The sequence below is a fragment of the Fibrobacter sp. UWB12 genome (assembly GCF_900142485.1).
In the GTDB taxonomy this organism is placed as follows: domain Bacteria; phylum Fibrobacterota; class Fibrobacteria; order Fibrobacterales; family Fibrobacteraceae; genus Fibrobacter.
Window position 1 is genome coordinate 230,687 of record NZ_FRAZ01000005.1, and the last position, 115,343, is coordinate 346,029.

102 protein-coding genes (2 of these 102 running past the window's edge) are annotated in these 115,343 nt (G+C 46.0%); 44 read left to right on the plus strand and 58 right to left on the minus strand.

From position 1 onward, the window contains the following. Positions 1 to 276, plus strand: the 3' end of a protein-coding gene (locus BUA34_RS09345) for a hypothetical protein (RefSeq protein WP_254794407.1). It extends 1,809 nt beyond the left edge of the window; the window shows 276 of its 2,085 coding nt (coding positions 1,810–2,085); the start codon falls outside the window, past its left edge; the stop codon is at positions 274 to 276. A 180-nt stretch (positions 277 to 456) separates the two neighbouring features. Here the strand turns inward: BUA34_RS09345 and BUA34_RS09350 are convergent, their stop codons facing one another. Together BUA34_RS09350 and BUA34_RS09355 are read right to left on the minus strand one after the other, a co-directional pair. Next, positions 457 to 1,458: a calcium/sodium antiporter gene (locus BUA34_RS09350; RefSeq protein WP_072828686.1), complete on the minus strand. Its 1,002-nt coding sequence runs from the start codon at positions 1,456 to 1,458 to the stop codon at positions 457 to 459. A gap of 7 nt (positions 1,459 to 1,465) precedes the next feature. Next, complete coding sequence (locus BUA34_RS09355; RefSeq protein ID WP_072828688.1) at positions 1,466 to 2,461, minus strand: porin family protein; 996 nt, start codon at positions 2,459 to 2,461, stop codon at positions 1,466 to 1,468. 104 nt (positions 2,462 to 2,565) lie between these two features. On the opposite strand from BUA34_RS09355, the gene BUA34_RS09360 reads away from it, so the two are divergent. Continuing rightward, positions 2,566 to 4,107, plus strand: a complete 1,542-nt coding sequence (locus tag BUA34_RS09360) for a leucyl aminopeptidase family protein (RefSeq protein ID WP_072828690.1) — start codon at positions 2,566 to 2,568, stop codon at positions 4,105 to 4,107. A gap of 89 nt (positions 4,108 to 4,196) precedes the next feature. After that, positions 4,197 to 6,032 (plus strand): glutamine-hydrolyzing GMP synthase, encoded by a 1,836-nt coding sequence (guaA, locus tag BUA34_RS09365; RefSeq protein ID WP_072828692.1) that lies wholly within the window; start codon positions 4,197 to 4,199, stop codon positions 6,030 to 6,032. Between the two features lie 392 nt (positions 6,033 to 6,424). Here the strand turns inward: guaA and BUA34_RS09370 are convergent, their stop codons facing one another. From BUA34_RS09370 to BUA34_RS09395, 6 genes are all read right to left on the minus strand, one after another. Beyond that, a complete protein-coding gene (locus BUA34_RS09370) occupies positions 6,425 to 7,969 on the minus strand; it encodes a competence protein CoiA family protein (RefSeq protein WP_175545444.1) in 1,545 nt (514 codons plus the stop codon). A 206-nt stretch (positions 7,970 to 8,175) separates the two neighbouring features. After that, entirely contained in the window at positions 8,176 to 9,192 is a 1,017-nt protein-coding gene (locus BUA34_RS09375) for an ABC transporter permease subunit (protein WP_072828697.1), read from the minus strand. Further along, the gene (gene dapB / locus BUA34_RS09380) at positions 9,193 to 10,023 is read right to left on the minus strand and encodes a dihydrodipicolinate reductase (protein WP_072828700.1); all 831 of its coding nucleotides are present in this window, start codon (positions 10,021 to 10,023) and stop codon (positions 9,193 to 9,195) included. Between the two features lie 181 nt (positions 10,024 to 10,204). Continuing rightward, a complete protein-coding gene (locus BUA34_RS09385; RefSeq protein ID WP_072828702.1) occupies positions 10,205 to 10,945 on the minus strand; it encodes an ankyrin repeat domain-containing protein in 741 nt (246 codons plus the stop codon). A gap of 107 nt (positions 10,946 to 11,052) precedes the next feature. After that, positions 11,053 to 13,368, minus strand: coding sequence for a LysM peptidoglycan-binding domain-containing protein (locus BUA34_RS09390; RefSeq protein WP_254794408.1), 2,316 nt, complete (start codon positions 13,366 to 13,368; stop codon positions 11,053 to 11,055). 47 nt (positions 13,369 to 13,415) lie between these two features. Continuing rightward, on the minus strand, positions 13,416 to 13,631 hold the full coding sequence (locus BUA34_RS09395; RefSeq protein ID WP_072828708.1) for a hypothetical protein: 216 nt from the start codon (positions 13,629 to 13,631) through the stop codon (positions 13,416 to 13,418). 379 nt (positions 13,632 to 14,010) lie between these two features. Between BUA34_RS09395 and BUA34_RS09400 the strand changes: the two genes are divergently transcribed. Continuing rightward, positions 14,011 to 16,011, plus strand: a complete 2,001-nt coding sequence (locus BUA34_RS09400; RefSeq protein WP_254794409.1) for a thrombospondin type 3 repeat-containing protein — start codon at positions 14,011 to 14,013, stop codon at positions 16,009 to 16,011. Positions 16,012 to 16,044: 33 nt separating this feature from the next. Here BUA34_RS09400 and BUA34_RS15920 read toward each other — a convergent pair whose 3' ends face one another. Both BUA34_RS15920 and BUA34_RS09405 read right to left on the minus strand, forming a co-directional pair. Beyond that, the gene (locus BUA34_RS15920) at positions 16,045 to 16,218 is read right to left on the minus strand and encodes a hypothetical protein (RefSeq protein WP_175545445.1); all 174 of its coding nucleotides are present in this window, start codon (positions 16,216 to 16,218) and stop codon (positions 16,045 to 16,047) included. Between the two features lie 200 nt (positions 16,219 to 16,418). Continuing rightward, on the minus strand, positions 16,419 to 18,068 hold the full coding sequence (locus BUA34_RS09405) for an endo-1,4-beta-xylanase (protein ID WP_072828714.1): 1,650 nt from the start codon (positions 18,066 to 18,068) through the stop codon (positions 16,419 to 16,421). A gap of 311 nt (positions 18,069 to 18,379) precedes the next feature. On the opposite strand from BUA34_RS09405, the gene BUA34_RS09410 reads away from it, so the two are divergent. The 5 genes from BUA34_RS09410 to BUA34_RS09430 are packed head-to-tail and all read left to right on the plus strand — an operon-like array spanning position 18,380 to position 26,031. Further along, on the plus strand, positions 18,380 to 19,705 hold the full coding sequence (locus BUA34_RS09410; protein WP_072828718.1) for a hypothetical protein: 1,326 nt from the start codon (positions 18,380 to 18,382) through the stop codon (positions 19,703 to 19,705). Continuing rightward, positions 19,702 to 21,948, plus strand: a complete 2,247-nt coding sequence (locus BUA34_RS09415; protein ID WP_254794410.1) for a hypothetical protein — start codon at positions 19,702 to 19,704, stop codon at positions 21,946 to 21,948. Before BUA34_RS09410 ends, BUA34_RS09415 begins: the two co-directional genes overlap by 4 nt. Next, complete coding sequence (locus BUA34_RS09420) at positions 21,941 to 24,517, plus strand: hypothetical protein (RefSeq protein WP_072828723.1); 2,577 nt, start codon at positions 21,941 to 21,943, stop codon at positions 24,515 to 24,517. Before BUA34_RS09415 ends, BUA34_RS09420 begins: the two co-directional genes overlap by 8 nt. Next, complete coding sequence (locus BUA34_RS09425; RefSeq protein ID WP_072828724.1) at positions 24,514 to 25,131, plus strand: hypothetical protein; 618 nt, start codon at positions 24,514 to 24,516, stop codon at positions 25,129 to 25,131. Before BUA34_RS09420 ends, BUA34_RS09425 begins: the two co-directional genes overlap by 4 nt. 18 nt (positions 25,132 to 25,149) lie before the next feature. Continuing rightward, on the plus strand, positions 25,150 to 26,031 hold the full coding sequence (locus BUA34_RS09430; protein ID WP_072828728.1) for a tRNA modification radical SAM protein MnmL/YtqA: 882 nt from the start codon (positions 25,150 to 25,152) through the stop codon (positions 26,029 to 26,031). A 49-nt stretch (positions 26,032 to 26,080) separates the two neighbouring features. Here the strand turns inward: BUA34_RS09430 and BUA34_RS09435 are convergent, their stop codons facing one another. The 13 genes from BUA34_RS09435 to BUA34_RS09495 form a co-directional block, all read right to left on the minus strand. Next, the gene (locus BUA34_RS09435) at positions 26,081 to 27,310 is read right to left on the minus strand and encodes a beta-ketoacyl-ACP synthase (protein WP_072828731.1); all 1,230 of its coding nucleotides are present in this window, start codon (positions 27,308 to 27,310) and stop codon (positions 26,081 to 26,083) included. After that, on the minus strand, positions 27,307 to 28,035 hold the full coding sequence (gene fabG / locus BUA34_RS09440; RefSeq protein WP_072828734.1) for a 3-oxoacyl-ACP reductase FabG: 729 nt from the start codon (positions 28,033 to 28,035) through the stop codon (positions 27,307 to 27,309). Before fabG ends, BUA34_RS09435 begins: the two co-directional genes overlap by 4 nt. A 15-nt stretch (positions 28,036 to 28,050) precedes the next feature. After that, positions 28,051 to 28,515, minus strand: a complete 465-nt coding sequence (locus tag BUA34_RS09445; protein ID WP_072828737.1) for a hotdog family protein — start codon at positions 28,513 to 28,515, stop codon at positions 28,051 to 28,053. Continuing rightward, positions 28,512 to 29,777 carry a beta-ketoacyl synthase N-terminal-like domain-containing protein gene (locus BUA34_RS09450; protein ID WP_072828740.1) on the minus strand — a complete coding sequence of 422 codons (1,266 nt, stop codon included), beginning with the start codon at positions 29,775 to 29,777 and terminating at the stop codon, positions 28,512 to 28,514. The genes BUA34_RS09445 and BUA34_RS09450 overlap by 4 nt, the downstream gene beginning before the upstream one ends. A gap of 21 nt (positions 29,778 to 29,798) precedes the next feature. Further along, positions 29,799 to 32,096 (minus strand): MMPL family transporter, encoded by a 2,298-nt coding sequence (locus BUA34_RS09455; RefSeq protein ID WP_254794411.1) that lies wholly within the window; start codon positions 32,094 to 32,096, stop codon positions 29,799 to 29,801. A 167-nt stretch (positions 32,097 to 32,263) separates the two neighbouring features. Next, entirely contained in the window at positions 32,264 to 32,914 is a 651-nt protein-coding gene (locus tag BUA34_RS09460) for a LolA family protein (RefSeq protein ID WP_072828745.1), read from the minus strand. 4 nt (positions 32,915 to 32,918) lie between these two features. Next, positions 32,919 to 33,356 (minus strand): acyl-CoA thioesterase, encoded by a 438-nt coding sequence (locus BUA34_RS09465; protein WP_072828748.1) that lies wholly within the window; start codon positions 33,354 to 33,356, stop codon positions 32,919 to 32,921. 16 nt (positions 33,357 to 33,372) lie between these two features. Next, positions 33,373 to 34,899, minus strand: a complete 1,527-nt coding sequence (gene hutH / locus BUA34_RS09470; protein WP_072828752.1) for an HAL/PAL/TAL family ammonia-lyase — start codon at positions 34,897 to 34,899, stop codon at positions 33,373 to 33,375. 14 nt (positions 34,900 to 34,913) lie between these two features. Next, positions 34,914 to 35,867 (minus strand): LpxL/LpxP family acyltransferase, encoded by a 954-nt coding sequence (locus BUA34_RS09475; RefSeq protein ID WP_072828755.1) that lies wholly within the window; start codon positions 35,865 to 35,867, stop codon positions 34,914 to 34,916. Positions 35,868 to 35,869: 2 nt separating this feature from the next. Further along, positions 35,870 to 36,619 carry a glycosyltransferase family 2 protein gene (locus BUA34_RS09480; protein ID WP_083579763.1) on the minus strand — a complete coding sequence of 250 codons (750 nt, stop codon included), beginning with the start codon at positions 36,617 to 36,619 and terminating at the stop codon, positions 35,870 to 35,872. Continuing rightward, a complete protein-coding gene (locus BUA34_RS09485; RefSeq protein WP_072828761.1) occupies positions 36,612 to 39,002 on the minus strand; it encodes an ApeI family dehydratase in 2,391 nt (796 codons plus the stop codon). The genes BUA34_RS09480 and BUA34_RS09485 overlap by 8 nt, the downstream gene beginning before the upstream one ends. Continuing rightward, positions 39,002 to 39,259 (minus strand): acyl carrier protein, encoded by a 258-nt coding sequence (locus BUA34_RS09490; RefSeq protein ID WP_072828763.1) that lies wholly within the window; start codon positions 39,257 to 39,259, stop codon positions 39,002 to 39,004. The genes BUA34_RS09485 and BUA34_RS09490 overlap by 1 nt, the downstream gene beginning before the upstream one ends. A 3-nt stretch (positions 39,260 to 39,262) precedes the next feature. Continuing rightward, entirely contained in the window at positions 39,263 to 39,538 is a 276-nt protein-coding gene (locus BUA34_RS09495) for a phosphopantetheine-binding protein (protein ID WP_072828766.1), read from the minus strand. A gap of 107 nt (positions 39,539 to 39,645) precedes the next feature. Here BUA34_RS09495 and BUA34_RS09500 point away from each other — a divergent pair, with 107 nt between their 5' ends. The 8 genes from BUA34_RS09500 to argH all read left to right on the plus strand — a co-directional run bounded on the left by BUA34_RS09500 (position 39,646) and on the right by argH (position 46,974). Next, a complete protein-coding gene (locus BUA34_RS09500; RefSeq protein ID WP_072828769.1) occupies positions 39,646 to 40,737 on the plus strand; it encodes a methyltransferase in 1,092 nt (363 codons plus the stop codon). A 1-nt stretch (position 40,738) separates the two neighbouring features. After that, a complete protein-coding gene (locus BUA34_RS09505) occupies positions 40,739 to 41,413 on the plus strand; it encodes a beta-ketoacyl synthase chain length factor (protein ID WP_072828772.1) in 675 nt (224 codons plus the stop codon). Between the two features lie 149 nt (positions 41,414 to 41,562). After that, positions 41,563 to 42,189: a lysophospholipid acyltransferase family protein gene (locus BUA34_RS09510; RefSeq protein WP_254794412.1), complete on the plus strand. Its 627-nt coding sequence runs from the start codon at positions 41,563 to 41,565 to the stop codon at positions 42,187 to 42,189. A gap of 211 nt (positions 42,190 to 42,400) precedes the next feature. Beyond that, the gene (locus BUA34_RS09515) at positions 42,401 to 43,420 is read left to right on the plus strand and encodes a hypothetical protein (protein WP_072828778.1); all 1,020 of its coding nucleotides are present in this window, start codon (positions 42,401 to 42,403) and stop codon (positions 43,418 to 43,420) included. Positions 43,421 to 43,435: 15 nt separating this feature from the next. Then, positions 43,436 to 44,011: a hypothetical protein gene (locus BUA34_RS15765; protein ID WP_139255921.1), complete on the plus strand. Its 576-nt coding sequence runs from the start codon at positions 43,436 to 43,438 to the stop codon at positions 44,009 to 44,011. Between the two features lie 12 nt (positions 44,012 to 44,023). Beyond that, positions 44,024 to 45,022, plus strand: coding sequence for a hypothetical protein (locus BUA34_RS09525; RefSeq protein WP_139255922.1), 999 nt, complete (start codon positions 44,024 to 44,026; stop codon positions 45,020 to 45,022). Between the two features lie 177 nt (positions 45,023 to 45,199). Next, entirely contained in the window at positions 45,200 to 45,505 is a 306-nt protein-coding gene (locus BUA34_RS09530; RefSeq protein ID WP_072828784.1) for a hypothetical protein, read from the plus strand. Positions 45,506 to 45,570: 65 nt separating this feature from the next. Continuing rightward, positions 45,571 to 46,974 (plus strand): argininosuccinate lyase, encoded by a 1,404-nt coding sequence (argH, locus tag BUA34_RS09535; protein ID WP_072828787.1) that lies wholly within the window; start codon positions 45,571 to 45,573, stop codon positions 46,972 to 46,974. A gap of 234 nt (positions 46,975 to 47,208) precedes the next feature. Here argH and BUA34_RS09540 read toward each other — a convergent pair whose 3' ends face one another. The 9 genes from BUA34_RS09540 to nirJ2 form a co-directional block, all read right to left on the minus strand. Then, positions 47,209 to 48,402: an FISUMP domain-containing protein gene (locus BUA34_RS09540; protein WP_254794413.1), complete on the minus strand. Its 1,194-nt coding sequence runs from the start codon at positions 48,400 to 48,402 to the stop codon at positions 47,209 to 47,211. A gap of 83 nt (positions 48,403 to 48,485) precedes the next feature. After that, the gene (locus tag BUA34_RS09545; protein ID WP_072828793.1) at positions 48,486 to 49,151 is read right to left on the minus strand and encodes a hypothetical protein; all 666 of its coding nucleotides are present in this window, start codon (positions 49,149 to 49,151) and stop codon (positions 48,486 to 48,488) included. Beyond that, positions 49,151 to 49,819, minus strand: coding sequence for an OmpA/MotB family protein (locus BUA34_RS09550; RefSeq protein WP_072828796.1), 669 nt, complete (start codon positions 49,817 to 49,819; stop codon positions 49,151 to 49,153). The genes BUA34_RS09545 and BUA34_RS09550 overlap by 1 nt, the downstream gene beginning before the upstream one ends. A gap of 2 nt (positions 49,820 to 49,821) precedes the next feature. Continuing rightward, on the minus strand, positions 49,822 to 51,687 hold the full coding sequence (locus tag BUA34_RS09555; protein WP_072828798.1) for a fimbrial protein: 1,866 nt from the start codon (positions 51,685 to 51,687) through the stop codon (positions 49,822 to 49,824). 7 nt (positions 51,688 to 51,694) lie between these two features. Next, on the minus strand, positions 51,695 to 52,612 hold the full coding sequence (locus BUA34_RS09560) for a hypothetical protein (RefSeq protein ID WP_072828799.1): 918 nt from the start codon (positions 52,610 to 52,612) through the stop codon (positions 51,695 to 51,697). Positions 52,613 to 52,621: 9 nt separating this feature from the next. Beyond that, entirely contained in the window at positions 52,622 to 53,338 is a 717-nt protein-coding gene (locus BUA34_RS09565; protein WP_254794414.1) for a right-handed parallel beta-helix repeat-containing protein, read from the minus strand. After that, positions 53,335 to 54,174 carry a hypothetical protein gene (locus BUA34_RS09570; protein ID WP_072828800.1) on the minus strand — a complete coding sequence of 280 codons (840 nt, stop codon included), beginning with the start codon at positions 54,172 to 54,174 and terminating at the stop codon, positions 53,335 to 53,337. Before BUA34_RS09570 ends, BUA34_RS09565 begins: the two co-directional genes overlap by 4 nt. A gap of 23 nt (positions 54,175 to 54,197) precedes the next feature. After that, a complete protein-coding gene (gene tadA / locus BUA34_RS09575) occupies positions 54,198 to 54,719 on the minus strand; it encodes a tRNA adenosine(34) deaminase TadA (protein ID WP_072828801.1) in 522 nt (173 codons plus the stop codon). A 2-nt stretch (positions 54,720 to 54,721) separates the two neighbouring features. Further along, entirely contained in the window at positions 54,722 to 55,714 is a 993-nt protein-coding gene (gene nirJ2 / locus BUA34_RS09580; RefSeq protein ID WP_072828803.1) for a putative heme d1 biosynthesis radical SAM protein NirJ2, read from the minus strand. 191 nt (positions 55,715 to 55,905) lie between these two features. On the opposite strand from nirJ2, the gene fabF reads away from it, so the two are divergent. The 6 genes from fabF (at position 55,906) to BUA34_RS09605 (ending at position 62,781) form a co-directional block, all read left to right on the plus strand. Continuing rightward, positions 55,906 to 57,156 (plus strand): beta-ketoacyl-ACP synthase II, encoded by a 1,251-nt coding sequence (gene fabF / locus BUA34_RS09585; RefSeq protein ID WP_072828805.1) that lies wholly within the window; start codon positions 55,906 to 55,908, stop codon positions 57,154 to 57,156. Positions 57,157 to 57,250: 94 nt separating this feature from the next. Beyond that, positions 57,251 to 58,972, plus strand: coding sequence for a GGDEF domain-containing protein (locus tag BUA34_RS09590; RefSeq protein ID WP_072828807.1), 1,722 nt, complete (start codon positions 57,251 to 57,253; stop codon positions 58,970 to 58,972). Positions 58,973 to 59,060: 88 nt separating this feature from the next. Then, positions 59,061 to 59,975 (plus strand): alpha/beta hydrolase, encoded by a 915-nt coding sequence (locus BUA34_RS09595; RefSeq protein WP_072828810.1) that lies wholly within the window; start codon positions 59,061 to 59,063, stop codon positions 59,973 to 59,975. A 155-nt stretch (positions 59,976 to 60,130) separates the two neighbouring features. Next, on the plus strand, positions 60,131 to 60,262 hold the full coding sequence (locus BUA34_RS16180; protein ID WP_256375023.1) for a hypothetical protein: 132 nt from the start codon (positions 60,131 to 60,133) through the stop codon (positions 60,260 to 60,262). Positions 60,263 to 60,265: 3 nt separating this feature from the next. Then, positions 60,266 to 61,036 carry a polysaccharide deacetylase family protein gene (locus tag BUA34_RS09600; RefSeq protein ID WP_072828812.1) on the plus strand — a complete coding sequence of 257 codons (771 nt, stop codon included), beginning with the start codon at positions 60,266 to 60,268 and terminating at the stop codon, positions 61,034 to 61,036. Positions 61,037 to 61,053: 17 nt separating this feature from the next. Continuing rightward, positions 61,054 to 62,781 carry an AMP-binding protein gene (locus tag BUA34_RS09605; RefSeq protein ID WP_072828815.1) on the plus strand — a complete coding sequence of 576 codons (1,728 nt, stop codon included), beginning with the start codon at positions 61,054 to 61,056 and terminating at the stop codon, positions 62,779 to 62,781. 76 nt (positions 62,782 to 62,857) lie between these two features. Here the strand turns inward: BUA34_RS09605 and BUA34_RS09610 are convergent, their stop codons facing one another. The 7 genes from BUA34_RS09610 to cobA all read right to left on the minus strand — a co-directional run bounded on the left by BUA34_RS09610 (position 62,858) and on the right by cobA (position 69,612). Then, a complete protein-coding gene (locus BUA34_RS09610) occupies positions 62,858 to 63,157 on the minus strand; it encodes a hypothetical protein (protein WP_072828817.1) in 300 nt (99 codons plus the stop codon). Between the two features lie 87 nt (positions 63,158 to 63,244). After that, on the minus strand, positions 63,245 to 64,531 hold the full coding sequence (gene hemL, locus BUA34_RS09615; protein WP_072828819.1) for a glutamate-1-semialdehyde 2,1-aminomutase: 1,287 nt from the start codon (positions 64,529 to 64,531) through the stop codon (positions 63,245 to 63,247). A gap of 72 nt (positions 64,532 to 64,603) precedes the next feature. After that, entirely contained in the window at positions 64,604 to 65,413 is an 810-nt protein-coding gene (locus BUA34_RS09620) for a mechanosensitive ion channel family protein (protein WP_072828822.1), read from the minus strand. Between the two features lie 15 nt (positions 65,414 to 65,428). Beyond that, the gene (hemB, locus tag BUA34_RS09625) at positions 65,429 to 66,394 is read right to left on the minus strand and encodes a porphobilinogen synthase (RefSeq protein WP_072828824.1); all 966 of its coding nucleotides are present in this window, start codon (positions 66,392 to 66,394) and stop codon (positions 65,429 to 65,431) included. A gap of 147 nt (positions 66,395 to 66,541) precedes the next feature. Next, positions 66,542 to 66,922: a hypothetical protein gene (locus tag BUA34_RS09630; RefSeq protein ID WP_072828825.1), complete on the minus strand. Its 381-nt coding sequence runs from the start codon at positions 66,920 to 66,922 to the stop codon at positions 66,542 to 66,544. A 78-nt stretch (positions 66,923 to 67,000) separates the two neighbouring features. Further along, on the minus strand, positions 67,001 to 67,897 hold the full coding sequence (locus tag BUA34_RS09635; protein ID WP_072828828.1) for an NAD(P)-dependent oxidoreductase: 897 nt from the start codon (positions 67,895 to 67,897) through the stop codon (positions 67,001 to 67,003). Beyond that, a complete protein-coding gene (cobA, locus tag BUA34_RS09640) occupies positions 67,897 to 69,612 on the minus strand; it encodes a uroporphyrinogen-III C-methyltransferase (RefSeq protein WP_072829086.1) in 1,716 nt (571 codons plus the stop codon). The genes BUA34_RS09635 and cobA overlap by 1 nt, the downstream gene beginning before the upstream one ends. Positions 69,613 to 69,666: 54 nt before the next feature. Here cobA and BUA34_RS09645 point away from each other — a divergent pair, with 54 nt between their 5' ends. Further along, positions 69,667 to 70,224 carry a deoxycytidylate deaminase gene (locus BUA34_RS09645; RefSeq protein WP_072828830.1) on the plus strand — a complete coding sequence of 186 codons (558 nt, stop codon included), beginning with the start codon at positions 69,667 to 69,669 and terminating at the stop codon, positions 70,222 to 70,224. 155 nt (positions 70,225 to 70,379) lie between these two features. Here BUA34_RS09645 and hemC read toward each other — a convergent pair whose 3' ends face one another. Then, positions 70,380 to 71,399: a hydroxymethylbilane synthase gene (gene hemC / locus BUA34_RS09650; RefSeq protein ID WP_072828832.1), complete on the minus strand. Its 1,020-nt coding sequence runs from the start codon at positions 71,397 to 71,399 to the stop codon at positions 70,380 to 70,382. Positions 71,400 to 71,407: 8 nt separating this feature from the next. Beyond that, the gene (gene hemA, locus BUA34_RS09655) at positions 71,408 to 72,673 is read right to left on the minus strand and encodes a glutamyl-tRNA reductase (protein WP_072828835.1); all 1,266 of its coding nucleotides are present in this window, start codon (positions 72,671 to 72,673) and stop codon (positions 71,408 to 71,410) included. A 162-nt stretch (positions 72,674 to 72,835) separates the two neighbouring features. Here hemA and BUA34_RS09660 point away from each other — a divergent pair, with 162 nt between their 5' ends. Further along, the gene (locus BUA34_RS09660; protein ID WP_072828837.1) at positions 72,836 to 73,528 is read left to right on the plus strand and encodes a hypothetical protein; all 693 of its coding nucleotides are present in this window, start codon (positions 72,836 to 72,838) and stop codon (positions 73,526 to 73,528) included. 7 nt (positions 73,529 to 73,535) lie between these two features. Here BUA34_RS09660 and BUA34_RS09665 read toward each other — a convergent pair whose 3' ends face one another. The 5 genes from BUA34_RS09665 to BUA34_RS09685 all read right to left on the minus strand — a co-directional run bounded on the left by BUA34_RS09665 (position 73,536) and on the right by BUA34_RS09685 (position 80,524). Beyond that, positions 73,536 to 74,576, minus strand: a complete 1,041-nt coding sequence (locus BUA34_RS09665; protein WP_083579768.1) for an Lrp/AsnC family transcriptional regulator — start codon at positions 74,574 to 74,576, stop codon at positions 73,536 to 73,538. Between the two features lie 22 nt (positions 74,577 to 74,598). Then, complete coding sequence (gene nirJ1 / locus BUA34_RS09670) at positions 74,599 to 75,771, minus strand: putative heme d1 biosynthesis radical SAM protein NirJ1 (RefSeq protein WP_072828842.1); 1,173 nt, start codon at positions 75,769 to 75,771, stop codon at positions 74,599 to 74,601. A 29-nt stretch (positions 75,772 to 75,800) separates the two neighbouring features. Beyond that, entirely contained in the window at positions 75,801 to 78,308 is a 2,508-nt protein-coding gene (locus BUA34_RS09675; protein WP_072828844.1) for an InlB B-repeat-containing protein, read from the minus strand. A 162-nt stretch (positions 78,309 to 78,470) separates the two neighbouring features. Continuing rightward, positions 78,471 to 79,613, minus strand: a complete 1,143-nt coding sequence (tgt, locus tag BUA34_RS09680; RefSeq protein ID WP_072828846.1) for a tRNA guanosine(34) transglycosylase Tgt — start codon at positions 79,611 to 79,613, stop codon at positions 78,471 to 78,473. 302 nt (positions 79,614 to 79,915) lie between these two features. Beyond that, positions 79,916 to 80,524, minus strand: coding sequence for an FISUMP domain-containing protein (locus BUA34_RS09685; RefSeq protein WP_072828848.1), 609 nt, complete (start codon positions 80,522 to 80,524; stop codon positions 79,916 to 79,918). A gap of 164 nt (positions 80,525 to 80,688) precedes the next feature. On the opposite strand from BUA34_RS09685, the gene BUA34_RS09690 reads away from it, so the two are divergent. From BUA34_RS09690 to nifJ, 3 genes are all read left to right on the plus strand, one after another. Next, positions 80,689 to 81,384: a peptidase-C39 like family protein gene (locus BUA34_RS09690; RefSeq protein ID WP_072828850.1), complete on the plus strand. Its 696-nt coding sequence runs from the start codon at positions 80,689 to 80,691 to the stop codon at positions 81,382 to 81,384. Beyond that, positions 81,384 to 82,055, plus strand: a complete 672-nt coding sequence (locus BUA34_RS09695) for an N-formylglutamate amidohydrolase (protein WP_072828853.1) — start codon at positions 81,384 to 81,386, stop codon at positions 82,053 to 82,055. The genes BUA34_RS09690 and BUA34_RS09695 overlap by 1 nt, the downstream gene beginning before the upstream one ends. A gap of 193 nt (positions 82,056 to 82,248) precedes the next feature. Next, positions 82,249 to 85,818 (plus strand): pyruvate:ferredoxin (flavodoxin) oxidoreductase, encoded by a 3,570-nt coding sequence (gene nifJ, locus BUA34_RS09700; protein WP_072828856.1) that lies wholly within the window; start codon positions 82,249 to 82,251, stop codon positions 85,816 to 85,818. Between the two features lie 598 nt (positions 85,819 to 86,416). On the opposite strand, the gene BUA34_RS09710 is transcribed toward nifJ, so the two are convergent. From BUA34_RS09710 to BUA34_RS09720, 3 genes are read right to left on the minus strand one after another with little or no spacing between them, the layout of a single operon-like run. Further along, a complete protein-coding gene (locus BUA34_RS09710) occupies positions 86,417 to 87,040 on the minus strand; it encodes a PrsW family glutamic-type intramembrane protease (RefSeq protein ID WP_072828862.1) in 624 nt (207 codons plus the stop codon). Then, positions 87,027 to 87,800, minus strand: a complete 774-nt coding sequence (locus tag BUA34_RS09715) for a hypothetical protein (RefSeq protein WP_072828865.1) — start codon at positions 87,798 to 87,800, stop codon at positions 87,027 to 87,029. The genes BUA34_RS09710 and BUA34_RS09715 overlap by 14 nt, the downstream gene beginning before the upstream one ends. A gap of 2 nt (positions 87,801 to 87,802) precedes the next feature. After that, positions 87,803 to 88,384: an RNA polymerase sigma factor gene (locus tag BUA34_RS09720; protein WP_072828869.1), complete on the minus strand. Its 582-nt coding sequence runs from the start codon at positions 88,382 to 88,384 to the stop codon at positions 87,803 to 87,805. 317 nt (positions 88,385 to 88,701) lie between these two features. Between BUA34_RS09720 and BUA34_RS09725 the strand changes: the two genes are divergently transcribed. The 11 genes from BUA34_RS09725 (at position 88,702) to BUA34_RS09775 (ending at position 98,962) form a co-directional block, all read left to right on the plus strand. Next, on the plus strand, positions 88,702 to 89,022 hold the full coding sequence (locus tag BUA34_RS09725; RefSeq protein ID WP_072828872.1) for a hypothetical protein: 321 nt from the start codon (positions 88,702 to 88,704) through the stop codon (positions 89,020 to 89,022). Between the two features lie 231 nt (positions 89,023 to 89,253). After that, complete coding sequence (locus tag BUA34_RS09730; protein ID WP_072828875.1) at positions 89,254 to 89,796, plus strand: hypothetical protein; 543 nt, start codon at positions 89,254 to 89,256, stop codon at positions 89,794 to 89,796. Between the two features lie 47 nt (positions 89,797 to 89,843). After that, positions 89,844 to 90,170, plus strand: coding sequence for a hypothetical protein (locus tag BUA34_RS09735; protein ID WP_072828877.1), 327 nt, complete (start codon positions 89,844 to 89,846; stop codon positions 90,168 to 90,170). 176 nt (positions 90,171 to 90,346) lie between these two features. After that, positions 90,347 to 91,597, plus strand: a complete 1,251-nt coding sequence (gene glgC, locus BUA34_RS09740; RefSeq protein WP_072828879.1) for a glucose-1-phosphate adenylyltransferase — start codon at positions 90,347 to 90,349, stop codon at positions 91,595 to 91,597. Positions 91,598 to 91,790: 193 nt separating this feature from the next. Then, on the plus strand, positions 91,791 to 92,612 hold the full coding sequence (locus tag BUA34_RS09745) for a NifU family protein (RefSeq protein WP_072828902.1): 822 nt from the start codon (positions 91,791 to 91,793) through the stop codon (positions 92,610 to 92,612). Between the two features lie 138 nt (positions 92,613 to 92,750). Next, entirely contained in the window at positions 92,751 to 93,665 is a 915-nt protein-coding gene (locus BUA34_RS09750) for a hypothetical protein (RefSeq protein WP_072828905.1), read from the plus strand. Between the two features lie 75 nt (positions 93,666 to 93,740). Continuing rightward, on the plus strand, positions 93,741 to 94,793 hold the full coding sequence (locus BUA34_RS09755) for an IMP cyclohydrolase (RefSeq protein WP_072828908.1): 1,053 nt from the start codon (positions 93,741 to 93,743) through the stop codon (positions 94,791 to 94,793). A gap of 17 nt (positions 94,794 to 94,810) precedes the next feature. Further along, complete coding sequence (locus tag BUA34_RS09760) at positions 94,811 to 95,266, plus strand: hypothetical protein (protein WP_072828910.1); 456 nt, start codon at positions 94,811 to 94,813, stop codon at positions 95,264 to 95,266. Continuing rightward, entirely contained in the window at positions 95,267 to 96,598 is a 1,332-nt protein-coding gene (trmFO, locus tag BUA34_RS09765; RefSeq protein WP_072828913.1) for a methylenetetrahydrofolate--tRNA-(uracil(54)-C(5))-methyltransferase (FADH(2)-oxidizing) TrmFO, read from the plus strand. It begins immediately after the preceding gene. Positions 96,599 to 96,601: 3 nt separating this feature from the next. Continuing rightward, on the plus strand, positions 96,602 to 97,993 hold the full coding sequence (locus BUA34_RS09770) for a GntR family transcriptional regulator (protein ID WP_072828916.1): 1,392 nt from the start codon (positions 96,602 to 96,604) through the stop codon (positions 97,991 to 97,993). 147 nt (positions 97,994 to 98,140) lie between these two features. Beyond that, positions 98,141 to 98,962, plus strand: coding sequence for an FISUMP domain-containing protein (locus tag BUA34_RS09775; protein WP_072828919.1), 822 nt, complete (start codon positions 98,141 to 98,143; stop codon positions 98,960 to 98,962). A gap of 273 nt (positions 98,963 to 99,235) precedes the next feature. Here BUA34_RS09775 and BUA34_RS09780 read toward each other — a convergent pair whose 3' ends face one another. From BUA34_RS09780 to gatB, 3 genes are all read right to left on the minus strand, one after another. After that, on the minus strand, positions 99,236 to 99,970 hold the full coding sequence (locus BUA34_RS09780) for an IMP cyclohydrolase (RefSeq protein WP_072828921.1): 735 nt from the start codon (positions 99,968 to 99,970) through the stop codon (positions 99,236 to 99,238). A 137-nt stretch (positions 99,971 to 100,107) separates the two neighbouring features. Next, complete coding sequence (locus BUA34_RS09785; protein ID WP_072828923.1) at positions 100,108 to 100,500, minus strand: hypothetical protein; 393 nt, start codon at positions 100,498 to 100,500, stop codon at positions 100,108 to 100,110. Between the two features lie 20 nt (positions 100,501 to 100,520). Further along, a complete protein-coding gene (gatB, locus tag BUA34_RS09790) occupies positions 100,521 to 101,978 on the minus strand; it encodes an Asp-tRNA(Asn)/Glu-tRNA(Gln) amidotransferase subunit GatB (protein ID WP_072828926.1) in 1,458 nt (485 codons plus the stop codon). 245 nt (positions 101,979 to 102,223) lie between these two features. Here gatB and BUA34_RS09795 point away from each other — a divergent pair, with 245 nt between their 5' ends. After that, on the plus strand, positions 102,224 to 103,000 hold the full coding sequence (locus tag BUA34_RS09795; protein WP_072828929.1) for a hypothetical protein: 777 nt from the start codon (positions 102,224 to 102,226) through the stop codon (positions 102,998 to 103,000). A gap of 10 nt (positions 103,001 to 103,010) precedes the next feature. On the opposite strand, the gene BUA34_RS09800 is transcribed toward BUA34_RS09795, so the two are convergent. After that, on the minus strand, positions 103,011 to 103,460 hold the full coding sequence (locus BUA34_RS09800; RefSeq protein ID WP_072828931.1) for a type II toxin-antitoxin system VapC family toxin: 450 nt from the start codon (positions 103,458 to 103,460) through the stop codon (positions 103,011 to 103,013). Then, positions 103,453 to 104,523, minus strand: a complete 1,071-nt coding sequence (locus BUA34_RS09805; protein WP_072829089.1) for a hypothetical protein — start codon at positions 104,521 to 104,523, stop codon at positions 103,453 to 103,455. Before BUA34_RS09805 ends, BUA34_RS09800 begins: the two co-directional genes overlap by 8 nt. 131 nt (positions 104,524 to 104,654) lie before the next feature. On the opposite strand from BUA34_RS09805, the gene BUA34_RS09810 reads away from it, so the two are divergent. Then, entirely contained in the window at positions 104,655 to 106,256 is a 1,602-nt protein-coding gene (locus BUA34_RS09810) for a hypothetical protein (protein ID WP_072828935.1), read from the plus strand. A gap of 204 nt (positions 106,257 to 106,460) precedes the next feature. On the opposite strand, the gene BUA34_RS09815 is transcribed toward BUA34_RS09810, so the two are convergent. Next, positions 106,461 to 106,658 carry a hypothetical protein gene (locus tag BUA34_RS09815; protein ID WP_014544972.1) on the minus strand — a complete coding sequence of 66 codons (198 nt, stop codon included), beginning with the start codon at positions 106,656 to 106,658 and terminating at the stop codon, positions 106,461 to 106,463. A 141-nt stretch (positions 106,659 to 106,799) separates the two neighbouring features. On the opposite strand from BUA34_RS09815, the gene BUA34_RS09820 reads away from it, so the two are divergent. Then, positions 106,800 to 107,555, plus strand: coding sequence for a TatD family hydrolase (locus BUA34_RS09820; protein ID WP_072828938.1), 756 nt, complete (start codon positions 106,800 to 106,802; stop codon positions 107,553 to 107,555). Here BUA34_RS09820 and mfd read toward each other — a convergent pair. Genes mfd through BUA34_RS09835 form a run of 3 tightly spaced genes read right to left on the minus strand, consistent with a single transcriptional unit; the run spans position 107,520 to position 113,395 of the window. Further along, positions 107,520 to 110,918 (minus strand): transcription-repair coupling factor, encoded by a 3,399-nt coding sequence (gene mfd, locus BUA34_RS09825; protein ID WP_072828941.1) that lies wholly within the window; start codon positions 110,916 to 110,918, stop codon positions 107,520 to 107,522. The two genes, BUA34_RS09820 and mfd, sit on opposite strands and share 36 nt — an antisense overlap. 19 nt (positions 110,919 to 110,937) lie before the next feature. Then, positions 110,938 to 112,167: a hypothetical protein gene (locus tag BUA34_RS09830; protein WP_072828944.1), complete on the minus strand. Its 1,230-nt coding sequence runs from the start codon at positions 112,165 to 112,167 to the stop codon at positions 110,938 to 110,940. A 19-nt stretch (positions 112,168 to 112,186) separates the two neighbouring features. Further along, positions 112,187 to 113,395, minus strand: a complete 1,209-nt coding sequence (locus tag BUA34_RS09835) for a hypothetical protein (RefSeq protein ID WP_139255923.1) — start codon at positions 113,393 to 113,395, stop codon at positions 112,187 to 112,189. Positions 113,396 to 113,614: 219 nt separating this feature from the next. Here BUA34_RS09835 and BUA34_RS09840 point away from each other — a divergent pair, with 219 nt between their 5' ends. After that, the gene (locus BUA34_RS09840; protein WP_072829092.1) at positions 113,615 to 115,117 is read left to right on the plus strand and encodes a RimK family protein; all 1,503 of its coding nucleotides are present in this window, start codon (positions 113,615 to 113,617) and stop codon (positions 115,115 to 115,117) included. Between the two features lie 9 nt (positions 115,118 to 115,126). Further along, a protein-coding gene (locus BUA34_RS09845; RefSeq protein ID WP_072828950.1) for a glutamate-cysteine ligase family protein crosses the window boundary here: on the plus strand, positions 115,127 to 115,343 show its start. Its footprint extends 1,067 nt past the window's final position; the window shows 217 of its 1,284 coding nt (coding positions 1–217); its start codon is at positions 115,127 to 115,129; its stop codon lies beyond the right edge, outside the window.

Sequence of the window (115,343 nt, forward strand, 5' to 3'; positions counted from 1 at the left end):
CGATTTGTCAGGGATAGGCTTGGCGTGAGTGTCCGTGTCGATTTCCAGTGGTTTAACAATCGCTATGACTGCACCATTAACGAAAAAGGCGAGCCGGAGCTCGTCTCTCTCAAGAAATATCTAGCGATGGATTTCGAAGCGCGTATGCAGATTCTCTCGTTTGAACTGTATAACCGCATCGAGAACTTCAACCACAGCATTTACGCGCCTGAATCCGGCTACACGCCTGAAGGTCTTCGCTTCGCTTACGGCATCGTCTGGACGTTTGGGAATTAGGAATACGGAATTCGGAGTTAGGAATTAAACGCTCTCGTCATCCTGACGCCAACGGCGGAAGGATCCAGTCAAATCTAGCTTATGCAAATCAAGAAACGACAGGATTCTTCGTTCCAAACGTATATACAAGAAATAATGGTTTCTATCGGCACTCCGTGCCTCCAGAATGACGTTTAATGATTAAACCGTCTGAATTCCAAGTAGCACAAGATACGCGACATACAAGCTCAAGAATAGCGCACCACCAATTCGTCCAAAGCCGAACTGTTCATTCTTCTTGCGCGCAGCTTTTGCGCGTTTGCTCTTGAAAAACGGGAAGCAAATCAGGGCAAGCAAAAGCGTGAGTGCCGACATAATCGGTAAATCACGGCTCAAAACGTCTGCATCCATAGCCTTAATCGGAGTAATGACTGCGGCGATACCGACTACGACAAGCGTGTTGAACAAATTCGAACCAATGACATTTCCGACGGCAAGGTCGTTCTCGCCTTTGCGTGCTGCAGCAATCGAGCTTGCTAGTTCAGGGAGGGAGGTTCCCACAGCAACAATTGTAAGCCCAATCAGCAAATCGCTTACGCCAAGAGCTTGAGCAACGTTTATGGCTCCCCACACCAACATTCTTGAACTTACTATCAAAAGTACAAGTCCAACGAGCAACAAAGCAAAAGATTTGATTATTGAAACTTTCTCTGCCGGGGCCTCAATAGGTTCATCTTTTTTACGCTTATGCTTGGCGTGTAGTTCCGTAAAAATGTTAAATGCGGTAATGCCTGCAAATACAATTAAAAGGATGGCACCATCGATAAGCGAAACGTTTCCATCCTTCAGTAACAAGATGGTTAGCGCCGTCACCGCGATGAGTATTGGGATATCTCGAGTCATCGCCTCTTTCTTGACGACGACAGGAATAATCAACGCTGTGACGCCAAGGATTAGTGCGATATTTGCAATGTTGGAACCGTAAGCGTTTCCAAGAGCAAGTTGCGGAGTGTTGTTCAAAGCCGACAAAACGGAAACGACCATCTCCGGTGCGGATGTTCCAAATCCCACAATCAACATTCCGATAAGGAATGTGCTCATGCCAAAAAATTGGGCCACGCCGACAGCCCCATCAACAAACCGGTCTGCACTCCAGACCAGGAGAATAAGGCCTACGACGATGGCCACAATAGAAAGAATCATGTTTTAACTAAAATGCGTAGAAGGTTGCACCAACAGAGACTGCTTTAGAAGACAGGTTGTTGATAGGCCATGCGTTATAGTCATCATACTGGTTGTTGATTCCCCAAATAAAGCGGGCTTCGAAACCGATATAACGATTGGCGCGGATACCAAAACCAAATACAATGGACCAGTCGATTACAGAACGGTAATCGTTATCCAACATATCTTCCTTGATGTTTACTGCCTTGCTGGAGGATTGATCCGACGACTTGAGTTTGAAGTTGTCTGAAACAGCGAAGGACGGTTGGACACCGACGTCAAAGAAGAAATTAGAGCTTGCACTCTTCAAAGAAAGGAGCAAGGGAACAGAAATACGGTACTGATTAAACGATGTACGGTATTCGCCAAATGTTTCGTTGTATGTGTCGTTGTAGCTGTTGCTTACCTTATCGTGATCGAACAAAACACCCGTCTTGAATGCCATGTTGTATTCATCCAATGGGAAAAGTGCGAATGCACCTACGCTCCATGCCAAGCCGGAATAACGGTCGTATTCGTAGCGACCATTGTCCCCAGAAAGGAATGCGCTACCGACGAAACCTTGAATACCAAAGGTGAACTTCAGAGGAATTCGACCACGGAGCTGATCCATATCAATGGTGTCTGGACTGGCTACTTCAGAAACGTAAATCGTTTTTACTGCATTGTTGTTCGGTTCAATTTCAGCTGGAGAATAGACCGGGCGGTAAACGAATTTCTTTGTGGTCTTTTTTTGAACAGGCTTTGCTGCATCTGCACCACGAACAGCAGTGGGTTCTGAAAATAGATTTTCGGGAGCGAGTTCTTTTTCGGCTTGCGTAAACTTGTCTTCGACCGGAGCAGGAGCTTGTGCGGCCGTTTGTTCAACAACTTGTTCGGCCTGTACAGGAGCAACTTCGGCAACTGGGGCCGGTGCTTCATTTTGTGCCATCACGGCAGATACAGCCAAAGCAGTCAAAATTCCAGTGTACTTCAGATTCATATTGATCCTCCAATGGTAATCATTGTAATATTATAGTATTTTTGTAATTGAAAAACCAATGTAAAATACAAGCGTTCCATTCATAAAATACTAGATTACGCTATATGAAAACGAATATTGTATCAACCGCTACGGGCAAAGCTAATGTAAGCGCCCTCTTTTTTGTTAAAAAATCTGTTCAGTTTTCCAACGTTTTGTCGGAAAACGCTGAAAAACAAGTCGAGTCTGTTTTGAACGGTATGGAAGACGGACCGTTCGAAGACCTGGAACTTTTGGAAATTGATGGACAGTCCACCCTTTTTGTGAATGCTGCCAAAGAACGCGGTCTTTCGTCGCTCGACCACCTGCGCATGGCCGCATTCCGCCTCGCCAAGAAGGCTAGCAAGCGCCAGATTCCGGTCGTATCCATCATGCTTGCAGACGCCGCACCGGAACAGTTCAAGAGCATTTTGCACGGGCTTCACTACGCCGACTACAAGTTCGATGCCTACAAGAGCAAGCAGAAAGACGCCTTCCAGGTCACGTTCGAACTCGTTGCAGGCGAACACGCCGCAGAATTCAAGAAGATTGCCGACGAAGTCGCTATTGAAAATAAAGCGATTGTGCTTGCAAAGAATTTGATTAACACAAGTTCCAGTGACCTTACTCCTGCTGAATTTGTCGAAAACGCAAATACTATTGCAAAATACACTCCGGGTCTTTCTATCAAGGTGCGTAACATGAAGCAGCTCGAAAAGGAAGGCTTCATGGGACTTGTGACCGTTGGTAAAGGCAGCTCTCACGAACCGTACATGATTACGCTCAGCTACGATGGAAGCAAGGGCTCCAAGAATGTTGCGAAGAAAAATGCGCGCACCTCCGCTGACCACTTGGTATTTGTCGGCAAGGGTCTCACGTTTGACACGGGAGGCCTCTGCCTCAAGCCGCCTAAATCCATGCCCGAGATGATTAGCGACATGAGCGGAGCCGCAACGGTACTCGCTGCTATCCAGGCTATTGCTACATTAGAACTCCCGATTAAGGTAAGCGCCGTGTGCTGCCTCGCCGAAAATGCGATTGGCAACAAATCCGTGCTGCCGGGTGACATCTTTACCGCTAAGAACGGTAAGACGGTCATGGTCGACAATACGGATGCCGAAGGACGCCTTGTTCTCTCGGACGGTTTGGCAGAAGCAGGCATCATCGGTGCAACGCACATTGTGGATCTCGCTACGCTTACGGGAGCCATGGTCCGCGCTCTCGGTTACGCTGTTGCCGGATTCTTCAGCAATGACGATGCCCTTGCATTGAACGTCATCAACTGCGGTGAAGCCTGCTGCGAAAAATTCTGGAGCATGCCGCTCGAAGAAGAATATGCTGACGCGTTGAAGGATCATTTTGCAGACCTTAAAAACACTGGTTCTGACGCTGGCGCAATTGCGGCCGCACTCTTCTTGCAGGAATTTGTGCCCGAAGATACCGCCTGGGCTCACTGGGATATCGCAGGTACCGCATTTGTGAACAAGGCATGGAAGTACACTGAATACGGTGCAACAGGCTTTGGTGTGCAATCGCTCATTGAACTTGCTAGAAGAATGTCCGGCGTAGCTCGCGAAGACGCTGCAAACGAAGATACAGATGGCGAATATGTCGCTGTAGAAGCATAAGCGGATTTTAAATAATTTGCTTATCAAATCCTCAAAGTGAGTATTAAAAAACCTTCAGATTTCTGAAGGTTTTTCTATCTTTTAGATGTATGAAAAACGTTGATACTATTGCCGTTTTGGACTTTGGTGGGCAGTATGCTCACTTGATTGCCAACCGTGTACGCCGTCTTGGCGTGTTTACCGAAATCCACTCCCCCACCGCCCCGGTTTCTGAACTCGAAGGCGTGAAGGGCATCATTTACAGTGGCGGTCCGTCTAGCGTTTATGCGGCTGACGCTCCGGAATACAATCCTGAAATTTTGAACCTCCCGGTGCCGAAGCTCGGCATCTGCTACGGTCACCAGCTCATCGCCCAGCAGTTGGGCGGTCACGTGGAACCGGGCAAGGTCAAGGAATACGGCATTGCAGACCTCATCGTCGGCGACGAGAAGTGCCCGCTTTTGAAGGGTCTCCCGAAGGCATCCCCGATGTGGATGAGCCATGGCGACCAAGTGACGAAGCTCCCCGAAGGCTACAAGATTGTAGCAAGCACCAAGGACTGCGAAATCGCCGCCATCGCATTCGATAGCGACAAGCCCGAACGCCAGATTTTCGGCATCCAGTTCCACCCCGAAGTCACGCACAGTAAGTTCGGCATGAAGCTTCTCGAAAACTTCGTCGACTTTACGGGCGCCAAGAAGACTTGGAACATGAAGAGCTACTTGCCGCTCATCACGCAGCGCATCAAGGACCAGGTCAAGGACCGCAAGGTGTTCCTGCTCGTGTCTGGCGGTGTGGACTCCACCGTGGCATTCGTGCTCTTGAACCGCGTGCTCGGACCGGAAAAGGTTCTCGGCTTGCACGTGGATAACGGCATGATGCGCCTCGGCGAATCCCAGAAGATTATGGACTTCCTCACGAAGGAAGGTATGAATAACCTCAAGATCCGCGACGCTAGCGAACACTTCCTTGCAAAGCTCAAGGGCGTAACCGCTCCCGAAACCAAGCGCGGCATCATCGGTAAGGAATTCTTGACGGTCAAGGACGAGGAAATGGCTAAGCTCAACCTCGATCCGAACGAATGGATGATGGCTCAGGGCACCATCTACCCTGACACCATTGAAAGCGGTGGCACCAAGAACGCCGACAAGATCAAGACGCACCACAACCGCGTGCAAGAAGTTTTGGACCTCATGGAAAAGGGCCTCGTCTTGGAACCGCTCGCCGACCTGTACAAGGATGAAGTCCGCGCCCTCGGCGAAGAACTCGGCATTCCGCACAACCTCGTGTGGCGTCACCCGTTCCCGGGTCCGGGTCTCGGCGTTCGTTTGCTCTGCAGCGAAGGCAAGCTCACAAGCGACATGGTAAAGTTCGAAGACGTGAAGGACACCGCAGGCCAGTCCCTCGCCGACTACCTCAAAGCAAACAACATTGCAGGCCGCATGCTCCCGATCAAGAGCGTTGGCGTCCAGGGTGACGGCCGTACTTACGCACAGCCGTTCCTCATCACGACTCCGGGCTTAAGCTGGAAGGATTGCGAAAAGTTCTCTACCGAACTTGCTAACCGTTTCAAGGCCATCAACCGCGTGATTTACCAGATTGGTAGCGTGGCAGACGAAGATCCGAAGCTTGTTGAACAGTACGCCACCCGCGAAAACTTCGATACGCTCCGCAAGTTCGACAACATCTGCACCGAATTCTTGCAGGCAAACGACTTGTACGAAAAGATTTGGCAGATGCCGGTCGTACTCGTTCCGCTCCGCACGGCTAACAAGCCTTGCATCGTGATGCGCCCGGTGAACTCCACCGAAGCCATGACGGCAAACTTCGCTGAAATCGACCAGGGCATGCTCGCAGGTCTCTGGCGCAAGTTCGAAGCCGAAGGTGCTGGCAGCCTGTGGTACGACGTGACCCACAAGCCGCCCGGAACCATTGAGTGGGAGTAGCTGTGCTGACGTAGACTTCGGTTCCGAATCTTCAACAACCAGTTCCGCGACCGACGTCGAACAAGTCAACAACATAGAACGCATTTTGAAGCCATCTGGACCCGTTCCAGACGGCTTTTTTGATGTACCGATGGTGAGGCCGAGTCCCCAGCGGAGACGGCCCATATATGGCTAATTTGAGCTAATTTCGCCGTTTCTGGCTGGTTTACCCTCTTGTGACACTAGATGTTCCGAGCACACAACGATGCAAAGAGCAACACACTTGTCAGCAATTCCGACGGACTTCGGCGCAACGTTCCGACCGAGGGAAATCGTCAATGCATTTATCTTTCTAATGAAAATACGTTATCATGGTGCACCATTACTACAAAACTTTGATGGTGATAATGCTGTCACTTCTTTAGCCGATACCGTCGCCACGCTTCAAGTATGTGTTCACTGCCCCTATACTTATAGCTATATGAATAATCATTGAACCTTCCATACCGAACCTTCAAATTACGCTTAAAAGTTTCACATTCCAAAGCATCCTCGTTCATGCAACTTCGCTTATATAGCTTACAAATCAGCACATGTTCTTGCGAACCGGTTATTCGCTTGTCTAAGCAATGAAGACATGCGTTACAGCTTTTCTCAAAAAGCGATTTTAGATATTTATCATCATAAGAAGGACTTCTCGACCCATTGAGGCTAGGGACCAAAATGTAATCTTCAACCTTATTCCAAATTTGTGACATGACTTGATGAATTTGGTCTATTCGATCAATTCCTAGACACTTTGCAGCACCATTCTTATCCAAAATAATGAGTTCAAAGTACTGTAAGCTTCCTTCACATAAATTTCGTTGTTTATGTGATATGAAGTTAAAATAGCGTACTTCATTGTCATCATCCCATATATTTGTAGACATCCACGGCTTCGATTGAAATTCATTGTCTAGAGCAAACTGTACCGTACGCATTCCACCGAAAGAGTTTGCATTCGAAAATAGCTTGTAAGAAAAATTAAAACGAATTTTTTCGCCTTCCTTTTTGGTTTCAAGATAAAAATCAGGCAAGACTGTTCCTGAAAGGTTATCAGATGGAATTTCCCTACAAAATTTTGCAATATCATACTCGCCACGATCCCTTGATCCACAACAATGGCCTTCAATGTATGGACAATCCTCACGACTACATACAATATCAAAGGAATACTTCAAATTCAAAGGATTTCCCTTACGAACACATTCACGATAATGGTTGATAAACTGCTCTTTCGCCTTTTGGAGAGCTGTTTCACAATGGTAATTGACCTTAGACATAAAACGATCAAAATTGAACATACTCACTAACTCGTTTCGTTGAGTCAACAATCCATTGTTGAACAAGTCTAAATCTGCTTCTGATTTTAGTTCAATTTCGACTATGGGGATACCCGAAGCAATCTTGCGAGGTTCCGAGAAATGACTGACAACTATTTCTATATAAATTTTATGACCATTATCATCTGTTATCAAAATATCAGGTATGAACTCCGCATCTCGGACCTCAGTTTCGATATGTCTAAAGTAAGGCAACAGCGAAACCATTTCATACCCATCGACACGTCCGCATGGTTTCTTTCTACCATAAGGACAATATCCGCGAAAACAGGTTTGTCCCGTTGCAACTTCAAGAAGGAATGGTTCATTTGCGTCCAGCCGCGCCTTATATGCCTCTATGAACTTGATTATACCCAACTTGTGTAAGTATGACTCATAGGAACAGACTACATTCTTGCCGCCGACATGCGCGAAATGCCATTCTTTGATCTTACCTCGCTTAGTCAACATCGAATTGCCACATTCAAGGCAGGTAAATGAGTCGTTTCCATGTTCTTGTACATATGCGTCAGAGACATTGTACACATCCACTATACAACCAGTCCTATCCTTTGCAAATCGTTGCCACGTCATATCATAAAATATAACACCATTAGGATGTTACATCGTGTCAAAAACGAACAAAAATTAGTAGCGCTAGAGGAACCTCAACGTCCAAAAGGCGACAGTAAGTTGCTAATCTGGATTAAATACGCCTTGCGGCTGTTTCACTTAACCGCTGTTTTGAAATATTATGTTGAAATTGTTTATTACATCAATTTTGAAGTAATAAGATTCATTTACGAGAACTTGATTCTCGGATCGACTAGCGTATAAAGTATATCGCTAAAGAGTCGACCTATCATAGCCATAAGGCTACTGAGGAAGATAATCCCCATCACCACGTTATAATCGCGATTGACCATCGAATTGTAATACAAGAGCCCCATACCATCGATATCAAAGACCTTTTCGATGAGGAGCGCACCTGCAAACATGAGTGTACAAATTTCAGAAAGGCGCGTTGCAATCGGGATAAGCGCATTGCGGAGGGCATGGCGAACAAGTGCTTGCTTAAAGCTCAAGCCTTTTGCCAAAGCAGTTCGCATGTAATCTCGGCCCAGTTCCTCGAGTGCGGAATTCTTCATGAGGAACGTGAGGAACGCAAATTCGCTAATCATGTAGCAGAAAATCGGGAGCGCCAAATGTTGCGCCAAGTCAAAGACCTTCCCGAAGAACGTGAAATCCTCGAAGTCATCGCTCGTGAGCCCACCCAGCGGGAAAATGTCCAGATAGGAACCGCCCGCCAAGAAGATGATGAGCAAAATGCCAAGTGCATAACCCGGCATCACGTAGCCCGAGAAAATAAGACCGCTCGTAAATGAATCAAGCTTGCTTCCATGATGCACGGCCTTCCAGAGCCCAAGTGGAATACAAATAAGGTAGCTCAAGAAAAACGATGTCACACCAAAGAAAAGTGAAATCGGGAAACGGCTTACAATCACGTCCCAGACCGGGAGCCCGTACGTGTAGCTTTCCCCGAGATTCAAGTGCAATACGTTCCAAAGCCAAGTCAGGTAACGTTTCCAGGCGGGCTGGTCAAAACCGAAATACGCCTGGATTTGTGCAATTTGGTCGGGCGAAAGCGCCTTGGATGCGTCTACCCCACCCTTCATCGAAGCTGCTTGCTGCGCACGAGAAATCAACTCTTCCACAGGTCCACCCGGCAAGAGCTGAATCAAGATAAAGCATACTAATGAAATCCCGATTAATGTCGGGATCATTAGCAGCAAACGACGAAGGATGTACGAACGCATTTATCTCATTTTTCCAGAGCGGAGCACGTCCATCATGTTGAACGGCTTTGCAGTGCCGTTTGCAATGTGGCAAGCAAGGAAGTTCACTGCATCGACCGTACCTTCGGCGTAAATCTTACGGCCACATACGTTGTGCTGGAATTCAAAATGCACGGTGCCATCTTCGCTATCGAGGCTATAGGTGTGGAATGCATGGCCACCAAGGTATTCTTCGGGCACATGCATGCGTTCCATTTGTTCCTTCTCGACGCGGACTTTTTCGATATCGTCTTCGGTGAACTTGAAGCCCATCTTCTGGAACGTACCGACGACAGCACGAGCGGTTCCGCTTGTATCAGCCTTGGTTTTCTGGTGGCTTTCGACAACAGAGAGCTTGTAGCCATTAAATGCAGTCGGGAATTCCTTGGCAAGATATTCAATCATCATCTGGAATGCGACAATCTGCTTAGCCATGTTCGGTGCAATCACGCTCGGGTGGTTAGCATCGGCAACGAGTTTTGCGAGAGCTTCGCGGTCACCGCCGGTTGTGCCCATCACAAACGGAATCTTGTGCTTCACGTAGAAGGCTGCGTTATCGTTCACGGCGCTCGGGTGCGTGTAGTCAATGCAAATCATGTTCGGATACTTGGCAAGCACTTCGCCAATGCGTGCTTCGCGGTTGCTCGGTTTCAAGAGCTGAATCGTCTTGCCTGCAACTTCGGCTTCATTTTCGACAATAATTTCACCCGTCAAAGAATACGGGACAAGTTCCAAACCACGAGCTACGCATGTTTCAGCCACAATACGGCCCATGCTGCCCGGAATACCATTAACCATCACTTGAACGGACATAAAATCTCCTGTTGTTTTTCCGATGAATAAGATAGTAATTTACACACAAAAAAAAAGGAGATGCCCGCTCGGAGGCGGGCATGACAAGGTTAAAAAAGGTTCCGGCACTGAGGCCGGGATGACATGCAAAAAAGGGCGGGGGTTGAGACCCGTCCTCTAAATTCATGCTGAAAAGATTGGCTTATTTGCCACGAGAGTCAATCTTATACTTTGGAGTATTCTTTGCGCCCTTCTTCTTCAAAGCCTTGATGAGGCGAGTGTAGCCTTCGTTCGTAGCCCAGTCGAGCACGGAGTAACCCTGACCGCACTTAGCGTTCACATCAACACCCTTGTTGATGAGGAACATCATTGCATCGTAGTTACCAGACTTGACTGCCCAATGAATCGGGAGGTAACCATCCGGGCTGCGGTTTTCAAGCGGAGCGCCTGCGTTTGCAAGAACTTCGAGCATGTCGGCCTTACCCGTCTTGGCTGCAATAAGCACTGCCGTAGCAAGGTTCTGCGGGTCAACATTTTCTTTTTTGAGTTGCTGCAAAAGACGATTCACAACTTCCTTGTTGCCCATCATGACGGCGTTGTCGATAACCGGTTCACCATTGCCGTTATTGACGTTGGCCTTTGCTCCGTGATCGAACAAGTAGTTGAGCACCATCATGTTGCCCTTGTTAGCTGCAATTGCAACAGCGTTGTTGCCGTTGTCAGCCGGCTGGTCAATTTCGAAAGAAGCCTGGAGGAAAAGAGTCATCTTGGCGGTATCGCTATTGACTGCGTAAGAGACGAACTGATTCGGCGTAAAACCAATCTGCTTTTTCGTCAAATATCTGCGAACAGACTGAGGATCGTTCGGGTCCATGGTTTCTTCACAACCGGTCAAAGAAAAAATAAGACCAGCAGCACAGAGAGCCAAGAGTTTCTTCTTCATATTATACTCCAATGATTTTTTGATTTTCCAACTTAAAACTACACTATTTTTTTTGATTTATAACAAAAAAAACGTGATTTTACACTTTTTTTTTCGAGATTTGGGGCTTACTTCTTGTTTTTCTTTGTTGTTTTGATTTTTAGTTTCTCGTTAATCTTAATTTTCGTGTCTTTAAGCCCATTCCACTTGACAATATCTTCGATAGTCACGCCGTACTGGCGCGAAATATCCCAAAGACCCTCGCCTTTCTTGACAACATGAGTAATTTCTTCGATTTTGGGAGTGCTCGGAGCCGGAGCTGCGGAGCCCGGAATCTTGAGCTTTTGCCCAACCTTGATGTTCGAAGAACTGCCCATATCATTCATTTCGCGGATGGCAGCAACCGTCGTGGAATACTTTCTCGCGATTGCATACAGGTTATCACCAGATTCGACCGTATAAATTATCGTCGTGCTGACGGGTTGACTTTTGGAGTTTTTGGCCGTCGGCTCTGGGGTCTTTTTAGAATTTTTGTTGGACTTCTTGGAATCGGTGGGTTCGGTAACCTTAGAAGTTTCTATAACAGGAACATCGTCATCGACAGCCTTGGACATTTTGCGAGGCGGACGGACATAAGCAGGAATAGAAAGAGAATCACCGATGGTAAGGCGCTTGGTAAAGCCACTATTTGCCTGTAACAAGAGGAATACTGGAACTTTGTACTGCTTCGCAATAAGCGCATAGGTATCGCCAGCCTTGACAACATATTTTTCACCTTTCTTGAGGGCTACACGCTGTTGTACAAAGCTACTCGGCTTAAGATCCGGTTTAGAAACGTAAATGGTATCACCTTTTTTAACGTTATACCCAGGCTCAATGTTGTTCCAAACGCGTAAGGATTCCTGAGAAACACCAAAACGACGTGAAATCGAGCCCAAATTATCGCCTAGTTGAACGACGTAAGTACGGACTTTTGAAGGCTTTTTGCCTGTCGAACGGCGCGGAGCGACTTTCACCGGAATTAATAGGGTACGGCCCACTTTAAGTTTCGCGTTCTTCTTCATATCGTTTGCACGTTGAATTTCTGCGACGCGGACACCGTATTGTTGGGCTATATTGCCGATAGATTCGCCTTTACGGACTTTGTGCTGTTTCCAACTCGAAAAACCATTCTTTTCCATGCGGTCGTAGTTCTGGACAAACGAGGCACGCGTTCCATACGGCAAGCGGAGTAAATAGGCATCGCGGTTAGGAGGCGTACACCACATGGTGAGTTCCATGTTCAACGTGCGGAGCGTATCTTCGGGGACTTTCAGGAATTTTGCAATTTCATCGAGCGAGAACGAATCATAGACCGTCACGGTATCGTATGCCGGTAAATGACGCTTTTCTATTGCGACATCGTAGTGGTCCGGGAAGTGACCGATAACCATTGCGGCAAGGATTCGCGGTACATAATGCATGGTTTCTTGCGGAAGTTGCAAGTCCCAGTATGTTACCGGACGATCACCCCACGTAGAATCGGCCTTCTTTTCCCTGATCAATCGGCGGATTCTGCCTTCACCGCAGTTGTAAGCGGCCATGGACAAAAGCCAATCGCCAAATTCAGCATACAAAGTTGAGAGGTAACTCAAGGCTGCGTCGGTTGCGACTTCGGGATTGCGGCGCATGTCGACCCAAAAATCGACTTCCAAACCGTAACGGATTCCGGTTTCGGGAATAAATTGCCACATGCCAGCCGCTTTTGCACGGCTATAAGCCTTGACATTAAAGCCGGATTCCACCAATGCCAAATAAATAAGGTCGCGAGGCATGCGTTTTTGCGCAAGCTTTGTATAAATCAACGAATCATAAGCAGTTTTACGGGTGAGTGACCTCGTAATAAAGCCTCGAGCGGTCGTTGTCATGTAATAGATTTCCTGCATAACGCGCTCGTTAAAGCGAATGGGGAGCGAAAAACGCCCAGCATCGACTGTATCCAGGAAGTTTTCAATTACGCGGATCGACGCGCTGTCTGCTGCATTTTCATCGTAGGCATCTACACCGTCAATCGAAAGGCTATCGACATAAGTCGAATCATCCCCTTCTTGTTCCGAAAGGTTCGGGTAAACATCTTCTAATGCCTGTACGATTCGCACGGGCATCTGCATTTTATAAATAGAATCTTCAGAACGCGTTAGACGGCTCTTGGCAGGGTCGTATTTTTCGGTCACAAGCAACCGGAGCGATTCTTCGAGGTAATGCTTTGAAACAGCCCATTCGTGGTTATCAATAGCTTGAAGGCCATATTGATAATAGACCCATGAAGGCCTTGTAGAATCCCCGACAATTTCTTTGCCGGGATTTGTTCCGGGTACATCAATAGAGACCTTTTCCGAAGGAATAGGCCTCCCCTGCGAAGACGCGGCAACTTTCGCCTGCTTGGAGGCGCAGGCGGTTAACATTATCAAAAAGAGTGCGAAGCCGAGTCTAAGAATTGTATTCGACCATATCACTGGTCGAAATCCATGTCCTCGCCGTAGTCAGACCAAATGGGGTTACGGCCAAAGGATGGCTTGTCAAAATCAACTTCTTCGTCAACTTCTTCTTCTTGCGGTTCTTCTTCTTCCTTGATCAGATCGTCTTCTTCGCCCAAGTAAGATGGATCAGGTGTATCATCGAATGCATCATTCTTAGGACGACGACCACAATAGTATGCTATGCTCATATAAGCTTTCCTCCAGTTTATTGCATCAATCTGTTCATACCGTAAAGAATAACTCCACACATCGCAAGAGCCGTTACAATTTGCAGGATAATGATCACCCTGTTGACCTTGTAAGCCGTTTGCGATTTACGATGCCATGATGGCAATTTGTTTGCGGAGTTCTTGTTTCTCACTTCGGAAGTGAAATATATACATAAATTTGTAAATGCAAACAGTTAATCAAAAAAAATGTCTAAATTCTTTATGAAAAATGAAACATTTTCTATTAACACTTCTCTTTAGCGCAGTTTTTCTATTCGCGCAATCCGGATTTTCGATAAATAATAGCGGAATCCATGTTCCCGGAGCAAGAACTTTGAGTCCGGGAGACTTGTTTATCATGGGTGGATTCGAAATGGCGAGCAGTAACAAGCCCGCCAGTATCGAAGGTTATATTGTCGATGAAAACGGCAATCGAAAGCAACTTACCAAGTCCCCTTCAAATACGGTTTTGGGCTACATCGGTTACGGTATACTTGATTATCTAGAAGCTGGACTCAATGTGAATGTCCATTACGACGGAGATGCCGGTGGAACGAGACTCAAGGGATTGGGTTTTGGCGACCTCGGACTCATGGTCAAGGCTCAACTTCCGAATCAGTCTTTAAGAGACCTTTTTAATATCGCGGCTGCGATTGAATTTTTCCTTCCGACCGGAACAAACGAGAAAGGACTTCGCCCGAGGCACATCTGGTACATCCATAAAGACGACCTCACGCATTCTTATTCATCGGCAGATTACTCCATTGCCGGAACGCTTTATTTAACCATGAACATTCACAGGAACCTCAACTGGAACAACTACGCAGGGGTTTTGAGGAATCTCGAACACGGAGAAAACATTTTTATCTGGGGTACAGGATTTAACCTTTTCCCCTACGAATGGGTTTCGCTTGTTTTGGAAATGTCTGGAGAAACACGGATTCGCTCCAAGGATATTTTGCGCGGATTCATGAACGATCAATTGAGGTTTTCTCCAGGTTTAAAAGTGAGGTTGCCTAAGTTCACAACGCTTTCCATTAACGCAGACCTTGGCATGGACCTTTTTAGAAAGCGCAAGATTGGGCGTGGACACGCCATCACTGTTAAAAATAAAGGACATCATTATTCTTACACGGTTCCTGGAAGCCCTCCAATTGCAGCGTCCATCAAGTTTAGCCGAACTTTCGACCTCAGTGGCAGGATTGAGGATTACAAGCAACGTATGGAAGCCTGCCCCAAGTCTGGCCTGTCATTAAAAGAAAGAAAATACCGCTGCGCGCCGGACCAAGACAATGATGGCATTGCCGATGATTTGGACCAGTGCCCTGACACACCAGCCGAAGTACTTATCGATGATAATGGTTGCCCGTTCGACAACGATGGCGATGGCGTACCGGACTACAAGGATAACTGCCCAGAAACAAAGCAAGGATATCCGGTCGATGAATTTGGTTGTATTCGCGACAACGATAATGACGGTGTTCCGAATGAACTGGATAAATGCCCGCACTCGAATCCAAACGATGAAATCAATGAATTTGGATGTATCCTTGATACAGACGAAGACGGTATTCCGAACGCACTCGATTCTTGCCCCAACACTCCGGCCGGGCTCCAAGTGAACAAGTATGGTTGTTTCTTGGATCGTGACAAAGACGGTGTTCCCGACGAATGGGACAAGTGCCCGAACAGTTTTGAAAAAGAAATAGTGAATATGTATGGTTGCCCCATTGACTCCGATGAAGATGGTGTGCCGGACTATAGAGATCGATGCGAAAACACAGAAAAGGGAACAAAGGTCGATAGCCTTGGTTGTCGGCTAGATTTCGACCATGATGGCGTTTATAACGAAGATGACAAGTGCCCAGACACTCCCGAAAATGCGCCGGTAGATAATGAAGGTTGCCCAATCGATTCTGACAGAGATGGTATTTTCGATTACCTCGATAACTGCCCCAACACGCTTGATGGAACCGAAGTAGACATGAACGGATGCCCTATCCGTGAAAAGCAAAACCTCGATAAAATTGCAAGGCGTATTCAATTCCACAAGGGAACAGACAAACCGCTCAATTCATCGTATACGGCCTTTAGTGATGTTGTTTCGATTATGCGCCACAACAAGCGCATTGCTCTTGAAATTCAATGCAGTGTAAAGCAAGGCGAAGCAATGGTTCCGCAATCGCTTTCCGATGCTCGAGCAACAGTTATCTACGATTTCCTTGTGGGCAAGGGAATCAAGGAAGAACGCCTCAAGGCAACGGGTTACGGGCTCAATTTACCGACGAATGTACGCGGACACTCAAAGCTAAATCCCGTTGGAGTTAGACTTATACCGCACAATTTTGTTAAAGAGTAAGCTTATGGATTCTCCCCTATCGGAGAATCCTTTTTAATCTTTTTTGTTAAAAAGCAAAGCGATGATGAGCGCGACAACAACGTAAAGCGCCACCGCAGAAAACAGCCCGAGAATTTCCGAGCCTGAGAGAGCCTCCACCTTGATGTAAAGCAAGACGGAAAGAGGCATGGCAAGTAAAAAAAGGATTCCGGGGATTTTCTGTTTCATGAAACGCAAGATAGTAAAAAAGCCGCATGACGCGGCTTATAAAAGGCGATGCCAGAACTGTGTCCGGCATGACAAAGCAGGCGAAGCCTGTCACCCCGGATTTGTACAAGTACAATGCCCTTCGGCTCAGCTATGAAAATGCAAGCATTTTCGCAGCGTTCACCTCGGCTGCATTTATTCCGGGGTCGCCTTGCACAACATTACTTCACTGTAATCTGATACTTCTTATCGCCAGCGTTGACTTGGTAGTAACCCTTGAAGCCACGGAACTTGGCTTCGCCATTTTCGTCAGCGGTAGCGTAGAGGTCTGTTGTCCAAACCTTGTGCCACAAGTCGTATACGCGCTTTGCAGCGGGCTTTTCACGACCGTCAGAAGCAATCATGCCACCGTTCTTGACCCAATGACGGTTGTCCCAGAAACCCCAGAACACGATGCCGTTCACAGCCGGGTGGCTAAATGCAGTACGGAGGAATGTTTCGAACTTTTCGGCCTGAACTTCTTCGGTATCGTTCATACCGGCTTGCCAGTCGCCCACGTCGAATTCCGTGACCTTGATCGGGAGGCCGAGAGATGCAAGCTTGTCGAGACGAGCCTTGATAAGTCCCGGAATCACCGGACGGAGACCAAAATGGCACTGCACGCCAATGCCCATCACAGGCACCTTGCGATCGAGCATTCCTTTGATCAAGCCATAATAACGGTCTGTTTCGCCCGCAGCAACAACATTATAGTCGTTGATGTAAAGAATTGCACTCGGGTCTGCCTTGTGTGCCCAAACGAAAGCGCTGTCAAGAACTTCCCAACCGCATTTGTTGAACGTCCAGGATTCATGAATCGGTTCATTCCACACATCGTATTCTGTAATCTTGCCCTTGTATTCCTTGAGGTCGCGATAGATACGAGCTTTGAGCTTTTCGGCCATTTCTTCACAGCTACCCTTATTGCTGTAATGCTTGTCGAAGCCGTAGCCTTGATGGCTCCACATGAGTGCATGACCGCGAAGTTTCCAATGATTCTGGGCCGTGAAATCCGTGTATTCCTTCATTTCTTCACGTTTGATTTTGCCCTTTTTCGGTTCGTATTCCGGCCACTTGAACTGGTTTTCAGAAACGCCATGCCAGAAGTACTTCTTGGCGGCATTGCGGTACCAATTTTCGGTGCTGTCCTTGGTATCGTAAAGCGCGAGAGCCGTACCAAACGGGAATGAATGGCGCAAGAGCTTCACGTGGACCTTTTCGCCTGGATTTGCCTTAACAACGAAATCCGCTTTGCGCAAGCTATCGATGCGGGAGTCTGCGGCTTCGAACCAAGCCGGGTCCGACATTTCATCCATTTTTTCGACTTCAACATCGTCGAGCTGAATCCAGCCTTTTTTGAGGCCAATCTGGAATGTAATGTTATTGAGACCATAGCCCTTCTGGTCGGCAAGGAAAATCATTTCATAAGTCTGCCATTTGTCCGTCAAGTCAAAAGAGGCGCTTTCTTTTTGGCGGTAGTCTGGAGGGCCACCCTGCACTACGGAATTAATGGGCATATTGCCCTTAGCCTTGAACGTGAGCTTGTAAAAACCGGAATCGGCAAGCCATTTAGGCGGCTGGAGCTGCAAACCCCACCACGGATTCGGCAGATCCTTCACCACGACCTTTGCGCCCTGGGAACCGTCAACGCCAAGCCCCTGCACTGCAATTTGCGATTCAACTTTAGCTGGACCATCGGGATTATTCCACAGATACCAGCCGCCATCGCCGTATTCCATGTCACCGTTATTCAATTGAGCTAGCGACGGCATCGAGAATGCCATGGCGAACGTTGCGGCAATTGCAAGTGCTTTCTTATTCTTTAAAATCATACGATTTCCTCGTTTTTTCTCAGAACATTCAAATCGTCATCCTAAACGAATGTGAAGGATCCTGGGCTTTTATTTTTCACGTTTAAATATATACTCGAAGTGCGTTTTTTTGGCGATTTGGGGCGTTTTTTAGCGCCATTAAAATGCAAATGACGCAAAATGTGTAGCAAGTGTATTGATTGCTTTGTGCATGTAAATGTATTTGTAATCACGTTATTACATTTTTTTCTGATGAAGCGTAATTTTCAAAAGATGAGCAGAATTGGGATTTTTCATGCAATATCTATATTATGGGTATGTTGCGATTAGTAATGTTGTTCTTGATTTTTGTTTTATTCGCCGCATGCTCTAGCGGCGATAGTTCCGGTATAACTCAGCCTGTAGACTTAAAACAATTCACCGTAGAAGTTTATTTGGAAAATCGAATCATTCCCGATTCCGTAAACATCACCATTTTTTCTAAAAACAATGTTATAGAAAAAACGGTTAAAACACGAAAACAATGTTTTAGCGGCTCTCCGTGTTTATTCGAAACCGCGCCTCTCCAATATGGTGAATATGCCAAAATTACAGCATTTACTCATGCCATCAGCGAAAACGACACGATGAAAATGGAATTTTCCAGTTTTGCGCCCATGAATGCGAATGTAACTAAACCATTGATAGATGACGGATCCCAAAACCCTGTATTGAACATCTATACTGCAACTGCATCAAAAGCGGTCGAATACTTTTTGCACGAAAAACAAATGTCGTACGAAGATGCAACGAAAAAAGCGTATGACAATATGAAAGATTTTGGAATTTCAGACCGAGAATTTGAAAGAGATAGATGTAGGCCAAACGTTTCTTCGATGAGTCCTATCCAAATCCCCTACGTTTATACACGCTATTTTATCTCTGATTCAGTATTTTACAGCGATTTCCTTGAATTGCAAGATGCAATTCGCGATGGAGAATGGGCTGATACATTATTCCGCGTGCGCGCTGCAGATGCTTTTGTTCGTACTTTTAAAAATTTGAAATGGAATAACGTTCCCGGAATGACATTTTACGGATATGATGATTACATTCCAGATTTTTGGGAATCGACTTACGGCATGGATGTCTGTAATGACAAATACATCGGAGATACTTTGGTTAATGCAAATCGCCGTAGTGAATTTTACGATAGCGTATTTGTATGTGCGGAGCGCATGAAACAGGGTTACATTAAATGGCAACATTGGAGAATCCGTGAACCCGAAGAAGAAAAAATGGGAATTTGTAACCCCAATGAATTAAGACCAGGAGAAATCAATATTTATAATCCTCAAGTCGCAGAAATGGATTCAATTATCTACACTTGTGGATTAGAAGGCTGGGAAAAGACAAATGATGTTAATATCATTCTTAAATACAGGCAAATTCCTTGTAATGTAGAAACAAACAGTAGAACCTACATTTATAATGATTCTCTTTATCTGTGCCACACCTTTACTTATTCCGACAAAGAATGGCCTACCGCATATTTATTCGGTCAACAACAGCAGACCTATTACGCATGGACTGGAGATAAAGATATCATCGATTCTGTTTACCCTGAAGGAGTCCCTGATTCTGCATTGCTGATAAATGTCGAGGGGTTATGGAAATGAATTTTAAATTATTGAAATTTGTTATTTTTGCTTATGCCATAATGCTTGCAGCATGTGGCTCTGATACCTATTACTCGGGACATTTTGAAGATGTAGATGACCGCTTTGGCCAACAACCCATAGCGATTGATACTAGCGCAAATGAAATTTTTGACGAGAGAATTGCGTTTGAAGGCCGGTTCAATTTGGTCTCTGTGCTAGAACCCGTAAAAATGAATATTTCTGCGTTGGATGAAAATTTCGAAAAAAAGGGAACCGTATCAGCGCGTATTGAAAGAAACCGACTTGAATTTACCTACAAAGCTCCTGAAATACATTTCCAAGAGCCTTTTGCCCAGATTGATTTTACATGCCGATTCAGGGATTCGAAAGACACAACAGAAATGCAATTTACGATTATTGCAAATTTGAAAGAAAAAGAATTTCAGAATATCGGCTTTTACCGCACCATTGAAAGCGCTTATATCAAAAAACTTTTGAAAAAGAATGAATCCTATAGTTTAGCGAAATTGCATACACGTCAAGCGATACACAATCTTTTGGATCCAGAATTAGAATATGAATACGGTATCGAAAATGCCCCGTATCAATTAGACACTCTCGAAGCGCTTGCATATAACTACTGCCTATTTTTCACATGGGATTCCACATTCTATAAGAACTTCAAAAAGCTCTCGCAAGCTGTAGGCGGTTCAAAAAAATGGGATGAAATTTTGTCCGTAGCCGAAGTATCGGAAAAGCTTTCTGACTATTACAAGCTTGAAGAATCCCGTTGCAACAAAGATGTTCTTGAAAAGCTCAAGAACGAACGCGATTTCACGGAACTTCGTTATAATGCTGCGGTGTGGATTGTACAAGGAAAGAAACCTTACAATTGCGAGACCAAACCGATTATAACCCCGCCGGATACACAAAGTTCTAGTAGCGTTGTTCCTAAAGACAGCTCTATTATAGATTCTGTTGTGGAAGCTTTGGGGAAATGTACGATTACCCGTAAATACGAAAAAGCCATGTTAAAAAAAGGCAGATACTATTCTTGCAATGGTAAAGAATGGCAAGGAATAAGCGCTCCCGAATACTTTGGCGATGTTTGTGAAGGTGGAGAAGTTGTACTTTATGACAATCAATATTTCATGTGCTTTAACACTGGTTACTGGAATCCTATACCAGAAGAAAAAATTCTCCCGCCGGTTAAAGCCTTTGAAAAATGTAGAAGTGGCCGAATTGTCGAAGTCGATAAAAAGTTCTACCGTTGCACCTATGTATGGGACCGCGAATGGAATGAAATATCAAAAGAAGGAACCGAACAATATAAAAAGAATGGAAAATTCTGCACGGATTCTACAGCAGGAATTACGGAAAAAGTAAACGACGAGTATTTTACTTGCAAATATTATTCGTGGAATAAGTTAGACAAATACGAAATAGAATTCTACAAACACGATACAGCGCATAAAGACGAATGTAACAATGGTAGCAAGGGAACAAAAATTTATTGGAACGATGTAACGCAAGTCTATTTTTATTGCGACCATAAATCCCGCAAATGGGATTACACTCGATTTAATGGAAGAGATGATTATGAATTAGATGCTTTTGACAAAGGTATATACCTAGACAGTTGTACAATACAAGCGACTAAAAATGAATTTACATATACGGTCAATCAAGTTATAAATTGGGCTGGTCGCTTTGAAATCGTCAATAGCACAGCCACAATGGATTCGCATACTTATGGTGCAAAATTTATTGACAAGGTCCCTTACCTTTCGAGCCTACGCGGCGATCAAACTATTTCGCTCAAGTCTTTGACTGATAAAAGCGATAGCTTTGACGACTTCATAAACCAATACGCACATTCCGAAAGTGCATATCCCGTCTATCTCATGCAGCTTACGCATGTCGGCAAGGATTCTTATATGAATTTTGAAAAAGCCGAAAAATTCTGCCCGAAGGGTTATCACCTCCCCGATACTAGTGGATTGCCAGAAAACTTTTTAAACGTATTTGGTGTAGACTCGACCGTAAATCATGATAGTCCTTTGTATGTACGCTACAATACGAAAACGTATCTCTATGACATTTATTGGACCTCTGTTTCCAAAGATGCAGATACGCAATATTGCCTTGAAATTCGCAAAGAAGATAAAGATAGCCCCAAGAGTCAAATAATCGAATGTCCTAAGGATTTGTATCCGGGCGTGCAAACTTTATGCTTTAAGGATGGGGATGAAAATGATTAGATTAATTTTGATAATTTGTTTAGGGATAATCCTTACGTCTTGCAGTGATGACAAGTCGACTACTTCTGCTATTCATTATATCGAAGGCAACGAGAATATAGAAAGCAGGTCGCTTACGCTTGAAGGTTCATTTAGCTTGAGTGCCAAAATCATTCCTGTAGATATCGACATTGATGTTATCGACCAGAATCTTGATTCTATAGCCACGGTAAAAGCGAAACTCGAACGCGAGCGTAATGGAAATATCGTTTTCAAAACGGATTATCAGGAATACACCTCGCCTATTGTGCGCATCAAGTACACATGTCTCTATAACGATTCGGCAAGCAAACTCAAAATTGATCTTGTGGAATATGTTGACATTGACAATAATGCAAAACCTGTACTCAACCTACCAATTGCTTTAGGAAGTAATCGTGTAAAGTATCTCGTTCAAGAAGATGGATTCTATTTGGCACGCGCTAAGGAAAAAGCGCTCCGTGAAATTTTTGAGCTGTTGGATTATTCGAAAAAGCAAAATATAGACTTTGAAAAAAATGAAAATGCTCAAGCGCTAACAGAACTAAATCGTCATCTCAATGCTCTTACTGTTGTAGATTTAAACGATAGCGCATTTTATAGGAACTTCAATTCATTGCGTTCTGCCGTGGGTAGTGGAAAAACATGGCGTGATGTACTTTCGGAATCTGAAATAGCAGATGTTACATTCTCTAAAGACATGAATGAACTTTATTCTGATTTATGGGAAAAATCCTTTGGCTTATCAAAATGCGACAGCGCCAATTACAAGAAAACAGTGAAAATTTCTAACAAGAATAGCATATACAATAATAAAACGTTCTTTTGCGACTATGAAAATAAAAAGTACAAGTGGCGACTCGAAGATGATTTTGAAGTCACCAATGGCGTATGTACCGCAGATCGAAAAGATACTGTCATCCACAATAACGTGGTCTACATTTGTAATACAGAAAAGAAAACTTGGAACGTAATGCTGGGGAATGAAGCTCTCCCCTATATGAATGCGGTTTGCAATAGAATATATGAAGGTTTCTTTGTCGATTACAATTCCACGAATTTTGCATGTGTCTATGAAAATGGAAAGTACTTATGGTCTGACAAAGTCACTGAGGATTATAAATGGCGTAATTCAATAGATGTTTATGTCAAGAATAAAGTGGGCTTATGCGATGGTGATAACAATCTTGGCAAATCAACTATCCTCAATAACAAATATTACATGTGCCGCGATAGCGTTTGGAAAGAAGTGGACAAATTCACGTATTACTTGGGTGATTGCGATAGATCAAGAAAAGATATCAAAGCCATGCATGATTCTTTAGGATATTACATATGCAATGAGAAATGGGTTGAAATTCCGATTCCTCAATATAATGGCGATATTTGCACTAAGGGGTATACAAAATACATCAAGAAATACGATGATATTTATTATATCTGCCGCGAAGGTTCAAGCTATTATTGGGATGTTGCTACAGAAAAAGAAATTCCTATTCCTGTAAAAAATGGACATTTTTGCGAAAAAGAAAATAATGGCGAAGTCGTTGAAATCGATAGTGTTGGATATCGATGCATATTCCCCTTATGGAAAGGGACTGAGGATTGCGAGCTTATAACTCATCGTGCGATAGAACGCAATAAATACCCCAAAGACTATTGCAAAAATGGTATAAATGGCACCTCTTTATTTTGGGATAAAGTCGAATCCCTATATTTTGGTTGCGTCGATGAATATACTGCAGCAAATTTTGGATGGGGACGAGTTGTATGGGAAGATATCAACAATTTCTTTATAAAAATTGATAATCCTGAAAAAATTACTGGTGGAACTCATGAAAACAACTTCTATGTCGTTGAAGTTGATGGATGGAAGCTGTATTTTGATTCACAAAACTCAAGAATGAACGGTAGTGTAAGTGTTCATTACTTGGAGTTAATCAAAGTGATTTCTCCAAAGGGCGAACCATACGAAGTTCGTGAACGCAATGGACGCACGTCTTTGCGCGCCGCAGAAGTTCCTGGCGATAGCACCATTCCGCTTGATAGCATCAAAAATAAAAGCGATTCTTTTGACAAATATTTTGCAAATTGGAAAAATAAAATCAAGGAATCGACAAAGTGCCCTGACCCTACCCTACTAGGATTCCAATGCGTCTCTAATTGGGAAGAATCTGACATTGAAATAAAATTCGATTATTACAATGAAAAGTCATACATGACTTTGGATCAGGCAAAAGCATTTTGTCCTGAAGGTTCACGAATTCCAAGCGCAGAGGAATTATCCCTCAATATTTATCCGAACGCGTTTTCGCATGAACGTTCAACATTCGTGCAACAGAAATTAGAAAATGGAACGAATGGAAAATTTGCGGCGAAATATATGCTTGTGTGGACAAGTACCGAAAAAGATGCAGATACGCAATATTGCCTCGAATATGTAAAAAATACAAGGGATAATAACATCGTTGCAAGTGGCATTGTCGAATGTCCTAAAGATCTCTATCCGATGGTTCAAGCATTCTGCATCAATGACGAGAGGAATCCATGATTAAGATTTTGAAAAATACGTTTCCGTTTTTAATGGCTTTATCAGTGCTTTTTTGGTGCGGCTGTGCAACCGATTATGAAATCGAAAAAGAAGCCCATGTTTGGCGTTTTTATGGGCTTGAAAATGATACAACGGCAATCGTCAAGGTCACTCTAGAGCAATGGGGTACAACTCATGATCATCACATCATGGGTTGGGATGATGATTTTCACAAAACTATAGATTTGAAATATTACACGACATCGATGAATTCGTATAAGATAAGCGTACGAAATAACGAAAGCAAAGGAGCTCTTGAAGAACTTGATTCTACAGATCAATACCGTCTGCGCATTGAAAAAGAAGACGATTATTCAACGGTTTGCGCTATTATACTGCAAGACAACAAAAAGAAAAATCTAGATACGCTCGAAATTGACCATTGTCCAAGAGAAAATTCCGCGGAATCGCCTAAATTCGTTGGTAGTTATTTGAAAATTGACAATTGCTTTTATAAGATTGAGAAAAATAAATTCCATAGCCAAAAACCGACTTACAAATTTCAGCATGTAGATTATAACATCAAGTTCACGAGAGCCGATGGCAGTTATATCATCTACGGTGGTGAACCTTAAAATACTATATTAGCGCTTATGCATTACAAACCTTATCGCGATTTACTTTTGGAACTTTTCCCCAATTACCTCAAGGTGAGGAAACTCCCGCTCAACGGCGGCATGACTTGCCCAAACCTCGATGGAACCAAGGGATTTTCGGGCTGTAGCTACTGCAATAATCGCAGCTTTAGCCCTGTTTTTGACGAGGCAAAAGTTTCGATTCAAGAACAACTCGAAAAGTTTGTTCCAAAGCTCCGTGACAAGTACCCGAATGCAGGCATCCTCGCCTATTTGCAACCGTACACGAATACACATGCTCCGCTTGAACACTTGAAGGGCATTATCGACCCTATTATCAAGCACAAGGAAATTGCAGGCCTTGCCATTGGCACGCGCCCAGACTGCCTTGAAAACGAAAAGATTGAATACCTTGCGGAACTCAACCGCAAAAAGCCGATTATCGTTGAAATCGGGCTCCAAACAGCAAATGACTTGACGCTTGCAGGCATCAATCGCCGTCACACGCTTGCCGAATTTGAGGATGCTGTGAAGCGTTGCCAAGCAGCAGGCCTCACCGTCACGACGCATGTGATTGTTGGACTTCCCGGCGAAAAGATGGAAGACTTTAAGCACACGGCACAAGTCGTTCACGATTTAAAACTTGCAGCTGTCAAGATTCATCCGCTCCACATTGTTGTGGGCACGGTCATGGCGCAGGATTACGCCAACGGCGAAGTCAAATTGCTTTCGTTCGAAGAATACTGCGAAGCCGTTGCCGAGATGATTAAGATCATCGGCAAGGATATTGCGATTGAACGATTTAGCGGAGAGAGCCCAAGCGAACTCTTAATCGCGCCCAATTGGTGCGGTGAACGCGACAAGATTATCGCGACCGTCGAAAAATTGCTTAGCGCATAATCAACAAACGAGATGGTGACCCCGGAACAAGTCCGGGGTGACAGAGCGATTAAACGCGTTTGAAAATGAGCGAAGTATTGATGCCGCCGAACGCAAAGTTGTTCGACATAACATACTCCGTATCCATTTCACGCCCGTTACCAGTGATGTAATCTAGCGGAGCACATTCCGGATCGACATTTTTCAAGTTCAAATTGGGACTGAACCAACCGCGATTCATCATGTTAATGCCGAGCCATGCTTCAATTCCGCCACATGCTCCAAGCGTATGGCCGATGTAACTCTTAAGGCTTGATATGGCTACCGGACGTTGCTTAAATGCATTAAATGTGGCCCAGCTTTCTGCGATATCTCCAAAATGAGTCGCTGTTCCGTGACCGTTCACATAGCCAATGGCATTCGGTGAAATTTGCGCATCATCAAGAGCAATTTCAAGAGATTTTTGCATGGTCTCTTTCTTGGGCTGCGTGATGTGTTCGCCATCCGTATTGTGCCCAAAGCCAACAAGTTCCGCATAAATATGCGCACCGCGAGCCTTCGCATGCTCGTATTCTTCGAGCACAAGCGTTCCCGCGCCCTCGCCGATAACAAGGCCGTCTCGGTCGCGATCGTACGGAGCAGGCGTAATTTCTGGAGAATCATTCTTGACGCTCGTTGCAAAAAGTGAGTCAAACACTGCCGTTTCTGTTGCAGCCAACTCTTCGGCACCGCCTGCAATCATTACATCTTGCATGCCATATTTAATCGCTTCGTAAGCATAACCAATCGAAAGGCTGCCGCTCGTACATGCGGTATTTGTCGTAATGAGTCGGCCGGTCAAACCAAAGAACAAGCTCACATTGACTGCCGTTGTTTGCGGCATCGACTGGATATACGTTGTTGCCGAAACTTTTGAGCAATCATAGGGCGGATTCTGCATGGAAACAAAATCGAGAAGCGGTCGCACACTCCCCATAGAAGAGCCATAAGCGACTCCTACACGACCCGATTTAAGGAGTTCTTTTTCGCTCACTAGCCCAGCCATTTGCATAGCCTTGTCTGCAGATGCTATAGCAAGCACGCCAACGCGCCCTGCACCACGAATCTTTTTGCGAGGATACTCCGGCAAATCATAGAGAATTGGGCCCGCCAGACGCGTGTTTATTTGTGCATACTTGTCCCAATCATCCATACGGACAATGTGATTTTTCAAAGTTTTGAGTTGCGCAAAAATTTCATCGAGTTCCATCCCTAAAGATGAAACGCAACTGCCTCCAGTAACAACTACGCGACGACTCACGCCAATCCCCCATTCACAGAGATGACCTGGCGAGTGATATACGCAGCGCCTTCGGAAAGCAAGAAGACAACCGTTGCAGCAACTTCTTCAGGTTTGCCAACGCGCTTCATTGGGATGGTCGGGAGAATCATGTCGAGCGGAGCATCCTTAATCATTTCCGTTTCAATTACTCCTGGAGCCACGCTATTCACGGTAATGTTACGGCTTGCAAGTTCTGTAGCAAGCGCTTTTGTTGCGCCAATAAGGCCAGCCTTGGATGCGCTATAGTTGACTTGCCCGCGATTTCCAATCACACCAGAAACAGAAGAAATCGTGATAATACGGCCTTTGCGCTTACGACACATTGGCATTACAATCGGATGAACAACATTGTAAAATCCGTTCAAATTTGTATTTAGGACTTTGTCCCAAAATTCATCGGTCATAGCCGGGAATGCGGCATCGGCACAGACGCCTGCATTCGTCACAACGCCATAGTACACGCCATTTTCGGCAATGTCTTTTTCAAGAACTTCTTTGCACTGTTCACGGTCGCAAATATTGAATTGAAGTGTACGGATTTTTCCACCATTGGCGCGAATACGTTCGGCAAGTTCATCTATCGAAGCGGAGTTCCTATTATAATGAGCTACAACGGTGTAACCTTCTTTCGCGACAGCTTCAGCAATGGCAAGACCTATTCCGCCACTTGCTCCAGTAATCAAGACTGACTTTTCATTTTCCATACCATACCTCAAAATTCAATTCAAAGAATTTTTAGAATCATCGACTTCAACCGTGTTGATCTTTGCGGTTACTGCAAGCGCGCCATTGACCATTGCAGAACCTTCAAATGTAACCGCATTATCCATACGAATATTTTCAATCACGTTGACAACGACTTTTTCACCAACTTTAAAAACAGGAACGTCTGCTTTAAAAGCACTCACGCTCATGATAAATCCGTTTTTGGGTTTTTCGCCTTTTGCACGCCCATGGATTCCTGACAACACAGAAACACTTTGCGCCATGTATTCAAAAGCAATCCAAATAGGCACTCCACCAAGTTCTTCTTCGTAAAACAGATTGTCGCGGGTAATATCGATTTCGGTCGTGATGGAATTTTCTTTCAAATTGTAATCGCGAACTCGATCGAGCAAAAACATTTTGCCCTTGTGAGGGACAAGTTCACTTACCGATTCTTTTGTATCAAAAACTTCTGTCATACACCACCATTTTCGACAATCAAGGACACGTTACAACCACCAAAGGCAAATGAATTACTCATGCAATATTTGAGATTCTTAGCCGTTTCGCCCGCTTTTACTAAATGCAACGGTGGAAGATTCGGATCGACTACGCCGTCAAATAAATGTGCTGGAAGAGGGTATTCGTGATTTCCAGTCATCGCAAGGCAACAGAATGCAAGTTCCAAAGCGCCTGCGGCTCCAAGCGTGTGTCCGGTTAGAGCCTTGGTTGAACTTACCGGGACACTTGCTGTTTCTGCTCCGATGGAATCTGCAAAAATTCGTTGGACGGCTCGACTTTCCATAGCATCGTTCAACTCAGTTCCTGTTCCATGCAAATTCACATAATCAATCTGAGAGGCGTTAAGGCCTGCATCTTCAAGCGCAGCCTTCATTGCCTGATAAGCGCCTTCCCCATCGGCACGTGGAGCAGTAATATGGTCGGCATCTGCACTTTCGCCAAAGCCAATAACTTTAAGATTCTCGCAATCAGCCATGCAAAGGTCTGCATCTGGGGTTCGCGTCACCACAAAGAATACTGCCGCATCACCAAGTGTAAGCCCGGAACGGTTTGCACTAAACGGATTCGTCGGCCTATCGCTCATCGCCTCAAGCGATGCAAAACCGAGAATCACCGAGAGAGAGGCGATATCGACACCGCCTACAATCGCCACATCGCAGTTGTCTGCATAAAGATTATTGCGCGCCGAGACAAAAGCACTCGCGCTAGATGCGCAAGCTGTAGAATGAACCGAAAGCATTCCCGTAATTCCATAGCGTTGCGCAATAAACTGTGCCGGGAAATCAGCACGCTGGTAATCGAGAACGTAACCTTCTGGGAATGAACCAGTTTCTTTAAACTGCTTGAGTGCTGCTAACGATGCTTCGGAACCATTATCACAGGAACCTATAAAAACACCAACGCGATTCGCACCATATTTTTCGACTGCTTTTTGAATGGTCTTCTCAATTCCCACCAAAGCCGCCTGAGAAAGCCGATTAACGCGATTATCAAATTTTTTCTCTTGAACAGGTGCAAGCGTAGCAGGGTCAATTGTTGCTGCAGGGCGCTGAACACCAGCCACGTCGTAAGTGGTAAAGCAACCACGTCGTCCATTCTTGAGTGCATCAAGAACTTGAACTTTATCACCACCTAGAATACAATAAAGGCTAAAATCATTAATGTACACCGGTTTTGAACGGCTTACGTGACTAGCCAATTTGTTTTTTTCGATTTCCATAGGCTACAACAATTTAGAATATTAACGTTTGGCGCTAAATGGCGAAATAAAGAAACAGCACGAAATGCCAAGCAGTACGGCAAGACCAAACGTATGAACAGGCACAAAGGCACTGCAAGCAAGACTACCAAACGAAATAATCGTTGTCATTGCCGAAAGCATAATCGCAAGCGCTGTCGTCAAGTTCGAGCGCCCACCTTCTCTAAAGAATAGCGCATAATCTATCCCGATGCCAAGCGTAAGAATCACTCCGACAATCGCAAAGAAATTGAAATCGATATTCATATAGCCAAAAATCGAAGCCGCAAAAAGACTAGCTAAGACAGGCGCACGAATAATCCGTATTGCATCTTTAAATTTATACACAATCACAAGAATCAAGAAAACAATCGCATAGGCAACACCAACAAGAGCAATCGAAACATGCGAAATTTTTGTAAGCGCATGATTGATGTTTTGCATTTTGTTCACCGCATAGACATTCGGCAAGCCCTCTGCAATCTTTTGTGCATCAAACTCATCGGACACATGAAGCGGAAGTACCGCGCTATAATATTTGTCCCCGATATGGCCAATCCAAAGCATTTGGAGAAGAAAACTCAATGATTGTGGAAAATCATTCTTTAAATCAACATCAACAAATCTATCGTTTTTGTCAATCTTTTCGAAATCAATAAAATCTTGTGATAAAAGTAAACTTTTAACAAAAATAGAATGGTTCTCCACGCCTATTTCCGTTAAATAATTCCTGACATTAGGTGCAAGCATTTGCGGAAATTCATTATTAATTAAAATCTCTGTCCATCGTTTTTTTATTCCAAAAGCCAGCTTTTCTAAATCCAAAATAGAACCAGCTTGAAACCTTCCTGACGGGATGATATTCGATACCGCCAAATACGATTTTACCAATCCTTCTTTTTCGGCCTGATTAAGGCGTTCTGTAAGCAGTTCTTCATTTTCTAAAAGGATGTGATCCTGTTTTCCTTCAACAATAAAATAAGACGGTGCAATACCCAAATTGTTTAGTTTCGAGGTCAAAGTTTCAGACGCTTTAATCTCATCATTCATCGTGTAAAAGTTGCCAATATCCGTATGAATATGGAGTTGTTTAAGCCCCGGAAGAAGCGCTAGGACAAAAAGCGCAAATATCAATCGGACGCCCCACTTGGGGAGTTTTGCATAAGCATTGAGGAATACTGTAGGTAATCGAGTCGGCAGATTTGCAGGCACTGATTGTGCTTCAGTTCCTTCACTAGAAACTATCGAATTTTCAAATACCGCATGGAACAATAGCGTTATCGTCAAGAACGCACTCAACAGACCCACAATCGAAAACACGGCCATTTGGCGCAACAATGAAAAATCAGCAAACGTAAGCGCGATATAGCTGAGTTCTGTTGTCAAGAAACCAAGCAAAAGCCCCTTGATAATACATGAACGTACATTTCGTACGCCTGCTTTTCTATGGACAAAAAAGTGAACCGCGTAATCAATACTCACGCCAATAATGCTTGTACCAAATACAAACGTAAAAACATGAACATTTCCAAAAACAAACCATGTAGATGCAAGCGCCGTAAAAATACCAACAGCAATCGTCGATAGCGTCGCTAGAATTGGAACCGGAGAACGGAATACGTATAAAAGCAACAACAAAATCAGCACAATCGATACGCCCGAAATCCAGGCAATTTCGGACTTCGCGCGATCAGAACTTTCAAAGCTGTGGAACGGGACACCCGATTTAGCCACAAGAAGCCCCGGCTGCGCCATTTTCAAGGAATCAAGCACATGATTCATTCGAGCAATAATATGCTCTTCAGACGAAAACGCAGAGACATTTTTGGAGAGGACAGCATTCCACATTACATAAGTAGCATTGGAATCTGTCGCATAAAGTACGCTATCGCGAAGAACAAAGCGGCTCAATGACATCGGAGAATTCTGCACAAAATTTTCGAATGCCGCATCCCCCAGCAAAAATGGATCTTCATCAAGATGATTCAAGTCCGTCATGGAAAATGAACCATAGATTTTTTGGAGAGCCCTATTCTTTAATGATTCAAAATCGCCTTTTGCAAACATTTCACGAATAGTTTTCCCCTGCAATGTATAACGATGCTTAAAGAAAAACTCACGCATTTCATTCATTGCGTTTTCGTTTACAAAAAGTCGAGTTTCTTCAAATGAAGAATCTTCTTTAAACATGCGATCCAACGCAACCGCAGCACTGCGCGCAACCTCGAAATCTTCATGCCCGACAAGAACCGTAATATTTCGCACAGTTCGGGAACTGAGCTCTTTTTCAGCTTCGCTCACATTCTTAATTTCATTGGAATCCGGCAGAATCGAATACAAGTCGGAATCCATCTTCCACGGAACAGAAAGACCGAGAATAATCAAGATGGCGTGAATGGCCACCCACAGAATAATTCCCGTTTTTGCACTCAATCGTATTCCGTTAAAGAACTTCATAAAAATTCGTGTTACGGCGTAGAAATTTCACGCTTTTGCAGTTTCTTTCCTACAGTCTTGTAATTCAAAAATTCAAGCATTACTGGCGTTTTATCACCATCTGTTATAGTGACTTTGTCAATATTATTGCATGCTTCAATTATAACATTATCAATAACCATGCGGACCATTCCATCACGCGGAACAAGTCCCATTACAAAGCCGCAGGATTTTTTTTCGTAGAATATTTGGAATTTAGATTCCAGTTCTGATATTTTCCCTGAAAAAAACGATTGGATATTTCTAGATAAATCTGTAAAAATAGGATTGTCTTTGGGCAATAGCATGCGCGACTGGCCGCTAGAATCGCGTTCGAAAATTCCGCCATTATTAAGCGCCAATTCCGAAAAAATAGGCTTTTGCGTTTTCCAAATAATGCCATTCTTTTTAGAAACCATGAATGTTCCGGTCGATACAAACTTGCGTTTTTTTTGAGGGATGATTTTGGTTTGTTTAAAATCACCAGAAGCAACTTCGTAATCCATGACTTTTGCCAAAGCTCTTTCTAATTCCGGCTTTGACTTTTTATTCACCGGATGACGCAAGACATCAGCGAATGTCACTCCACATCCCAAAATTACACATAAAATTATAATGCAAATATTCCCTTTAAACATTGTCATAACATCACCTTACCGTTTCCTTCGCTAAAAGAGCCTTCACCTTATCCACGAAACATGGCGGGCAAGCCCAAAGCGAATCCTTTGTTTTCATATCAACAGCCATTTGTGTACTTTCTGCTTTCGTAAGCACGACTCCCGTTTCTGCATCCATAAACTTGTACGAGAGTTTCATGCAGACTTCGTATTCCATCAGCGTCACTTCGGCACGAATCTTCTGCATAAAAATCATCGGACGTACATATTTAATATGCAAATCTACAACCGGCCAGGTGTAACCGCTACGCGTCATTTCGTTGTAATCATACCCAATTTTACGTAAAAGAGCACAACGGGCAACTTCCATGTACTTTACATAATTGCCGTGCCACGCCACCTGCATAGAATCGACATCGTAAAATTCAACTTGGAATTCGATCGTTTCCTTAATTTTTTTCACAGCCATGCGAATTTAAGTCCTTTTATACAGCGTAAAATTTCTGGCGAATCAGCTCCAGCGTATTGCGCAAGTCCTTTTCAAGTTGACGGTCACATTCAAGCGGGGCAAACTTGGAAAATACCTGATCGTAAGTCTCTTGAAGATTTTTGAGGCGGTCTTCCGAAATTTCATTGCGATCCAAGCGGATTCGCAAAGCCTGAGCCGAAGCCAAAAGCGTTGCTGCCGTTACTTGTTCCGTAAGCTCCAAAATGCGAATGCAGTCACGAGCCGCAATCGTCCCCATGCTGACCTTGTCCTGGTTGTGGCATTCCGTCGAACGGCTAAACACGCTCATCGGCATCGTCAAATGCAAAGCTTCTGCCGTCCATGCAGAAACGCCTATCTGCACCGCCTTAAAGCCGTGATTGATATCGTAATCGCCCTTGCTACCCGCAAGATTCGGCGGTAAGTTTCGATTAAACTTGATATCGACAATCATAGCGAGCTGACGATCAAGAAGATCCGCAACATTGGCCACCATATTCTTGAGCGTATCCATCGCAAGGCAAATATGCCCGCCATAGAAATGCCCACCATGGAAAATATTCTTTGTGAACGGATCTACAATCGGATTGTCATTGGCACTGTTGAGTTCAATTTCAATCAGTTGGCGCAAGAATGCGCTAGAATCATAGAAAAGTCCAATCACATGCGGAGCGCAACGCAGAGAATACGGGTCCTGGATTTTCTCGGGAACCACATTCTTCGCCACATCGAGATTCAAGGCTTCACGAATTTTCTTTGCAGCCAAGCCCAATCCCGGATGCGGTTTAGCCTCGAATAAGCGTTCGTAATAGTGATACGCATTCCCCTTCATAGCAACCGTAATCATCGCCGTAATTCGGCAAGCAAGGTCGCACAAGTATTCAGCGCGCGAAAACGCCATGCATGCAACTGCATTCATCGCAGCCGTTCCATTCATAATGGCAATCGCTTCTTTAGGGCGGAACTTGTGGGGCGCAATATTCAATTCCTTCATCACATCCAAAGAAGGCCTACGTTCACCCTTGTACATCACATCGCGTTCGCCGATGACTGCACCAGCCAAATATGAAAGCGGAGTCAAGTCACCACTTGCCCCTACAGAGCCCTCCTGCGGAATCAGCGGCAAAATATCGTTCTGCAAGAACTGCGTAATGATTTTCAAAAGTGCATAGCTCACGCCCGAGAAACCCTGCGCAAGCGTATTCAAGCGCACCGCCATAATTGCACGGGTCGTCTCCGCATCAAAGTAATCACCGAGACCACAACCATGGAATCGCGTCAAGTTGATCGGAAGTTGGCTGTAATGTTCCGGCGGCAACACCTGCGTGCAGGAATCGCCATATCCCGTTGTCACGCCATAAATGCCACCATGTTCTGCAAGCGCTTCGTCCAAGAATTCTGCACCAGAATCAATCTTTCTCTGAAATTCCGCAGAACTGTCTAGTTCCACCGCGACTTGCTTTTTCGCAATCGCAACAACATCTTCAATCGAGAGCTTACCGCTTCCAATAACGACGGTTTTCATTTAATTGTTCTCCACTATTTTTCTAACCTGTCCCAAAAATTGTAGAAATTGTACCACTGATAAGGATGTTCTTTACACAGCCTTTCCAACAGCTCAGTGTATTCCTGCAAAAGCTTTTTCAAGCGCGCAGGGCGTTCCTTGCGCAAGCAGTCCAGATTCGTCTTGGCACGCACCACGTGCATTTCGTAAGGCGAACGGATATTAAAGTCATGTTTGCGAATCGCAAATACAAAGTAAACGGGAGCATTCAAAATGCCCGCCAGCGAAAAAGCGCCTTCCGGGAAATTCGCAGTCTCACCCAAGAACGTTGTTTCGAGTACACGATTTCGCGTATGAGCAGATGTACGATCTCCCGCAATCACCACAAGATTTCCATCTGCAATTTTCTCTTTCATCCAAATGGCAGAATCCACATCAATGGAATTGGCATCAATTACATTTTCCATCAATTCCGGATTCAGTTCACGCAAAAGCGCATTGAACTTTTTCGATCCCGACAAATCGACTACCGGAAAAACCTGAAACTTTCTTGATGTATGGAATTCGCCATATTCCGTGAGCGAACGGAGCATTTCCATATTGCCCAGATGCGAACAAAGCAGAAAAGCACCCTGCCCTTGATTCATTTGCGAAACGAGCATTTGCAAATCGTCATTTTGCGATTCAATCTGATTGAGCTTGATAGCGCCCTTCCAGCCTCGTAACTTTTCGACCATCGAAAGAGCAAACGAAAGAATGTGCTTATACGTTCCAAACGCACCTGCGCGCACGCCTAATTTTCGCAAATGTTCAAGATAAATTTTCGAACGCGCACGAACAGGTGCCGCCCCGAGCCAAAAAAAGAAACATATTACAGCCGTACAGAATTCAACAAGAAAAAGTGGCAAATGGCACACTATCCAAAGCATAAAACGGAAATGCCAAACACTTCCGCCAACTTCTTCGATTTCGGACCAATGCTTGCTCATAACTATTTCTTTTTAAACAAGCGACGGGACAAAAGTAAAGGGAGCCTAAAGAGCATACCAACGCAAAGCATCGTATGTGTCATTGAAATTACAACGTTGTCATGGAACATTCTAAAGTTCGAAACACCGTCTTTCGGGTAATTCACCTTCACCGGGAAAAAACGCATCTGCACGCCAGCCCACGCAAGTCGAACGATAATTTCGATATCAACACCCATGCGCTTGTTATGCAAACGCTTCATCACTGGCCAAGACGTTTTGAGCGGATACACACGAAAACCGCACATGGCATCGAGAATTTTGAGCGAAAGCGTTTCAATTGCCACCCAAAAATTCGTAATCTTACGGCCCTGTTCTCGAGCCTTGGGCACAGATTCGTCGTATTCTGGATAACCGCAAATCAAGTCTTCTGGATGTTCCTTCGTCTCGTTTATAAAAAACGGGATTGCATTCATATCGTGCTGGCCGTCGGCATCGACTTGCAAAGCGTGCGTAAAGCCCGCCACAACCGCTGCTTCCATGCCAGTTCGCATAGCCGCACCTTTGCCGAGATTGCATTTATGCGTCACAAGTTCGACATTCGCAAATTCTTTTGCAATTTCAAAAAGAACTTGGTGACCTTCGGGCGTATTGCCATCGTCAATGAGAATCACGGGAATGTTCAAATCGACAAGCGATTTCACGACATGGCGCGACGCTTTTTCGTGGCGATAAACAGGCACGATGGCACAAACTTTTACCGTGTTATCCACGATTTTGGCCCTCGCCTACGTTACCGGTTGAAACGTCCATCATCAATGATCCATTAGAATACGAAGTTTCGCCATCAACGCTCGTGTATGCGAACGTCACCTTGCCAGCTTCCGCATCGTACGTGATTTTCACCATTACAGGAACGTCCGGCAAAATGGGATTTGCAAAACGCGTACGATTCATTTTCGAAAGATTCTTGGGCACGTCCAAGAAGTTCCGCGCAAGACGCAAAACCATATCCACTTGTACCACCGCAGGCAATAATTTGAAATCCGGGAAATGTCCGTCAAAGTAATCGCTCGTCGCTGGGAACAAAAGCTTAGCGGTCAATGCACCCGGTTCACGGCGGAACTTGAGAATCTTGAAGTTCGGACTTTCGGCAAGGCCAAACAGCGCCTGGATATCGCGCATGCGAATCTTGCCTTCCGTATTCTGCGGAAGTTCTTCAAGATAGCGCCACTTCTTCGGTGAAACCGTATTCTCGATAAATTTGAGCAAGTAATCGTGGAAATAATTATTGATCGCAAGTTTCGGCGAGCCCGCAAACTTTGTGCGTCCAACTTCGTTCAGCACAATTGCAGCGGCTAGGTATTGGCGTTTACCCACCATCGGCACCACGCGCACATCTTGCACCAACCCAGTCTGCTTCAAGCGCATTTCCACTTCCGGGAGCGAGATGCGTTTTTCTTCAATCTTCACAATCGAATCCGAACGGCCCTTGAGCAAGAATCGACCGTCGTCATAAAGGTCCACCAAGTCACCTGTCGTAAAGCCTTCGGGTTCTAGAATATAACTCGACTTGATGTTCAGGCAACCGTTTTCGGCAACGCTCATCTTGCAAACTTCAAACGGAGTCCACACCGGTCCATTCTTGGATTGCCTATACGCAATGCCACCCGTCTCGGTACTGCCGTAAATTTCCATCGTCCAAAATCCCGTCAGTTCACAGGCCTTGCGAGCCACCTCTTCGGGCAACGGACCTCCGGACGAATAAATAATCGGAGGACATTTAAAGTCAATCGGCTTATCCGTTTCTGCAGATAAACGTTTCAAGAACGCAGGGCTCGAAGCGATTACCGCGGCTTCCCCTGCAATATTTGCTAGTTCTGTCGGAAAATCAATACGATGCCTGCGGAACGGAAGCCCAGTCGCAATCGGCAAGAGCGCCGTAAACAACAAGCCGTAAATATGGTGGTGGTTGACCGTGCTATAAACCTTGCGGTTGACCCAGTCATTTCCAAAGACTTTCACAAGTTCGAAAAGTTCATTTTCAAATTGCAAAAAGCGCTTGTACACAGCCTTCGGTTCACCCGTCGTACCCGACGTGTACATCACCATCTCGGCTTTGGACTTGTCAAACTTGCCGAACTTGATTTCGCGAGCTTTGTCACCATCCGAACAATGCGCATTTTCATTACCAAGCACATCCTGGATCAAAGTCGCCGGCATTTCGTTCACGCCAGCAACACTACCAGCAAACGGTTCATCCGTCAAGAACCCATATTCCGGCTTCTTGATTTCCTTGATAAATGCTTCTTGGCGATTTGCAGTTACAAGCGCTTTGCGCCCGCTTTGAAGCATCGCCAGCAAAGCCACCGTAAAGTAATACGAATCTTCGCAATGTAAAATCCACGGCGTATTTTCACGCGCTTCCAAATAATATCTCACCTTGGATACATCGCTTACAAAATCGGCCCAAGTCTTATTTCCGGCATCACCTTCACCAGAACTAAAACTGACAAGCGCGCCACTTGGACGGGAATCCAATTCCAAATCACATACAGGAATGTAAGACTGCATTTTACACTGCATCATTTTTCGAACCAAATATTCCATAGTAAAGAAAATCCCGATTAAAATGTAAGAAATAAGCCCGTTGTACAACGACCAAATTTTATCGGAACCTACGAAAACTGTAAATGCAGCGATAGAACCGTTCACAATGAAAAAGATGCACCAAGCAATTGTCACTTTTCGGCAATATTCTTCCACCGCTTTAAACGAAGGCGATTTTTCCAAGGTCTTGTCATGAAGAGTTGCCATGCGGAAGGCAAAACTGGGTGGTCTCCACAACGTAAAACCAAAGAACGAGAGCAAGCTCAAGTTCACAAGCACAGGGTAAAACTTGACAAATAAAATGTTATTTGCAAAAAAAGCGACCGTTGCGCATACCAAAATCAGCGCAACAAAAGCCCCCGTCCGCCCACGCTCCGCATGGGTTTTGCTTTGCGTAAAATTCAAGAAATGGTAAAAAGCAAGCGCTAAAAGCATAATGCTTAAGCGCCGTGGAGAAAGTCCCCAGTAATTAAGCCCGCAATAGACAATTACCGGATACAAAACAGAAATCGCGGTAAAGAGAATCTTTCCCGCCATAGGTTTCATTACCTATTTTCCGAATTTTGGACAAGATTATAAACACCATCGACCACGTTTTGAAGAGTGCGCATTTTTTTGAATGATTCCGGGTCAATGTTTCTCGGCAAAAACGACTTCAACTTGACAATCAAATCTACGGCATCGATACTATCGAGTTCCAAATCCTCGTAAAGTCGAGCTTCTGGGACAATGCGCTCCTCTTCCAAGTCGAAATCTTCAATAAGGGCTGCCTTAATCTTTTCGAAAATGACTTGTTTGTCCATGAATTAGCCCTTAGAGTTTGCAGAAATGTAATCTGCAAGTGCATTTACCGATGCAAAATGCTTCTTGGTTTCTTCCTTAACAGTAGAGAACGTAACGCCAAAATTTTCCTTAATGGCAATGCCCAATTCCAAAGCATCAATTGAATCAAGCCCAAGCCCTTCGCCAGCTTCGTTCTTTCCAAAAATCGGAGCAGAATCTACAATATCGGCAGGCGTGATATCTTCAAGTTCAAGGGATTCAATAATGACTTCCTTAATACGGGTATTCAAATCGGACATTTTACTAGCGACCTCAATCAAGGTTTATTTTCTTGAATAGGCAATATAGAAAAATAATTTTATATTAATGTTGCTTTATTCTTTCATGATTTCGCTACAGAGATAACATGTTCGATTTTTATAAAAACGATACTATCGACGCCGTAAACGCCAAGTTCGAAGCGCAAAAAATTGCTTTTGCCCCCCTTAGTTTCCAGGCTGCCCGCGCTCTTAGGAACATGGGCATTTTAGACGAAATTAGCAATGCCCGCAAAAAAGGAATCACCATCTCGGAATTGTCCCAAAAGCTTGGAATATCGCTTTATGGCATTGGTGTGCTGGTCGAGATGGGGCTTGGCATGGGTGCCATTAAAATCCACAAGGATTCTAGCGAAGACGATTTACGTCTCACGCTTGGTAAAATCGGTTTTTTCCTCATGAAAGACGAAATGACTCAAGTGAATATGGACTTTTCAGAAGACATCTGCTACCGTGGTGCAGAGAATCTCGAAGAATCCATCCGCACAGGGAAACCTGCTGGACTTCCGCACTTGGGACCATGGAAAACAGTGTACGAAGGTCTTTCACAGCTCACCGAACAGCAAAAAAAGAGTTGGTTTGGCTTTGATCACTTTTACTCCGATTTAGCTTTCCCCGAAGCTCTCCCAATCGTTTTCGAAAATCCCGTAAAACGTCTTTTCGACATTGGTGGAAACACAGCAAAATGGGCAATCGCCTGTTGCAAATACAATGATGATGTTAAAGTGTCTATCATCGATTTGCCGGGACAAACCGCAGTTGCCGAAAAGAACGCCGCAGCAGCCGGTTTTGCCGACCGCATAGACACTATTTCGTGTAACGTTTTAGATGATTCGACTGCGTTTCCGCAAGGAGCTGACGCCGTCTGGATGAGCCAGTTCTTGGACTGTTTTTCGCTTGAACAAGTCACGAAAATCTTGACGAAAATCCACAAAGCCGCAACACCGGATACAGACATTTATGTTCTGGAACCACTTTGGGACAAGCAACGTTTTGAAGCAGCCGCCTACTCTCTGCAAGCCACATCGCTTTACTTCACCTGCATCGCCAACGGTAACAGCAAAATGTACCGCTATGCAGAACTCAAGCACGCCATTGAAATTGCGGGATTCGAACTGAAAGAAGCGCACCACAATGTAGGCCCCAACGCCTATTCCCTCCTCCGTTTCCGCAAAAAGTAACATGGCCAAAGTCTTTATCGAAAGAGTTGCAAGTTTTATTCCGACCGAAGCGCAACCTAAGCCAGACGTTTCTTTTGTCCCGATGCTTACGCGCCGGCGCTTAAGTTCTATTTCACGAATGGTCGTTCTTGTCAGTGATCAGGTTTCGCGCGATTCTCGCGGCAACAAGCTTGAACCATGCAAAGTGACGTTCGCATCGCAATTTGGCGAAATCAACCAGCAACTCAAAATTTCGCAAGCGCTCATCGATACGGGCATGGTTTCGCCTGCACATTTCAGCCTTTCTGTATTTAACGCTTCAATTGCAAATGCAACAATTCTAGAATCCAATACTGCAGGCTATTCTGCTGTATTCTCCGGAAAAGATGCGTTTACTACAGGTCTTGCAGATTGCATTGCGGCACTCGAAAACGAGTCCTGCGATACGCGCACATTTATATTTGCAGATGAACTTATTCCCGAAGTTTACGCCCCCGTAGCCGGAGTCCCGTATCCAAACGCGGTTTGCGCAATTGCTTTAAGGCTTACTACGGAAGAATCTAAGGCGGATCCAGCGTTGAAAAATGTAGACGTTACAAGCCAACTGGCATACCTTAAAATGCTACACAATAACTTCGATACGGCCGCAGAGCAAGCAATCGCATTTCTCTGCGCCATTAATATGCAACGGTCGTAACGCAAATGGCAAAAATACGCTACATCATACGAGTTATCGCAAAGCTGTTTTGTTTTGCGTTTTTCGGATTCAGTAGCCTGATTCTTGCGATTTTTTTGTTCCCAGTTATGCACTTGCTTTCGGGGTTTTCGGGAAAGAAATTCAAAAAAATGGCGAGGAAATTCAACCATCGTTATTTTAAAATTTTCGTCAAAATTTCAATAATTCTAGGCATCGTTCACCTCACCATAGAAAACAAAGAAGCGCTCAAAAACATCCAATCGAAAGTCGTGATTGCAAACCATCCTTCCATTTTTGACGTGGTCATACTCTTTTCGTTAGTTCCGAACGCAGACTGCATTGTAAAAGGTGAACTCATTCAAAATAAATTTATTTCTCTTGTTATAAAGAATCTCTACATTCCAAATAACATTCCTTTTGATGAGCAATTGGAACAAGCAAAGAAATCGATGGACGAAGGCAATAACCTTATTATATTCCCCGAAGGGACTCGTTCTAAGCCGAATGAATCCTGGGAATTCAAGAAAGGCGCTGCACGATTTGCACTTTATTCCAAAAATGATGTTATTCCAATTTTCTTTGGCGGCAACGAGAAAATTGGACTCCGTAAACACGATAAATTATTGCAATTTCATCCAACAGAAAAGTATTTGTACAAATTGAAAGTTCTTGCGCCAATTTCTATAAATGAATATGCAGACATGCCAATGACCAAAAGTGCGACCAAATTGACGCATAAAATGAAAGAAATTTTGGAAAAAGAACTCGAAAATTGACTTTTTTATCTTCAAAATACGCATTTTAGCGTGTTTTTTTGCCCGCTTATCAACAATTAGTCCGTTTACTGCAAAAAAAACTTTTCTTTTTACCTTATAATTACTAGATTATGTCTAAATAAGGACTCTTTTTTACTTAAAAATTGCATATTCATGACTTTTATGAAAATGCAAAAATAAGTGGAAAACGAGCAAACAAAAGGATATGAATATGAATTGCGTCAAGAAGCTTTTAGCAGCAACACTTGCTCTTGCAGCCTCCATTTATGCAGCAGAGCGCGTTTATTTGGCTCCGTTCAGCATGGTGGGCTTGAATGAAGATTTTGGCATCGCCGCCGAAAAACTCATGAATGCATATATTGATGACAATGGTCGCTATGTTTTGGTCAACTACACCGAAGAAGATTCTGTGAAAGCTGGCGACCGCGAATCCGCCAACAAGATTGCAAAAGATAAGAATTGCACCAAGTTCATCTTGGCTGAATTCACCCGACTTGGCGAAAACGTCATTACGGCGTTCAAACTCTACGATGTGAATAACGAATCTCCGGTTTGGAGCGACCGACTCAAGGCCAAGAACCCCGATGATTTCGACCCGATTATCCAGCGTGTGGCCAAAAATATCGGTACAAAGCGCAAAGCAACTAACGATGACGATATCTACACGGTCACCGAACAAGAAACCAAGAATCCGAAAAAGAAGGGCGTAACTTCTTATTGGGGCGGTAAGATTGTGGGCTCTCTCCCGCTTAATCCGTCCGAAGCAAAAATGGATGCTGGACTTGGTGCATTTGTCTTGTACGATGCAAAGGATCTCCTCTTCGGTTTTGACTGGTCTATGAGCAACTTGGGCGATAATGATGACAGAACAACACTTATCGACTTGACCCTTTCTGCCTTCTATGCATTCAATACATCGAATATTTCTCCGTTTGCAGGCGGCGGTCTCTCTTACAGTATGCGTATGAACAACAATGATGATCGCTATATTAATGGTCATTACGTTGATGACTCCGAAGCAAATGGTATTTCTATGCAGATCGGTGGTGGTGTCTTGTTCAACCGCGCAAGCCGAGTCATGTTCATCACTCAAGTCAACTACTTTATCGACTTCTTTGAAACTCCGTTCATCGAATTCAAAACAGACGACAAAGGCAATACCAACGTCATCGAAAAGAAGCACTATATGAACGGCTTCAAGTTCAGCCTGGGCCTTGCCATCGGTTTCTAACGTTGGATTCTTAAAATGAAGACCAGAGTATTACCCATTTTGCTGCTAACATCCATGTCACTAAACCTGACTGGATGTTTCTCTGGGCGCACTAACATCGTTGCAACCCAATACGCATCAAGGCCCTATGACATTTACCTCAATGGTTATTTGGTCTGCAAGATGGGAAACGACGACGATTGTTCGTTCCAGACTCGAGGAACTAGAGCTGGCGGCATACTGGAAGCTTACTTGGACGGACAGAGAGTCGGTTCAATTGAAGTCCATCGTAGCATGTCTTTTGCTACTCTTTTGTGGGCCCTTCCGACTTATACCTTATCACTTTGGCTTTACCAAGCCTATCCGGATGAAATAGAAATTCCTATCGACACCTATGTGCTGAGACAGGATTACAAAGGCAATTCTACCGAATCCGTAAGCGTCTGGGATCGTCCGTACAATACAACGAAAAAGGCCCAAAAGAAAGTAAAGCAGGAAGAAACTATTCCGGCTGATGTCGAGGAACCTAAAGCGGTGCGCGGCGAAAATGCCGAACCGACCGAAGAACCTTCGTACGAAGAAGCCGCTCCTGCTAAAAGCGTTTGGGACTAATGAGGTACCGACATGATGAACAGGCTTAAAATACTTTTTATAGTGGCTCTTGCATTTACTGCATTGACTTACGCCACTGAGCGAGTTTATTTGGCTCCGTTCAGCACTGTCGGTATTGATAAAGACCTCGGTATTACAACCGAAAAGCTCATGCACGCTTACATTGATGAGAATGGGCGCTATGTTTTGGTCAATTACGCTGAAGACGACTCCGTGAAAGTTGGAGACTACGAATCAATCAACAAAGTTGCGATTCAAAAGAACTGCTCCAAGTTCATCATGGCCGAATTCACGCGTCTTGGCCAAAGCGTTGTCACATCGTTCAAATTGTATGACGTGAATAACGAGAAACCGGTCTGGAGTGACCGCCTCAAAGCGGCTAATCCAGACGATTTCGACCCAATCATCGAACGCGTTGCCAGAAACATCGGTTCCAAGCGACTCGCCACAGACGATGACGATATTTACACAGTCACTGAACAGGAAACAATAAAGCCTCGCAAAAAAGGCATTTCGGGCTATTTCGGTTTGAATATCATTGGAGATCTTGAGCTTACCCCCAATACGAATATGCTTGCAGGGATTGGCTTGTTTGCGCTCTTTGATGCAAAAAAAATCTTTTTCGGTTTAGACTTCACCTTGACCAACATGGGTGACGAACTCAACAAGCCTACATTCTACGATTTTTCGCTTTCTGTCTATTATCCGTTCGGTTCATCAAACAACACTCCGTTTGTCGGCGGTGGACTTTCTTACAGCTGGCATATTACATTCGATGACAACGACGAACTCCCCTACACTGCAGAAGAGCTAAGTACGAACGGACTTACCGGATTTGTGGGCGGTGGTATATTGCTTAATCGAGCTAGCAGTGTCGCATTCCTCTTGCAAGCCAAGTACTTCATCGACTTTTTCAACACACCTTATGTTGAAGAAACATCTTCAAAGAAGTACAAGAAAACGAATAAACACATCCAAGGCTTAAAATTCAGCATTGGAATTGGATTCTAATTTTTATCATTGTCCGTGAAAATTCAGTTTGAGTTTCACGGCTTTTTTTTGAGGTACGAGTTGACTAAAATTTATGCAATTTGCGCAGCTGCATTTCTGTTCTGCTCATGCTCATCTTATCAAAAATTTCAAACAGAAGCCGACCAACACCAACCCTATAATTGCACGGGTTTGCACATGGAACAAGCAAATTGGTATTTTGTCGATGAATTCAAGCAGGCTGTTACCGCCACAGGCCGCTGCAGCCGCGGTATGAAACACGGGTTCTTTGAATTTTTTGTTGATGGGTACGAAGTCGCCCGTACTAAATACACGCGAGACCTAGAAGTTGAAACGCTTTGTTTTGCGATTGGAGAAAAACGCACAGAAGACTTGAAAACATGCATGAAAGAAAATGCTCGAAAGACAAAAAAGGCGGACGTCTCTCGCGAAAAACAGAAACCCGTACACAAGAGTTCTTGGGATAAGAGCCCCTGGGACTAAAAAATTTTTTATCTTTTGCCGTGAAATTCCTGCCGATTTTCACGGCTTTTTAATTGAGGTTTATAATGGCTAAGAAGAAAGATACCCAGACTAACATGTGGACCGGTCGTTTTGCTAGCGGCATGGCCCAGAGCATGGTCGATTTAAGTTTCAGTTTGCAGTTTGATGCAGAACTCATCGAAGAAGATATCGAAGGGAGCATCGGACATGGCAAGGGTCTTGTTGAATCTGGAGTTCTTTCGAAGGCTGATTATAAGAAGATTTGCGACGGCCTCAAGAGCATTCTCGACGACTACCACGCCGGTAAGGACCTCTGGTGCGATAGCGACGAAGACATCCACATGGCCGTGGAACGCGTACTCACCGAACGCATCGGCGCACTCGGCAAGAAAATCCACACGGGCCGTAGCCGCAATGACCAGGTCTGCACGGACTTTAAGCTTTACATGCGTCACCGCGCTGCCGAAATCCGCGCTCTCGAAGTGGAACTCATGGAAACGGTCTTGGACCTTGCAAAGAAGTACTTTGGCAAGATGATGCCGGGTTACACGCACTTGCAGCAGGCTCAGCCGATTTACTTTAGCCATTACCTCATGAGCATGTTCTTTGCCGTGAGCCGTGACGTGAAGCGTCTCGATAACTTCTTGGAATTGCATAGCCAGCTCCCGCTCGGCAGTGGCGCTATGGCCGGTTCTGCATTCCCCTACCACCGTGCTCTCGTGGCCGAAGCTCTCGGATTCAAGGACGTGAGCCCGAACAGCATTGACGCCGTGAGCCATCGCGACATGATGCTCGAATTCGAAGCCGACCTCGCCATCATCGCGAACACGATGAGCCGTTACGCCGAAGACTTTGTGAACTGGAGCTCTTGCGAATTTGGATTCCTCACATTGCACGATGCATTCTCCAGCGGTTCTTCGATGATGCCGCAGAAGAAGAACCCGGACTCCATGGAACTTATCCGCGGAAAATCTGGCCGCATGCTCGGCAATTTCACTTCGCTTTACACACTCGTGAAGGGCGCTCCGCTCAGCTACAGCCGCGACTTGCAAGAAGACAAGGAACCGGTCTTTGACAGCGTTCACAATGTGAAGGTGATTCTCCGCGTGATGAAGGAAGCTTTGGAAACGGCTCGTTTCAACTTCGAAACGATGCACGCCAAGATGCTCCCAGCTCTCCTTGCAACAGACCTTGCTGACTTGCTCGTGGAAGCAGGCGTTCCATTCCGCGACGCCCACCACATCGTGGGAAGCCTCGTCGGCGATGCAGCACGCCAGGGCAAGCAGTTCACGGAACTTTCTGACGAGGCTTGGGCCGCCGCAGGCGTCCCGGACGTCGCCAAGATGAAGAAGACGCTTACGTTCGAATACAGCGTAAGCAAGCGTAACATTGAAGGCGGTACGGGCCCGAAGTCCGTGAAGCAGCAATTCACGAAAGCCGCCGCGATTCTGAAGAAACTTAAGAAGTAACTGGATGGGGCTAGCCAAAAATTGACTGGATTCCATATAGGAACTGTGTAAGGCGACCCCGTCCCCATTCGCGGATCATGACCACATAAGAGCTAAAGCTCTAAGTGGTCAAAGAGCACAGAGGCCGGGGTGACAGCTATACAAGAATTGACTAGGCCCTTCGCGTTGCTCAGGGTGACAATGCAAAAAAGAGACCGTAGAGGCCTCTTTTTTTGTTATTCAAGTGAATAATTATTAGTCTTTTACGCAGCGGACAGAGAATTCATTCTTTGCATTGCGCTTGACTTGAGACGGTTGATCTTGATAGTAATTGATCCACAATGCTGAAGCATCGTCCCCCACCTTTGCGTCAATCCAAAAATATGCGCTCATTTTCAAATCAAAGTAATCGCCATTTTCTTTACCGCCAGCAGCCTTGGCATCAAAGCCCCAGAAATTAAGTCCTGTCGATGTATTGCTAGTCCAACCTGTCTTAGAACGTAAATTTCTGCTAGACGAATCGTAATTCAGCAAAACAGTGATATCACTAGACGTGGGTAAATGCCAGCCTTCCGGACAAACCTTTTGCGCCGTTTCAAATGAATAGAGACGACCAAATTCTTTGCAATTATCCTTGTCATCATTATAGCAATGGCTCCCCTCTGCTTCAAAATTGAGGTTGTCAGCCATCCATTCTAAGCCCTCAATTTTTACGGTTCTATATGTTACGTCTTTGTATTTTAAAGTACCGTAATTATGAGGAATTTTTTCGATATAGGATGAATCTAAAGAACCAGAGACCTTAACACTTCCATCTTTTGCTACGCAACGAACGGAGAGGCCGTGATCCTTGTAAAAATAACCTTCTTGGAGCAAATCGTTATCATTGCGCAAATTCCATCCATAGGCCGTTCCATCATCCTTGTTGTTTGAACTCCAGAAGAAAGCATTTTTCCCTTTGCTCATAAAAGTCTCACCATCATTGTTTCGGCGACCAGCGGCAAGCGCATTAAAGCCAAAACGATTTGTTGGAGAAGCAACATCTTCATCCCAGCCTTCAAGAGACTTCAAACTTGTTCCAACGCCTTCGCTACCATTGTGAACGTCGATATACGAAAGTAATTGATTCCAATTTTGAGAAGTCGGGAGTTCCCAGCCAACGGGGCACGCTTCTCGAGCGGCTTTCCAGGAATACAGACGGCCAAGCTTTTCACATTCTTTTTTGTCGTTTTCCAAACACCAGGAATTTCCCTTAAGTGCTTCAGTGATGCTGCTATCGGCATAACGAAGATTTTCAGTCATCCAATACATGCCACCCAAATATGCAACACCATACTCGTTGCCATCACGGGAATCGACTAGCTTACCATCTTTTATTTCGCTTGATTCATACCCCGTGTACAACACTTTATCTTCACTCGAACAGCCCACAAAGGCGCTTACGGACATAAGCGCCCCTAAAAGAAAAAACTTATTAGAATTGGAAACCATAGTTAATCCTTTGTAAACAACTAACTATGAATTAATCTACATTATTTTTTTTCTTGCGGTACTAAGCGATCCACGATTCTAAACAAATCGTTGTAAATTTCGAGGAAGTCTTCGATCCAAATCGGGTCGTGTTCACCAACGATGTGGAACGTTTCTTCGAGCGTATGGAGCGAGTTGTAAAGACCTACGGTCGAGCCAGCTGGCTGAACGTATCCGCCACTGTACACAGACGATGCGACAATGCGGGCGCGGTAACTGCGGCGGAGTCGAGCAATCAAGGCACTGCGGAGCGCCAAAAGTTCATCGTGAGCAACGAGGAATTCGCCTTTCTGGATCCAGCCATCGACAACGTTCAAACGACGATTGATGGAATCACGTTCCGTAGACGGCACGAGCATTTTCTTTGCATCAAGCGTCGAACGAATGCGTTTAACAATATTGTTCAGCAGATTCGCATTCCAGAAAATCATCGGCGGGCGTGCATCACCCGTGTTTGTCACAAGGGCTGGCTCATGAGCTTTGATCCAGCGTTCCAGTTTTTCGGCCACAAGTTTCGCTTCTGGGTAGCGATCCACAGCCATGTATTCTTGCGCACGTGTGCAAAGCGTATCCGCATAAACCATCCGCCAATGCGAAAGCTTGCCAGTCTTGCGAATGGCATCGATGCTAGCCTTGATTTCGGACAGTTTTTCGGTGAGCTCTTCCATTAGCGAGTCACCTCGACTTTAGCGGTTTCTTTTTCGATGTTGTTCGACTGGAGCGGCGTTACACCGATTTCTACGCGGCGGTTCAAACGACGGTGTTCTTCGCTATCGTTCGGGTACTTCGGGCGGTGTTCGCCGAAGCCTGCGGCAAAGAGCCTGTCAGGCGGGAAGCCCATTTTCACGAGCATCTTGACCACGTTCACAGCGCGTTCTGTAGAAAGGTTCCAGTTCGTATAAGATGTCGAACCGCTAAACGGAATGTCGTCGGTAAAGCCACTCACCATGATGACGTCAGTAGAATCAAGCGCTTCCAAAAGACCCTTGCTGATGCCTCGAATCACGCCCTCGCCTTCCTTGGTGAGATTTGCACCGTTAATCGGGAAAAGGAAACTCGCCTGAATTTGGATCTTACCGTCTTCAAGACCAATGAGGCCCGCTTCGATGGAAGTCTGCAAGCTCTTGGACAAAAGCGCATTGCGTTCAGCCGCAATTTTACGCATCTGTTCCTGGCAGCTGAGCACTTCTTCTTCGGTACGCGTCAGGTCTTCCGCTTTTTGTTCCTTGAGGGTCGCCATGGCCACAAACGCAAGGATAAAGAGCGAAACGAGGGCAACGCCCAAGTCCGTGTACGCCATCCATGGATTGCTATTTTCGTCTCTATTGCGACGCATGATTAACCTTCAGCTTTAGGTTGAGCAGGGATTGCAGAACGCTGTGTCTGTTCGAGAACTTCGAGCAAGATTTCCTGAGTCTTGACCGCATTTTCCATGAGCACTTCGCTGGCGCGTTCGTGGAAGGCTTCAAGAGACTGGTTGAGGTGTTCGACAAAGTTGTCTTCTTCTTCGTGTTCAGCCGTATCGCCGGAGAGCTTTTCGAGAATCGTTTCGAGACCGCTACGCAACATTTCGAGGTTGGCGCTGAGTTCGGACTGGTTCACGCGCATAAGTTCTGCGGTTTCCACGATGTTTCCGCCAAGAGCATCCGTGGCTTCTTTTTCCTTGACCACGCGGTTGTCGATACTTTCGGTGAGAGCCTTTTGCGCTTCCAAAAGAACGCTGGAGGTTTCGGAAAGTTTCTGGAATGCACCGAGAATGTCGGAAGAAAGGGCTCCGAGCTTTTCGGAGACGTTCTGGGAGAGTTCTGCAGAACCGGCTTGAGCTTTTTCGGCAACTTGAAGAGCAACGCTCTTGAGCGTTTCGAGGCCTTCGCGCTGGGAATCCACGTTGGCAGTCGTTTCAGATTCGAGACGCTGCATAAAGTTCGTCCACTGTTCGCTGGACTGCTTGACCTGTTCGGCAACAGAATCACCAATGCTCTTAGAAGCTTCGTCCATAGCATCCTTGGTAAGGTATGCCACATCCATCGTGCCTTTCGCCACATCCTGAAGACCGGCCTTGACATCAGATGCAACGCCATCGAGCCCCGCCTTAACATCGGAAGCCACGCTTTCGAGCGAAGTTTTCACGCCAGAAGAAATACCATCGAGGCCAACATTCAAAGCGTTAGAAATGCCATTGAGTTTTTCGTCTAGCTTAGAAGGAATCGATTCGACAGAAGCAGAAAGAGCACCGATATTTTCATTAATCGGCTTGAAGGCATCCGTTACAGAAGCACCGACAAGTTCACCAAACTTCTGGGCAGATTCATTCATGTTAGCAACAGACTGAGCCAAGGAATTATTGACAGTCTTGATAGAAGAAGTCATTTCAGAAGAAACCTTCTGGACGGAATCCACGACATCTTGGTTGAGTTTCGATGTCATGGCAGAGAGTTCTTCGCCCACCATAGAAACAACACCAGCCAAACCATCCTTTACAGAAGATGCTATCACGGACAAGTTCTTTTCCACAGAATCAAAGAGGCGTTCAAGTTCACTCTTGTCTTCTTCGATAGCGCCCTTTTCGCTCACAGAATCCTGCATATCAAGCGTAAAGGCATCGAGATGAGCCATAAATTCATCGCGCTTGGAGCTGAGCACTGTGCGGCTTGCACTCAGAATCAAGGCGGCAAACAAGCCACAAAGGCTCGTACCAAAAATGCCCTTCATGTTCTGGAAAAGCACCTGGATAGTATCAAGTGTTCCCTGAGTCGTAGAATTGTCAATGGCACCACCGGCTGTTGCCACAGACTGCATAAGACCGAAGAACGTACCCATAAGGCCGAGGAGAATAACCGTCGAACCTACGCTGCGGTTGAGCGGAATCGAAGAACCGGACGTAAGCACTTCAAAAGCAATCGGAGAATCCAAGCGGATATTCTTTTGCAAGAGGCGCTTTGCCATTTCAATGCGCTTGCCGACTACACCACTATCCAATTCAGGATAAACGTTTTCGCTTTCACAAGCATCAATAATATCGTTTTCAGCAATAATCTGCTTCATCTTGCGGATTGCAGAAAGCTGTTCGACCAGGTAAACAGCCATAATGGCGATCATGATTATCCAACCGAATGCAGGTGCGCCAAAGTAAAGAGCACCTACGATAAGGGTTGCAAAACCCACCACCGTTAAAACAAGAATCGTATTGAATGCATTTTTCATTTTTTACCTACACATTCTGCGCTTGATAAGGAGCGACTGTTTCAAACAAGTTTAACTGACCGCGAGAGAACCCGCGAAGGAAAAGGGACCACTTACTTTGGTACCATTCAATAATTTGCGTTGTAAGGCCTTGCGCGTAATCGCAAAAGTCATCCGTGAATGCCAAAAAGCAATTTTCGTACGCGTAATGCGGGTTCCAAAAACGCCCCACATTCCTTGCACAAGACATCGCGGACGAATAATAGCGCACCGGACCTTTTGAGGAAAATGCCGCCGCAAAACGCTTTTTTGCAAGAGAGTTCAACGATGTACGTAGCGAAACGACCATCGCGTTTTCTTTTTCACGAAGCGAAGCCTCTAGGCACGGCAAAAGCTTGGACACCGGATCTACAGCGCTTTCGGAAAGCCAATACTTGCAAAGTTTTTCTTGCAACTGCATCACGCGGCCATGCATACGCACGAACAGCGGTTCTGCATCGCTTACAAGCAAGTGAATCGTTGCCGAGTAAAAGTTGTTGATGTCCTGCTTGTTGTTCTTGACTGTTAAAGCCCAACCCTTTTCTTCGTCATGCACCAGGAAATCGCCGCCCTCGAGCAGGAGGCGTAAAACTTCGTCAGTCGAGAATCGCTGGATCCACTTGGCGCGGAACTCGCTATAAAGCTTTTCGCAATCCTTGAAAATTTGCGGGAATCCGGACTCACAAAGTTTCCAGGCGGATTCGCTGAACGAAATCAGTTCGGAACTGCCGACATTGGCGTTCGGGTTGTTGAGCATGGCATCGAGATGTTCAAAGAGCGCGATAGACCACGTGACCATCATGGACTGAGAAAGCGTCGCAACGATAGCCGAGCGATTCGGACGAACGGCCAAGCGAACGCTTGCCCCAGTCATCTTACGTATGGCTCTACGAAAAGCTTCTTCCACGACTACCCCTTAAAAACGCGACTCGATATTATGCCACACATTGCGGCGTACTCGCTTTTTGCTCAACTTCAAGTCTGCGGCTTCACTGCGAATATCAGATTCCTGATTGTTACGGATCAAGTCCGTATCGCCATCGAGTTTTCCACCAGATTCGAGATAAAGTCCATAAACGTTTTCAGAGACATTGGTGCCATTCGAAACGACTCGACCGGCCCTCACGGAAATCGCATAGCGGTTGTGTGCGAAAGTGCAATGTACTAAAGTGACATCGGGGCTTTCATCGACCCACAAACCATAATAGTTATTGAAAAAACTTACGTTTTCAAGCGTACCACGAGAACGGAAAATAGTATTGCGGAACGCGTTTTCGACAGTCAGATTCTTGATTTCAAAAGGACGCGCACTAGACATGATGTGAAAACCATTCCAGTTCGCAACGGAATCCGCACCGCTAAAAACAACAGGCTTGTCATTCGTACCCGCAATTTTAATCGTCCCCTGAATCATGAGTTTTGCAAACTCACCCATAAGAACGGTCACACCCGGTTCAATGACTAAAGAATCTTTTTCGCCGACAACCACGCCCTGTTCGAGCACATAAGGACTGTCTTTTTCTTTCAAAAGGACCTTGCCATTTTCAGCAACCGGGAACGGCATGCCCGAAGCAAAGACTGCACTAGCGGCAAGGACTGTTAAAATCGAGGAGCACACAAAGCTACGAATCATTGTTGGTTCCTCAGCGTAATTTTCTGATTGACATTCAAGCTCGGGAGCGTGTCGCCTGCAACGAGGTCACACACATCAAGAACGGCGACAATATTCATTTCTGCAGAAGCAATCGTTCCATGAGTTACATCAAAGAGAACCATTCCATCGCCCACAACGTAGTCGCTACTTTTCAACTGCAAATTCGAGGTTGTATCCGGAAGTTCCAAATACTTCATGCCCATGTGAATTTTCGCCATGCGCACACCGTCTTGCAAATACACATCTTGCAATGTGAATGTCTTGTAGACAGTCGTGGAACTATTACCCTTGCCAAAAATCGGCATTTGGCGTTCCCAGGATTCTCCAAGTTTAACCGGCTTTTCAGGGAGCAACGGTTGAGCCTTGAGGAAAAGCGGAATCAAATTAAGTTCGTCTTCGGAAGGCATGTCCATTGCATTTTCGATGGTCGGATCGGTAATGATACCATCGTGATTGAGCTTGAACTGGAAATTCTGAATGGAAAGGTACTTTTCGATGTTACGGAATTCATCGACGGAGCGTTTGTCGCTTGTGTAATCGACAGAATCAATCTTCATCTCGAAGCGACCAGAACCGTTATCGTAAGACATGAGAAGACTCATTGTACTACGAACACTCACATGCGTACGCATGGATTCGGGAACATTCACAGAATCCCCCGGTAGGCTCGCATTCAACGTAGATTCGAGAACGAACGACTGCGGGGCAACAGTCTGCGTGTTAAAAGCAAGATGTATCTCGTTCCGTTCGCAGGAGCAAAGAGTCAATAAAGCAACAGAGAGCGCCGAAAAAGCGCCAAACTTGATAAAATTCATGCCTTAAATTTAAGTAAAAAATGTTACGGAGTAGGTGGTTTCGCGCCAGTATCACCTTTTTCAAGGCGCATCTGCTGGAAAAAGCCTTTCAGGAGGCCGAGGCATTCATCAGCGAGAACGCCACCCGTAACTTCTACGGCGCGCTTGAGGGCATTGCCGGTAATGACATCAATAGTCGTGCCGCAGCCGCCAAAACGGGAATCCGGAGAACCGTAGACAATGCGGGAAACGCGACTGTTGAGGATAGCTCCTGCGCACATGGGGCACGGTTCAAGCGTCACGTAAAGCGTGCAGCCGTCCAAACGCCAGTTATCGAGCGTGCTTGCAGCCGTGCCAATCGCAATGATTTCGGCATGAGCGGTCGCGTCCTTGAGTTGTTCGACTTGATTGTAGCCCTTCCCTATCACGACTCCGTCTTTTACAATCACGCAACCAATGGGGATTTCCTTCATGTCAAAAGCAATCTGGGCCTGGCGAAGAGCCATACGCATGAAACGAATATCATCAGACGAGAAATTCGCACCGCTGTCGGTTACGTTGTTCATACTTACTTCAACCCTCTTCCGTAAGCGCAGTAGCTATCTTCTTGCATGTAGTCGCCGTCGTGATAGTAAGCGGCACGGGCGCGGCAGCCACCGCAACGGTCATTGAATTTGCACTTGCCACATGCTCCAGCATACGCCTTGGTGCGAAGCTTCTTGAACACGTCGGCATTCGCCCAAATTTCGTCAAAAGGCGTATCGTGAACATCGCCCGCTTCTTCCATCATGTAAGCGCAAGGGCGAACCTTGCCGATCGGGCTTACGATACAGTAGTCAAGGCCCGCAAGGCAACCACGGCTGTAACGAGTCTTGATGTCGAGTTGGTCTGCAATGCGGAGGAACTGCGGAGCGCATGTGGGCTTCACTGGAATTCCAAGCGTGCGGCTCTTTTCCATAATCTTGCGGAGAAGGCCTTCGTATTCGGCAACGCGGAGCGCATGACCTTCGATTTCCTTGCCTCGCCCCACCGGAATAAGGAAGAAAATCTGGTGGTTCACGGCACCAATTTCCTTGACCCAGTCCATGATGTCGAAGATTTCGTTCTGGTTCCAGTCCATGATAGTCGTGTGAATTTGGAACGGGAGGCCCGCCGCCTTGCAGTTTTCAATACCCATCAACGTGAGTTCAAAGGCGTTCGGAAGGCCACGGAAATCGTTATGACGCTTGGGATCAATGCTATCAACGCTTATACCCATGGCCATAGCACCCGCTTCCTTGAGCTTGAACGCGAGGTCGTGCGTGATAAGCGTTCCGTTCGTGCCAAACACAGGGCGGAGTCCACGTTCGCGGGCATGGGCCACAAGTTCCACGATATCCGGGCGGGTCATCGGTTCGCCACCGCTAAAAATCATGATCTTGAATCCGGCCTTGGCTATTTCGTCAATGAGCTTGAGCGCTTCTGAAGTCGTGAGTTCTGCAGACTTGTTTTCACCTGCGTCCTGATAGCAGTGCTTGCACGTCAAGTTACACTTATTCGTTGTCATCCAAGAGACAATCATGCCATAGACCTCATTCAAAATGTTTTTTACGCCTGCAAATATAGAAAAAGCAAATATATCCTATTATACCCCTATATAATTACAATTACCATTCCAAAAAAGCTATCTTAAAACAAAATGATCCGAAAAGGAGATTCCCGCTCAGTGGCGGGAATGACAATGCAAGAATAGGAATTACATTGTAGATTTTTATGAATAGAAGAAGAGTTGTTATTACTGGTATGGGCGCGGTGACCCCCGTAGGCAAGTCCGCCCCCGAACTTTGGGCATCCATCAAGCAAGGCAAGTGCGGCATCGGCCCCATCACATTGTTCGATGCAACGAACTGCCCGGTGAAAATCGCTGCAGAAGTCAAGGATTTTAAGCCCGAAGAACACGGCATCGACCCGAAGGAAGCCCGCCGCATGGCCCGCTTTACACAGTTCCTCGTTGCCGCCGCAAACGAAGCGGTCAAGGATGCTAGCTTAAGCCGCGAAATGCTCGCCGAAGACACCACCGGCATTGTTGCCGGTAACGGTCTTGCCGGTATGGACGTTGTCGAAGAAACATATTGCAAGTATCTCGAAGGCGGTCGCCGTCGCGTCTCGCCGCTCGCCATGCCCGAACTGATTGCAAACGAAGCATGCGCAAACGTATCCATCGCTCTTGGCATCACAGGCTCTGCCTGGACAGTCTGCACCGCCTGTGCCTCCGGCACGGACGCCATCGGCGTTGCCCTTGATGCCGTCCGCTCGGGCAGGCTTGACGTCTGCCTCGCCGGCGGTTCCGAAAGCGCCATCACGGACTACTCCATCAAGAGCTTTGCGGGCATGCACGCCCTCACCGACAAGTTTAACGACGCCCCCGAAAAGGCTTCCCGCCCGTTCGACAAGGACCGCAGCGGTTTTGTCATGGGTGAAGCCGGCGCGATTCTCGTGCTCGAAGAACTCGAACACGCCAAGGCCCGCAGTGCAAAGATTTACGCCGAAGTCGCCGGTTACGGTTCTTCTGCTGACGCTTACCACATCACAAGCCCGCGCCCGGGTGGAGAAACCTGCGCGAAGGCAATGATCAAGGCTATGAAGGATGCGGGTATCGCCCCGACGGATGTGGACTACTACAATGCCCACGGCACCTCGACGCACTTGAACGACCTCACCGAAACACAGATGCTGAAAATTGCGCTCGGCGAACACGCTTACAAAATCAAGGTGTCGAGTACCAAGAGCATGACCGGCCACTGCGTCGGTGCAGCAGGCGTTATCGAAGCGATGATCAGCACACTCGCCATCCGCGATTCGTTCTACCCCGCCACCATCAACCTCGACAACCCGGACGCCGAATGCGACCTCGACTACGTGCCGCACAAGGGCGTTGAAGGGAACATCGACGTTGCTGTATCTGCCTCGCTTGGCTTTGGCGGTCACAACGGCATTGTGGTGATAAAGAAGTATAACGTATAAATTCTTTTACAAAAGGATTTGCAACCGAGAATGGCGGACTTGAGCCGCCATTTTTTTGATTTTGAGCGAAAAGTGAACTATATTTATATAGATTATGCTAGATAGACGTCGAAAGATATTTGCAAGTTTAGTAGCGGTACTGCTGATAGTACTTATTAGCCTTGCTGTTGTTACAGTCCGTCAACAAGGCGTCTACGAACCTGTAACCAAGCTAAACCATGGTTGGACACTCATTTACCATGGTGACACGACTCAAATTCAATCCACCGAAACATACGCAATAACCGATAAAGTCGTCCGAGGGGACTCGCTCATTTTAAGAAGAACTCTTACTAACGAAATCCCCTACAATCCGGTACTTCGTTTTAAGACATACCAGTCTTTTGTTGAAGCGTATCGCGACGGGAATAAAATCTATTCAAACGGTGAAAAAAATTATAAAGAACACAAGCTCGTCGGGAGCGGAATTCATTTTGTCTACTTAGGCATATCTATAGTCGAAGGTAAAACATTAGAGTTAAAGTTTTACTTTTCGGAAGATGACATTTGGAATGTACTCCCCTCATTTGAAGTTCTTCCATCAAACTATGCCTTTGGTGACTTTTATGCACGACATTCTATAGCATTGGTGATTGGCCTTTTCCTAGTGCTATTCGGCATATTGGCTCTGTTCCTCAGCGCCGGAATGATATTCTACAGAATGAAATTTTTCCAAATCATGATGATTGGATTTTTGTCTATATGTCTAGGAATATGGACTCTATGCTTTACAAAAGTATTCCAACTGTTCTCGTATAATTTAGCATTCAACACCAGCCTTGAATACTCGTGCCTTTACATTTCTCCGTTGCCCCTCTATTTGCTTTTGCTCCACATGCGTTACAAGCAGATTGGCAAGATCCTTTGGAGAGGTCTAATCACCGTTGCAAGTATCGGCATACTGATATTTGTAACGACATCCATTCTGAACTACACCGATATCGTACATTTCCCGCAATCATTATGGGTTTTCCACGCATACGTCATTTTATGCGTTGTTTACTTATTTGCAGCAGTAATTTCAAAGAAGAACCTTTTGGATACGCCGACTAAATTTTTGGCAGCAGGCATATTCACTTTCGGAGCATTTTCAATTCTCGAACTCATCCGTTTTAATGTGATGACACTCTTCCGTTTGGAACATACCATGCTCGGAATAACATGGCTCCCGCTCGGCACGCTCTCATTTATAATTCTACTTGTCATGAGTTATATCGTGTATACGTACCGTTTGATGTCAGCCAAAACAGAGAAAGACGTCTTGAAGGAAATTGCTTATAGAGATTCGCTGACAGGGATTTACAACCGCGCCAAATGCCAGCAAATCTTTGATATTTTAGATTCGTCTACAGCGGATTTTGCAATAGTGAGTATCGACATGAACGGCCTTAAACTTGTCAATGACCGTTACGGTCACCACGAAGGCGACCAACTGATTAAGGCTTTCGCGATGTCATTCCACGATGCTTTTGCTGAAATCGGAACAAGCATCCGCATGGGTGGCGATGAATTTTTAGCCATCATACGCGTAGAACATATTGATGAAGTCGAAGTCGCTTTAGCAAAGATGAAGGTATTCCAAGAACGGAATAGCAAAAAATTGCTTACGCCTCTAGAAGCCGCCTATGGTGTAGCCTACAGGCATGAATTTTCGAACAGCACAAATACCAATTCCGAAAATACGGAACTTGCCGATTCAGAAAAAGTGTATCAACTCGCAGATGAGCGCATGTACGCCATGAAGTCTGTGATGAAATCGACACTCGTAAGAAAATGAAAAAATTTTACTTGACATACTCTTGAGGGAATAGGTATATTGGCATGCCGACTGTTGTGCAAAAGCAACAACAAGTTGTCATTCCCGTATGAAAAAAGTAAAGAAACTCCTGCCCTGCATATTACTTACGCTCGTTGCTATCGCCACTTTGGCCTATGCCTATAGCAATATCGATAATTGCACAATGCCAGAAACACAAGGTGAGATTTCTTTCGGTATTCCGAAACAAGTAAAATTCAAGCGTCCGGTAAAGGAATACCAAATCAAGAGCATGCGCGTTCTCGAAATGGCGGCATCCGATGACACCAAGCCCGTAATCCTATACCTCCACGGCGGTGGTTACAGGCAAGGCTTTCAACTTTTCCATTGGAAAATGCTAGCCGAACTATCAAAAGCAACTGGTTGCGGCTTGGTGATGCCCGACTACCCTCTTTTGCCGAACCATACCGCGTTAGAAGCTCACACGCTTGTGCTGGAACTCTACCGCGAATTGACAAAGCGCATTCCTGCAAGCCGCATCATTATCATGGGCGACAGCGCCGGCGGCGGATTTTCACTCGCGCTTTCTGAAGAAATCAACGAACAATCGCTCCCCTTGCCCCTGCATATCGTCTTGATTTCTCCCTGGGTCGATATCACAGGCGGTGATAAATCTATTGAAGAATATGACAACTGGCTTCATATCGACGAACTTCATCAATTTGGTCTATCTTGGGCAGACGGCATGGATGCGCACAATCCGATGGTTTCGCCGCTTTACGGCAACATGCAAGGGCTCCCGCCCACCGATATTTTCGTAGGAACCTGGGAAGTATTCTATCCCGACATCGTAAAATGCAACGAAAAACTCAAGGCTGAAGGCGTAAACGTCACCCTCCATGTCGGTGAAGAACTAGGGCACGTATACCCGCTCTACCCGGCGCCAGAAGGCGAACAAGCCCGCAGAACTATTGCAGAAATCGTCAACCGCAGCGCCGAAGAAACGCAATTGGTTTTGAGATAAATAATGAGCCAGACATAGCTCCATTCCCTCCATATTTATAGGAAAAAGCGCGGAACGGACGCATTTGTGGATAAAAATTTATATCTTTCTTTTGAGCATGTTCCCGTTTGTCGGCAGTTGTGCCAGACCGGGGCTATACCGCAAAGGAGCGATGTATGTTCGAAAAGCTTGTTAAATCATGGGTGAAGTTTTCTATCTGCAGTGCAGTTTTGTTTTTCCTTTACCACCTTTTCATTACGCAAAAGCTAGAAGAAGAAGCCTCCACTAACTCCAAGGAACAGGAGTAATTTATGGAACAGAATAAAGATATTGCCGATATCCAGGCAGCCGAAGCAACTTCTCAAAAGAAAAAGAAGTACATCCTTTGCTATCACAGTTTTAGCGTAAATAATTTCAAAAAGGCTTCCGTCCAAATTCGAAAGCTTGCCGAAGCGGCAGGTGCGCCCATCAGTATCGCGGTGATTCCCGCATTTGGTGCAGCTCCGGAATCCGAAGCCGAACAATTCCGTGAAGAACTCGAAAAGTTCGTGAAAGAAGGCTACGAGATTATGCTCCATGGCGCTCGTCATCGAGCCGATCTTTCGTTAAAGCGTAGCATTTCGGGCAAACTGGCCCTTTTGGTTTCGAACAACGAAGCGGAATTCGCTGGTATCGATGAACGTTTTACGCAGGCACTCCTCAAGCGCAGTCTCGCCTTGTGGAAGGCTCATGGCATGGGCAAACCGTCCGGCTTTATCCCGCCTATCTGGTTCGGGAACAAGTACCTCAAGGAACAGGCTCTTGCAATTTTCGACTACTACGAAGATTTCCACGGCATTTACCAAAAGGTAAAGGGAAACATCAAGAAAACTAACTCAAGTACGCTCAGTTTCTCGATTTTGCCCACTCCGCTCCTCAAAATTGCGCAGACTTACGCCTGCCTCAAGATGCTCTTACCAGGTGGAGTCCACCGCCTTGTTTTCCACGACAAGGACTTTAGGACGATTGGTGAAAAACGCATTTTGAATATGGTTCGTTACATATCCACCATGCGTGAAAAAATCATGTACAAGGACCTGTAATCACTTAAAGCGCAATTATGATTTTAAATAAGTTTTTATCTAAGATCGATTACAAGTCTTACGAAGACTTGTACAAGAATTTTAAGATAACTATTCCGAACAATTTCAACTTCGCTTACGATGTTGTCGATGAATACGCAAAGACCGAACCCAAGCGCGAAGCTCTTGTGTGGTGCGATGACAATGACGAAAGCCATATTTTTACGTTCAAGGACTTATCGCTAGCCTCCCAGCGCACTGCGAATTTTCTTGTAGAACAGGGAATCAAGAAAGGCGACCGCGTGATGCTTATTTTGCGCCGCCGCTATGAATTCTGGTTCTTTTTGCTCGCACTGCACCGCATTGGCGCTATTGCGATCCCGGCAACAAACATGCTCGCTGCCGAAGACTTGGAATACCGCTTTAACGCGGCAAAAGTCAAGATGGTGGTGACGTATGACGATTCTGCTTTACAGAAAGAAGTCGACAAAGCAAAGTCCAAATGCGAGTCTGTTGAAAAGCTCGTGACCGTGGGCCAGACAGCCCGCCAAAACTGGATTAGCTTTTATGACGACTACGAAATTTATCCCGCCTCTTTCGAACGCCCGACTGGCGAAGACGCAACACACAATGATGATATCATGATTGTGTACTTCACGAGTGGCACCAGTTCGAACCCGAAGATGGTCGCACACACGTACACCTACCCACTCGGTCATATTGTAACCGCCAAGTATTGGCAGCATGTAGTTGACGGAGGCCGCCACCTGACCGTTGCAGAAACTGGTTGGGCAAAGGCTCTCTGGGGCAAGATTTACGGACAATGGCTTGCCGGTAGTGCCGTATTCACTTACGACATGACCACGTTCATCCCGGGCAAGCTCCTCGAAAAAATGGCAGAATACAAGGTGACAACGTTCTGCGCTCCACCAACCGTTTACCGCTACATTTTGCAGCACGGGATAAGCAAGTACGATCTTTCGAGTTTGCAATACTGCACTACCGCAGGCGAAGCTTTGAACTTGGATATTTACAACAAGTTCTACCAGCAGACGGGCATCCGCTTGCAAGAAGGCTACGGACAGACCGAGCTTACGCTCACCACAGGTAACTTTGGCTTTAGCGAACCGCATCCGGGTTCAATGGGTAAGCCGTCTCCGGGCTACCGCATGGAAATTGTTAACGCCGAAGGGAAACCTTGCGAAATCGATGAAGTCGGCGAACTAATCATCAAAATTGACCAGGGTAAACCATTTGGCATGTTTGGTGGTTACTACAACGATCCTGAACGTACTGAAAAAGTATTCGAAGGTGGAGTGTACCACACTGGCGATACAGCTACCCGCGATAAAGATGGTTTCTTCTGGTTCGTAGGCCGTACCGATGACCTTATCAAGAGTTCTGGCTACCGCATTAGCCCATTCGAAGTGGAAGAAGTGCTGCATAAGCACCCGGCCGTTTTGGAAGTGGCTGTAACAGGTGTCGAGGACAAGTCTCGCGGCCAAGCGGTAAAAGCTACAGTCGTTTTGCAGAAGGGCTACGAAGCCTCCAAGGAACTGGCAAAAGAAATCCAACTTTTTGCAAAGAACATTGCCGCAAGCTACAAGAGCCCGCGCATTATTGACTTTGTGACGGAACTGCCAAAAACGATTAGCGGAAAGATTCGCCGTGCGACAATCCGCGACAAGGACGCAGCCGAGAATGAGACTGCTCCAGATGAAGCGAATGCGGAAAACGCAGTGAACGGAACGTCTGAAGAAAAATAATTGAAAACCGCCCCGTCACTGACGGGCGAGCAATAAAAAATCCGGCTTCTTAAGAAGTCGGATTTTTTTTTCAAATTTACTTGTTATCAGCGCAGTATTTGTTGGCCATGTCAAGCAGCTGTTCCTTGCCCACCTTTACATCAAATTCCTTGGGTTCAAGGGAGCTTAATGCACCGCCATAAGTCATGGAATAACCGTTTTCAGTCTGCGTGAAAGTAACGGAGCCACCTTTCGTTGTGGCTGTAGCCGAGTTTTCGGTACTAGAAACCGTACAATCGCTGGCATCAGTAACAACCGACGAGGCTTTAGAAGCGGCGGCGCAAGCAGAGAGAAGGACCGCACTTCCAATAGCAGCAAGAATCATGATTTTTTTCATTTTTATTCTCCATCTTGTTGATTATGATACCAATAATATATAACATAATTCAATCAAGATAAATAATAAAAATTTAACAATCCAGAACTACAACGCCTTGAGCACTTTGCGTGCGGCTTCGATAGTACGAGCGATATCTTCATCGCTGTGTGCCGCGCTCACGAAAATCGCCTCGAACTGGCTCGGCGCAAAGTAGATTCCTTCGTTGAGCATGCCGAGGAAATAACGACGGAAAAGTTCCAAATCGGATTTTTGCACGTCGGCAAAACACGTGACCGGACCTTCGGTAAAGAAGATGCAGCCCATAGAACCGACTTGGTTTGTCGCAAGCGGAATGCCCGCATCGGTTGCTGCAGACTTGAGGCCTGCGAGTAAACGCGTTGTCATCGCTTCGGCATGCACATAGTATTCAGGGTGTACATTGAGTTCACGCATCGTTGCAAGACCTGCCGCCATCGCCACCGGATTGCCCGAGAGCGTGCCTGCCTGGTAAATTCCTCCGAGCGGGGCAATTTGCTGCATCACGTCCAAGCGGCCGCCATAAGCGCCCACCGGCATGCCACCGCCGATGATTTTTCCGAACGTCGTCAAATCCGGCTTGATACCGTAAAGACCTTGCGCACAATGGATGCCGACACGGAAACCGGTCATGACTTCATCGACAATGAGCAAAGCGCCATGCTTTTTAGTTTCTTCAGAAAGCGTCTGCAAGAACTCGGGCTTCGCCGGCACAACGCCCATGTTGCCCGCCACCGGTTCTACAATCACGCCTGCAATTTCGTCACCAATCTTGTCGAAAAGTTCCTTAACGCCTGCCACATCGTTGTACTGGAGCGTGAGCGTGTACTTTGCCAAATCCGCAGGCACACCCTTGCTGCTAGGCTTGCCCGTCGTGAGCATGCCCGAGCCAGCCTTGATAAGCAAGCTATCGCTATGGCCATGATAACAGCCTTCGAACTTGACAATCTTATCGCGACCGGTAAAACCGCGAGCCGCACGGATAGCACTCATCGTCGCTTCGGTCCCGCTGTTCACCATACGAATCATCTCGACGCTCGGAACAAGCGACATCACAAGCTTTGCAAGTTCCGATTCCAAGCCGCACGGAGCACCAAAACTTAATCCGTTTTTTGCCGTTTCCGCAACCGCATTAATCACAGCATCGTGCGCATGCCCCAAAAGCATCGGGCCCCAGCTACCCACGTAATCGATATAATCGTTTCCATCGACATCGTAGATGTGACTGCCCTTCGCACGGGCAATAAACGGAGGCGTAGCCCCCACGTTACCGTAAGCACGTACAGGGCTGTTCACGCCACCCGGCATAAGCGTTTTCGCTTCAGCAAACAACTTTTCGCTTAAAGAATGATTCATAAAAATTCCTTAATGAGTTACTAGTTAATAGTTACTAGTAAAAAGCACTGCTAGTAACCAGTAACTCAAAAATTATTCTTTCACAATATGCACCACACGCTGCGGGAACGGGATAGAAATACCGACTTCGTCAAAGCGTTCCTTCACAGCCTTCATGTACTTGCAGCGCATGTCCCAGTAGTTTGCAGTCTTGACCCAAACTCTCATATTGACACAAACCGCGCTATCATCAAGCGACGAAACATAAAAAGATGGTTCCGGCATTTTTAGCACTTCAGAATCAGATTCTACAAGTTGCTTCATTTCGGCCATAGCCTTTTCTGCCGAGTCCGCGTAATCAATACCAAATGCCAAATCCAAACGGCGAACCGGATTACGGCTAAAATTGATAATGGGAGCGCCCCACAGCATACTATTCGGAGCAGAAACATAAAGTCCGTCCAACGAAATGAGAATCGTATTGAAAAGCCCAACGCCGACAATCTTACCCTTCAAAGAACCACATTCAATGTAGTCCGAAGCGCGGAACGGATGGAGGAACAGCAATAGAATTCCCGAAGCGATGTTGCCAAGCGTATCCTTCAAAGCAAGGCCAATGGCAAGAGAAGCAGCACCAATCACAGTCACGATTCCAGCGGTATTCACACCGAGAATATGCAAAATCATGAGCAAACCGACAATGTACAGCGCATAAGAAAAAAGCGAATAAAGTAGCGGTTTTACCGATTCATCTGCACCTTTCTTAATAGCGAAATTAAGAATAAGTTTGATAATCGCCAAGATAATGGCGATAACGACAAGCACGGTCGCAATTTCAATGATGTCCTGAGCAATAGCATTCGTGACACCGACATTTTTCAAGAACGATTCGAATTCTTTCATGATAAAGTTCCTTTTTTAAAGAATGTTCTTTTCCATAATTTCCTTGGCGTGGTACGTGATAATAATGTCAGCACCGGCGCGCTTGAATGCAATCATGTTTTCGCGGATAATCGCATTTTCGTCAATCCAGCCCATTTTTGCAGCCGCCTTAACCATGGAATATTCACCGCTTACGTTATACACAGCGACCGGTACATTGCTGATTTCTGCGGTCTGGCGGAGCACATCAAGGAACGCAAGGCCCGGTTTTACCATCACGATATCGGCACCTTCTTCCAAATCAAGCTCCACTTCATGAAGCGCCTCGCGGCCATTGCGCACATCCATCTGGTAAGATTTGCGGTTGCCAAAGTGCGGAGCAGAATCAGCAGCATCGCGGAACGGTCCGTAGAAAGCACTTGCAAACTTTGCGCTGTACGCCATAATCGGAGTGTTCGAGAACCCGTTTGCATCCAACATTTCACGAATGGCAGCCACACGGCCATCCATCATATCGCTCGGAGCGACCATATCGGCACCCGCTTCAGCATGGGAAAGAGCCGTCTTTGCCAAAAGTTCAAGCGACGGATCGTTATCCACATCGCCATCCTTGATGATGCCGCAATGACCATGACTCATGTATTCACACAGGCATACATCTGTAATCACGTACAAAGTTGGGAATTTTTCCTTGATGGAGCGCACAGCACGCTGCACAATACCATTCTTATCGTAAGCAGAAGTCGCCATCTCGTCCTTGTGATTCGGAATTCCAAACAGCAAAATGGACTTGATACCAAGCGCCACGCAGCTTTCAAGTTCCTTCAGGATTTCGTCAATCGAAAAGCGGAACTGGTCGGGCATGGACGGGATTTCTTCTTTCACCCCCTCCCCTTCTACCACGAACATCGGGTAAACGAGGGCATCGGGATTCACTGCAGTTTCTGCAACCATGTTGCGGATAACTTCATTTCTACGTAAGCGACGAGGACGAATAATCATAATTTAGTAGTCGGTAGGAAGTTAAATGTAGTCAATAATTTGAACAATCCTAATTATAGTAAATAACGGGGGTATTCATCCATGCATAAAAAAAATCCGGTCACAGAGACCAGATTTTTCGAATCTAACACAAAAAAGCTGTTTGCATTAAAGAGCGTCAGGATTCATTTCTGCGCAAGAGAAATGAGCGGCCGCATCATCATAGAAATATTCAACCTGATTCTGCACATTGCAAGCAAGCTTTGCCGGAGCACAACCAGTACCAATTGTATAAGCGGTTTTATCCAAATCGCTTATCGGGCCGCACTTCGCCATGAACGATTCCACGGCAGCATCATCGGCGGCAATAGCATAGCAGTAATGCTGTTGCATGCCTGCAATAGTCATGACTTTGTCACAAGAAACAACACTCTTATTATCAAGCTGTGTGGTATTTCCCGAGCCACCCGCATTAGAAGAAGAATCATCACCACAAGCAGTAAGTGAAAGAACGGCGCCGAAAGCGGCAACAATCATAAGTTTATTCATATATACTCCTTATTTATAAAGTTGTATATATAAGTACAAAATATCATAAATAAAAAAGAACAGATTTCAAATAAATTTTTATTTACTTTTAAAATTTTGCTCCATCTTTTCCAGACCTTCGCGCCATTCCGTTTGGATTTTATGCTTGAGTTGTTTAGCAAGCGAAGGAGCGTATCCCTGCGTAGATACAGTCACTGCGATATTTTCGCCAAAATTCATTCGTGCAGGCACTATAAAATCACCACTGCGGTAATCGCAAGCATTGTTCACCAAGATGCGGCGTGCATGGGCATCGTTGTTGACAATCGCATTTACAGCCGGCTTGTCTGTGCAAATAAACACCATAAAGACACCGCATAAATCCAACGATTCATATTCGCGTTCTTTAAGCGAAAGCTGCGGTTTATCTTCTGCAAGAGTCTTAAATTCAGACAAGAACTGCGGTGCAACTACCGTAATGCGAGCACCTGTTGGCATAAGCGTTTTGACTTTACGAAGCGCAATAGATCCACCGCCAACAACAAGTACATTGCGCCCTTCAAGATTAAGTTCGATGGAGAAAAGTGAATGATTTTGCGAGAAAGTAGATTGTTTTGCTTCGTTAGCAACGACTTGTTCGCTTTCGTTCTGCGCCGTGCGAAGGCCAGAAACCACCATGCTCGAAAATTCTTTCCAATCACCAAGGCAAGGCAAGAGCGTTATTGGAATCTGCGGAAATTCCGCCTGAAGTTTTGCCACCACTCGCGGCACATCATTCTTTGTATGTTGACCGTTCAGCAAAAGATACGGCAAAAGGGTCACTGATTCCACATCTTCACGCAAAATGGTACGCAAGTCGTTTTCTAAATCTAAAAGACTTGTGCTAGCGACACGCGTACCCGGCAAATCATGATGCAATCGGTCGAGGATTTCTTCAAATCCTTTGTACGCACCCGGCAAAATGCAATGATGAGCGATGATAAGAATGGCTTTCATTATGCGTTCTTCCCCATCGTGTAATACTCCACGATTTTTTTGACGAGTGAATCCATCGTCGTTTCGTCGGATGTGATAGTTTCAAAGCCATGCTTGCGGGCAGAAGCTTCTGTCATGCGACCTATGCAAAAGGAGATGCAAGATGCTTTTTTAACAACGTCATCCTGAGAGAGCTTCTCGAACGAAGGATCCAAAGAATCACAGAATTCTTCACTTCGTTCAGAATGACGCGTTTTTTCATTTGAAATCATCTTAACGAAATTCTCGACAGCACTGGAGCTAGCGAAAACGATTGCATCAGCTGATGCAATGGCTTCGCGTTTCCATTCCGGAAGTTCTGCAACTGGGAGCGTTTCGTAAACGACCCTACGAGTTGCTTTCGGCAAGAGTTTGAGCAAAGTATCGTCTGCGAGATTGCCTTGCAAAAGAAGGATGCTGGATTCGTCGTGAACCACATTTTGCAACAACAGGCCCAAACCTTCGCCGGTGTGGTCGTCGGGAACGTAATCGCAACGGATGCCGTATTCAAGCAACTTCTTTTCGGTGATTTTTCCAACACTTGCAATTTTTTTGCCGGCAAGCACGCGCACATCGAAACCTGCTGCGAACAACTGCTTAAAGAAACTTTCTACGCCATTCGTACTTGTGAACGCGAGAATGTCAAAATTTTTGAGGTCTTCGAATTCGACAGGCTCAACAAACTTATTTTCAGAAGAATCGGAGATGCCGGAACGGAGTCCGGCATGACAACAAGGGAAAACATCCCGTGTTTCAATCATCGGAGTTTCGATGACTTCAGCACCGAGAGCAGTAAGGCGTGAAGTAATTCCGCTAGATTGTTTTGCGGCACGCGTTACAACCAAGCGCTTACCCGAAAGTGGCAAATTCTTTTTCCAAGCCAGAGTCTTGCCAAGTTCAACAACTCCACCCATAATCGTAATTGCGGGTGCCGTCACTTGTTCACGTACAATGGTCTCTCCCGCAGTGTCAAGTGTAGCCATCACAGTACGCTGGAACGGAGTAGTTCCTTTTTCAATAAATGCAAGCGGAGTCTTCGGGTCTTTACCGCACTCAATTAAACGACGGGCAATAAAATCCATATTGGCAATACCCATCAAAAAGATAAGTGTTCCCTGGCATTTCGCGAGATTTTCAAAATCCAACGAGAGATTACATTGGATTCTATCGCCTTCGGCTCCAGAATGACTGTCACCCTGGAGTGCAGCGATAGGGGGCACGTCGGATTTTTCTTTTTCATGGCCCGTAATGATGTGAAAACTTGTTGCAATTCCGCGATGGCTCACGGGGATACCCGCATACGCCGGAACAGCAATTGCAGAAGTCACGCCCGGCACAACTTCAAATTCAACGCCTGCAGCCACGAGCTCCAAAGCTTCTTCGCCACCACGACCAAACACGAACGGGTCACCGCCCTTGAGTCGAGCAATAGTAGCACTCGGCATTTCACAAGCAAACTTCACCAATAGTTTGTTAATTTCGGATTGTTTTACCTTATGGTGCGTCGGCATCTTGCCCACATCAACCATCTTAGCCTTGCTATTACACATTCCAAGAATTGCAGGTGAAACAAGACGGTCGTAAACGACGACATCAGCCTTTTCAAGAATCGACTTTCCGCGCACTGTCAAAAGCCCAGGATCACCAGGACCAGCGCCAATCAAATAAACTTTGCCAAAATCATTCAAATTTTCCATCGAAACCAAATTTAGAAAAAGTTCGGCACTAAAATTTTGCCTATATTTTTGAGCATGAATAGTTCTAGAGCAAAGCTTCGCGACGAAGTCTATACACAGATGATGTGTGCACAGGCTCGTCTTTCCAAAGATCAGAATACCCAAATGGGCGCAGTTCTCGTCAGCGCAGATGGACGCGTCATCAGCACAGGTTACAATGGTGCTCCTGCAGGATTTGACGACGAGACCGTTCCGTACACCCGCGAAAAACAACTCCTCGCCTACGACCTTTTGGACGCCGATACGGGTGACCTCATCAGCCATCACGAATTCGAAGCGAACAAGTATCCGTTCATGGTCCACGCCGAAATTAACGCACTCCATTACGCACGCGGCAAGGTTCCACCGGGATCAAAACTCTACGTGATTGGCTTCCCTTGCGAACGCTGTTCTTTAGATATCAGCCTTTCCGGTGTTGCCGAAGTGTTCGTGACCAAGGATGATTACGACCCCAAGTCCACGCTGAACAACAGCCGCGATACGGCCTACTACATGTTCGCTCAAGCAGGAATCGTCGTGACGCTTTGCGGCAAACGCATTCGCCCAATCGTTTCGAAACCTGAAAAGAAATAATTTAGAGATTGCCACATCGCTCCGCGACTCGCAATGACGAAAATTTGACTAAACAAAGTTAATCCCGCACATTCCAAATGTACGGGATTTTTTTAGCGATACAAGATGGCGATCCCGGCACTGGGCCGGGATGACAGCCGGAAAGACAACGCAAGTTACAGTTGTTTCTGAATTTCACGGGCAAGTTCAATGCCCAAATTCTTGGCTTGCAGAACGCAATCCGCAGAGTTCAAATCGATACATCCGAAGACTTCAGCACGGAGGAGCTTTTCCGACTTTTCGTCCCAGTATATACCGCGAATTTTCAAAGACTGCGCAATTCTATCAGCATTCTTTTCGCAAGAACCATCGTTAACAAATTCCGCAAAACTTGCGACCGGAAATTGGCAACCAGCATTGAGCGCCTTCAAATAAGCCATTTCCGCAGAGGCAATGCAGAATGTAGCAACATCGTTCGCACGAGCGAGAATTTGCGAAAGGTCCGCATGACCGGGGCCGCGCGACTCTTGAGGGTTTTCATCATTCAAAGTTTCAATCGCTAAAATTCCCTGACCACTAGCGGGGAGCACTTGTTCTGTGCTAAAATATTCCGTCACTTGGTCTGCAAGCCCCATACGCTTGAGCCCAGCGGCCGCAAGTACAACGCCATCGAGTTCTGCAAGTTTACCAATACGCGTCTGGATGTTTCCACGAATCGGCACATATTCAATATCCGGACGAAGCGCTTTCAGCTGAACAATACGGCGAATACTACCCGTTCCAACGCGTGCGCCAGTAGGCAAATCCATAAAACGAGTACCTTCAGCGCCACCGCGAGAAAGGAATGCATCACGCGGGTCTTCACGCTTCAAAACAGCAGCAAGCTTGAACTGCGGCAATACCACGGCAGGCATATCCTTCAAACTGTGAATCGCAATATCCGCACGACCTTCAAGAAGCGCAACTTCCAGTTCCTTGATGAACACGCCCTTGTCGCCAAAACTAGCAAGAGACTTGTCCAAACGGCGGTCGCCTTCAGTTGTCATCGAAACAAGTTCATACGTCAGGGAATCGCGATCATTACCAGAATCGGCAGCATTATCAACAACAGAATTTGCCGCAACAATAGCATCAGCAGCCATCGTTGTCTGTGCTAAAGCCAAAGCACTTTTGCGAGTCGCTACACGAAGTTTCATCACGCCCCCTAATTACATTCGCGAAGACATTTCAAATACGTCAATACATCTTCTGCCGAATTCGAATCTTTTACCTTGTACAAATAATCATTTGCCATCTTTTTAGCAAAGCGCTCGTACATCATCTGGATGCGTTTTTTGTCCGCATCAGACACTTCCGGAAGCGAACGCAGCAACTTTTCGGATTCTTCATTTGCAGTAGATACCATCTTTTCTGCAAAGACGTGAATATCCTTTGCAATATCGTCCATGCGATACCACTGCATGAATTCTTCGATACCTTGTTGCAAAATTTTTTGCGCCGCTTCAAGTTCAATCATTCGCAATCTGCGATTTTCAGATACAATTTGTTCCAAGTCATCAACGCAAACATATTGCACACCGGGCAAATCACCAATCGAGGCTTCCGCATTGCGCGGGTTCGCGAGGTCTACAACAAGTCGCTTTGAAGGGGCTGTCACGGCAGCCGAAACTTCTCTCTCAGGATAACACAATGCAATAGCTTTTTCAAATTCATCCTTCGTGATAATTGGATCTTGGCTTGCGCTGCAAAGAATCAACACATCACTCTTACCCACAACGCTGTAGCGGTCTTCAAAGCGGACGGGAGTCAATACATCACCAAACTTTTCCGCGTTGGCAAAAGTCTTGCTACTTGCAAAAATCTTCGTCGTATTCTCTTGCACGTACTTGAGCATAAGCGAACCCATTTCGCCAAGCCCGACAATATAAACCGTACGATTTTCCAAATCATCAAAAGTCTTTTGCACCTGCTTCATCGCCAAAAAAGGAATGTTGCAGCTGAGCTTGCTCAAGTTCGTTTCAGTCTTGATACGCTTTGTCGTGTGAATAGCGCTTTGGAATAGCTTGTTCAAACTGTTGCCCGTCGCCTTGAGCTGGTGCGCGGTTTCATAAGCACGGTCAATCTGGTGCAAAATTTGGTCTTCGCCCATGGCCACGGAATCAAGCCCCGCACACACGTTCATTACATGATGAACAACATCCTCGCCCGCCTTCGTATAGAAGAACTTTGCAAAATCATCATAGCTCTGGTGTGCTAGACCGCAAACATAGCGAACCAATTCGGCGGTATCCATATCGCGGTCGCTTGCGACGTAAACTTCTGTGCGGTTACAAGTGGCAAGAATCAAAAGTTCGTCAAACGGAGAGTGACTCAACGCCTCGGTCTTGACGTCCATCGGGATATAAAACTTTTCGCGAATTGCGATTTCAGCCACCTTGTGGCTCATTCCGGCCATGTAAATCTTGCGCATGTTCCCAAAGATAGAAAAATTACACTCCACCAATCGCAATATAGGGTATTTCGCCTCGACTCATGCACTATCTTAATTGAAAAATGCTTTTTCTTTCAAAAAAAAAAAATATTATATATAAATTTATAGAAACTGAATTATTTAGCTAGGATATTCAAGAGCATGATAAAAAGATTTTTCTTCAGCGCTATTATTTCGTTAGTTTTCGCATCGCAGGCCAACGCTTGGGATATGAGTACATATGTCGAAAACGCTCAAGCCGGAGAAGGGATAACCGACACAAATTCTGTCTGGAAAAACAACCAGAGTCAAGCAAACGAAGCCGACAGCAGCATGGCTTTGACGAAATCGAATGCAAAACAAAATGAAATTAAAATCAAGCATCATGCAATCACATTTTCTTACGGCATTTATGCGCTGACTGATTTAATCGGTGCTAATAGAGCCGTTACTTCTTCGATTTTTTCATTGGGCAAGCACATTGACGACATCGCACTATTGGGTGCATTCTCACTAGATTATGGTTATAAATTCGATGAATATTTCGAAACAGGTCTTGTATTCAACTTTGCGCACCCCACAAAAAGCATTTATACATACTCTTTCATGCCCAAATTTAGAGTGAATCTCAATGGTCAAGGATTTGTCCGGCCCTTTTTTGAAATTGATGCTGGATTCATGATTATTAAAGATGACTTTCTCAACAATAGTGACGAAGCAGAAACTCGTTCATCATTTATGTTCAATGTAACATTTGCCGGACTTGAAATCGGACGTTACGTCCCAATCACTCTCGGATTGCTTTCTTTGGGCCAGCGAGGATTATTTTACGTCGGGCTCGGTTTTCACTTTTAACAGCAAACTAAGCAAAAAACTTGAAGCTCGTTTTCTTGAGTTCCTTGAGGGAATGGAGGACAACATATTCGGGATTGCCTAGCAGAGCCGCAGATTCATTGATGTAGCCATCCAATTCTTCTGGAGTCTGAGAGTGCATCATTGCATATACGTTATACGGGAATCCTTCAAAAGTCGGACGTTCGTAACAATGTGAAATAAAATGTTTTTTTGCAAGATCAAGAATTTTACTGGATTCTTCCAACCTTCGGTTGTCAGAATGACGTAAGGCTGGATTGTCTGAATGACGAGAGTCCGCGAACGATTCCTCATTTAATCTAAAGCAAACCATCGCATTGCATGGGAAACCAGCATCTTGATGACGGAGGATAGCACCAAAGCGACGCATGCGTTTGGCGGCAAGGTCCTCGCGAAGTTCATCGCAAGAAACGCCCCAGTCCTTAAACGGAGTGAGAGAATGCGGAATGTCGTCACAAGCGATGTGGATTCGGGTACGGTCAGCTTCTGTTAACGCGTTCTCAGGGGATTGCCGCACGGCGCTCGCAAAGACGTTTTTAGAAGGTGCGCCAGCCCCCTTCCCCATCACCGTATTGATTTTATACTTCTTGGTGGCGGTGAGGACATGAACATCGTGCAAATCAGTTTCTGAACAAACGCGGTCCACAACCGTCTGGATTGCGGATTCATTTTCGACAATGACCGTAAACCAAACATTGTATTCGTGACTGCGGATATAATTGTGCGTAATCGCGGGTTCGCTCATCACGACTGCAGCGAACTTTTCCATCGGCGTTTGCGAATGCGGTTCCGCTGAAAAATCAAGCGACGAAGCAGGTACTTTCCCTGCACAAAGCCTCGAAATAAAGCCGAGTTTTTTGGAATCGTACACGCCTCCAATACGGCGAATTACGCCAGAAGCGCGCATTTTCTCAACTTCATCAAAAACGTCTTGTTCTGAAACGTTCAACATTTCCGCAAGCGCTTTATACGGGCGTTCCACCAACGGAAAGCAGTCTTGAATAATCGCGAGAAGTTTTTGACTCAGCATTTGCGGCACATCGCAAGGGGCGTTACAGCCCAATTTCTTCATCCGTCAAATAGCAAGCCGGATCTTCGGCCCAGAAGTCACCTGTCACCGCCTCGGCACGCGTGCGGAAGTTGCCATTGCACAAATTCAAGAAGGCGCACTTCGGACAACGTCCCTTCAAAAGCGGCTTGCGGTCCTTGAGCCCCGCCATAATCGGGTTCGACAAGTCCGTCCAAATGTCGCCAAAGCTGCGTTCGCGAACATTCCCCAGCGTGATATATTGCGTAAACTGGTCCGGATGCACATTGCCAACGCTATCGATATTGCCAAACGCCATACCACTGCGGTTACCGCCATTGCGTTGGATCAGTTCAAGCACATGCTCGGCAAGCGCCGGATCTTCACGCTTCATGCGCTGGTACAAATAAACGGCATCGGCATGGTTGTCGACCGTCAAAATTTCCTTATTCACACCGCGTTTCTTAAAATCCAAAGTGCGGTCAATGATGAGGTCCATCGCCTTGCGGCTTTCTTCGTGGTTCAAGTCGTTTGCAACCATTGCAGAACCACGACCGCTATACACCAAGTGATAGAAGCACACGCGATCAATGTTCTCAGCTTCAAGCAAATCGAAAATAGCATTCAAGTCCTGCACATTGTAACGCGTAATCGTAAAGCGGAGGCCCACTTTCTGGCCTGTCGCGACGCAATTGCGGATACCGCGCAACGCGAGCTGGTACGCCCCCGGCTTACCACGGAACTTGTCATGAGTCTCTTCGCAACCATCAAGACTGATGCCCACGTAACCCACGCCCATAGCCTTGAGTTTCTGCGCCACATCAGGCGTAATGCAAGTACCGTTCGTCGAAATCGTCGGACGAATCCCCTTACTTGCCGCATAATTTGCAAGCTCAAAAAAGTCCGGACGCAAAAGCGGTTCGCCACCGCTGAACAACAGCACCGGCACATTAAATTCGGCGAGCTGATCAATAAGCTTGATACCCTCTTCGTGCGAAAGCTCGTTCTGGTACTTAATCGCCTCAGAACGCGCATAACAGTGAACGCACTTCAAATTACAAGTCTTCGTGCAATTCCAAACTACCACGGGACCGCGCCCCGCCCCCACGCCATTCTTCGCAGCATGCGCATGAGGTTCGTAACGAAGAGAATCCCCAAAATTCGGGGTGTCCATCAAAAGCTTAGTGATACTGATCATGGGCCCAAATCTAGAAAATTTTCTCTATATCAGAAGTACACTCCATAGTTCGGTCGCGTTTTCATATTGCGGCCTTTGACATCATACTTCGGGGCATATTTTTTCTTCAACGGTATCGGGTCAATCGTCTTGCGAATTCCGCTTCTCGGACCACCAACACCATCCCTACCATTTACATTGAGCAAAACCTTATCATAATATTCATTGGCGAAATAGAAATTAGCGAGATATAAATTCTGCACTTCAGGATAAACTTGCTGATAAGGCTTATTTTCAATCAACCCATAAAAAGCTTTATAGTTATCGTTATAGAAGAAATTACAGCTCATATACATGCCACTGATGGAATGTCCGTTTCCATAGATGATTCCTGCAAAAACATTTTCATAGTTCATCGGATGCCAATCAACATAATCTTTATTCATGTTTTCGTTCACAACGATATCGTTCATGATTTTGATACAGGATTTTATAGGCGGTTTTTCGCTTAATTCATTGTTTGCAATTTCGTCAAAATAGAACAGTTCATGAACATTCATTACAAGATAACAGCCGTCAGCATCTGTTGCTGGTTTTTGAGGTGCATAAATCCATACAGCTTTCAAATTAAATTCATCGTCTTTCGAATTGACATAAATGGAACGATCAAAGTCACCTAATTTATCCAAATTACCACCATTGGGGCCTATCCAGCCACGAAAAAGGAATCCTTCACGAGTCGGACTTTTAAGCAAAATACTTTCTCCGCTCATTGCTGTTTCCGGATTTTTCGCATCACCCATTGTGCCGCCGTCCAAGTTGTAAATAATCTTGATTTCTCGGGCACTCCATTTGGCATAAAGAACAATATCTTCGGTGTTACCCGTGGGCAATTCTGTTACCTTAGTTGTAAAGGAAGAATCCGAGTACCAGCCAACGAAAGTTTTCCCGTTTTTAGTGGGTTCTTTCAGCACGAACGTTGCAGAATCCGCATAACGGTAAGTCGGATTGCCTTTCTGTGCAGAATGATAAGCATTATAATAAGAACCATCGTTCACGTAAGTGATAGAATACCCGCTTTTCCACTTGGCAAAAATTTTCTTATTTCCTTTATCTGTAGATTCAATTTTTTCTAATGGAGTTACAAAGTTTGAATCAGCAAACCAGCCTTCAAAAACATCGCCGTTTTTTGACGCAGGCTTCAGCAATACTTCTTGTTTTGGCTTGTAGTAGCTTGGATTTGCAGAGTCATTGGCGCCACCGGCCAAATCATACGCAATATCGTAATACACGCCGTTCAATTTCGGATAAGCGTCCTTCCCAACCTCCTGCGTCCAGATGGGGTAACTGGAACCATTCACGAGTTTTTCAAGAACAGTTCCATCGGAAAAAGCTGTGGCAGAAGCCGCACTCGCTTCAAATTCGTCATTAGTATAGGAATCAAGGTAAAAGGTATTTTCAGCCACAACTTTCCAGTCTGGAAAATCTTGACACTGAGTCAGACCTTTTTGGCTAATTGCCGAAAAAATCTCCTTTGTCTCAGCGGTTCCTACAAAGAAGGTATTTTTGAAAACGGAGAAATCAGTCCCGCCCACAAGGCCACCTCCGCGATACCCCACCAAACGTCCAGCAAAATAAGCATTTTCTACAGTTACCGCATTATGATTATTATCATAAGTGTTGGCTGCACGAGGGGCTTTGCTTATCAGAGTTTCAAGAGTAACATCTATACAATAGTCTTGTTGAACACGGGCATAACCGACAAGACCACCGACATAGCTCCCCCTGCTATCCAAAGTAGCCGTACTATAAACATTCTTCAGTGAAGTTCCAAAGCCTAGCGTATTAGCAATAAAAGAACCGACATAACCATTGCCAGCAAAATAAGAATCAATGATTCCTAAATTTTGAATTAAAGCATTATGTTCACCTTCAGCAAGATTAACAAGTCCGACATTTCCATATAAGCCCGAGATGGTGTGACCATTCCCTTCAATGACGCCCATAAAATTCCCAAAAGGTTTCCACCAGTAATGAGATCCCTCATTCGGGGTTCCATCGGAAGCCAAGAGATTTTTGTTAACGACGATATCATTTTCAATGGAAACGCAAATTTGTTTATTTTTGCGCATTAAGCTATCAGAAACTTTTACAGCACCGTAGAGTTCTGCAGCATCGTGGACAAGCATACACCCCGACTCGTTCTGTTGCGGGATTTTCGCCTTCACTCCCCAACGAGCATAAAGCGACAACCGTCCATTTTGGGTGCGGGTGACAGAAATAACAGCATCAGCATAGGTAATTGCGTTATTCTCGTAAGGAGATGAATTAAAATACCAGCCCAGAAACTCGGCTCCATCCTTGGTGGGCGGGAAAAAATTAATTGAAGGGGCGTCCGAGCGATCGCTATATTTATACAAATAGGAAGATAAGTTTTCAGGATTATTCGTTCCTCCCTGCAAATCGTAATCAATATAAATCGTATCCCTAACTGCAACTACGGCAAAAGCATTTCCCGCGATAAGCAAGCAAATAAAAGCATAAAATGACTTCAACATATTTTCTCCCTAATATATAGCAATCATCCACTCGCTCATCAATATACATATAAATCCAACCTAGAGCAGGATTTATCCATGCTTTTTTAGACACGCTTTTCAAAATTAACGATAGCGCGATTAATATGCTACAACAAAGGTATTATATGCTACAATGTAACACTATCCCGCATTTTCTTGCAGCATTTTCACTTGTTCATCAGCCCATTCTTCGAAGGTATCGTCTGCAATGTTAGATTTAACATCTTTCATCAAGTGGATATAAAAATGCAAATTATGAATGGCCGCAAGCGTCCAGCCAAGCGGTTCCTTTTCCTTGAAAAGATGACGCAAATATGCACGACTATAATTACGGCAGCAATAGCAATTGCAATTCGGATCAAGCGGCAAATCGTGCTGATGCGCAAATTTAGCGCCCTTGTATCGCAGCACGCCTTGGTGTGTATAAACTAAACCATCCTGAGCGTTTTTCGCAGGCAAAATGCAATCGCACATGTCCACGCCTCGCTTTACAAGTTCAATCAAATTCCACGGAGTTCCCACGCCCATCACATAGCGGGCGCGATCTTCGGGCAATAAGTTTGTACAAAAGTCGGCAATTTCATACATCGTCTCGACAGGCTCGCCCACCGAAAGCCCACCCATCGCATAACCGTCTGGCTTAATTTCCTTGAGCGCTTCGATGGACTTCTGGCGCAATTCCTTGTGCATACCGCCTTGGACAATTCCAAAGAAATACTGCGGATAGCCGTGAATCGGAGGATTTTTCTCTAGCCATTCCTTTGCTTCGCGCGTCCACTTAAGCGTGAGCGCAAGCGACTTTTCGGCCTCCTCGACCGTACTCGGGTACGGAGTACATTCATCAAAAGCCATGATGATATCCGCACCGATTTCGCGTTGTGCATTCATCACACTTGCAGGTGTAAATAAATGACGAGAGCCATCCAACAAACTCTTGAACTGCACACCTTCTTCGGTAATCTTGCGGAACTGCTTTAAACTCCACACCTGAAATCCGCCGCTGTCCGTGAGCATCGGACGGTTCCAGCTCATGAACTTTTGCACGCCCCCCGCTTCGGCAATCAGCTTTGTGCCCGGTCGCAAGTAAAGGTGGTACGTATTCGCCAAGATGATTTCTGCATCAAGTTCGCGGATGTCGCGGCTCGTGAGCCCCTTGACCGTAGCCGCAGTCCCTACAGGCATAAACACGGGCGTCGTCACATCGCCGTGTGCCGTATGGATAACCCCAAGACGGGCCTTGCTGCGGCCGCTTGTTTTTAAAAGTTCAAAAGGATTGGAATTCACGAAACCAAAAATACAAATCTTCTTTAATTGCTATGGATCCTTCGTCTTCGAACCTAATGGTTCTCCGCTCAGGATGACGGCAACCGTTACGATTTTTCAAGTTTAGGCTTTCGGTTTCGCGGGGTCAAATGGCGCATTGCGCTTTTTCCCGTATGCGTGGGCAAAACCTTCTGGCTTGCAGAAAGGGTTTGCTCAATTTTGTTTTCGCCAAGAGGACGGAACTGTCCCGTTAAGAGATTGTGGTCGATAGCCATAGGAGCTCCTAATGTTTTTGATGGTGATATAACTAATATAATATATTTTCAATTTTTTCCTTGGACACACCTCACAGATAAGGCAAATTTCTCGTATGTTTCATCAAATGATGCGCTAGAACGTCCATTTTCGAACATCACACTACGAGCGTTGCTCCCCCGGACCTCGTCTCGGGTCCAAAAATAAGCATAATTTTCAAAAAAGCTAAAATACTCCATAAAATGATATCCGCCCTGAATTTCCGAGATAAAGCCACGCGATTTTAGAGAATCCGCTGCATATTCAGGGCCGCCCACCACCGCAAACAAGCTATCGAAATCTGCCTTAGACGGAAGTTCCCAGCCATCTGGGCAAGCATTCATCGCCACATCCCATTCGTAGAGCCGCCCCTGTTTTTCACAAAAATCATCACTATTATTAAAACAACCGGACCAACCGCGAACAGTATCAACAACAATCTCCAAATTTTCTTGATAATTGAGATTTTCAGCCATCCACACTCGCCCACCAATATCCAAAATCTTGTATGTTTGCTGGTCACGAGAATCGGTAAAAAAATTTGCTCGAAATTCCGCACTGGACGGAGTCGAATCAGAACAGGCTAAAAAGCCAACAGCAAGCAAAGCGAAACAGCAAATCCATATTTTATCAATCATAAATTTAAAATAAGTATTTTAATAGAATTATTTCATTCCCGCAATAAAAACTATGCTTTATTTTTCTAGTAGCCAAAAACACATAACTAATAACTATTTTCTATATTTGAGCGTGGATTGACGATTTGGTAATCAAACCGCCACGGTTAATAACGAGGCACTCGATGGATTTGAAAATACTCCCTCAGCCAGACGATGTTACGTGCGGACCCACTAGCCTACACGCTGTTTATTCTTATCTTGGCTATAATATTCCCCTTAAAAAGCTCATTTCCGAAATTGAATTTTTGGAAGAAGGCGGCACTCTAGGCGTATTCCTTGGAATAGATGCCCTCAAACGCGGATTCAAGGCTACAATTTATTCTTACAATTTAAAGATTTTTGACCCAACGTGGAGCAAGCTCAAGATGCCCGAACTCCGCGAAAAACTGGTCGCCTTGCACAAGGCAAAACATGCACCTAAGCTTAAAAAAGCAATTGACGCCTATATTAGATTTATCGACTTGGGCGGAACAGTCGCTACGGCTGATCTACGCGCAAGCATGTTCGAAGGCTATTTCAAGCGCGGCATCCCTGTTCTTTGCGGCTTAAGCGCCACCTACCTTTATCGTTCCCCTCGCGAATACACCAACGATAACGACCAATCGGTTTTTGACGACATTCATGGCGAACCGATGGGCCATTTTGTGGTGCTTTACGGACTTGACGAAAAAAAGCAATTCATGGTTGCAGACCCTGATTGTACTAACCCGATGGCAAACGGTCCCTACTATAAAGTGGACAAATTCCGTCTGATTCACAGCATTCTGTTGGGTGTCATGACTTATGACGGAAATATTCTTGTTGTGGAGAAAAAATAATGAAAGCACCGGCACTGATGATTACCTGCGAACATGCGAGCAACGCTGTGCCGGATTTCGTCCTGCGCGCTCTCCGCGATTCAAAGATTCCCGATGAAGTTCTCGCCTCCCACCGCGGCTACGACATCGGTGCGTACAACATATTTTCAAATCTTGTAAAACGGCTAAAACCGGACTTTCACTGTTCCAGCCGTTTTTCGCGCCTGGTGGTCGACATGAACCGCAGTTCGACAAGCAAGTCGTTCTATTCGGAATATACAGCAAGTTTACCAAGCGCAGTCAAAGAGTACATGTTTATTCTTTGGAAAAAATACCGTGAGAAAATCGAAAACTTTGTTTCCGGGATAATTTCCGCAAGAGAGCGAAAAATCGAAAAAGAAGCCCCTCTCAAAGTCATCCACTTGGGGATTCACAGTTTCACCCCAGTCTTGAACGACGTAGAGCGAGATGCCGACGTGGGAATTCTTTATGACCCCGCCCGCCCCACCGAAGCAAAAATTGCAACGGCACTCATCAAGAGCATTCACGAGCGCGCCCCGTGGCTCAAAATCCGCAAGAACTACCCCTATTTGGGTAAATCCGACGGTCTCACCACAACGCTAAGGCAAAAGTTTGGCCCAAGCTATGCCGGACTGGAAATTGAAATTAACCAGAAATTGCTGAGCAAATAATAAATAGCGCATCCCCGAGCTGTGTCCGGGGTGACTATGCTAATATTTCCGCATTTTTTCAAAAATTGGTTGTCCGTTTTGGGTAATCTTATTTAATTTTATGCGTGGATTTTTGCCCTTCTTGCGTGTAATGCACGCCGAAGGTGTATATGATCAGATTTTTTACGAAAAAACCTAAAAACTGGAGATATCCATGGCAAAAAAGATGATTGCGTGTGACGGTAACGAAGCCACCGCTAGCGTAGCGTTTGCTGTTAGCGAAGTTGCGGCTATTTACCCGATTACACCGTCTAGTCCTATGGCTGAGCACGCCGACAACTGGAGTGCTGCAGGCAAGAAGAATATTTGGGGACAGGTTCCCCGCGTGTTTGAAATGCAGTCCGAAGGTGGCGCTGCCGGTACCGTTCACGGTGCTCTGCAGGCCGGTGCTTTGACCACGACCTTCACCGCATCTCAGGGTCTTCTCTTGATGATCCCGAACATGTACAAGATTGCAGGCGAACTGACCCCCACGGTCTTCCACGTCACTGCACGTGCTCTTGCTATGCAGGGCCTTTCCATTTTCGGTGACCACTCCGACGTGATGGCTTGCCGCCAGACGGGTTTTGCAATGCTCGCCTCCAGCTGCGTCCAGGAATGCCAGGACCTCGCTCTCGTGGCCCACGCTTCTACTCTCGAAAGCCGCGTTCCGTTCATGCACTTCTTCGACGGTTTCCGTACCTCTCACGAAGTGATGAAGATCGAAGCTCTCGAAGACGGCGTTATCCGTAACGTCATCGACGAAAAGTACGTGAAGGCTTGCCGCGAACGCTGCCTCACACCGGACCGCCCGACTATGCGCGGTACCGCCCAAAACCCGGACGTTTACTTCCAGGGCCGCGAAACGGTGAACCCGTTCTACGCCAAGGTTCCGGAAATTGTCCAGAAGTATATGGACAAGGTTGCAAGCTACACTGGCCGTCAGTACCACATCGTGGACTACGTCGGTGCTGCTGATGCAGAACGCGTCATTATTTCTATGGGTTCTTCGACCTGCACCATCGGTGACACCGTCAAGTACCTCAATTCCAAGGGCGAAAAGGTCGGTCTCGTCAACATCCGCCTCTACCGTCCGTTCCCGATGGAAGCTGTCGTTGCCGCTCTCCCGAAGACTGTCAAGAAGATTGCCGTCCTCGACCGCTGCAAGGAACCGGGTTCCGCTGGCGAACCGCTCTTCCAGGATGCCCTTACCGCTATTTCCGAAGCCGTGATGGCAGGCAAGATGGCTATGCCGAAGATGATCGGCGGCCGCTACGGTCTTTCCTCCAAGGAATTCACGCCGGCTATGGTCAAGGCCATCTTCGACGAACTCTCCAAGGCAGAACCGAAGGCTCGCTTCACCGTCGGTATCAACGACGACGTTTGCCACACGAGCCTCACCATCGATCCGAACTTCAAGCTCGAAAGCGACTTCTTCCAGGCTATGTTCTTCGGTCTCGGCTCTGACGGTACTGTCGGTGCAAACAAGAACTCCATCAAGATTATCGGTAACGAAACCGACAACTACGCTCAGGGCTACTTCGTTTACGACTCCAAGAAGTCCGGCTCCATGACCACCTCTCACCTCCGCTTTGGTAAGAGCATCATCGACGCCCCGTACCTGATTGGCGAAAACGAAGCTGACTTTGTTGCTTGCCACCATACTCCGCATCTCGAATCTATCGACATGCTCAAGTATGCCAAGGTCGGTGCAACGTTCCTCGTGAACACCCCGCACTCCGCTGAAACCGTTTGGGACACCTTCCCGCGTCCGGTGCAGGAAGCCATCATCAAGAAGCAGCTCAAGGTGTACGTGATCGACGCTTACGCCGTTGCCGCCAAGACCGGTATGGGCCGCCGCATCAACACCGTGATGCAGACCTGCTTCTTCAGCAAGCTCGGTAACGTGCTCGATGCAGAAACTGCTATCAAGTACATCAAGAAGTATGCCGAAAAGACTTACGCCAAGAAGGGTATGGAAGTCGTCCAGAAGAACTGGGACGCTATCGACGCCTCTCTTGCCAACCTCTTCGAAGTCAAGGTTCCGTCTGCTGTCACCAGCACCAAGGAATTCCGCGCTCCGATCCACGGCAACGCTCCGAAGTTCGTGAACGAAGTCACCGCAGAAATCATCAAGGGCAACGGCGAACAGCTCCCCGTTTCCAAGATGCCTTGCGACGGTGTGTTCCCGACCGCTACCACCAAGTACGAAAAGCGCGACCTCGCCCTCAACATCCCGTCCTGGAATCCGGACGCTTGCGTGCAATGCGGCAAGTGCGCCATGGTCTGCCCGCATGCAGCCATCCGCTTGAAAGTTGTTGATGAATCCGCCGTGAAGAACGCTCCGGAAGGCTTCAAGTACACGGCCGCCAAGGGCTTCAAGCTCGAAGGTTCCGAAAAGCCGGTATTTGCAATTTCCGTGTCCAGCTACGACTGTACGGGTTGCGGCGTTTGTACGCAGGCCTGTATCGGTAAGGACAAGACCGACGCCACCAAGAAGGCCATCAACATGGTGCCGCAGGAACCGATCAAGGTTCAGGAAGGCAAGTGCTGGGACTTCTTCGTCGACCTCCCGGAATTCGACCGTACCAAGGTCAACAAGAACCTCGTCAAGCAGGCCATGCTCCTCGAACCGTTGTTCGAATTCTCTGGCTCCTGCGCAGGCTGCGGCGAAACCGCTTACGTGCGTCTCGTTTCTCAGCTGTTCGGTGACCGCATGGTTGTCGCCAACGCTACGGGTTGCTCCTCCATTTACGGCGGTAACCTCCCGACCACTCCGTGGGCAAAGAACAAGGAAGGCCGCGGTCCGGCATGGGCCAACAGCTTGTTCGAAGACAACGCTGAATTCGGTCTCGGTATGCGCCTCGCTATCACGAAGCATGCCAAGCAGGCTTTGAGCCTCCTCGAAGCCGTGAACGTTCCTGCTGAACTCAAGGAAAAGCTCACGACCCAGGAGCAGAATGACGAAGCCGGCATCAAGGCCCAGCGTGAAAACGTTGCCGCCCTGAAGGCCGCCCTCGCCGGTGCTACCGACGATGCATCCGTCAGCCTCCGCGACGAATTCGCCGACTACCTCGTGAAGAAGTCCGTGTGGATCTTCGGTGGTGACGGTTGGGCATACGACATCGGTTACGGTGGTCTCGACCACGTGATGGCCACGGGCGAAAACGTGAACATCTGCGTCCTCGATACCGAAGTGTATTCCAACACCGGTGGACAGGCTTCCAAGGCCACGAACCGTGGCGCAGTCGCCCTCTTCGCTGCCGCCGGTAAGCGCGCCGGCAAGAAGGACCTCGGCCTCATCGCCATGAGCTACAAGAACGTTTACGTGGGCCGTATCGCCCTCGGCGCAAACGACGCTCAGGCCCTGAAGGTTCTCCAGGAAGCAGAAGCACACAATGGTCCGTCCCTGATCATCTGCTACTGCCCCTGCATCAACCACGGTTTCGATCTCAACAGCCAGCTTCAGCACCAGAAGATGGCCGTGGATTCCGGTTACTGGACTCTGCTCCGCTACAACCCGGCTCTCGCCGCCGAAGGAAAGGCTCCGCTTATCCTCGACTCCAAGAAGCCGACGATTCCGGTTGCAGAATACATCTACACCGAAAACCGCTACAAGCAGCTCACCCGTAACAATCCGGAAGTGGCCAAGAAGCTCGCCGACGACCTCCAGAAGGAAGTCGACGCCCGCTACGCATTCTACGATGCCATGTCTAAGGATACCGAAGGGCTGATCAGCCTGTAAGGATGTCATTCCCGGCTTGACCGGGAAACTCCCTTTACAAAAAAGGCTCCCGTTCGAAAGAACGGGGCCTTTTTAGCTTTAGAAGCGGGCGTCCACACTGCCAAGCGGAGGAGGCTACTCTTAAGTAGCCTTCGTAGCGCGGAGCATTCAACTCCATCAAAAGTTCCTATATGCGATAGTTGAATGCGGAGTCTCATACCGACGCACGCTTCGCATTCTATGACGCCATGTCTAAAGATACGGAAGGCTTGATTAGCCTGTAAGGATGTCATTCCCGGCTTGACCGGGAAACTCCCTTTACAAAAAAGGCCCCCGTTCGAAAGAACGGGGCCTTTTGCTTTAGAAGCGGGTGTCCACACTGCCAAGCGGAGGAGGCTACTCTTAAGTAGCCTTCGTAGCGCGGAGCATTCAACTCCATCAAAAGTTCCTATATGCGATAGTTGAATGCGGAGTCTCATACCGACGCCCGCTACGCATTCTACGACGCCATGTCCAAGGATACGGAAGGGTTGATTAGCCTGTAAGGATGTCATTCCCGGCTTGATCGGGCATCTCCCTTTACAAAAACGCCCCGTCACGATGAGTAGCGGGGTGTTTTTTATTGATTCGTCTTTCCGTTAATCATATAAAGCATTATCGCGCAGATCATCGGCATCACGTACCCGATGTACGATGAGATTCCAGGCTTTGAAACCAGCAAATTATAGAGCCCATGGACCGTCACGGAAAGCGACAACACACCAGCAATCCCTGCAAGCGAAAAAGCCTTGTAAGTTTTCAGCAGTTGCATTCCCTTAGCCAGCGCCACCAAAGTCACGATATGCATCACACCGACAGCAGCACCGCGCACGAGCACATTCGCCAGTTGCGGAGCACCCGATGACAAAATAAAGCAGCAATTCTCAAACGTTGCAAAACCTGCACCGATACCAACAGCACTCAATTGAATTTCATCATCTGACGGATTAGACACATAAACGCAAAACAGCATCGATAAAAGTTTCATGCACTCCTCTATCATCGGAGAAAGAAAAATAGAGGTATCCTCGGCCGAAAAATCTGATAACACTTGAACATACCCAGAAATATACGCCGAAACAATGCAAACGATCATCCCCACAAGGAACGAGGCCGTCAAACGTCGTGCATTCCCCTTAGTGAAAAGCAAAGTAATCGCAAGCGGCACAGCGATGCAAATCAGAACATTTTCAGCATAAATCATCCACTAGTTCCCTTTTCATCGACGTAAACATTATTGGCAATACAATTATATTCACTCCAAAAGCCAAATTGTAATAAGGCACAGGGCTCAAAAACATTGCAAGTTCCGTCCACAAAAAAAATGTCGAAGTAACAAAAAAATCCTTGCATCGAAAGCTCTTAACCCCAAGCCAAACCATCAAAGTAAACATCACCACAAAACACACCACATTTACAAATTCGTACAAAAAACCTTTTTCACATAGCAACGGGATTTGCAAAATCAAAACAGAAATACTCATCACAGCAGCGAGCAGCAGTTCCTTTCGAGCCAAAACTTCCCTACTCCGAATCCCACGAATCAAAATCCACAAGAAATAGATATAGGGAATTCCGAATAAAATATCCTGAAGCCATTCCCCAGACCACGCAATCCATAACGCAATATTTGCACCAATAAACAGAAATGCGAAAACGATTTCACCAAGAATCCTTTTCTTGTCTTTCAGCAAAGATTCGAGCCCCGCCGACAAAAGTAGAATCATGGCGCACTCCCCTATTTCATTAGACGCAATCGGCATGCGCGTATCTGGTTTTAAAACATCATACGCAATCCAGTACAAATTACTCAAAAGAAAACTAACCATCGCCAACAGAAAAAAGAACGGAAGAAATTCATTTTTCCCGCTCTTCATCAATTGGACAGTTCTAACAATAACAACAACTAAAATAACAGATTGAAAAATGGTCATGATGACATCAAGCAGAGTCAATCCGCTCATTTTCACCCTTCTCCCGCCAAATGCGAATTATTCATCCGTTCGTACGCAATACGCAAAGCCTCTTTTCCTCGCGCTAGAATATTGTACGTCTGCTTTATGCTTTTCTTTATTATTCGGCTAATCTGTTCCGGCTTCATATTCTCGAAATACAAGAGGAATAACGCATTCCTATAATCAGCATCAATGGACTTCATCGCTCGATACACTTGTGAATCCGTCTCATTTTTCAATAGCATCCCCACTGGATGAAAACTAGCATCCGCCTCTATATTGTTCAAAAAATCGTTCGCAGAAGAAACAAATTTGACCTTACGTTTCCGTAAATAAAGCAACGCTTGATTTTTAGCAACCGCAAAGAGCCAAGTTTTAAACGACGCATCCTTATTTTCTTTATAGCGAGCCGTACCAGAAGCCAAAATTGCAAAAGTGTCCATCATTAATTCTTCAGCAACATCTGCATTTTGAACAAATCCATATAGGAACAAGATTAAACCATCCCTATACTTTTCAAAAAGGACTTCAAGAGCATCTTGAGCATCGTTGTTTAAAAAACGGATAAACAATTGTCCATCAACATCGGGCATCACACACCTTTCCCATTATGACAACATTTTTGTAACAAAATGTAATTATTTAAATAAATTCATCAATATTGTAAACAAAATTTTAAAACAAAGTAGTGAGTAAAATTAAACATTCCTACAATTAATAAGTAGTAAAACCAGGAGTTTCTCTCGTGGTGTTTTAGAGTTTAAACTACACCTCAAAAAAACGCTCAGGATCCTATCGTCCTGGGCGTTTTACGTTACTTGCTTATTTTTATTTACAATAAAATATTGAGTAAAAAAACTAAATTATGCAATTAAGTAGCATATAAAATATAAGCCATTAAGGAGGAAACTTGAAATACACAAAAGAAGACGCTCTTAAAGAAATAAGGCGACGAGCTGGAATAATCCGACAAAAACGAGAAAGAAGAACTACAAGGATCCTGACGACAACAGCATGCCTTACTTTAGTCGCTCTTTTTGCTGTAATAAGCGTATTTTCTGGTTCGAAGGTTTATGCAACGCCATCCGTGTATGGAGCATTTATTCTTTCTACAGAAACCGGCGGATTCATACTTGCCGCAGTTCTAGGATTTGTATTGGGAGTTGTGATAACGCTTTTAGTCAAGCATTCAAAAAAGAAAAACTCAAATAAAAAACAATCTGATTTGTAATTTACAAAAGTTCATTTTTTCAATTATGCAACGGAACCGTTTGATAAAATATCAAACGGTGTTTTTTTACAGAAAAATTTTCATTGGAGATTTTATAAAAGTTTCATAATGTAAATAAATTTTTATTGATAAAATAATGAGTAAAAATACACATTCTTGCATTTAATAAATCGAAGGGATTAAGATCCCAATAAACTCATAAATTAAACAAAAACACAAGGAGAAAACAAAATGATGGAACGAGTAATTGCAGGCGGATGGAATATCAATGTTCTCGTTAAAGATTGGCCAGAAGAAGTTAGTGCAGCAGAAGAACAGTTAAACAAACTCATTGGCGCATCTTATAAAGTATTCGCTTATCTTGGTCAGCAGGTTGTTAAAGGCATGAATCATGCCGTTCTCGCAGAACAGATCATTGCAAGTGCAGCCGGAGACAAGAATGTCGTTCTCGTCATTTTCAACGTTTGGGAAGACAAAGTCACGATTACAACAATCGAGCGTATACTCGAAGGTCGTGAGATTCCTGGCGGCATCGTTGTAGACCCAACTACCGATATTCCAGAAGAAGTTATGGTAGATTTCAACAAGGTCATCAGCGGATTTGTAGGTTCTGATGTCAAGCCTTTCGCCTACCTCGGAGGTCAAGTCGTTTCTGGCATTAACCATTTCCTTGCCGCAGAAGTAAAACCGGTTACTCCGTATGCAAGCGCAAAGATTTCTTTGGTTACTGTTAACGCCAAATGCAGATCCATCAATTTTGCAAACATTCTTTAATGTAATAACCGAATAGTCAAAAAACAATTAATTCAAGGAGATAAATAATGGATCAGATCAAATCAATCGCACTTCTTAACAAAGGAGCCTACGTTGCTCGAATTGAAGTCAAGTGGCAGCATCCTGTTACAGGACAAAAAGGTACGTACGCAGATGGACACGATATTTGCGTAACGGAAGAACGTACCGTTGTCTTGACCCAGACAAACATTCCTGAGGGTGCTCACGTTTATCTGCATGTCGATGTCGTCGCAGGAAGAGACTTGGAAGCCGATGAAGTATTCGAATTCAGCGCAAACGCAAACAAGACTGCAAAATACAGATGCACAGGCACTACGCTTTTCGACCATTTGTATTTTGACGGTCTAGTCTAATTTCCAAAATTAGAACAACTCTAAGCGAGGCGATTTTACATAAATCGCCTTTTTTGTATTTTCTACCCATTTAAGTTTGCTTTTTTTAACAAAAAATCATTTTTCAGAATGTTTTTTGCAAAAAAAATGGTATTTTATAGGCGGTTATTATTAAATCGAATTTACAGAGGAATTTCATGAGCTGGTCATACTCTAGAGAGCACCAAAAGAATATCCTTTGCATGATCATGGCTGGTGGACAAGGGAGCCGCCTTCAGCCCCTCACCCGCGACCGTGCAAAGCCTGCAGTCCACTTCGGTGGAACCTACCGCATTATCGACTTCGTTCTCAACAATTTCATCAACTCCGGCATTTTCAAGATCAAGGTTTTGACGCAGTTCAAGAGCGATTCATTGAACAAGCATATTTCTGCAGCATGGAACTTGAACGCAAGCCTTGACCAGTATGTTGACCTCGTTCCGGCCCAGATGCGTACGGGTGACGAATGGTACCGCGGTACAGCCGACGCTATTTTCCAGAACATCAACTTGATTACCGATGAACGCCCGGACCTCGTGGCAATTTTCGGAGGCGACCACATTTACAAGATGGACATCAACCAGATGATTGATTTCCACCTTTCCCGCGCAGCACTCCTCACGATTGCCGCCATTCCGGTTCCGGTCGAAGAAGCCCGCGAATTCGGTATTATCGAAGTGGATGCCGACAACCGCATGGTCGGTTTCGAAGAAAAGCCGAAGGAACCGAAGCAGATGCCGAGCCGTCCGGGTTGGTGCCTCGCCAGCATGGGTAACTACCTTTTCACGAGCAAGTTCCTCGTTCGTGAGCTTTTGAAGGGTGCAAGTTCTGGCGCAACGGACTTTGGCAAGCATATTATTCCGCGCTTGTACAAGGAATATCCGGTTTACGTTTATGACTTCAACACGAACATTGTTCGCGGTGAACAGGCTTCTACCAAGGGTTACTGGCGCGACGTAGGTACTCTCGATGCCTTCTTCGAAGCAAACATGGACCTTTGCTCCGAGAATCCGCCGTTCGACCTGTACAACAACTACTGGCCGATCCGTACGTTCAACTGGAACCAACCGCCTGCACGTTTCTTCGCAGGCGACAACAACGCCCATCAAGGTGCTGCCGTAGATTCCATTGTTTCTGCGGGTTGCATTATCGGTGGCGGTACGGTCGTAAAGAGCATTCTTTCGCCTGGCGTGACCATCCAGAAAGACGCTTTGGTCGAAGAATCCATCCTGTTCCCGAACGTGACGATTGGTCCGGGTGCAAAGGTGCGCCGCGCTATCGTTGAAAAGGGCTTGCATATTCCAGCCGGCTTCCAGATTGGTTATGACTTGGAACGCGACAAGCAGCTTTTCCACGTGACCGAATCCGGCATTGTCGTCCTCGCCAAGGATACGATAATTAAAGCCTAGCAAGGCGAGTGCAGCGCCTAGCCAAGAGTCGCACCTCAGCGACATCCTGAACCCAGCAAGGGTGAAGGATCCAGTTAAGCCTCGAGTGCCCGCCATAGCGCGGGCATTTCCTTTTTACGCCGAAAACCCTATACTTCGACTAGGCTTTATAAAACCCTCCCCAAAAGCGCTATAAATTTCTAAATTTGCTCGCATGAACGAAGAACAAAGCGCAAAATTTTCTCAGAAGTTACAAAACATTGCTAAAGCTCCCAAATATCGTGGAGCCATTTTCCAGATTGAAGCCGATGAAAAAGGTCTCGCCCTCGTCGATGTGAAAGAAGCGAGCCTTAAGGTCTACTTGATGATTGACCCAGAATGTGACAAAATTTTGGAAACGAGATTTTTCACATACGGCGGTCCGCTCTTTACGGCCCTCGCCGATTCGTTCTGCCGCAAGATTCAAATGGCAACAGTCGATGACGCTTGCAAGATTACCGCCGAAAGCCTCGAAGAAGAATTGCGCGATACGCCGGACGTACGAGCCATCCCGGAAGATGCTGTAGAAATCAAGCAGATGAACCACCTCATCGCGAAAGTTTTAGAGGTCTACCCCGAAAAGAAGGCCACCGCCATTATCGTTCGCGAAAAAATGGAACGCATCAAGTACCGCACGCAGACCGCAGAAGGCCGTGCCGAAGCCGATGCCGAATGGAACGCGCTCACCAAGGCACAAAAGATCGAAAAGATTGAAGCATGGCTCCACCAGACCGTCCGCGGAACACTCCAGGGCGACGGCGGTGACATCCAAATTCTCGACCTTACTGATGACAACCGCCTGCAAATTCGCTACCAGGGCGCATGCGCCGGTTGCGGTAGCGCTATGGGCGGAACACTTTTCTATATCGAAGACGAACTCAAGAACAACGTCTACTACAACATAATCGTCGAACCGGAAGATCCGCTTGCAAACCTCCCGCAAAATCCAGACTTGCCGGGATTAGATGACAATAATCCGCCCGCAAGCATGTACTAAATTACCGTATTTACGATTTTAAAGAACTTTGATAAATTAGATACAAGAGTCCGTAAAAGCGGACTCTTTTTACTATTAAGCAAATTTTTCATCAACAAAATTTGTATTTTCCATACAAATATTTAAGGAGAAATTGACATGAAGAAAATTCTATCCATTATTTTGTTGACTATTACATTCTCCTTCGCGATTAAATGCACAGATGCTTTGCTAAAAATAGCGCCTGCAATATATTACTTGAACCATAACTACATAATAGTTCAAGAAAATTATCTTGACATATTTAGAGAAGACACTTCATATAGGGAAGTCTATATTCATTGGGACGGCACTATTTCCAATCACAAATTTGATTGGTATGAAAACACACGCTTCATTCTTAGATCCCAAAAAGAAGATCCTCCCTACTCACTAAAAACAAATGCTTTGGACGAAGGCGAATCCATTAATTATACCGAGAATAATTCTGCAGGGCACTTGGTATACAACAGATTTAATACTCTAGAAGATAAAATTGCAAAAAAGCCCTCTCCTTACTTTTCTTCTGATATAGCCTTTACAGGAGACACCCTCATTCTAGCTCGGCATAGATTGACTGATGACAAAACCTTTATTAGTAAACTGATCCTAAAAAACGACTCTCTTTTCTATTTAACAATGAGCTTTTACGGAGCATCGCAAGATACAGTTGTCGAACAAGAGACTTCGGATTTTATTTACACAAACAATTCCGAAAACGAGGGACGTTGTATCGAATTTAAATACAACAAGGATTCTCTTAAATTTGTCCTAAATAACGATCCAGAAATCTTACATATCAAAACCTTTACCCAGCATGGTGATTCAATCATATTCGCCAAAGAATATCCCTCCGATTTTAATTCAAAAACTGAATACGTTTTTCTACCCATAGAAAAGGTTCTGGAGAAAGGCGGAACCATAGCAATAAAAAAGAAGAACTTTTCACAGTTCCCCACAGCACGTAAAAATCACTATTACGATTTAAAAGGCCGTACCTATTCAAAACAGATTCCGTATAGGGTGTTTTTCTAAAATCAAAGGCACAAGAACAATCTCCTTCGGCTATTTTTCTATATTTTTTTCGGAAAAATTCACAAAGGAAACGATATGTCCGAAGAATTGAATCTTAAGTTTGTTGATCCCGTGCCGATGCGCTACGGTGAAAACTCCCACCAGTCTGCAGTGTTCTACCGCGACCCGACCTGCACCGAAGCAAACCTCGCTTCTGCAAAGCAGCTCTGGGGTAAGGAACTTTCTTACAACAACATCGTCGATGCTGACGCAGCCCTCGAAATGGCTCGCGAATTCAGCGATGGCAACGCAGTTGTGATCGTGAAGCACATGAACCCGTGCGGACTTGCTACGGGTGAAACGCTCCGCGAAGCTTTGGAAGCCGCTTGGGCTGGTGACCCGGTGTCCGCTTTCGGTTCTGTGATTGCCGTGACTCGCAAGGTCGACCTTAAGACAGCCGAATTCCTCAAGGGCAAGTTCGTTGAAATTTTGCTCGCTCCGGCTTTCGATGACGACGCTCTCGAATTCCTCAAGAACAAGTCTAAGGACATCCGTCTCCTCGAAGTTGGCGAAATCAAGAAGGCAACCGCCTGCAAGGTTTACAAGCACGTGATCGGCGGTATGCTCGTCCAAGACCGCGACATCGGCACATGGGAAAAGTTCGAATGTGTCACGAAGGCACAGTTCCCGAAGAACAAGGAAGACCTCGCCCGCTTCACTTGGCTCGTCACCAAGCATACAAAGTCTAACGCTATCGTGATGTGCTACGAATACAAGCCGGGTTATTTCCAGGTGATGGGTCTTGGCCCAGGTCAGCCGAACCGCATCGACTCGAACCTCCGCCTCTGCCAGCCGCGCGTCCGCGACAACGTTGCTCGCCTCCCGGAAGCAAAGGAATTCTTCGACGAAAACGGCAAGCTCGTGAACGAAGCTGGCCTCAAGGCTCTCGAAAAGAAGGTCTTCGGCGAAGTCGTTATGGGTTCTGACGCATTCTTCCCGTTCCCGGACAACGTCGAAGCCGCACATGATGCAGGCGTTCGCTACATTGTTCAGCCGGGTGGTTCCAAGAAGGACGACCTCTCCATCGAATCTGCAGACAAGTTCGGCATTGCGATGGTGTTCACCGGAATGCGCCACTTCCGCCACTAATTTACTATAAGGTAAGAATGATTCCAGTTTCTCAAAAAGAAACAAACCAAAGAGAGAAGGACCTCTACTATGCGGTCCTCTCTTTCTTAAAGTCTGTACGCAAAGCCGGTAAAACAACCGCCAAGGAATGGAATGAATACCGCTCCAAGTTGACGGGTATTGCCCCCTCGCCCGAAATGAGCAAGGCAACCGACATGTGGACAATGGACAACTTGGATCAATTCCAGCCGGACAAGACGCAACTCCCTCCGTTGAATGACATGGAATCCGTTGCAAGAGTATCGCCCGAGTTTTTGTCACAGTTGTTGGAGGCTTTGTACTACGGCATGCTGAACTTGACTCAGGCGAACCTGATTTCAGATGAAATTCAAGACGCGGATCCGGAATGTGTAAGTACGGCATCCCTTGAAGAATTGTTGGTCAAGCTCTGGATCGGAAACGCGAAGAGCTATAGAAAAATTGTTGTAAATTAAATGAACGAACGAGTACGTGTTATTGGTGGCGGTCTTGCAGGCTGCGAAGCGGCTTTACAATTGGCGAGCCGCGGTTTTCAAGTAGATTTGTACGAAATGCGCCCCAACAGGCAGACGCCCGCTCACAGGGACGGACACCTCGCTCAACTCGTCTGTTCAAACAGTTTCAAGGCCTTAGGCATTACAAGCGCCCACGGCCTTTTAAAAGCGGAACTCACGATGCTCGGAAGTTTCCTCTTGGAATGTGCGCGAGAAGCGGCAGTCCCTGCAGGTGATTCCCTCACCGTGAACCGCGATATTTTTAGCGAACTTGTCGAAAAAAAGATTGCCGAATTCCCGAATATCACGCTCCATCGTGAAGAAGTGACAAGTCTCGAAGGCGATTGCCCGACGCTTGTTGCAGCAGGCCCTTTGGCAAGCGACGCCCTCGCTGATGATATTTTCAAGCGTCTCGGCAGCAACCGTCTGCACTTTTTCGATGCCATCGCACCCGTTGTCGAAACAGACAGCATCGACTTTGACCACGCCTTCTACCGCAATCGTTGGGAAAAAGGCGAAACAGCCGACTTTATCAACTGCCCGCTCGACAAGGAAACTTATACAGAATTTGTGCGCAAGCTCTGCGAAGCCGAAGCTACAGAACCACGTCCGTTCGAAAAGAAGGAACTTTTTGAAGGTTGCCTTCCGGTCGAAGAGATGGCGCGTCGTGGCTACGAAACGTTACGCCACGGGCCCATGCGCCCGATAGGGCTTGGGCTTGGAAACAACGGCCATTTGTGGTATGCCGTGATCCAGCTCCGTGCCGAAAACAAGCAAAAGACGTTGTTCAACATGGTCGGTTTCCAAACGCGCCTCAAGTGGGGCACACAAAAGGAAATCTTTACCATGGTGCCGGCACTGCGCAATGCAAAATTTGCACGTCTCGGCTGCATGCACCGTAACACGTTTATCGAATCGCCCAAGTTCCTCGATAAAACGCTCCGCCTGCGCCCAGAACTCGAATGCGCGAAAGGCATTCCGCCCACATGGTTTGCAGGGCAAATTACCGGTTCCGAAGGCTACACTGAAGCTGTTGCCACAGGCTGGTACGCCGCTTGGAACATGGCCCAGACAATTTTGCATGGGCACGCTGATCCGCTCCCAGAAGAGAGCTGCATTGGCGCACTCATGAACCGCCTTGTCGAAGAAAACGAGGACTTCCAGCCGATGAATTTCAACTTCGGTCTCCTTCCCCTTCAAGACGGTCTCAAGAAAAAGAACAAAAAAGAAATCCTCGCCGGGAACGCAGAACGCGCCGTTCGAGAATGGATTGCAGCCCGTAACATGGCATAAAATATGCGTGACGAGATCAAACAAGCGATTTTGCAGCAAGATCTGAAAGACGGGGAAATGCTCCCGTCTGTACGCAAGCTGATGAAAACGTTTGGAGTCTCGTCGGGAACTATCCAGGGCGTACTCAAGCAACTTTCCGAAGAAGGTCTCATTTACAGTATCCGTGGCAAGGGATTTTTCTGGGGCAAGGCTCCGGATGCCAACGATCTCGCGCAAATGCTTTCGAAAACGGTCCATCGCGAAACCGTGCTCGAACGCCTTGAACGCGAATTTTCAACGGACTGGGAAAAGGGTTTCCTCGACCCGAATAGGAATTTGCCGCTTGCGAAGGAACTCTCCGACCGCTACAACGTCTCGCAAACGATTCTCCGCAAGTTCCTGATTCATAAAGTGAATCAGGGAATTCTCGTGCGCCGTGGGCGCTTATACGCATTCGCCTCCCCGCTCAAAACAAAGACGGTCAAGAATTTCAGCGAGATTTTGTTCGTCACTCGATGCAATTCGTGGGGCGGTTTTACGGCCGAAAGCGAACGTGAACTCGACTTTTTGCGTCTCGTTTACCAGACCGCCGGTGAACAACATTTCAAGCTCATTCTGCTGGGCATCAATGAAGAAAGCGGCAAGCTCATTGACCGCAGCGGAAAAGTCTGCCGTCTGACAGATTATCCGAATGCTATCGGTGCAGTGCTTTCGACACTCTTGGTGCAGAATCCGCACGCGCTTTTGCAGCTCTTTTACGGTGTGAAATACCCCGTATCCGTTTGGTGGGAACACCCGTTGCAGAATATTCCGAGCCGTTTTTTGACGAAAAGCAACTGGGCATTTTTCAACTCGACATTCGGAGAAATTCCGGGATTGCAGGTGGGCAAATACCTTTTGCAAAAAGGCTTCAAAAAGGTCTGCTATTTTTCGCCCTACCACAACAGTTCTTGGTCCAAGGATCGCTTGACAGGCCTCATGAATTCAGGGCTAGAAGTCATTGCATTTACTGATGACGAATACGCAAGCCCGTGGGATTACAAGGAAATTGCAAGACACGAAGTCTCGAGATTTTCCGTCGAATCATACGCACGTAATCTCGTGAAGAAAAAGCTTTTGCAATTCGCCAAGAACGTTCCTATCGATTGCGATTGCTGGGTTTGCGTGAACGATGAAGTCGCAGGACTCTTTTACGAAATTAGCGATGACGGCGATTGCACATTGCCAGGCGACAAGACCGATCCAAACGTTCTTGGATTCGACAACTCTGCCGAAAGCTACTTGTTGCGCATCGCGTCTTACGACTTCAACACCAGCGCACTCATCAAGCAGATTTTCTACTACATCGAAAATCCCGATGGATTCGGGAACAAAAAACGCCTGCACCAGATTCTGGGGCAGGTCATTGAGAAGTAAGTCGGAAGAACTTAGATAGATTGCCGCGCTTTACTCGCGATGACGTTTTCCTCAGTTCTAAACTCAAAACAGCTTCATTTTTTTTAACAAATGTTGCATTTTTTTTACAAATTCTATATTCTTATCATAAATAACAAAGGATAAAGAATGAAAGTAAATTTTTTTGCCTATGGTTTAGCAATTGCTTGCACCTTGGCTGCTTGTGGCGATGATTCTTCTACGAGCCCAAGCACAAACAACTCTGGAGATTCTCAAATTTCAAGTTCCTCAGCAACAGGTGTTCCTGCATCTTCCGCAATAGAAAGCAGCGATTCAAAGGCTAATTCTAACAGTTCTCAAGGAATATCCGCAAATTCCAACGGATTTCCGGCAAACTACAATTCAACAACAAACACATTGACCGACGAACGCGATGGTCAAGTTTACAAGACAGCAAAAGTCGGCAATCAAATTTGGATGGCAGAAAACTTAAGAATAAGCAATAAATATTACGACAAAAGCTGTGGCCCAATGGAAGATCAGCCTCAAGAACCCGATGAAGTTATAAATAAATACGGACGTTACTACTCCTGGATTACCGCCATGCAGCTCCCCTGCAATTATGAAGATGAATGGGCTGCCGAATCAGTCTCAGATTCGGCCTATCATGGTCCACGCCAAGGAATCTGCCCCAAAGGTTGGCACGTACCTTCAACCAGCGAATGGCAAACATTACTGGACCAAGGCCCAGTCAGAAAGTTGCTCTCGACAGAATGGGATTATTCAGGCTATAAGGGAACAGACGATTATGGTTTTTCTTTAACCATCGCAAACGAAAAATACGAGTCATTCCCATGTTTGCAAACAGCTAGCGAAGAAGCATCAAATCAAAACTACATGATTTGCTTCAACACTTATTCCAAAAAGCCCGTTAAGCTAGAACACATCTACAAGCACCAGGAAACATATCTCCGTTGCTTGATGGACTAACAAAATCCACATTGCGGATATCGAAAAAGCGAGCCATAAGCTCGCTTTTTCCGTATAATTCTAAAAGAAGTTGGTAGAACTTAGTCGGTAGAGCAACGTCATTCTGAGTCCGTTAGGACGATATAGAATTGTTAGCAACTTGTTGCTTTACAATTCTTAGGTTCGAAGGAGCAGAATCCAATTATTTCTTGCGAATAATTTTACTGGATCCTTCGACTTCGCTCAGGATGACAGCTCAGGCTGACATTTCGTCTAAGCTCTAAGTTCTAAACTCTACTTATTCTTATTCACGATAATTGTCTTGGCTTCGAAGGTTTCGCGATCAATCCACTTGACCATCAAGGAGACCTTGTTGTCAGCGTTGAGAGCGTCCCAGTAAGCCTTGAGCGTTTCTTCAGCAGTGTTGAAAATCGGCATGAGCTTCGGGAAACCATTGAAAGACGGGATCGGCTTGCCATCGGTTTCGTACGTGCTGATGAAATGGCCAAGACCCGGGAGAGCCTTTTCGAATTCAAACGTCATGCGTTCGCAGCCAGCGTCTTCGCTGTTGTTGCGGCTCTTGAGGATGGAGAGCTTATAGATTGCCGGTTCTGCATTCTTGTAGTGAATGCCGGAAATACGCGGCGTGAAGTTCGGAGCATCGTCTTCGTACTGACGAGTGCGGAGAGCGCTTTCGAACGTGCCACCGAGCTTAATGGCGTTGTAAATCGTGTCCGTCTGGTCGCCGTTCGTGATGATCTGCACGTCCTTCGTATGGCGAGCCGGATAATAAATGATGAGATGCGGGTCCGTGAGCTTGGATTCGTCGAAAGCCTTGGTCTTCATAAAACCAGTATCGGCTTCGATTTCAAACACACGGTTGCGGCTGTTCACGCTGCGACCCATGATCCAGTAAACCTGCACGTATGACTTGCCATCGGCGCTTGTGCCAAGCACGATGCCACGGCCCGGATACGGGTTCTTGGAGAGGTCATTGAAATTCTGTTTTGCTTCGTCTGTGTAATTCATAATTAGTTTTTTAGGTTGTAGGTTTTAGGTTATAGGTTTTAAGTTACTGGTTTCGAAAAAGAATTACGCTCATTGTGCGTTTGTTTTGTGCAGCGAAGCTGCGATTCTTTGCCTAATACCTAACACCTAATACCTATCTACCTTTTGGGATTGTAATTGTTCATCAGGACCATCGCGAGGGCAACGCAGAACATGATTACGCTACCCACAACCACCTGCTGTTTGTGGTCGTATTCGCGCTTGACGTAAGTCGGATTTTCTTCGTTGAGTTCCTGCAAAGTCGGGCCTTTAGCAAGAGTCGAGGAATCTACGCCATAGACCTTTTCTTTTTGCTCTTCGGTCATGTTCAACGTGCTGACGTAAGAACTATCCGAGCGGTCCATCTTTGCAGAGGCTGAGGTCGGGAACACGAGAAAGAGTGCGAACAAAACCACGAGCAACAAACTGCCGTGGATTGCCACGCCCCCACTTCGACTACGCTCAGTGACCTTGGGCTCGCAATGACGCTTTCTCGAATTCGAAAAAAACACTCTTTCGTCTCTCGTCTAAACTAGCCTTCCTTAGCGAGTTTGTCGAGGATCTGGTTCACGAGGCCCGGGTTTGCCTTGCCGCCGGACTTGCGCATGGTCATGCCCACGAGGAAGCCCTTGAGTGCAACCTTACCAGCCTTGAATTCAGCGAACTGAGCAGCGTTGGCAGCGCAGACTTCGCGAACCACGGCTTCGATAGCGGCTGTGTCGGTGACCTGCACAAGGCCCTTTTCCTTCACAATCGTTTCCGGATCCTTGCCCGTTTCGAACATTTCGGCGAACACGGTCTTTGCAATCTTACCGTTGATGGTGTTGTCTGCAATGAGGTTCACGAGAGCGCAGAGCTGTTCCGGCTTGATCTTGAGAGCGGAGAGACCACCTTCAAGGTCCTTCATCTTGGCGAGGAGTTCCGTGATGACCCAGTTAGCAAGCACCTTGCCGTTCTTGCAGTTCTTGGCGGCGGTGTCGTACCATTCGCTCACATCGCGGTCTTCAGTCAGCACCTGGGCATCGTATTCAGAAACACCGAAGTCCTTCATGAAGCGTTCGCGGCGTGCATCCGGCAGTTCCGGAAGGGTGCGGCGGATTTCTTCGACAAATGCCGGGTCGGTCACGAGGCGGACCATATCCGGTTCCGGGAAGTACTTGTAGTCGTGTGCGTCTTCCTTAGAGCGGATCACAATCGTCTTGTCGGCGTTGGGATCATAACGCTTGGTGCACTGTTCGACTTCCTTGCCTGCATCGAGCGTCGATGCCTGGAGGTTCATTTCGCAGTAGAGAGCCTTTTCAAGGTTCGTGAAGCTGTTCAAGTTCTTGATTTCAGCACGGATGCCGAATGGAGCGTCTTCAGATGCACGAAGGGAAATGTTACCGTCGCAGCGCATGTTGCCGTTTTCCATGTTGGCGTTAGAAACGCGCGTGTATTCGAGCGTCTGCTTAATCTTTTTCAAGACGAGCACGGCTTCTTCCGGGCTACGGATATCCGGTTCAGTCACGATTTCGCAAAGTGGCGTACCACAGCGGTTTGCATCGAAATGGCTCTGGGACGGGCTCATGTCGTGGATAAGCTTACCGGCGTCTTCTTCCATGTGGATACGGGTAATGCCCACGCGCTTCTTGGTGCCGTCGGCCTTCACAATTTCGAGCCAACCGTTCTTGCAAATCGGATGGTCATACACCGGAAGTCCACCCGTCTGCGTAATCTGGTAACCCTTCGGAAGGTCCGGGTAGAAGTAGTTCTTACGAGTCCACATGGCGTTCAAATCGATTTCGCAGTTGAGAGCGAGGCCCAAGCGAATGGCGTATTCCACAGCCTTCTTGTTCGGCACCGGCATTGCACCCGGCATACCGAGGCAAACAGGGCAAACGTGCTTGTTCGGGCTTGTGTTCACTTCAATTTCGCAGCCACAGAACATCTTTGTCTTAGTGGCGAGCTGGCAATGGATTTCGAGACCAATAACAGGACAGTAATTAGACATGTTAAACTCCAATAAATTTTACGCGGAAAAGATAGAAAAAGTAGGAAGTAGGAAGCAGGAAATAGAAAGTAATTAGACACTTTTGGCGACCGCTACAGTAAATATGCTACACCGAAAATCCATTTTTTTCGCTTCATAGCCTTGTACGCTATTGAAATTAGAGTGTAGCAAAAATCCAACTTAAATTGGTTTTTCACACTAAAAATTTGTAAATTAGGACAAACTCACTTATAAGATCGAGAAAAATGAAATTCACTAAATTTTTTACATTTATTTGCGTAGCAAGTTTTCTTATCGGTTGTGCGTCCGCTCCACCTAAGCCACAATCCGACTACAAGCTCATTCCCGGTGGTGAAATTATCGGAAAGGCAAACAACTATCGTCCAGCAAACATCAAGTACCAAAAAGTCCCCGACAACGTCCAATACGTTTTGGCAAGTGATGAAAAAGTCATCGAAGCTTACAACAAACTTAAAGCAGACCTTGCAACGGACGACGCAATATTCCAATTCAAAAAAACTTTATATATAAAGCCCGGCGCTTGGGCAAGAATTGACGAAATTCACCAGACAGGCGCGTTTAATAAACGGACTCGCACCTATGACGCGACTATACAAAGCGAGAAATTCAAGTTACGCTACGCCGTCCCCAAAACGGCAAAATCGAGAATGGGCGCATGGAATATTATCAAGCGAGATATCCGCTACCCGGCTTTTTACAGTGCCGAAGCAGGCAGCCCAGAAGCAAATGCACTCAGCGAAATCAGCATCCGCTCCATAAACCCAGAAGAAATGACTACAATTTTTTGGTTTAACCCATTTAAGATTGTCGAACCCACGTTTGTTGTCAACGACAAATATCTTATTGAATTTGACGAGGACGGCAACATAGATATGATAGACTACATTCCCTACTATCTACAATACCAAGACAGAGTCAAAGCGGGGCTCGAAGATTACGAGCAAAAGAAAAAAGAATACGAACAAAAAAAGCTAGAATACGAACGGGCTCAGCAAAAATAATTGCTCTAACTTAAATTTCATCGAGCGTAACGACGAGCGCGTCCGTTGCATCACGGAAATTTGCACATTCCGTAAGGATGCAATCAGCGCCATTCACAAACGCAGTTGCAAGGCGCAAAGCCTCCCCTTCTGTCAACTTGTGATTTGTGCGGGACGCAGCCGCAAAAAGTTCCGCCGCCTTAAGTGAAACGTCAGCATTCACTTCGCAAAGGCGCACATTCGCAGACTTTTCAAAGAATTCGCGGTACTGGCGCGCCAAAACGCCATCATTGGCGCCATACGCTTTCTTGCAAATTTCAAACAACGTCACAGAAGAAACCAAGACCTGCACGTTATTCTCGTAAACGCCGTCCAATACGTCTGAAACAATCGGATAATAATCCGGATGCATCTGGAGGAGTCGTACCAGCGGCCCCGAATCCAAAAACAAAATGCGACTCTGCTCAATCGATTTAATCATCTTCTTTGACGGGTTCGTAAATTTCCATGTAAGCGGCATCGTGACGTTGACCGGAACGCATCATCTTGAAACGCCCCGCTCTCGGATAAAAATACCAATTCATCCACTCACCGCTCATGTCCGTACGCTTCGTTTTAATAGCAATCGGCTTTTCACCATTGTAGAAATCGCGTTTGTGCGGAATCACGCGTTCCATAGCGCGATAAGTATGCACAGAATTCCCCGCACGGCGTTCTACAGTCCCATGTCCATCCTTGCTCCACGTGATGTTCACGATTCCGTGTTCATCCTTAAGGGGTTCACAAGTATCGAACCCACTTGCGCACCACAAGTATTTGGGGAAAGAAAAGCTGTATGAATCCAAATTAAACGTTTCGACAATTCGATTGTTTCCGCGGAACGTAGGATAATTGCCAGCAAGTGTATAACCACCGACATTGTAATCTTCACAACCACGCTGGGCCACGCGGACGACGCGATTAAACACATCTACACCAACAGCGCAGCCTTCTTCCTTATAAACAAAGCGGGCATGGCCATTAATATTTTTCTTTTCGAGGTTTCCCATCTCGATTTCGGCAACATCGTCATCCTTGCCATTCTGCACGATGATGTTAAAACGATTTGCATTGCTCGGAGAACTCTTCAACACAACACGTCCTGTTTCAGAAACGTATTCGCCGCTCAAGTCCGCATATTCCTGCATAAAGCGATCCAGTTCCGAACGCTTTACCCAAACATCACCAAACTTGCAGTTCACCGGAACATAACGAGGCGGAGCCTTCGGTTCCACTTCTTCGTACGTTACAACACGTTGTTTCTTGGTGACCGTTTGCATTTTTCCGTTTGCACCACGAACTTTTTCTTGCACATCCACAAAACTTTCGTGTTCAATACGGTCTTTCGGAATCGGGAGTTCCTTGATAGCATCCGAAGACGTAAGGTAACCGAGCGACCGCCTTTCGTCTATTTCACCATTAATTTTCTTATAGACATCCAATTTCATTTGGGCGAACGCGCTCGCCGTAAATAGAACCAACATCACCAACAAGATTTTTTTCAAAACAACCACCTCTTTTGGATATTTAAATTAGATTAATGGGGACATTATATGTAGTAAAAAAAAGATTATGTTAATTTTACTAACATTTAAATGAGTATTTAAACATGAGTTTAACATCAAGGAGATCTCAAATGAAGAAAATGTTTCTTGCTAGTTGCTTACTTGCAGCATCCGTTTTTGCCGCTCCATCGGCAGAAGATGTAAAGGCAGCAACTGAAAAGCCGGCTGTAGAAGCTAAGGCTGCAGTAACTAAGGCTAAGGCCGTCACAGCCAAGAAGAAGGCTAAAGTCGAAAAGGCCAAGGCCGATGCTACTCAGGCTGTCGAAGCAACAAAGGCAGACGCCGCAGCCAAGACTAAGGAAGCAGCAAAGGCTCCGGAAGCCGCTAAGGCCGCTGTTGCAGACGCAAAGGCAACTGCAACTGACGCAAAAGCAGCTGCTGTAGACGCCAAAGCCGCAGCAACCGCCGATGCAAAGGCTGCCGCAACCAAGGCTCAAGAAACCGTCAAGGCTACAGAAGCTAAGGCAGAAGCCACTAAGGCCGAAGCTACCGCCGCAGTCGAAGCTAAGGCTGCAGAACCTGTTATTCCGGCAATCGCACCGACTGAAGCTCCGAAGGCAGAACCCGCTCCGGTCGCCGAAGTCAAGGCTCCGGTCGCACCAGCCCCCGTTGTAGAACCGGCACCTGTAGCAGCTCCGGTTGCTGAAGCTCCGGCAGCAGAAGTTGCAGCCGCTGAACCGGCAACCACAGAAAACCGTAAGAAAAAGAAGATGATCGAAAATGCGGTCTTCACCGTTAACGAAATCAACTTCGACATCAACGCAGACTTTGAACTCGAAGCAGGCAAGGTATTCTGGACATCTGAAGACGATGACAATTCCAACAACCTCGAAAAATGGAGCGGCCAAGCTAACTTCGCAATCCTCGCCGAAACAGAAGACTTCAAAGGCAAGCTTGCTCTCGCCTTCTACCCCGGTGATTTGAAGACCGATAGCGACAATCACAACTTGGGCTCTGCAGAAGACTACTTTTCTCTCGACGAAGCATGGGCTTACCAGAGCAAGGGTCGCTTCAGCTTCAAGCTCGGTCGTTGGGACAACACGGACAAGAATGGTGACTACTTCGGTGGCTACATCGATGGTTACATGAACGGCTTCCTCTCCACACAGGATCCGGAAAACCAGTTTGAATTCGGATTTGCTCCGAACGAAAACATTGACATCGCCCTTTCCTTCATCAGCAAGGCAACTTATCTGAACAAGGGTGACCTCCGCCTCGTGTTCAACTTCCACGATCTCCCGAGCCTCGAAATGTTCGATATCCAGCTCGGCTACCGCAGCAACATTTTCGACAAGGTTCACGATAGCGACATCGACATTATCCACAATGCTTCTTTGAAGGTCCGCGCACCGATTATCCCGGACTTCCTCACTGTATTCGGTGAAGTCGCCCTCATGGATATGTCTAACGACCTCGTTGCCCCGCTCACGGGTGGTGTCGAATTGAACTTCAAGACGGTCGATCGCGTTATTCTCGAAGCTGAATTCGTTCACAACCGTCATAACCACAGCGACTTTATCGGCAGTAAGACAAAGCATGTCAAGGATGTTCTCGGAGCACTTTATCTTGAAAAGGCTCTCACGGACCGCTTCTCGCTCTCCGCTGGCTTCCACAGCTACGGTGCATCTAAAGACTATATGCTCTCTGGCAACTTGATTGGTAGAATAAACTAAGGAGACCGCTCGGCTCTTGAGCGATACAAGACTCCGTCTTCGCCTCGCTCTCACAACCGCCCCAGTTTAATAACTGGGGCTTTGTTGTTCACAAAAAAAAGCTTAAATATTTTTTACTAAAAAAAATCCTGCGAGTTCATCGCAGGATTTTTTTTGCAATTACAGTTTACTGTCTACAGCCGACAAACAACTGCGGCAAAGCCACTAGAAGCCCTTGCGTTCCAAGTCGAGCAAAAGCGCCTGGAGAGATTCTTCGACCGAAGCACGGAAGCTATTCGATCCAAGGCTGCAACTTGCAACGACTTCGTTACCGGATGAAATTCGAATGACATCAAAGCCATTTTCGGATGTAAAGCAGACAGTCAAACCTTTATTCAGAGCTTTTTCGAGTAAATCGCGCATAGCGACTCCTTTAATGAGATGTTCAAAAAACTTGGGTTGGCGCACCAACAAACTTAAACTAGGCTTTTTTGCACCAAAAAACAAGCAAATAATTTTGAAATTCGATTATTTCTTTGTATTTTATGAATGTAGGGGGATTTTATGTTCGATTTTCACATTCATTTAGCACGACTACCCCATCCAAAGCAGTTGACGCAGCTGCTTTGTAATAAGAATTATGACTTTATTGCGATTGCATGCGAACCATGGGAATGGGAAGAAGTCGCTCAGCTAAAAAAGGAATTTTCGACAGAAATCAAACCTTTTAAGGCGGCTTACGGCATCCACCCAATGATAGCGATGCAAGCAAACGACGAAATGTTTGCAAAATTGCAAAAACAACTACAAGAAGACGAACATGCCATGGTCGGCGAAGCGGGTATCGACAAGCGATATCCGGGCTACGACAATGGTACCCAAGACAAGATTTTCTTAAAGCAAGCCAAACTAGCCCTAGAACTCAAACGGGATTTGCAAATTCATTGTGTCGGGGACTATATGCGGGTACTAAATCTTTTGATAGATGCAGGCTTTCCGCAAGACATTTCACAAGGTCACGAAGTGGGTGATTTACACGTGCTGCCGCGAATTCAAGAAGCACCACGCCCCATATTCCACCGTTTTGGCGGAGATGCTAATTTTGTAAAAAAAGCCCTACCCTACGGTTCGCTCTTTTCGTTGCACGAAGACAGCTTCCGCAAAAAAACAACTGCGGCAGCCATTCCGCATATACCTCAAGAACGAGTGTTCTTTGAAACCGATGCCGATGAATCTTTCTTGGAACCCGAAAAACTTGTTGAAGCCCTCGAAAATCGTCTAGAATCAGTTCGGTGCGCCTACGCCAAGTGCCGTGAGTAACGGATCCGCTGACCTGACGGTCGCCGCCTGAACTTGAATACTTGCAAACGCTCGGAACACGTCGAGCGTCTTTTTTGCCATTTCCACAGGAGTCCCGCGCCCGACTTCGAACACGGCCTGCAACGGAGACATTCCCAAGTAACGCATACCACAAGTGCAAAGGCTGCTGATTTCGCCCAGCACGCGCGGGTCTGGCGACGGCGTTTCTGCAAATGTAGCGACAATGACACCCTTACGGAGCGCAAGTCCCTGGATGCGCAAACGACCTGCCAAAAGTCCAAGTTCGGTCACGAGTAAAAGCATCTTTGCCGGTGTCGGCACAGGGCCAAAGCGGTCTTGCAATTCGCTTTCGATGTTCTGCACATCCGCCTGCGACGTGATTCGGGCAATACGCTGGTACAGCGAAATTCTCGTGAGGCCGTCTTCCACATAATCTTCGGGAAGGTAAGCATCCACACCGATTTCCACACGCGGTTGTATTGGCTTTTCGAGAGCGCCGCCGCGAAGCATTTCAACCGCTTCGCGCACCAAGCGCACATACGTTTCAAAGCCGACTTCGGCAATAAAGCCATGTTGTTCCTGACCGAGCAAGTTGCCCGCCCCACGAATTTCAAGGTCGCGCATAGCAAGCTGATAACCACTGCCGAGATCAGTAAACTGCTCCAAAGCCTTGAGGCGTCGCATGGATTCCTGCGAGATTTCACCACGTTGCGGAATGACGAGGAACGCCTTGGCCAAGACGCTACTGCGGCCCACACGGCCACGCATCTGGTAAAGCTGGCTAATGCCAAAGTGGTGCGCGTTCATGATGATAATCGTGTTCGCGTTCGGAACATCCAAGCCAGATTCAATAATGCTTGTACTCACAAGAATATCGAACTTGCGCGAAAGGAAGGCATCCATCACACGTTCAAGTTCGTGGTCTTCCATCTGGCCGTGAGCCACAGCGACCTTCGCTTCGGGAGCCATTGCTTCGATATCTTCGGCAAGCTTTGTAATCGTCTGCACACGATCGTTCACCACGAACACCTGACCGCCACGAGCGAGTTCATCGAGAATCGCATTTTTCAAAACTTCGTCATCGCGCTGCATCAGCTTCGTTTCGACCGGCAAGCGGTTAATGGGCGGCGTATTAATAAGCGAAATGTCGCGAACGCCCGTCATGCTCAAATGCAGCGAGCGCGGAATCGGCGTTGCACTCATGCTGAGCGTATCGACGGCAAGGCGAAGCTGGCGCAATTTTTCTTTTTGCTTCACGCCGAACTTTTGCTCTTCATCAATAATCAAAAGTCCGAGGTCTTTGAACTCACCCTTATTCGACAAAAGCGCATGCGTTCCAATCACAATGTTCACGGAACCGTCTGCAATTTGCTTGAAAATTTCCTTCTTTTCCTTCGCGCTCTTGTAGCGGTTCATCAAGGCGATGTTGACCGGATAAGCGGCAAAGCGTTCGCAAAAGTTTTCGTAATGCTGTGCCGCAAGAATCGTCGTCGGCACGAGAATCGCAACCTGCTTGTTCGAAGCAACGCACTTGAACGCTGCACGCATCGCAACTTCGGTCTTTCCAAAGCCCACGTCACCGCAAATCAAGCGGTCCATCGGGCGGCGGCTTTCCATATCGCGTTTGATGTCGGCCGTAGCACGGAGCTGGTCTGGCGTCGGATCGTATTCGAACGATTCCTCGAATTCTTTTTGCATGTTGCCATCAGGCGGGAATCCAAAGCCTTCGACGAGTTCGCGTTTCGCATAAAGTTCCACAAGGTCACGCGCAATCTTGATGACTTTTTCCTTGACGCGTTTCTTGATGTTTTCCCAAGTCTTGCTGCCGAGGCGGTCGAGCTTGGTTTCCACATCGTCCGAGCGGTCGAGGCGTTCAATCTTCTGCAAGTCCGATACAGGGAACTTCAAACGGTCGCCGCCATCGTATTCGAGCAACGCGCAGTCGACCATACCACCGTTGACTTCTACACGGACAAGCCCCAAGTAGCGACCAATACCGTGGTCTTCGTGCGCCACCAGGTCACCGCGATTCAGCGATTCCACCATCAACGCATTCGTCACCGAGCCCGCAATCTTGTGCTTGCGAGCCTTATTTGCATGACGATTTAAAATTCTTGATTCCGTGAGAAACGCCACATTATCGTCTTCGAGCCAAAAGCCTTCGCTCAAGTTTCCGATAAAATAATCTTCGACCGGCAAGCCATCAAAAATTTCACGCAAGCGGTTCACGCCGCCAAGCGTTTGGGCCATCACATAGACACGACCGCCCTTGTCGTAAAATTCTTCAATTTCTTTGGCAACCGCATCCGTACCGTTCGAGGTAAAATCTTGCGAACGCATGTGCATCTCATGCCAGTTGCCGTCATCCACCTTGACACGAGTCATATCTAGCGACGCACGGCCTACGAACAAACGCGAAAGTTCGCCAATTTTGAACCAAATATCCGCAGGGGCTGCAATTCCTGCATCAGTCACACGAGCTTCATCATAAGCGCCTCGGAACGCACCATACATCTTCGAAGCCGTTTCCGAAAGCAACGAAAGTTCTTCAAAGACAAGCGATGCACGCGGCATGTAATCCAAGAGACTTGCCACCAAACGCTGGTGATTCGGACGATGCCACCAAAGCGATTCTACAGAACATTCCTCACCCGCCATCACCGATTCAGGTACCGTAAATTCACCCATCGGGAAAAATTCAATATGCGTCATCTGCTCCAGTGAACGCTGCGAGAAAATATCAAACGCGCGAATGGACTCAATTTCGTCGCCGTAAAATTCAATACGGATCGGGTGCGGATAAAGCAAGCAGTTCACATCGACAATGCAACCGCGAATAGAAAACTCGCCCACGCCGCTCACCATCGGCTGTTCCGTAAAACCGTGATCAAGAAACCACGGGCGCAAAGACGAAGGTTCCAGTTGGTCGCCCACGCGAAGCGTACGCACCTGGCGCATAATATCACCCGGTTCCGGGAGTTTCATCAAGAACGCATCGAGCGGACAAACAACAACAAAAGGCTTTTCGGTATGCGAAACATCGCGGAAGAACTTCAAGCGTTCTTCAAGCACGCCCTCAAACGGCACCTTGATTTCGTAAGGTTTCAAGCCGAGCGACGGGAAAAAACGAACAAACTCCTCGCCCACCATGCTTTCGAGATTCTCGACCCAGACTTCGGCACTGCGGTAATCCTTCGCAATCACTAGAATGTTCTGCGGACTTTTCAAGAAGCGGTTCGCGACCATCATCGAGGCAAGCGGAACCGACGCGCCATTGACGTGAATGGCCTCGTTATCAGCATTTTCAAAAAGCGAAATCGCAGGGAACGAATTTTCTTGAAGGAATTCCGAAATGGTAAGCATAGAGGGAAATGTAGAAAAATTACCAAAAATGGAAGCCTACACCGAGATAGAATCTATGCTTAGAATGTTTTTTATAATCATCGGCTTCACCACCATTTTCACCATATTTAAACACATACTTCGCCTTAAGAGATAAATAGCCCCCTATTGGAGCATCATGTCCCATTTCAGAGATCCATGGTCTAAATTCAAATTGCAAGCCCGCCATCCAAGTATTGTATCCCCCCACAAACGGAACTATCTTGAACAATTTATTTTCAAAAACATCTACTCCAAGCAAGACATTCCAACCATCCAGAAAATCAGGATCCTGCCCATGATTAGCCGTTAAAATAAAACGTTTATATTGAAGAACAATATTCAATTCACAATCGGAATTTGACGGACTGATAAAAAATTCTCCGCCGATGCCTCCAGTATATAAACGATCCAAATAGTAATGCTGACGTCTAAAATCTCTTTTACGGGTTTGATTTGCCAAATGTCTGTGCTTTATAGCCCAACTTCTAAACTCCGAATCGGGATAATTATTTTGGAAACTAGCAAACATGGAAAACAACGAATCGTAATAAACAGAATCCTTATCAACGAAATCATCCTTCCAAACGCCATAACGCATTTGATAAATTTCATCTCTTTGAGCACATAAGTCAGACATTCTTCCTTTTTTTACCTCTTCCGCAAAACAAGCGACAGACTTATTTTTGATAACATTACGCGAAAACTCCATTTTCATCAATTCAGCCAAATCCTTGAATTCTTGGCTTATATCCGAATTCGAAATGCGATTCAACTGTTCCTGAAGAACGTCCCGATTTGTCAAATCCATATTCGCATCAAGAAATTCGATTAGCTTGTCGTCGAATGCAGAATACCATTGTTTTTTGTAATAAGAAAGATGGTACCCATCTCGATGAGAGTACATGTGTTCATCATAATCTCGAACAAGCGTGACAATCGCCGAATCCAACTGGTTCGTCAAAAAATAAATCTGCAAGAGTTCGTATTTGTCCAGTGCATAATCGCCATAAGCTGAATCCGTTAAGCCCTTGACATAACGCATAGTCGATTCGACATCGTTTGCTTGGAGGCTTGCCAGCAAAGAATCTCGGGTGTCGGCAAGAAACTTTTTCTTCGCATCATCAAGCTTTTCGATAAATGCTCTCCGAGCGGCCTTTTCTTCTTGTAAAGGCGTCCCCGCAAAAGCTAAAACATTCAGCAGCAAAACGAATAAAAGACAAATTCTCATAAACACTCCCCAAAAACATTTACCAGATATGGAAGCCTACGCCGAGATGAAAAAGGTTCCTAAGCTTCTTTTTTGTTTCTTCATCTTGCCGGTTAATATACTCACTACCATACAATAATTCATACCTTACGTTTATAGTCAAATACGAACCAATCGGCACTTCACGTCCCAACTCAGAAATCCAGGGTCTGAATTCAAATTGCAAGCCACCACCCAAAGGGTTATGCTCAAATTTATTAACCACAGTCATTACAAATGGGAATGTCTTAATATACCTAGACTCATAAGCTTCTAAACCCATATAAACAACATACCCATTACAAAGATTATCATGTTTCCAATAACCAAACCCCAAAATAAATCTTTGAATTTGAACGACTCCATTTATTTGATACCCACTACCGATAGCATGGAAAAATTCTCCACCTATACCACCTGTATAGTAAAATTCTTTGTAATAATACTTACGTTCATACTCATAATCACGAGAAGCTTCAATCTGCTCCAGTTGTTGCGTTATCCAGAGATTTATCCAGAGATTAAATTCTGATTCAGGATATTTGTTTTGGAATGCGATCAATTTTTCTTTCAAGGAATCAAAAGAAAGAGTATCATTTTTATCAGAAGAACCATTACCCCTGCCATACCCGCGAAAACGGCTTTGTTGAATAGAATTTCTTTTTATCTCATTATCCAAGCCATAATACTGCATACGTGTATTGTTATAGCCCAGATCTTTCAATATAACAATCAACAAATTGGCGAAATCCCTATATTCCTGCTTAGCCGAACCTTCAAATATGAGCTTTAACTGTCTCTGCAAATTGGCTCTTACCCGCAAAGAATCCAATAATTCATCCTCAAATGCTGAAAATGGAGCATCAGCACTACAATCCCAAACACCCTCATAACTTTTATTAATAAAATGGTAATGTTCTCTTACCAGAGTAACTAGAGTCGAATCATACTGATTCATCCAAAAATAAATTTGTATAAGTTCATAATTGTCCAAAGCACGTTCGCCATAACCAGAATTTTTCAGTACAGAAACATATCGGAAAACTTCACTCGAATCCTGAGCCTGCAAGGCAGATAATAAAGAATCTCTAACATTTGCCAAAGTCTGTTTTTCAGGAGAATCGGTAAAAGCGGGTAACAGACGAATGTTACAGTCATTTGCAAAAACAATAACATTCAACAGCAAAACAAATAAAAGACAAATTCGCATACGCATATAAAATAAGATACAATTTTTTTCGTAAAAAACAGCGTTTTTAGGGACTTAACGGTCGTAACACCCTCTTTTTATATGTTTTATTTTAACCTTTTCCACGCCTTACTTTACAATTCTTGAAATATTGAGCTATCTTTATAAGGTCAAAAAGCAAAGAGGTTTTTGGCACGCACGACGCAACTTCGCCATGAAGACGCCGCACGTGCAAACATTATGAAAAAAATAATTGTCGTGAACACGCCAAAGAATTGGAAGTTTCACATTCCCGAAGCCGAAATTGTCTCGGCAAAAGACTACCTTACTAATCCAGAATTTACAACACAAAAAAACGTTCGCGTTTTCAACTTGTGCAAGGACTACAGCTACCAGAGCAAGGGCTATTACGTAAGCCTGCTTGCCGAAGCGCGTGGACACAAGGTCATCCCGAACGTCAAGAACATCCGCGACTTCAAAGCCCCGGCAGTCGTGAAAATCATCAGCGATGAAATCGATGAACTGATCCAGAAGAGCCTGCACAAGCTGACGGGCACGGAATTCGTGCTTTCCATTTACTTTGGGCAAAACGTCAGCGCGCAATACCTAGAACTTTCGCAGGCACTTTACCGCGTTTTCCAGGCACCACTCCTGCGTGCAAAATTTGTCTTCAAGCAAAAATGGTTCATCCAGTCTATCCGCCCGATTAGCGTTGACGAAATTCCTGAAACGCACAAAGAAATGGTGGACCAGTTTGCCATTGAATATTTCCAGAAAGACCGCTATGTCTCCCCCAAGACGGAAGACTACGTGTATGACCTCGGCATTTTAACGAATCCTGAAGAAGTGGAACCGCCGAGCAACAAGGAAGCCATCCAGCTCTTTATCGAAGCCGCGCAAGATACCGGTTTCCGCGTGGAAATGATTACCAAGACGGACTACCACCGCGTCGGTGAATTTGATGCCATCTTCATTCGTGAAACGACAAACGTCAACCACCACACATACGCATTTGCACGCCGCGCCCAGAGCGAAGGCATCGCCGTCATTGACGATCCCGACAGCATTTTACGTTGTTCAAATAAAGTTTATTTGCAAGAATTGATGACGGTCGGCAAGATTCCGGCTCCGAAGACGATTATCGCCCACAGCGAAAACCGCCATACGCTCGCCAAGGAAATCGGATTCCCGATGGTCATCAAGACGCCTGATTCCAGCTTCAGCATGGGCGTCAAAAAGGCGAACAACAAGGAAGAACTCGAAAAGATTCTCGACACGATGTTCGAACACAGCGACTTGCTCATCGCTCAAGAATTTACGCCCACGGAATTTGACTGGAGAATCGGCATTCTTGACGGAAAACCGCTCTTTGCCTGCAAATACTACATGGCGAAGGACCACTGGCAAATCTACAACTGGGATAGCAAGGACAAGAACGAGGTCTGCGGCAAGTGGGATTGCCTGCCGATTGAAAGCGTCCCCCACGGTATCGTGAAAACGGCGCTCCGCGTCGCAAGCCTTATTGGCAACGGCCTTTACGGCGTGGACCTCAAGGAAATCAACGGTCATCCGGTTGTGATTGAAGTGAATGACAACCCGAGTATCGACCACGGTATCGAAGACCAAGTTGGCAAAAAGAAGATTTATCTCGCCATCATGAGAAGCCTGCGCCACCGCATCGAAGACCGCCAAAACGCAGCACAACAAAAAGTACTCCAACACGAAAGGGATATGTTTTTATAGGGGTCAATCATGAGCAATTACAAACTTTGGGAACGCTTCGGCGTTGAAATGGAATTCATGATTGTCGATCGCGACACGCTCAACGTGCTGCCTCGCGCCGATGTCCCGCTCGGAAAAGATAAAGACGGCAATCAGCTTTCGGACATTGAATACGATGATATCGGACTTTCGAACGAACTTGTAAGCCATGTGTTGGAATTCAAATGCGCTCATCCCAAGTCCACAT

Coding starts and splice junctions, on each gene's coding strand:
- BUA34_RS09350 (WP_072828686.1), bottom strand. CDS start 1,458: ATGATTCTTTCTATTGTGGCCATCGTCGTAGGCCTTATTCTCCTGGTC.
- BUA34_RS09355 (WP_072828688.1), bottom strand. CDS start 2,461: ATGAATCTGAAGTACACTGGAATTTTGACTGCTTTGGCTGTATCTGCC.
- BUA34_RS09360 (WP_072828690.1), top strand. CDS start 2,566: ATGAAAACGAATATTGTATCAACCGCTACGGGCAAAGCTAATGTAAGC.
- guaA (WP_072828692.1), top strand. CDS start 4,197: ATGAAAAACGTTGATACTATTGCCGTTTTGGACTTTGGTGGGCAGTAT.
- BUA34_RS09370 (WP_175545444.1), bottom strand. CDS start 7,969: ATGACGTGGCAACGATTTGCAAAGGATAGGACTGGTTGTATAGTGGAT.
- BUA34_RS09375 (WP_072828697.1), bottom strand. CDS start 9,192: ATGCGTTCGTACATCCTTCGTCGTTTGCTGCTAATGATCCCGACATTA.
- dapB (WP_072828700.1), bottom strand. CDS start 10,023: ATGTCCGTTCAAGTGATGGTTAATGGTATTCCGGGCAGCATGGGCCGT.
- BUA34_RS09385 (WP_072828702.1), bottom strand. CDS start 10,945: ATGAAGAAGAAACTCTTGGCTCTCTGTGCTGCTGGTCTTATTTTTTCT.
- BUA34_RS09390 (WP_254794408.1), bottom strand. CDS start 13,368: ATGTTAACCGCCTGCGCCTCCAAGCAGGCGAAAGTTGCCGCGTCTTCG.
- BUA34_RS09395 (WP_072828708.1), bottom strand. CDS start 13,631: ATGAGCATAGCATACTATTGTGGTCGTCGTCCTAAGAATGATGCATTC.
- BUA34_RS09400 (WP_254794409.1), top strand. CDS start 14,011: ATGGGTGGATTCGAAATGGCGAGCAGTAACAAGCCCGCCAGTATCGAA.
- BUA34_RS15920 (WP_175545445.1), bottom strand. CDS start 16,218: ATGAAACAGAAAATCCCCGGAATCCTTTTTTTACTTGCCATGCCTCTT.
- BUA34_RS09405 (WP_072828714.1), bottom strand. CDS start 18,068: ATGATTTTAAAGAATAAGAAAGCACTTGCAATTGCCGCAACGTTCGCC.
- BUA34_RS09410 (WP_072828718.1), top strand. CDS start 18,380: ATGTTGTTCTTGATTTTTGTTTTATTCGCCGCATGCTCTAGCGGCGAT.
- BUA34_RS09415 (WP_254794410.1), top strand. CDS start 19,702: ATGAATTTTAAATTATTGAAATTTGTTATTTTTGCTTATGCCATAATG.
- BUA34_RS09420 (WP_072828723.1), top strand. CDS start 21,941: ATGATTAGATTAATTTTGATAATTTGTTTAGGGATAATCCTTACGTCT.
- BUA34_RS09425 (WP_072828724.1), top strand. CDS start 24,514: ATGATTAAGATTTTGAAAAATACGTTTCCGTTTTTAATGGCTTTATCA.
- BUA34_RS09430 (WP_072828728.1), top strand. CDS start 25,150: ATGCATTACAAACCTTATCGCGATTTACTTTTGGAACTTTTCCCCAAT.
- fabG (WP_072828734.1), bottom strand. CDS start 28,035: ATGGAAAATGAAAAGTCAGTCTTGATTACTGGAGCAAGTGGCGGAATA.
- BUA34_RS09445 (WP_072828737.1), bottom strand. CDS start 28,515: ATGACAGAAGTTTTTGATACAAAAGAATCGGTAAGTGAACTTGTCCCT.
- BUA34_RS09450 (WP_072828740.1), bottom strand. CDS start 29,777: ATGGAAATCGAAAAAAACAAATTGGCTAGTCACGTAAGCCGTTCAAAA.
- BUA34_RS09460 (WP_072828745.1), bottom strand. CDS start 32,914: ATGACAATGTTTAAAGGGAATATTTGCATTATAATTTTATGTGTAATT.
- BUA34_RS09465 (WP_072828748.1), bottom strand. CDS start 33,356: ATGGCTGTGAAAAAAATTAAGGAAACGATCGAATTCCAAGTTGAATTT.
- hutH (WP_072828752.1), bottom strand. CDS start 34,899: ATGAAAACCGTCGTTATTGGAAGCGGTAAGCTCTCGATTGAAGATGTT.
- BUA34_RS09475 (WP_072828755.1), bottom strand. CDS start 35,867: ATGAGCAAGCATTGGTCCGAAATCGAAGAAGTTGGCGGAAGTGTTTGG.
- BUA34_RS09485 (WP_072828761.1), bottom strand. CDS start 39,002: ATGAAACCTATGGCGGGAAAGATTCTCTTTACCGCGATTTCTGTTTTG.
- BUA34_RS09490 (WP_072828763.1), bottom strand. CDS start 39,259: ATGGACAAACAAGTCATTTTCGAAAAGATTAAGGCAGCCCTTATTGAA.
- BUA34_RS09495 (WP_072828766.1), bottom strand. CDS start 39,538: ATGTCCGATTTGAATACCCGTATTAAGGAAGTCATTATTGAATCCCTT.
- BUA34_RS09500 (WP_072828769.1), top strand. CDS start 39,646: ATGTTCGATTTTTATAAAAACGATACTATCGACGCCGTAAACGCCAAG.
- BUA34_RS09505 (WP_072828772.1), top strand. CDS start 40,739: ATGGCCAAAGTCTTTATCGAAAGAGTTGCAAGTTTTATTCCGACCGAA.
- BUA34_RS09510 (WP_254794412.1), top strand. CDS start 41,563: ATGGCGAGGAAATTCAACCATCGTTATTTTAAAATTTTCGTCAAAATT.
- BUA34_RS09515 (WP_072828778.1), top strand. CDS start 42,401: ATGAATTGCGTCAAGAAGCTTTTAGCAGCAACACTTGCTCTTGCAGCC.
- BUA34_RS15765 (WP_139255921.1), top strand. CDS start 43,436: ATGAAGACCAGAGTATTACCCATTTTGCTGCTAACATCCATGTCACTA.
- BUA34_RS09525 (WP_139255922.1), top strand. CDS start 44,024: ATGATGAACAGGCTTAAAATACTTTTTATAGTGGCTCTTGCATTTACT.
- BUA34_RS09530 (WP_072828784.1), top strand. CDS start 45,200: ATGGAACAAGCAAATTGGTATTTTGTCGATGAATTCAAGCAGGCTGTT.
- argH (WP_072828787.1), top strand. CDS start 45,571: ATGGCTAAGAAGAAAGATACCCAGACTAACATGTGGACCGGTCGTTTT.
- BUA34_RS09540 (WP_254794413.1), bottom strand. CDS start 48,402: ATGTCCGTAAGCGCCTTTGTGGGCTGTTCGAGTGAAGATAAAGTGTTG.
- BUA34_RS09545 (WP_072828793.1), bottom strand. CDS start 49,151: ATGGAAGAGCTCACCGAAAAACTGTCCGAAATCAAGGCTAGCATCGAT.
- BUA34_RS09550 (WP_072828796.1), bottom strand. CDS start 49,819: ATGCGTCGCAATAGAGACGAAAATAGCAATCCATGGATGGCGTACACG.
- BUA34_RS09555 (WP_072828798.1), bottom strand. CDS start 51,687: ATGAAAAATGCATTCAATACGATTCTTGTTTTAACGGTGGTGGGTTTT.
- BUA34_RS09565 (WP_254794414.1), bottom strand. CDS start 53,338: ATGATTCGTAGCTTTGTGTGCTCCTCGATTTTAACAGTCCTTGCCGCT.
- BUA34_RS09570 (WP_072828800.1), bottom strand. CDS start 54,174: ATGAATTTTATCAAGTTTGGCGCTTTTTCGGCGCTCTCTGTTGCTTTA.
- tadA (WP_072828801.1), bottom strand. CDS start 54,719: ATGAACAACGTAACCGACAGCGGTGCGAATTTCTCGTCTGATGATATT.
- nirJ2 (WP_072828803.1), bottom strand. CDS start 55,714: ATGATTGTCTCTTGGATGACAACGAATAAGTGTAACTTGACGTGCAAG.
- fabF (WP_072828805.1), top strand. CDS start 55,906: ATGAATAGAAGAAGAGTTGTTATTACTGGTATGGGCGCGGTGACCCCC.
- BUA34_RS09590 (WP_072828807.1), top strand. CDS start 57,251: ATGCTAGATAGACGTCGAAAGATATTTGCAAGTTTAGTAGCGGTACTG.
- BUA34_RS09595 (WP_072828810.1), top strand. CDS start 59,061: ATGAAAAAAGTAAAGAAACTCCTGCCCTGCATATTACTTACGCTCGTT.
- BUA34_RS16180 (WP_256375023.1), top strand. CDS start 60,131: ATGTTCGAAAAGCTTGTTAAATCATGGGTGAAGTTTTCTATCTGCAGT.
- BUA34_RS09600 (WP_072828812.1), top strand. CDS start 60,266: ATGGAACAGAATAAAGATATTGCCGATATCCAGGCAGCCGAAGCAACT.
- BUA34_RS09605 (WP_072828815.1), top strand. CDS start 61,054: ATGATTTTAAATAAGTTTTTATCTAAGATCGATTACAAGTCTTACGAA.
- BUA34_RS09610 (WP_072828817.1), bottom strand. CDS start 63,157: ATGAAAAAAATCATGATTCTTGCTGCTATTGGAAGTGCGGTCCTTCTC.
- hemL (WP_072828819.1), bottom strand. CDS start 64,531: ATGAATCATTCTTTAAGCGAAAAGTTGTTTGCTGAAGCGAAAACGCTT.
- BUA34_RS09620 (WP_072828822.1), bottom strand. CDS start 65,413: ATGAAAGAATTCGAATCGTTCTTGAAAAATGTCGGTGTCACGAATGCT.
- hemB (WP_072828824.1), bottom strand. CDS start 66,394: ATGATTATTCGTCCTCGTCGCTTACGTAGAAATGAAGTTATCCGCAAC.
- BUA34_RS09630 (WP_072828825.1), bottom strand. CDS start 66,922: ATGAATAAACTTATGATTGTTGCCGCTTTCGGCGCCGTTCTTTCACTT.
- BUA34_RS09635 (WP_072828828.1), bottom strand. CDS start 67,897: ATGAAAGCCATTCTTATCATCGCTCATCATTGCATTTTGCCGGGTGCG.
- cobA (WP_072829086.1), bottom strand. CDS start 69,612: ATGGAAAATTTGAATGATTTTGGCAAAGTTTATTTGATTGGCGCTGGT.
- BUA34_RS09645 (WP_072828830.1), top strand. CDS start 69,667: ATGAATAGTTCTAGAGCAAAGCTTCGCGACGAAGTCTATACACAGATG.
- hemC (WP_072828832.1), bottom strand. CDS start 71,399: ATGAAACTTCGTGTAGCGACTCGCAAAAGTGCTTTGGCTTTAGCACAG.
- hemA (WP_072828835.1), bottom strand. CDS start 72,673: ATGCGCAAGATTTACATGGCCGGAATGAGCCACAAGGTGGCTGAAATC.
- BUA34_RS09660 (WP_072828837.1), top strand. CDS start 72,836: ATGATAAAAAGATTTTTCTTCAGCGCTATTATTTCGTTAGTTTTCGCA.
- BUA34_RS09665 (WP_083579768.1), bottom strand. CDS start 74,576: ATGCTGAGTCAAAAACTTCTCGCGATTATTCAAGACTGCTTTCCGTTG.
- nirJ1 (WP_072828842.1), bottom strand. CDS start 75,771: ATGATCAGTATCACTAAGCTTTTGATGGACACCCCGAATTTTGGGGAT.
- BUA34_RS09675 (WP_072828844.1), bottom strand. CDS start 78,308: ATGTTGAAGTCATTTTATGCTTTTATTTGCTTGCTTATCGCGGGAAAT.
- BUA34_RS09685 (WP_072828848.1), bottom strand. CDS start 80,524: ATGATTGATAAAATATGGATTTGCTGTTTCGCTTTGCTTGCTGTTGGC.
- BUA34_RS09690 (WP_072828850.1), top strand. CDS start 80,689: ATGGATTTGAAAATACTCCCTCAGCCAGACGATGTTACGTGCGGACCC.
- BUA34_RS09695 (WP_072828853.1), top strand. CDS start 81,384: ATGAAAGCACCGGCACTGATGATTACCTGCGAACATGCGAGCAACGCT.
- nifJ (WP_072828856.1), top strand. CDS start 82,249: ATGGCAAAAAAGATGATTGCGTGTGACGGTAACGAAGCCACCGCTAGC.
- BUA34_RS09710 (WP_072828862.1), bottom strand. CDS start 87,040: ATGATTTATGCTGAAAATGTTCTGATTTGCATCGCTGTGCCGCTTGCG.
- BUA34_RS09715 (WP_072828865.1), bottom strand. CDS start 87,800: ATGAGCGGATTGACTCTGCTTGATGTCATCATGACCATTTTTCAATCT.
- BUA34_RS09720 (WP_072828869.1), bottom strand. CDS start 88,384: ATGCCCGATGTTGATGGACAATTGTTTATCCGTTTTTTAAACAACGAT.
- BUA34_RS09730 (WP_072828875.1), top strand. CDS start 89,254: ATGATGGAACGAGTAATTGCAGGCGGATGGAATATCAATGTTCTCGTT.
- BUA34_RS09735 (WP_072828877.1), top strand. CDS start 89,844: ATGGATCAGATCAAATCAATCGCACTTCTTAACAAAGGAGCCTACGTT.
- glgC (WP_072828879.1), top strand. CDS start 90,347: ATGAGCTGGTCATACTCTAGAGAGCACCAAAAGAATATCCTTTGCATG.
- BUA34_RS09745 (WP_072828902.1), top strand. CDS start 91,791: ATGAACGAAGAACAAAGCGCAAAATTTTCTCAGAAGTTACAAAACATT.
- BUA34_RS09750 (WP_072828905.1), top strand. CDS start 92,751: ATGAAGAAAATTCTATCCATTATTTTGTTGACTATTACATTCTCCTTC.
- BUA34_RS09755 (WP_072828908.1), top strand. CDS start 93,741: ATGTCCGAAGAATTGAATCTTAAGTTTGTTGATCCCGTGCCGATGCGC.
- BUA34_RS09760 (WP_072828910.1), top strand. CDS start 94,811: ATGATTCCAGTTTCTCAAAAAGAAACAAACCAAAGAGAGAAGGACCTC.
- trmFO (WP_072828913.1), top strand. CDS start 95,267: ATGAACGAACGAGTACGTGTTATTGGTGGCGGTCTTGCAGGCTGCGAA.
- BUA34_RS09770 (WP_072828916.1), top strand. CDS start 96,602: ATGCGTGACGAGATCAAACAAGCGATTTTGCAGCAAGATCTGAAAGAC.
- BUA34_RS09775 (WP_072828919.1), top strand. CDS start 98,141: ATGAAAGTAAATTTTTTTGCCTATGGTTTAGCAATTGCTTGCACCTTG.
- BUA34_RS09780 (WP_072828921.1), bottom strand. CDS start 99,970: ATGAATTACACAGACGAAGCAAAACAGAATTTCAATGACCTCTCCAAG.
- gatB (WP_072828926.1), bottom strand. CDS start 101,978: ATGTCTAATTACTGTCCTGTTATTGGTCTCGAAATCCATTGCCAGCTC.
- BUA34_RS09795 (WP_072828929.1), top strand. CDS start 102,224: ATGAAATTCACTAAATTTTTTACATTTATTTGCGTAGCAAGTTTTCTT.
- BUA34_RS09800 (WP_072828931.1), bottom strand. CDS start 103,460: ATGATTAAATCGATTGAGCAGAGTCGCATTTTGTTTTTGGATTCGGGG.
- BUA34_RS09810 (WP_072828935.1), top strand. CDS start 104,655: ATGAAGAAAATGTTTCTTGCTAGTTGCTTACTTGCAGCATCCGTTTTT.
- BUA34_RS09815 (WP_014544972.1), bottom strand. CDS start 106,658: ATGCGCGATTTACTCGAAAAAGCTCTGAATAAAGGTTTGACTGTCTGC.
- BUA34_RS09820 (WP_072828938.1), top strand. CDS start 106,800: ATGTTCGATTTTCACATTCATTTAGCACGACTACCCCATCCAAAGCAG.
- mfd (WP_072828941.1), bottom strand. CDS start 110,918: ATGCTTACCATTTCGGAATTCCTTCAAGAAAATTCGTTCCCTGCGATT.
- BUA34_RS09830 (WP_072828944.1), bottom strand. CDS start 112,167: ATGAGAATTTGTCTTTTATTCGTTTTGCTGCTGAATGTTTTAGCTTTT.
- BUA34_RS09835 (WP_139255923.1), bottom strand. CDS start 113,395: ATGCGAATTTGTCTTTTATTTGTTTTGCTGTTGAATGTTATTGTTTTT.
- BUA34_RS09840 (WP_072829092.1), top strand. CDS start 113,615: ATGAAAAAAATAATTGTCGTGAACACGCCAAAGAATTGGAAGTTTCAC.